We start from the raw sequence: 112,760 nt of genomic DNA, 5'->3' as shown, positions 1-112,760 counted from the left end.
GGCAGGATGCCGATGCCCACCCTGGCTTCGACCATGCGGCACACGGCCTCGAAACTGGAGAGCTGGATACGCAGATTCAGGGTGGCACCGAGACGCTCCACCTGATCCCGCAGGAAATTCAGCAGGCTGGTGCCCTCGCGCAGGCAGATGTGCTGATAGTCCAGGGTCTCCCGCAAGGTGACCTGGGGCAGGCTCGCCAAGGGATGATCGGTCGGCACGACCAGCGTCAGGCGGTCCATGCTGTAGGGCAGGATCTGCAGGTTGCTGGCCTCGATCAGTCCGGCGGTGATGCCCAGATCCGCTGCCCCGTCGATGACCCCCCTGACGATGTCACGATTGAGACGCTCCTGCAGATCCACCGTCACTCCGGGACGGTCGGCGAGATAGCCGGCCAGCAACGCCGGGAGGAACTCGGTGACCGCCGTGGTGTTGGCGAAGATGCGGATATGTCCGCTGGCATCGCTGTGGTACTCGGTGAATTCGCCTTTGAGGAAATCCACCTGACGCATGACCAGGCGGGCATGTTGCAGCAGGCGCTGACCGGCCGGCGTGAGCTCCACGCCGCGGCTGTCACGGTATAGCAAGCGGATGCCGAATTGGCTTTCGAGAGCCTTTATCCGGGCGCTGGCAGCTGCCGGAGAAAGGGCGGCCCGACGTGCGCCCTGGGTCAGGCTGGGCGATTCGGCGATATGGATGAAAAGCCGCAGGTCAGGCAGGTCGAAATGCATGCTCTTGTCTCGGTACGTCTTTTGGCGTTCAGCCTAGCCGAATGCCGGCTTACGCAAATGTAAATTCACAGAACGAAACAACTCCCCGCAAGCTGATCGAGAGCCTGATGACGGGAGCCAAACATGAACACTACGTCGACCGAAGCCTGGGTGGGCCGGACGCTCGAAACCCAGGAGTTTCTGGGCCAACGCCAGGTTGCGCGCATTGCCCATACCCTCGACGAACCGCCGTTGGCTGCAGGCGAGGCGCTGCCGCCGCTCTGGCACTGGGCCTTCTTCGATAATCCCGTGGCAGGTGCCCAGCTCGGGCCCGATGGTCATGCGGCGCGGGGCACCTTCCTGCCGCCGGCGGAAGGGCGTAATCGCATGTGGGCGGGTGGACGCCTGGAGTTTCTCGGTGAATTGCGCGTTGACGAGCGGGCCCGCTGCATCTCGACGCTGCTGCGGGTCGAGGAGAAGGTGGGCCGCAGCGGCAGCCTGCTGTTCGTGACCGTCGAGCATCGCTATTTCCAGCGCGACGAACTGGTACTGCGCGAGGAGCAGGATCTGGTCTATCGCGAGCCCGGGGCGCCCAAGGCGGGCACCGGCGAAGCCATCGCGCTCGGCGGCTGGGCGGAGTCGGTGGTGCCCGAGCCCACGTTGCTGTTCCGCTATTCCGCGGTGACCTTCAACGGTCATCGCATCCACTACGACTGGCCCTACGCGACCCAGCAGGAGGGCTATGCCGGTCTGGTCGTCCACGGCCCGCTCATCGCGACCCTGTTGCTGCGCAGCTTCCGTCGCGCCCATCCCACCGCGCGGATACGCCAATTCAGTTATCGCGGCGTTCGTCCGCTGATCGCGCCCACTCCCTTCACGCTCAGTGGTCAGGTCATCGCGCCCGGCGAAGCGGAGCTGTGGGCCGGAAATGGCGACGGTGCCGCCCAGGTGGCTCAGTTGCGTTTCGAGTGACAGCGGTGCCCCTATAACGACAAGAGAGAAAACCCCATGCTGGACGAACGACTAGAAGAATTCGCCGCCATTCGCGACGGCGTCCGTGGCCTCTGCGCGGGCTTTCCGGCCGAATACTGGCGCCGAATCGATGAGCAGAAGGGCTTTCCCCAGGACTTCGTCCAGGCGATGACCGAGGCAGGCTGGCTGTCCGCGATGATTCCGGAAGCCTATGGCGGCTCGGGGCTGGGCCTGGCCGAGGCGTCCATCATCCTGGAAGAGGTGAACCGCTGCGGGGGCAACTCCGGCACCATCCATGGGCAGATGTACAACATGTTCACCCTGCTGCGGAACGGCAGCGAAGAACAGAAGAACAGCTATCTGCCACGGCTGGCCAGCGGCGAGCTGCGGCTTCAGTCCATGGGCGTCACCGAGCCCACCACCGGCACCGACACGACCAAGATCAAGACCACGGCGGTGCGCAAGGGCGATCGCTATGTGATCAACGGGCAGAAGGTGTGGATCTCCCGCGTGCAGCATTCCGATCTGATGATCCTGCTGGCGCGGACCACACCCCTGGAGGCCGTCCAGCGCAAGTCCGAAGGTATGTCGATCTTTCTGGTGGATCTGCGTGAGGCCATCGGCAAGGGGCTCACGGTTCGGCCCATCCCCAACATGGTCAACCACGAGACCAACGAACTGTTCTTCGACGAGCTGGAAATTCCCGCCAGCAACCTGATCGGCGAGGAGGGCAAGGGTTTTCGCTACATCCTCGACGGCCTCAATGCCGAACGCACCCTGATTGCCGCGGAATGCATTGGCGATGGCCGCTGGCTCGTCGAGAAGGCCAGTCACTATGCCCGCGACCGGGTGGTATTCGGTCGACCCATCGGGCAGAACCAGGGCGTGCAGTTTCCCATCGCCGAGGCCCATATCGAGATCGAGGCCGCCGATCTGATGCGCTGGCACGCCTGCGATCTGTACGACCGCGGCGAAAACGCCGGGGCTGCGGCCAACATGGCCAAGTACCTGGCGGCCAAGGCCAGCTGGGAGGCGGCCAACGCCTGTCTGCAGACGCACGGTGGCTTTGGCTTCGCCACCGAGTACGACGTCGAGCGCAAGTTTCGCGAGACGCGCCTGTACCAGGTGGCGCCCATCTCCACCAATCTCATTCTTTCTTACGTGGCCGAGCACCTGCTCGAATTGCCGCGCTCGTTCTAGGGTGACTTCCATGACCCATACCGAACGTCTGGCGGCCTATCTTGGCGAGCTGGTCTATGCGGATCTGCCGGCCACCGTCGTCACTCGGACCGAAGAGCTGTTTCTCGACTGGCTGGGCTCCGCACTGGCCAGCGATGGCAGCCATCCCATACCGCTGTTCCATGCCTATGCGCAGACCATGGGCCCCCGCGGGGGGCGGGCCCGGGTACTCGTCGCGCCCTACGGCACCTCGCCGTACTCCGCCGCGCTGGTCAATGGCGCCGCCTCTCATCTGGTGGAGCAGGATGATCTGCACAACAGCTCGGTGCTGCATCCGGGGACGGTGGTCTTTTCCGCCGCACTGGCCGCGGCCCAGGACCTGGGAAAAAGCGGGCAGGAGCTGATCGTCGCCGCGGTCGCCGGCTACGAGGCGGGCATCCGCATCGGTGAATTCCTCGGGCGCTCGCACTATCGGATCTTCCACACCACGGCCACCGTCGGCACCCTGGCCGCGGCGGTGGCGGTGGGCAAATTGCTGGGCTTCAACCGGGAGCAGTTCATCCAGGTGCTTGGCAACGCGGGCACCCAGGCGGCGGGGCTCTGGGAGTTCCTGCGTGACGCGGCGGATTCCAAGCAACTGCATACCGCCAAGGCAGCGGCGGATGGGCTGCTGGCGGCCTATCTCACGGCGCAGGGGCTGACCGGTGCGCGCAACATCCTGGAAGGCGAGCAGGGGATGGCCGCCGGCCTTTCCAGTGACGCCGACGCCCGCCGCCTGAGCGATGGCCTGGGTCAGCGCTGGGCCTTGCTGGAAACCTCGTTCAAGTTCCATGCGTCCTGTCGGCATACCCATCCTGCCGCCGATGCCCTGTTGGACCTGATGCAGCGCGAGCGCCTGGCGCCCGAGGACATCGCCCAGGTGACAGCGCGAGTTCACCAGGGCGCTCTGGACGTGCTCGGTCGCGTAGACGTGCCGCGTACCGTGCATCAGGCGAAGTTTTCCATGGGCACGGTGCTGGGCCTGATCGCCGTCCATGGCAAGGCGCAACTGGGTGAATTCGCGAATTCCGCGCTGAACGATCCCGCGGTCGCGGCCTTCCGCGCGCGAGTCGGCATGCGGCTGGACCCCGAGGTCGATGCCGCCTATCCCCGGCGTTGGCTGGGAAGGGTCGAGGTGACGACCCGCCAGGGCGCCGTTCTACAGGGGCGTATCGACGAGCCCAAGGGTGATCCCGGCAATACCCTCGACCGGGCTGAATTGGAAGACAAGTTCCGCCGGCTGGTCGCCTTCGCCGGCAAACGCCCACCCGTCGAGGCCGAGGCCCTGATCGCCCGGGCCTGGCGGCTGCACGAGGGCGTGGATCTCTACTATTTCACCTGATCTGGAGTGAACCAAGATGGCTGTCGAAAAACCTCGTCCTCTGGATGGCATCACGGTCGTGAGTCTCGAGCATGCGATCGCGGCCCCGTTCTGCTCCCGGCAGCTGGCCGACCTGGGCGCCCGGGTGATCAAGATCGAGCGGCCAGGCAGTGGCGATTTCGCCCGCGGTTACGACGAGCGTGTCGCCGGACTCGCCTCCCACTTCGTCTGGACCAACCGTTCCAAGGAGAGCGTGGCCCTGGATCTCAAGCAGGACGACGCCCTGGCCGTGCTGGAGGGGTTGCTCGCCAAGGCGGACGTCCTGTTGCAGAACCTGGCGCCGGGCGCGGCCAGTCGGCTGGGGCTGGATTTCGACGTCCTGCACGCGCGCTTTCCGCGGCTGATCGTCTGCGACGTGTCCGGCTATGGCGGCGGTGGCCGCTATGAGCGCAAGAAAGCCTACGACCTGCTGATTCAGAGCGAGGCGGGTTTTCTCTCGGTGACGGGGGGACCGGACGATGACCAACTGGCCAAGGCTGGCTGCTCGATCGCGGATATCGCAGCCGGCATGTACGCCTACAGCGGCATCCTGTCGGCGCTGCTGTTGCGGGAGCGGACGGGGGAGGGCAGTCGCGTCGAGGTCAGCATGCTCGAGAGCCTGGTGGAGTGGATGGGCTATCCGCTGTATTACGCCTACGCCGGCATGCCGCCACCCGCGCGCGCCGGCGCCGCCCATTCCACCATCTACCCCTACGGGCCCTTTCCCGCGGGCGATGGCGGCACGGTAATGCTGGGCCTGCAGAATGAGCGGGAGTGGCAGCTCTTCTGTGAGCAGGTGCTGTTGCAGCCGGAACTGGTTAGCGATCCACGATTTTCCGCCAACTTCAAACGCTCGGCGAATCGCGGCGTGCTGCGTGACTTGATCGTCGAGGCGTTCGCCCAGCTCAAGACCGAAGAGGTCATCGCCCGCCTGGAGCGGGCGCAGATCGCCAATGCCCAGGTGAATGACATGGCGGCCGTCTGGGCGCATCCCCAGTTGCGCGAGCGCGATCGCTGGCGTGAGGTCGGCAGTCCGGCCGGTCCCTTGCCCGCCTTGTTGCCACCGGCCAGCAACAGTGCCTTCGAGCCGCGGATGGATCCGGTCCCGGCGCTGGGCGAGCACACCGAAGCGGTATTGCAGGAGCTGGGCTATGACCGCGCCGTGCTGGACGCGTTGCGCCAGCGAGGTGCGCTATGACCCCTACCGCCAACGAGCTTCCCGCTGATCCTCGCTCCGCCCTGTTCGTTCCGGCGACTCGCCCGGAGCGAATCGCCAAGGCCGTGGCCAGCGGTGCCGATGTGGTGATCGTGGACCTGGAGGATGCGGTCGCTGAAGCCGCCAAGACGGCAGCGCGCGGCACCCTCGAACAGGCGCTACTCGCCACGCCTGCCCTGCGGGTCTGGATACGCGTCAACGCCGCCGCTCACTCGGCGCATGGCGACGACCTGGCGCTGTGCCAACGCCTGGGGCAGGTGCTCGGGGTCGTCCTGCCCAAGGCGGAAAGCGCCGCCCAGGTCGAGCGCGTCCATGCCGAGACGGGCAAGCCCGTCTGGCCGATCATCGAGAGCGCCCGGGGGCTGGATCGACTCAAGGAGATCGCCGGGGCTGCCGGGGTGGGGCGCCTGGTGCTCGGAGGTCTGGATCTGGGCCTGGATCTCGGGCTGGAAAGCGGTACGGCGGCAGCCGAACGGCTGCTGGATCAGGCACGCTTTCTACTCCTGCTGGAAGGCCGACTGGCCGGGCTGCCCGCGCCGCTGGACAGCGTCTTTCCGGCCATCGATGACCTGGCCGGTCTGGCGACGGCCACCGCCAGTGCGCGTGACCAGGGCTTCGGCGGCCTGTTGTGCATCCATCCCCGCCAGGTCGCGGTGGTGCATGACAGCCTGCGGCCGACGCCAGCGGAAATCGACTGGGCGCGGCAGGTGATCGCGGCGAGTCAGGGCGACGTGGGGGTCTTCGTCGTCGACGGGAAAATGATCGATGCACCCGTCATCGGGCGGGCTCAACGACTGCTGAGGCGTCTGGAAACAGGGGCTCCGGTGTTAGGCAGAGCTGAAGGCCCTGTTGGGCAATGATGAATTCCACCCCAGGGAGGGGGCGCGTTTAATAAACCCGACCTGATTACAAAAACAAGATGAGGTGTCGCCATGCCCACGTTGACCATCAAGACGCTGTTCTGTGCCGCCGTGTTTTCCTTCGCCGGTTCGCTTTACGCGGCAGATGAAGCGCCCATTACCATCAAGTTTGCCCATGTGGTCGCCGAGCACACGCCCAAGGGGCAGGGCGCGGTGCTGTTCAAGAAGCTCGCGGAAGAGCGCCTGCCCGGCCGGGTGAAGGTCGAGGTCTATCCCAACTCGTCCTTGTTCGGCGACGGCAAGGAAATGGAGGCCCTGCTGCTGGGCGACGTGCAGATGCTGGCCCCTTCGCTGGCCAAGTTCGAGCACTACGCCAAGGCGGTGCAGGTCTTCGATCTGCCTTTCCTGTTCGACGACATGGCCGCGGTCGATCGCTTCCAGGCCGGTCCCCAGGGCAAGGCGTTGCTGACCAGCATGGAAGGCAAGGGCATCACCGGTCTGGCCTACTGGCACAACGGTCTCAAGGTGCTCTCGGCCAACAAGCCGCTACGCGAACCCAGGGACGCCCGCGGCCTCAAGTTCCGTGTCCAGGCCTCTGCAGTCCTCGACGAGCAATTCAAGGCGCTACGCGCCGCACCGCGCAAGATGAGTTTCGCCGAGGTGTACCAGGGCCTGCAGACCGGGGTCGTCAATGGCACCGAGAACACCTGGTCCAACTACTACAGCCAGAAAGTCTACGAGGTTCAGCCTTACTTCACCGAGTCCAACCACGGCCTGATCGACTACATGGTGATCACCAACACCAAGTTCTGGCAGGGCTTGCCCGAAGACGTGCGCACCGAGCTGGACAAGGTGATGGGCGAGGTCACCCTGGAGGTGAACCGCCAGGCCCAGGCACTCAATGACGAGGCGCGCAGCGCCATCGCCAAGGCCGGTACCAGCGAGATCATCGAATTGACCCCCGCGCAACGCGAGGAGTGGCGCAAGACCATGCAACCGGTCTGGAAGAAGTTCGAAGGGGAGATCGGCGGCGAGGTGATCGACGCTGCCGTCAACGCCAACAAGGCCAGCTGAAGACCCGCGAGCGCTTCCTTCTTTCGCCCCCTGTCAGTGCCTGTTGGAGGTTCGTATGCCCGCCGTGACCCGTCTCTGGTGCCGGCTGGAGGAGGCGCTCGTCGCCTTCCTGCTGGCGGCCATGACCCTGATCACCTTCGTCTACGTGGTAGTCAACAACGTTTACGCCGTTTTCTATTATCTGGCCGATCGCCTGGCCTTTCTGGAAAGGCCGCTGCTGGCCATGGGCGACGGCCTTCTCTTCATCTCCCAGGAAATGACCTGGAGCATCGCCCTGACCAAGGCGGTGTTCGGCTGGCTGATCTTCATCGGTCTGGCCTGGGGCGTGCGCATCGGCGCTCACCTGGGGGTCGATCTGCTGGTCAAGACCTTTCCACCCGCCTTGCGCAAGGTGGTCGCCCTGCTGGCGGTCGGCATCTGTATCTGCTATTGCGGACTGATGACCTATTCCAGCCAGCAATGGGTATCGGCGCTGATGAACGCCAACATCGGTGCCGAGGATCTCGACCGCTTCGGTCTGCGTCAGTGGCATATCGTCATGATCGTGCCGATCGGCTTTGCCCTCATGCTCATCCGCTTCGTCGAGGTGTTCCTGCGCATCCTGCGCAACGAGCAGAACGGCTTCGGTGGACACAGTGAAGCCGAGGATGCCCTCCGGCTCGTCGACGGCCAGCCCGGCACGGAGCGCCAGTCATGACCATTGCCTTCCTGTTCCTGGCGCTGTTCGCCCTCATGTTCATCGGCATTCCGGTGGCCATCTCCCTGGGGCTTTCCAGTGCCCTCACCATCCTGCTGTTCAGCAACGACTCGGTGCGCTCGCTGGCCATCAAGCTGTTCGAGACCAGCGAGCACTACACCCTGATGGCCATTCCGTTCTTTCTCCTGGCCGGAGCCTTCATGACCACGGGCGGGGTAGCTCATCGGCTGATCGAGTTCGCCAACGCCTGCGTCGGCCATATCAGGGGCGGATTGGCCATCGCCGCGATCCTGGCCTGCATGCTGTTCGCCGCCCTCTGCGGATCGTCGCCAGCCACCGTCGCCGCGGTGGGCTCCATCGTCATCGCCGGCATGGTCCGTTCGGGCTACAAGCGCGAATTCGCGGCAGGCATCGTCTGCAATGCCGGCACCCTGGGGATTCTCATCCCGCCCTCCATCGTCATGGTGGTCTATGCGACGGCCACCGAATCCTCGGTGGGCAAGCTGTTCATGGCGGGGGTGGTACCGGGGTTGCTGCTGGGGCTGGTGCTGATGGTGACCATCTACATCATTGCCCGCATCAAGAACATTCCGGCGCTGCCGCGAGCCTCGTTCCAGGAGGTGTTGCGCACCGGACGGCGCGCCATCTGGGGTCTGATGCTGATCGTCATCATCCTCGGCGGCATCTATTCCGGCATGTTCACCCCCACAGAAGCGGCGGCGGTCTCGGCGATCTATGCAGCCATCGTCGCGGTCTTCGTGCACAAGGACATGAAGCTGCGGCAGTGCCAGCGGGTGTTGATCGACGCAGCCAAGCTGTCTGTCGTACTGATGTTCATCATCGCCAACGCCATGCTCTTCGCCCACGTCCTGACCACCGAGCAGATTCCCCAGTCGATCACCCGCTGGGTAGTGGATCAAGGCTTCTCGCCAGTGGAATTCCTGATCGTGGTAAACATCGTGCTGCTGATCGCGGGCACCTTCATGGAGCCGTCGGCGATCATCCTGATTCTCGCACCCATCCTCTTCCCGATCGCCGTTCAGCTCGGGATAGATCCGATCCATCTGGGGATCATCATGGTGGTCAACATGGAGATCGGACTGATCACACCGCCGACAGGGCTCAATCTGTTCGTCACCTCAGCGGTGACCGGCATGCCACTCACCACCACCATCAAGGCCGTTTCCCCCTGGCTGCTGGTGATGCTCGCCTTCCTCATCCTGGTGACCTACGTGCCTTATCTGTCCCTGGCCTTGCCGAACTGGTTGGGCATGACCTGAGGCAGAAGAGGGTGACTGGGTGAAGAGTCCGGCGACGTGCGACCGGACTCTTCGCTGTAGCGGCTGAGGCGACGCCACGAACGGAACGATCAATCACGACCGTCCTTGTCGCTACGCGGCCCATGAAGCGATCCTCGATTAATACCACCCCTATGTAGGTCGAGCTGCTACCCTCCGATTCCTCTTACACGAGCATGTCATGGAGACAAGGACCACCCATCTCTAATTCCGCTCTTGGTCCTGGGCAGCTCGTCTTGCTAGCGTTCGCCGCTCAATCAGCGAAGAAGGCAGGGAGACAGGATGACCAACACAACTCATGACGTCATTGTCCTGGGCCTGGGCGCCATGGGCGCGGCCACGCTTTACCAACTGGCCAGGCGCGGAGTGAAGGTCGCAGGCATCGATCGCTATACGCCGCCCCATGACCTTGGCTCCAGTCACGGCGCGACACGCATTACTCGCCAGGCGGTGGGCGAGGGCGCAGCCTACGTACCCTTGGCGATTCGCTCGCAGCAACTCTGGCGCGAGCTGGAGGCGGAGCAGAACGTCAGCCTGTTCGAGCAGTGCGGGGTACTGATCATGACCGCCACCGCGACGGCAACCTCCCATCACGGTCGCCCGGATTTTACCCAGGCCACCCTGGAGCTGGCGCGCCAGTACGGGATCCCTCATGAAGCCTGGGATGGCGCCGCCATTCGCCAGCGGTTTCCGCAATTCCGGGTAGCGGAAGACGCGCTGGGCTATTTCGAACCAGGTGGGGGTTATCTCTATCCGGAAGCCTGTATCCAGGCGCAACTGGACGGCGCGCGCGAGCGGGGTGCCCAGATCCATACCGATACCGTCATCGAACGGCTGGAGACGGACGAGCAGGGCGTATTGCTGCATTCGGCCCAGGGCCGTTGGCGGGCGAAGCGGGTCGTCGTCGCCGCCGGCATGTGGAGCGCTGAATTGCTGGGCGCACCTTTCGACCGGCTGCTGCGCGTCTGCCGTCAGACCCTGCACTGGTTCGAAGTCGCCAGGCCCGAACTGTTTCCGGCGGATTCACCGAGTTTCATCCTCGCCCATGGCAGTGGCGACAGCGATCTCTTCTACGGCTTTCCACCTCTGCCTGGCGAAAATGCCGTGAAGGTCGCCACGGAACAATACCGCGATAATACCACCCCTATAGAAGTTGAAAGATTTCTCAATCCTGAAGAGTCAAGCGAGCTGTTCAGTAATCAAGTGGGGAGCTGGGTTGACGGTCTTTCAAGCCGGGCGGTGCGCAGCGCTGTCTGCGCCTACACCGTGACGCCCGACTTCGGCTTCATCGTCGACGAACACCCGGCGCTACCGGGCGTGACCGTGGTGAGTGCCTGTTCGGAGCATGGCTTCAAGCATTCGGCCGCGCTGGGCGAAGCGCTCGCCCAGCGCGTGACCGCCGGGCGCAGCGACATCGATCTCGGCAGCTTCGGCCTGGCGCGATTCGGCTAGCGGCTGCGCACCGTCAGGGTGACCAGCCGGGTCACCACCAGGGCGATGTACATGACACCGGAGAACTGGCCGAGCATGACCAGCGAGCGGGCCATCGGCTTGATCGGGTAGATATCGCTCAGGCCGACGCCGGAGAGGATGGCGAAGCTGACGTAGAGCAGCTCGGTCCAGGTGCGTGCGGCCAGGGGATCGTTGGCGGCGGTGAAGCTGTTGGGCTGCAGGATCTGGCAGGCGGAGTAGGCGTGGGCGAAGGCCCAGGCCAGCAGGGTGAAGGTCGCACCCACGGCGAAGAGTTCATCGGTGGTCGCCCGCTGGTCTTCCATCATGTAGGCGATGAGACTGCCCGCGGCATAGAAGTAGAAGACCGCATCGAGGATGGCCAGGGACACCACCAGGTGGCGATTGCCCTGCCACTCCACCAGTACCGTGAGCACCAGGATGCAGCCGGCGAGAATGAACCCCAGCCACTGGATGGTCGGGCTCCGTCGCACCATGCGCAGGGCGGTAGCGAGGACGATGATGCCAAAGGCACCGATGATGGCGCGCCCATGTTCTTCCTGCTCCACGAAGGGGTAGAGCAGCAGCCCGAGCAACTGGATGAACAGCAGGTTGGCGGAGGGGTAACGGACCAGGTAGTGCAGCGGACTCTTCATCGCGACTCGGCGAAAGGCTCAGGGGCGGCCAGCGTAGCGGGTGGCGAAGCGCTTCGCCACGGGAGCCTCGTGCTCCCGTGGCGCGGACCTCAGGCCGCCTTGCGGCGAGTAGAGCGCAGCAGGATGGTCAGGACACCCAGCAGCGGCATGTAGGAACACAGCTGGTAGACGTATTCGATGCCGCGATGGTCAGCGAGATTGCCCAGTCCCGCGGCGGCGATGGCACTGACGCCGAACATCAGGCCGAAGAAGATCCCGGCGATCATGCCCACGTTGCCTGGTACCAGCTCCTGGGCGTAGACCACGATGGCCGAGAAGGCCGAGGCCAGGATGAAGCCGATGATCACGCTGAGCACACTGGTCCAGAACAGATCGACATAGGGCAGGGCGAGGGTGAAGGGCGCCGCGCCCAGGATCGAGAACCAGATGACCGCCTTGCGGCCGATGCGGTCGCCGATGGGACCACCGAAGAAGGTTCCGGCCGCGACCGCACCCAGGAAGAGAAAGAGGTGCAGCTGGGAGCTGGCCACCGAGAGGCCGAAACGCTCGATGAGATAGAAGGTGAAGTAGCTGGTGATGCTGGCCATGTAGATGTACTTGGAGAATACCAGCAGCGCCAGCACGATCAGCGCGAAGGTCACCTGGCCGCGCGACAGGCCGTGGCTGACCGCGGCCACCTTGCGCCCCTTGGCGCTACGCAGGTGATTGCGGTACCAGCGCGACAGCCCGTATTGCACGCCGATGGCGAACAACGCGAAGAGCGCGAACCAGGCGACATGAGTCTGACCATAGGGAATGACGATGGCTGCCGCCAGCAGGGGGCCGATGGCGGTGCCGGCGTTGCCACCGACCTGGAAGGTGGATTGCGCCAGGCCGAAGCGTCCTCCCGAAGCCAGGCGGGCTACCCGCGAGGTTTCCGGGTGAAAGGTCGAGGAGCCGACGCCGATCAGCGCCGAAGCGGCCAGGATCGCGGGAAAACTGCCGACAAAGGCGAGCAGCAGTACGCCAACCAGGGTACAGACCATGCCGGCGGGCAGCAGATAGGGTTTAGGATGGCGGTCGGTATGGAAGCCGATCCAGGGTTGCAGCAGGGAGGCGGTGATCTGGAACGCCAGGGTGATCAGACCGATCTGGGTAAAAGTCAGACCATAACTGTCCTTGAGCATTGGATAGATCGAGGGCAGGACGGATTGGATCAGGTCGTTGATGAGGTGAGCCAGCGCACAGGAGGTGAGGATTCCCGCCACCATCGGCGAGGCGCCGGCCAGGGCGGCGGGGGGATTTTCGCCAGGAACGGCTGACGTGGCAGAGGAAACGGCCATGCAGGTATTACCCTTATTATTTATGTCCAGCCGCTCACTGTGGCATCCTGTGGTATCGGAATCCAGTGCCAGTTACCGGATGTTTCCGGCAACCGACCCCACGCCACCCGGGCGCTTGACCTGGCTGGGGATAGATCGCACCTTCCACTCTTTTCACGCTTTTTGTAATGGCAGATCCCATGACAGCCAAAGATCCACTGCTCCTCGACCAGCAACTCTGCTTTTCCCTGTACTCGGCTTCGCTGGCGATGACGCAACTCTACAAGCCCCTGCTGGAGAGCATGGGCCTGACCTTCCCGCAGTACCTGATCATGCTGGTGCTCTGGGAGCATGACGGCCTCACGCTCAAGGAATTGTCCAATCGGCTGCGGCAGGATTCCGGTGCCCTGACCCCCGTGGTCAAGCGCCTCGAGGCCGCCGGGCTGGTCACGCGCCGTCGCAGTGCCGAAGACGAGCGCAACCTGTCGATCGAACTGACGCCCGCGGGTCGCGCACTGCGCGATCAGGCCAATGGGGTCAACAGCCGGGTGCGGCAGGTCTGCGCCCTGGGCGATGCGGGCCTGGATGATCTGCGCGAGACCCTGGTCATGCTGCGCACTCGGCTGGACGAGGAAGGTAACCCGACGTGAACCAACCGGGTACGAGCGGTTCCCATGGCTACAGTCGCCGGGGAATTCGCATGACCTTCAAGTACCAGCCTGACCAGGATTACCTGCTCGTGGATCTCACCAGCGGGCGCACTGCGGGCAAGCTGCTGCAGGGCGAATTGCATATCGCCGAAAGCTGCCAGGGGGAAGATCCCCGGACCTACGCCCAGCTGCTCGACGAGAAAACGCTGCGCAGCACCCTGGGTGACGAGGTCGGGCAGCGCGAGGGCGATATCCTCACCCTGCGTCGCACCGGCATCAAGCTGCGCCTGGTACCCCTGGAAATCGCCTGTGACTAGGCGTCGCGACGCCTGAGGATCGCCCTGAACAACCAGGCGACCAGGGCCACGTTGATCAGCGCCAGCAGGCAGAGCAGACCCAGCACCGCCTGGGGGCCGTGGCGTTCCAAGACATAGCCGCAGAGCAGGGGCGTGGCGGCCTGGCCAAGTAATGCCGGGCGCGCCATGCGTCCGAGGATGGTGGCGTATTCCGCTGGACCCCAGAGCGCCAATGGCAGGGCACCACGAATGATGGCCCTCAGGCCATTGCCCGCACCGAAGATCACCAGACCCACGACCGTCACCCAGACCAGGCCGGGCCCCAGGGTCACCAGCAGCAGGCCGGCGGCTGTGCAGACCACCGAGGCCAGGGCCGTCCACAACGGGTGGCCGTTGCGGTTGAGCAGGTCGATGATCCGCGAGGCGACCTGACTTGGCCCCAGGCAGGCGCTCAGGGCCACGGCGCTGGCCAGGCTGTAGCCGATCCCCTGCAACAGGGTGATCAGCTGGATGGAGATGGCTGTCATCAGCACCGCGCCCAGGGTAAAAAGGGCCGTGAGTACGGTGTACAGGGCGCTATTCACCGGTACCGCCGCAGCCGCCTGGTTGGGCCGCGGTGCCTGGGTCGAGAGGGCCGGCGCGGGCAAGGCGCGTCGATACAGCGGCCAGATCGTCAGCAACAGGACGGCCGCATAGACCAGGCAGGCGCCGCGCCAGCCCAGATGACTCACCATGAAGGCGGCGACGGGCCAGGTAATGGCAGTGCAGAAGCCGGAGACCAGGGTGATGCCGCTGATCGCCGAGCGGGCCTGGGTGCCGTAGCAGGTGCCCAGGGTCGCGAACAATGCATCGTACAGACCCGCGGCCATGCCGATACCCATCACCACCCAGGCGAGCAGGAACAGTGGCAGATGCTGGGCGCTGGCCATCAGGGTCAGCCCGGCGGCCACCCCCACGCCGCTCAGCGACAGCAGCGTGCGGCCGCCCTGGCGGGCGATCAGGCGGCCGCACGCCGGTGCGAGCAGGCCGGAGACCAGAACCCCAAGCGAGAGACCGCCATAGACCCATTGCCGGGACCAGCCGGTCTCCTGTACCACCGGATCGGCCAGCACCGCGAGAATGAAAAAGGAGCCGCCCCAGACGAGGATCTGGGCGATGCCGAGCAGCAGGATCTGGAAAGGCGAAGCCTTGACGGTAGGGGTGGTCATGACAGCGTCGAGCAGGGTGGCGAACGGAGGGGAAGGACCTTAGCCCCAGTTACCTTTCGCCGCAATCGTATGATTTTTTCGGGCAATGGCATTTTGTAATCAACTCGACATCTTGCTTGCCTAGGCTGCTGTGCTTGACCGTCTTCCTGCAGTGACGCCCCCATGCTTCGGATCCTCGCGCCCCTTCGCCGCCTGTCTCGCCGCTCCTGGCTGAGAGCCCTCAAGACCGGCCCGCGGATGCTGTTCTCCTTTACCTTCGCCGCCGTGCTGCTCGCCGGATTGGGCAGCTTTTCGCTGTGGGAGATGCAGCAGCTGCGCCGTCAGGCCCTGAGCATGGAGCAGGACTGGTTACCCAGTATCGCCATCGCCGATTCCCTGGCGATCAACCTCGGCAAGCTGCGCAGCCAGGCCTCGGGGGTCCTGCTCAATGCCGAGGATCCGGGCGCCGTGGCCATGAGCCGGGTCACCCTGGAGCAACTGGTCAACGAAACCGATCAGCTGTTCCGGGACTATGCGCCGGTCGTCACCGACGCGACCGAAGGGGATTCGATCAAGGCCCTGCATGAGGCCTATCTGCCTTTCGTGGAAGGCCTGCGCGAAGAGGTGCGCCTGATCGAGCAGCAGCAGGTCCTGGCCGCGCGGATGCAGCTGGATACCGTGGTGGGCCTCAAGGGCGACCTGATGGACATGCAGGTGCAATTGCTGCGCGAATTGAACAAGCAGGGCGCGGCCCAGGCCAAGGAGGTGGCGAACGTGCAGTTCCTGCAGGCCCGCGCCATCGTCTGGTCTGTCATTGGCGGTGCCATTCTGCTGCTGCTGCTCCTGGCCTGGCGACTGACGCGTAGCGTGGTGCAGCCGCTGCGCCAGGCGTTGGACATCTCCGGCGGCATCGCCGCGGGTGATCTGCGGCAGAACATCCAGCCCCGGGGACGCGACGAGGCAGCCATGCTGCTGCTGGCGCTGGAGCGTATGCAGGGTAATCTGCGCGAGGTGCTGGCCCATACCGGCAACGCCTCGGAGCAACTGGCTTCGGCCTCGACCCAGGTGAGTGCCGTGATGGATGAAAGCTGCCGCAACCTGGAGCAGCAGACGACCGATATCCAGCATGCGGCCAATGCCGTCACCCAGCTCAATCAGGCGGTCCAGGCGGTGTGCGAGCACGCGACCTCCACCTCCGCCGAATCGCAACGCTGCGTCGATCAGGCCAAGCAGGGGCAGACGCAGGTCCGCCAGACGCTGGCCGCCATCACCCAGCTGGTGGGCAATGTGGACGAGGCGGCCAACCAGGCCGACCAGCTGGCCGAGCAATCCAAGGGCATCAGCAAGATGCTCGATGTCATCCGCAACGTCGCCGAGCAGACCAACCTGCTGGCGCTCAACGCCGCCATCGAGGCGGCCCGTGCCGGGGACGCCGGACGCGGCTTCGCCGTGGTGGCCGACGAGGTGCGTGGCCTGGCTCGCCGTACGGGTGACTCTACCCGCGAGATCGAAGGCCTGATCGACGGCATGCAGCAGGTCAGCGAGAAGACGGTGACCGCCCTGGATCAGAGTCGCCTCCAGGCCAGCCACACCCGCGACCAGGCCCAGGCGACCTGGCAGGTGCTGGAAGGCATCACCCAGGCCATCACCGCCATCGGCCAGCGCAACGACGCCATCGCCGCGGCCACCGAAGAGCAGACGGCTACCACGGCGGCGGTCGATCGCAACCTGACGCTGATTCGCGACGCGGCGACCCAGACCGCCGCCGGCGCCCAGCAGACCAGTGCCAGCAGCCAGCAGCTTTCCGCCCTGGCCGCCGATCTGCACGGCGCCCTGCAGCGCTTCGTGGTCTAGGACGGGCGGGCTTTCAGGCCGCCAGCATCACCCGATCGCGGCCTTCCTGCTTGCCGCGGTAGAGCGCCTGGTCGGCACGCTCCAGGGCGCTGGCGAAAGCCTCGCAATCGCGAATCTCGCACACTGCCAGGGTCGCCGTGACCCGCGCGGGACCGCGTTCGAGCGAATGGGTCACGTCGGTCAGGCGCTGGCGGATGCGTTCCGCCACGCCCCAGGCCACTTCGGTCCGCGCCTGGGGCAGCAACACCAGGAATTCCTCGCCGCCCCAGCGCGCCGCCAGATCGGAATGGCGCACCTCGCGGCGGATGACGTCGGCGATGCCCTGCAGCACCAGATCGCCGCAATCATGGCCGAAGCGATCATTGATGTGCTTGAAGTGATCCACGTCGAAGAGGATGAGGCTGCCGGTCACGCCACTGTGCTGGTCGGCCTGGTCGAGAATCCGCCGGCGGTTGTAGAGGTTGGTGAGGCTGTCGTGACTGGCGGAATGCAGCAGATCCAGCTGCATCTTGGTGCTGTGGTGGAAGGAGGCGCCGGTGCCGTAGAGCAGCAGTAGCAGGGCGCTAATGACGTTGAGCACGCCGAACAGCTTCATCGCCAGGGGCGCGAGAGCCGCGGGAGGGTGCAGCAGGTAGCCGCCAGCCAGGGTCACGAGGATTCCCAGCACCAGCAGCAGATGGCGGATCGGCGCGGTGCGGTAGTTGTAGATGACGATCGGCAGGATGCACAGCACGTAGTAGTGGAAGTTGCTATCCCAGCCGAGTTGCCAGGTGGCGATCCAGGCGTGGGCGACGATCTCGCAGCACATGGTCAGGCTGGCGATGCGATAACGGCGCTGGCGCAGGGCGGCCAGGCAGCCCACGTAGGCCGCGATGCTGAGCACGTTGGCCCAGGCCATCAGGATCTCGTCGAGCAGGACGAAAATGATCAGCAACGCCACATGAATGGCCATGGCTGCCTGAACCACAGGTTTGGCGACTTGCCAGAATTTGCCCAGGGAGTCGTTGAGAGCCTGGTTGCGATCACGATAGGAAAGAGCAGTCATGAAGGGGTCACCATAAAGCAGCGCGCCAATGATAAATGCGCTAACAGTAAGCTTAATGGCAAACGGCCAGTCCGGGTGATCCTTTAGCCGAATGGAGGCTGGAAAGGATCGAGTGGAGCGCTGCCGCGACCATCGGCGCGCCTGACTGCGGTGCTGTGCCCGGATTCGTCCGCGCTATCCGCCCAGCCGCCTGCTGATGGCCTGGGCGGCGGCGTGCAGACGGCTCGCAGCGGCGCCTCCGACCTCGGCCTGGAAGCCTGGCGCGGCGCCGACCAGGGTCAGCACCCCGGCCAGCCGGCCGCCGGCTCCAAACAGCGGTGCGGACAGCGCATTGACGCCCGCCATCAGCAGGCCATGCACCGGTTGGATATGGGTCTCCCGCAGCTGGCGTGCACCTTCCGCCAGTTCCACCGCGCTGGGGGCATCCGGCCGGTGCAATTCTTCCGCGCGCAATGCCGCGGTCTCGACATCCGGCAGGAAGGTATTGAACACCAGGCCCGTGGAAGAGCCCAGCAGCGGCAGCACCGAGCCGACCTGGGTCACCAGGGTGACGGCGCGCAGCGCCTGTTCCACCAGCACCACGGTCGGCCCCTTGTTACCCCAGACCGCCAGAAAGCTGGTTTCGCCGACCTCGTCGCGCAGGTCGGCCAGCAGTGGCGCCGCCAGCTTCACCACATCCAGTCGACCCAGGGCGGCCAGGCCAACGAAGAGGGCGGCCTGGCCGAGTCCGTAGTGATTGGTGCGCGGATCCTGCTCGGCGAACCCGCTGGCGATCAGCGCCTGCAGGTAGCGGTGCACCTTGCTGGCGGGCATGTCCAGGTGACTGGCCAGGCGTGACAGGGACGTGGACGGCGCCAGCTCGGCGAGGGCCTTGAGGATGTCGGTGCCGACCTCGGCCGCCTGCACCTTCTGGCGTCGTGGGGGGGCTGCTTCGGGAGTGTTCGTCATCGGTTCGATCGCACGGGGAAAGGCAGCGTTATAGCTTGACGCTCTGCCGGGTTCAATTTACTTTTTGCGTAAACCTATTACGCATAATGGGTGGCCCAGGTGAACCGACAAGAACAAGCAGCAACGCCAGTGACCTACCAGTCCGGCTTTGGCAATCACTTCAGCACCGAGGCGCTGCCGGGCGCCCTGCCGATCGGGCAGAATTCGCCGCAACGAGCGCCCTTCGGCCTCTATGCCGAGCAACTTTCCGGGACGGCCTTTACCGTGCCGCGCCACGAGGCTCGGCGCTCCTGGCTGTATCGGCTCAGGCCATCGGCCGCCCATGGCCGCTTTCAGCGCTGCACCGGCCAGTTGACCGGCGCCGAACTGGGCGCCCCCACGCCCAATCGCCTGCGCTGGAACCCCTTGCCGATCCCGGCAGTAGCCACCGATTTTCTCGCCGGGCTGGAGCGGATCGTCGCCACCGCCGCGGGTGACCAGGCCGAGGGCGTCAGTCTCTATCGCTATGCCGCCAATGCCAGCATGACCGGTGTCTTCTACGACGCCGATGGAGAATTGCTGATCGTGCCGGAGCGGGGGCGGTTGGACCTGGTCACTGAGCTGGGCCTGCTCCGCATCGAGCCGCAGGAGATCGCGGTGATTCCACGCGGCCTGAAATTCCGGGTAGAGCTGGAGGAGGGCGAACCGGTACGGGGTTACGTCTGCGAAAACCACGGTCGCTCTCTGCGGTTGCCCGAGCTGGGTCCGATCGGCAGCAACGGTCTGGCCAATCCGCGTGATTTCCAGGCGCCCGTGGCCCGCTTCGAGGATCTGGAGGCACCCACCCGGCTGGTTCAGAAATTCCTCGGCGAACTCTGGGAGACCGAGCTGGATCACTCGCCGCTGGACGTGGTCGCCTGGCATGGCAACAACGTGCCCTACAAATACGACCTGCGCCGCTTCAATACCCTGGGCACCGTGAGTTTCGATCATCCCGATCCGTCGATCTTCACCGTGCTGACCGCGCCCGGGACCAGCGAAGGGGTAGCCAACATCGATTTCGTGATCTTTCCACCTCGCTGGATGGTCGCGGAGAACACCTTTCGTCCGCCCTGGTTCCACCGCAACCTGATGAACGAATTCATGGGTCTGATCCAGGGCGCCTACGACGCCAAGGCCGCTGGCTTCGCGCCGGGTGGGGCCTCCCTGCACGGCTGCATGAGTGCTCATGGCCCGGACCATGTTTCCACCCAGAACGCCATCGCCGCCGAACTGCGGCCGCACCGGATCGAGAACACTATGGCCTTCATGTTCGAAACCGGACGCGTCCTGCGGCCGACCCTTCACGCCCTGGCATCGCCGCTGCTGCAGCCCGACTACGATGCCTGCTGGACGGGCCTCGCCAAGACCTTCGTCGCGCCCGGCGCAGGAGCATCGGCATGACCCACGAACTGCACAGCTGGGTCGCCTCGGCCAATGGCCATGCGGATTTTTCCCTGCACAACCTGCCCCTGGGCGTGTTCAGTCGCGGAGAGGAGACGCCCCGCGGGGGCGTGGCGGTGGGTGACTTCATCCTCGATCTGGGTTTCGCTCTCGAAGCGGGTCTGTTCCGCGGCGAAGCCCAGCGGGCCGCCGAACTGGCTGCCCAGGAAACGCTCAATGCCTTCTTCGCCGCCGGCAGGCCGGCGCGGGTCGCCTTGCGCCAGGCCCTGCAGGCGCTGCTGCGTGCCGATCATCCGCAGCGCGAGCAACTCGAGGAGCTGGCCGAGTATCTGCTGGCCCCCCAGAGCGCCTGCCGGATGCACCTGCCCGCGCGGGTCGGTGACTACACGGATTTCTATGTCGGCATCCACCATGCCACCCAGATCGGTCGGCTGTTCCGCCCGGACAATCCGCTGCTGCCCAACTACAAGCACGTGCCCATTGCCTACCATGGCCGTGCTTCCACCCTCGGGGTTTCTGGCGAGACGTTCAGGCGACCCAAGGGCCAGACGCTGCCGGCCGGGCAGGAGGCGCCGGTATTCGGGCCTTGCCGCCGGCTGGACTACGAGCTGGAGCTGGGTATCTGGATCGGCCCGGGCAATGCCCAGGGCGAGTCCATCGCCATCGGCAACGCGGCGGAGCATATCGCCGGTTTCTGTTTGCTCAACGACTGGTCGGCGCGGGACATCCAGGCCTGGGAATACCAGCCGCTGGGCCCCTTCCTGTCGAAGAGTTTCGCCAGCACCCTGTCGCCCTGGGTGGTGACCGCGGAAGCCCTGGCACCCTATCGCCAGGCGCAGCCAGCGCGGCCTACCGGGGATCCCCGGCCCCTGGCCTATCTGTACGACGCGCACGACCAGGCCCAGGGCGCGCTGGACATCGAACTGGAAGTATTGCTGCGCACGCCGCGCATGGTGGAGCAGGGATTGCCCGCGCAGCGGATCGCCCTGAGCAACACCCTGAACATGTACTGGACGGCGGCGCAGATGGTGACCCATCACACCGTCAATGGCTGTGCCCTGCGGCCTGGCGACTTCTTTGGGTCAGGTACCCTGTCCGGGCCGGATGCCGGCAGTTGCGGCAGCCTGCTGGAGCTCACCCAAGGCGGCAAGCAGCCGCTGCAACTGCCAGGCGGCGAGACCCGTACCTTTCTGGAAGACGGTGACGAGGTCATCCTCAGGGCGCGCTGTCAGCGGCCTGGACTGCCCACGATCGGATTCGGCGAATGCCGCGGCCAGGTGCTGGCGGCAGGCTAGGGCAGTGCAGGTTGCCACCGGCCTGAGTGGCGTTGACAAGGCCCCTGGGCAGGTGCAGATTCCTTTTAACGTAATGAACTTACGCATAATAAGAAGCCGGCAGGCGATCGCGGGGCAGTGTCGATGGACCTCTTCACCTATTACCGTTCGACCTCGGCCTATCGGGTCCGCCTGGCCCTGGCGCTGAAGGGACTGGACTACCATGCCGTGCCGGTCAATCTGCTGGCCGGCGAGCAGCGCCAGCCGGCCTATCGAACGCTCAATGCCCTGGGACGACTGCCCAGCCTGCGCCTCGACGGCGGCGAGGTGCTGAACCAGTCCCCCGCCATCCTCGAATACCTCGAAGAACGCTATCCAGCGGTGCCCTTACTGCCGGCCGAGCCGCTGCTGCGGGCCCGGCATCGGGGGGTCGCCGCCCTGATCGCCTGCGATGTCCATCCGCTGCACAACGTCTCGGTGCTCAACCGCCTGCGCGGCCTGGGCCTGGAAGAGCCGGCCATCCTCGACTGGATCTCGCACTGGATCGGCGAAGGCCTGGCAGCGGTGGAGACGCAGATCGGACCCAGTGGCTTCTGTTTCGGCGACGTCGGGCTGGCGGACGTCTATCTGCTGCCCCAGCTCTATGCGGCGCGGCGTTTCCAGGTGGACCTGTCGCCTTATCCGCGCCTCCTGCGGGTGGAAGCCCTGGCCGCCGCGCATCCGGCTTTCCAGCAGGCGCGCCCCGAGGTTCAGCCGGATACCCCGGCACAGGTGGCCCCGTGAGGCGCCTGGGCTGTCAGCTTCTCCTGGGCGATTTCCTCGCCCGCAGCGTGCGCGGCATTTCCTGCGCGCCGCCCCTGACGGGGTGCTAGCCCGCGTTACCGACAACGTCCGTCACGTTACCCGTCAAGGAGCCAGTCATGGCCGATCTGTTTGAAAATCCCATGGGCCTCATGGGTTTCGAGTTCATCGAATTCGCTTCGCCCACGCCCAATGTCATCGAACCCGTACTGGAAAGCCTTGGCTTCAGCCACGTCGCCAACCACCGATCCAAGGACGTGGTGCTGTTCCGCCAGGGCGACATCAACGCCATCGTCAATCGCGAGAAGACCGGCCATGCGGCCTATTTCGCCGCCGAGCATGGCCCTTCCGTGTGCGGCATGGCCTTTCGTTGCCGCGACTCCCACCACGCCTATGCCAAGGCGCTGGAGCTGGGCGCCCAGGCGATGGACATGCCTACCGGCCCGATGGAACTGCGGCTGCCGGCGATCAGGGGCATCGGCGGTGCGCCGCTGTACCTCATCGATCGCTACGAGGAGGGCAGCTCGATCTACGACATCGATTTCGTGTTTCTGGAGGGCGTCGAGCGCAAGCCGGTGGGCGCCGGCCTCAAGGTCATCGACCACCTGACCCACAACGTCTATCGCGGGCGCATGGCCTACTGGGCCGACTTCTACGAACGGCTGTTCAACTTCCGCGAGCTGCGCTACTTCGACATCAAGGGCGAGTACACCGGTTTGACCTCCAAGGCCATGACCGCGCCGGACGGCCTGGTGCGTATCCCGCTCAACGAGGAATCCTCCAAAGAGGCTGGGCAGATCGAGGAATTCCTCATGCAGTTCAACGGCGAGGGCATCCAACACGTGGCCTTTCTCACCGATGACCTAGTGGCCACCTGGGATCGGCTCAAGGCCTATGGCACGCGTTTCATGACCGCGCCGCCGGAGACCTACTACGAGATGCTCGAAGGGCGGGTGCCCAACCATGGCGAACCTGTGGAGGCGCTGAAAGCCCGCGGCATCCTGCTCGACGGTACTTCCGAAGGTGGCGAGCGCCGTCTGTTGCTGCAGATCTTCTCCCAGACCCTGCTGGGACCGGTGTTCTTCGAATTCATCCAGCGCAAGGGCGACACCGGTTTCGGCGAGGGCAACTTCAAGGCGCTGTTCGAATCCATAGAGCGCGATCAGGTGCGGCGTGGGGTGCTGAGCACCGCGGAGTAACGGCCTCTGGCTTCCAGGCGGCTTGCCCAGCGGCAGGCGACGCCTCTAAGGTGACGGCGCGTCGCAAGGGCGCGCTAACCTCGGAGGTGGCCATGGAGCTGAGCCAGACCCTGGCGCAGGAAATCGTCGAACGCGCCATGCGTATCCTGCCGGGCAACGTCAATGTCATGGATGCGTCCGGGCTGATCATCGGCTCGGGCGATCCGGCGCGGCTGTTCACCCGCCATGCCGGCGCGCGCCAGGTCATCGCCGAGGGCCGTGCGGTGGCGCTGGATGCCGTCGCCGCCGCACGGCTGGCCGGCGCCCAGGCCGGTATCAACCTGCCGTTGTATCGCGCGGGCGAGCTGGTCGGGGTCCTTGGCGTGTCCGGGGAGGACGCCGAGCACTTGCGCCTGCCCGCCGAGCTCCTGCGTCTTACCGCGGAAATGCTCATCGAGCAGGCCTCCGGGCAGCCGCCCGTGACTAGCCGCATGACCGCACCCCTGCTGCGTCAGCTGCTCGCACCGGGTGCCGCGCCCGAAGTGGGTCGCCATGCCAGTCTGCTCGGCTTGCGGCCGGAGCTGCCGCGGGACGTGCTGTTGCTCGAATTCGCCGTGCCTGCACCGGGCTTTGGCGACTGGGCCCAGCAGCGGCTGACGCACAGCTGGTGCCTGCCGCGCGAAGAGGGGCAGTGGCTCTGGTATCGACCCGGCGCGGAAGCCCCTGAGGCGTTGCTCGGGGAGCTGCCGGGGCAGGGCTGGTCGTTGCGGCGCAGTGCCTGGATCCCGGAGGCCCGGCCTTGGTCGGGGTTAGCCGAGACGACTCAGCGGGCCCTGGCTCTGCTGGCGGTGGCCGGGCGCCTGCGACCTGATCTTGTCCGGGTGGCGCAGGACGACCTGGCCCTGCCCACCTGGCTCCAGGGTCAGGCCGAGCGCTCGCACGGCGCCTGGTTGCTGGAGCCGTTGCTGCGCTTGCGCCAGGCTGACCGGGACGGCCAGCTGCTGGCGACGCTGCGCAGCTGGTTCGCCCAAGACGCCAGCCCCCAGGCCTGCGCCGAGGCGCTGGGGCTGCATCGCAATGGCCTGCGGCATCGGCTGGAGCGGATCCAGGCGCTGACCGGACGGGACCCGCGGCGTTTCGCCGAGGCCGCCGAGTTGTACTGCGCGGTGCTGCTGCTGGATCAGGACTGGGCGGTTTCACAGTCCTGATCTCGCTATGCTGGGCTTTTGTCCTGTTGTGGTGCCGACCGAACCGGGAAACACTCGGCGCATAACAACGGAGAATCGCCCATGAAAATCGTCGTCGCCCCTGATTCCTTCAAGGAAAGCCTGTCCGCTGCCGGTGTCGCCCGCGCCCTGGCCCGTGGCCTGCGTCAGGCCTTGCCCGAGGCTGAGATCATCGAGTGCCCCCTGGGCGATGGCGGTGAAGGCACCCTGGATGCCGTACTGGCCGCGACCGGCGGCAAGGTGCGCGAGGCGCGGGTGACCGGTCCCCTGGGCGAGCCGGTGACCGCCCGCTGGGCCTGGCTGGCCGAGCAGCGCACCGCCTTCGTCGAGATGGCCAGTGCCAGCGGCCTGGAGCTGGTGCCCAGGACCCGGCGCGACGTGCTGGTCGCCACCTCCCGCGGTACGGGCGAGCTCCTGCACGCCGCGCTGGACGCCGGCGCCGAGCGCCTGGTGCTGGCCATCGGCGGCAGTGCCACCAATGACGGCGGCGCGGGGCTGCTGCAAGCGCTGGGTGTGCGCCTTCTGGACAGGCAGGGCCAGGCGCTGGGTCCGGGCGGGGCCGCCCTGGCGATGTTGGCCAGCCTCGACGTGACGGCGCTGCACCCACGGCTGGCGGAGGTGGAGGTGATCATCGCCGCCGACGTCGACAATCCGCTCTGTGGGCCCCAGGGCGCCAGCCAGATCTTCGGTCCGCAAAAGGGCGCTTCGCCCGAGCAGGTTCGCCAGCTCGACGCGGCCCTGGCGCATTTCGCCACCGTTGCCGCCGCGACCCTGGGTCGTGACGTCCGGGAGCAACCGGGTGCCGGCGCCGCCGGTGGCGTCGGCTTCGCCGCCCTGGCCTTTCTCCAGGCGACCTTTCGCCCCGGCATCGAGGTGGTGGCGGAACTGGTCGGGCTGGAAGGGGCGCTGATCAGCGCCGATCTGGCAGTGACCGGAGAAGGGCGACTGGACGGCCAGACCCTGAGGGGCAAGACCCCGGCGGGGGTATTGCGCCTGGCCCAGCGCCACGGCGTGCCGGTGCTGGCCGTGGCCGGTTCGCTGGGCGAAGGCTACGACGCCCTCTATGAACAGGGCCTCGCCGCCGCCTTCAGCCTGGTGCCGGGACCGCTGAGTCTGGAAGAGGCCCTGGCCCAGGCCGAGGTATTACTGGAGCGGACCGCTCGCGATATCGGACGGCTGTGGCGGACGGCGAAAGGCTGACGCCAGAGCCTGCTGGCTGGCGAGCCACGGGGATTTGCCTCATGCTGGCGTCCCGCTCTCGACCGACTGCCGCGATGACCTCGTCTGCGATCCTGCGTACCGGCCTGCTGACCGCGGCCCTGCTGCTGACAGTGCCTGCCGTCCAGGCGGCCATTCCCAGTCTCAAACCGGCCAACACCTGCGTGCGCAGCGCCTTCGTGCTGCGTTGTCAGGACGGGCAGGGCGGCTGGTACGGGGTGGCGGTGCAGGGCAACGACACCCTGATGCGCGGCTATGATGCGGTATCAGGCCGCTCCTGGGCCCAGACCAGCACGCGGCTGGGAAGGCTGCAGTTCTTCAGCGGCCTGACCAGCGACGGCAACCTTTGGCTGGGCCGCACCCGCCAGCTGGGCTGGAACGTCATCAGCCGCTTCTCCACCTCCCAGGGCGACCGCGCCCGCACCAGTTGCAATCGTGTGGCGGGGTGCGAGTGGCGTTAGGTGAACCGGCTAATCGGCTCACTACATGAGCGGATTAGCCGGTTTGTTCGGCTCAGGCGTGACGCCCAATTCGAGTTGCTATCCGATTGCCTTTTCAGCCCAGCGCCTGGGTCAGCAGCGCGAACTGATCCAGGCCGTCGCGGGACAGCGGCGCCGCGCCCCGGGCCATCTGCTCGACCTCGTCGACCTGCGGGACGCCGATTTCAATCAGCCAGGGATTGAGACCGCTGCGGGCCGTCACGTCGAATCTCACGTAGCGCCCTGCCGCGTGGCGCAGCAGGGCGAGGGTCAGCGCCTTGGCCTGGTCGGTGGATTCGGCGATCACCGGGCCGACCGACAGGCCGCGGCCGTAGGGACGCAGCAGGGCGAAGCCGCGCAGCTGGCCCTCCTGCTCCAATCCGACGATGCGCTCGGCCTGGGGCAGCAGTTCCTGCAGCAGCGCGCTGCGGTCCAGGCCGGTGGCCGCCTGGGCGAGGGTCTCCAATTGCGGCGCCGCTGCCGGATTCAACGCACGGACCTGACCTTCCAGCGGATGAGGTTCCCCCATGGCCGGCAGACTCGCCACCTGGTGCTGATAGATGCGCTCATAGGACTCGAAGCCCTGGCTACGGTAGAGCGGGGCGCCGCGCAGGGTGGCGACCAGCAAAGGCGTGCGATTGCCGGCCAGTTGCAGCAGGCCGTCCATGAGGCGGCGGCCATGACCCTGGCCCTGGTGACTGTCGGCGACGATCACCAGGCCGATGGTGGCGTAGTCGCCCTGGGGCACGCAGAAGCCGGTGCCGAACACGCCCTGGTCGTCTTCCAGCACCAGGCCTTCGCCGGTGTGGAACAGGCACCGCCAGTCTTCCAGGCGATGGGGCCAATGCAGTGCCTGGGACAGCTGGTGGGCGGTGGCGAGGTCGGTTTCGCGCAAGGGTCTTAGGGTGGCGTGGGACACGGCAGGGCTCCGGTTCGGGTCTGGCTGATTCAGGCGTCAGCCTAGCAAGCCGCGACGGCAGATTCGGTTGCCGGCGGGTGGGCGTGCCACTGCGAGGCACCGAAGGCTTGTGCCAGTTCGGCAAAAGATGGCGACCCGTCGGCCTAGCATGGGCCCAAGCCCACAGCCCTAGCGGAGCGCGCCATGGCCTCGTTCGACCCCAAAGCAATAGCGGTTCGTTGTGCCCATTTCATCGGCGGTCGCACCCGCGACGCCCGTGCCGAACTGGAGGTGTTCCGGCCCTCCGATGGCGGCTTCCAGAGCGGGTTGCCATATGCCTCGGCGGAGCTGGTGGACGAGGTGGTGGAGGGCACCTGGCGCGCCTGGAAGGCCAGCGACTGGGCCAGCCGGCCGCCGCGCGAACGCGCGCGGGTGATGCGCCGCTGGGCCGATCTGGTCGAAGCCGACGGCGAAATCCTCGGCCCGCTGGAGGCGGTGGGTTCGACCCGTCCGCTGCGCGAGGTGCTGGCCTGGGACATTCCCTATGTCGCCGAGGGCATCCGCTTCTTCGCCGAGTTCGCCGACAAGCACGGTGGCGAGGTGGCGGCCACCGCCACCAGCCACCTGGGTCTGCAGATCACCGAGCCCTATGGCGTGGTGGGCGCCATCGCCCCCTGGAATTTCCCCCTGAGCATGGCCGGCTGGAAGATGGCGCCGGCGCTCGCCGCCGGCAACGCGGTGGTGATCAAGCCTTCGGAGCTGACGCCCTTTTCCATCCTGCGCCTGGCGGAACTGGCCGTGCTGGCGGGCCTGCCAGCCGGCATCCTCAGTGTGGTCCAGGGCGATGGTCGGATGACCGGAGACGCCCTGTGTCGCCATCCGCGCATCGGCAAGGTCACCTTTACCGGTTCGACCGGGACCGGCACCGCCATCATGGTGGCCTGCGCCGAGAGCGGGCCCAAGCCGGTGACCCTGGAGCTGGGCGGCAAGAGTCCGCAACTGGTGTTCGCCGATGCGCCGGATCTGGCCCGTACCGCCCGCAGCGTGGCGGCCGCCATCACCGGCAACGCCGGCCAGGTATGCGTCTCGGGCTCGCGACTGCTGGTCCAGCGCGCTGCCCTGGAGCCGATGCTGGAGGGCATCCGCGCGGCCTTCGCCGCCTTGCGTCCGGGGCCGACCTGGTCGGCGGAGGCGACCCTGGCGCCGATCATTTCCCACCGCCAGGGCCAGCGCATCCAGGACATCGTCTCCCGCAGCCGGGCGGCCGGCGCGGAGATCCTGGTCGGTGGCGCCCTGGAGACAGGACTGGGCGGCGCCTACTATCAGCCGACGCTGATCACCGGGGTCGACGCCGACAATCCCGCGGTGCACGAGGAAATCTTCGGCCCGGTGCTGACCGTGCAGGTGTTCGACGACGAGGCCGAGGCCCTGGCCCTGGCCGACCACCCCACCTACGGCCTGGCCGCCGGGGTGCACACCGCCGATCTCGGGCGGGCGTTGCGGCTGACGCGGGCGCTGGAAGCCGGTACCGTCTGGGTCAATCGCTATGGCCGCAGCCACGACTGGATCATCCCCACCGGCGGCTACAAGCGTTCCGGCATCGGCAAGGACCTGGGCCGCGCCGCCTATGAGGCGACCCTGCGCAGCAAGAGCGTGCTGATCGACCTGGAACACTCCTGAGGCTTGGCCGAGAAGTCGCCGCGCGAAGGTCAGGCAAGGCAAGGATCAGCGAGGAGGCGGATCGGACTCGCGCTCGAGTTTACGAACGCCAAATGAGCATTCCGATCCGATCGGACTGCCGATCCAGATGATGTTTAACGCGCATGGCCGAGCGCAGGCCCTTTTCAGCCAGAGCCAGAGGCCGCCGCAAACAATGCTGGGCCTTACCGCTAAAACGGTTTTTTCTGTCTCCCGCGGCGCCTGAAAGCGGACAACTGTCAGGCCCGCCGATGCTGTAATGCTTGCCAGGGACGCCACCGGCGTCCCGGCCTCTCACCCATGACCCCTGTCAAAGGACCCTTGCCATGACCGCCTTTCGGCCCAAGTACATCACCTTCGACTGCTACGGCACCCTGACCCGTTTCCGCATGTCCGACATGGCCCGCGAGATGTTCGCCGACCGCATTCCAGCCGAGGCGATGGACCAGTTCTGCAAGGACTTCAACGGCTATCGCTTCGACGAGGTGCTTGGCGCCTGGAAGCCCTATTCGGAGGTGCTGTACGCGGCGGTGGAGCGCACCTGCAAGCGCTGGGGCATTTCCTTCACCGACGCCGAGGCCAATGCCTACTACGAGGCGGTGCCGAGCTGGGGGCCGCATCCGGACGTGACCGCGGGGCTGGCCAAGATCGCCGACAAGATCCCGCTGGTGATCTATTCCAACGCCGCCGACGAGCAGATCATGTCCAACGTCGACAAGCTGGGCGTGCCCTTCCACCGGGTCTTCACCGCCGAGCAGGGCCAGGCCTACAAGCCGCGCCTGCAGGCCTTCGAATACATGCTGGACAACCTCGGCTGCGGTCCGGAAGACGTGCTGCACGTGTCATCGAGCTTCCGCTACGACCTCATCCCGGCCGACTACATGAACATCAAGAACAAGGTGTTCGTGAATCGCGGCCACGAGCCGAGCACGCCGTTCTACCGCAATACCGAGATCAAGGACATCGGCGGCCTGGCCGCGGTGGTCGGTCTCGAATAACCCCCTGAGCTGCCGGAGCGCCCGCCCATGAGTCTTGGCCCAGCATCGTCCGATTCCTACTGGCTCGCGACCGCGCCGGGCTTTACCGGGGCTACCCCCGGGCCGGTGGCGGGCGAGGTGGATGTCGCCGTCATCGGCGGCGGCTTCACCGGGCTCTCCGCGGCCGTGGCGCTGCGCCAGCGGGGCGCCAGCGTGGCGGTGCTGGAGGCTGGCCGGGTGATCGGCGAAGCCTCCGGACGCAACGGCGGACACTGCAACACCGGCGTCGCCCAGGATTACGCGGCCCTGCACGCCAGCCTGGGCGCGGAAAAGGCCCGGGCGTTCTACCAGGCCTATGCCGATGCGGTGGCCAGCGTCGAGGCGGTGATCGCCGAAGAGGGTATCGCCTGCGACTTCCACAAGGCCGGCAAGCTCAAGCTGGCGGCCAAGCCGCAGCACTATGACAACCTCGCGCGCACCTGCGAATTGATCCGCCAGGAGGTGGACCCGCAGGTCGAACTGCTCGACGCCGCTCAGGTACGTGCAGAGGTGGCGTCCGACGATTTCCATGGGGGCCTGCTGCAGCACAACGGTGCCCAGATGCACATGGGACGCTTCGGCGTCGGGCTGGCGGAGGCGGCGGTGCGGCGGGGCGCCCAGGTGTACGAGGGTGCGGCGGTCAGCGATCTGCAGCGACTGCCCGATGGCAGCTTTCGCGTGATCAGTGCCAAGGGCGAGTTGCGCGCCCGGCAGGTACTGGTGGCCACGGGCAACGCCAGCGTCGGCCCTTTCCAGTGGTTTCGCCGGCGCATCGCCTCGGTGGGCAGCTTCATCATCGCCACCGCGCCCCTGCCCAAGGCGCAGCTGGACGGGTTGCTGCCCAATCGACGCACCTATGTCACCAGCCGCATCATCGGCAACTATTTCCGCACCACCCCGGATCACCGCCTGATCTTCGGCGGGCGGGCGCGTTTCGCCCTGTCCGATCCACGCCAGGACGCCAAGAGTGGCGCCGTGCTGCGCGCCGCGCTGGGCCAACTCCTTCCCAGCCTGGCCCAGACGCCCATCGACTATTGCTGGGGCGGCCTGGTGGACATGACCGCCGATCGCCTGCCCCGTGCGGGCGAGCAGGACGGCCTGTTCTACGCCATGGGCTACAGCGGCCATGGCGTGCAGATGTCGGTGCACATGGGCCGGGTGATGGCCGAGGTGCTGGAAGGCCGCAGCCAGGCCAATCCCTGGCGGGTGCTGGACTGGCCCGCCATTCCCGGCCACTTCGGCAAGCCCTGGTTCCTGCCACTGGTAGGACTCTACTACCGCGTCCAGGATCGCCTGCACTAGCCTCGATCCCGATCCCGATCCCGATCCCGATCCCGATCCCGATCCCGATCCCGATCCCGCCACCGCCACCGCCACCGCCAGCCCAGGCCCTGCCATGCAGCGCCCGGCAGGCGGTTTTTACGTTTCCGCAGCCTGGCGCGGCGCCGACCGGCATCGCTGCGCAGAACCTGCTGTCGCCACGGGCTATTTGCGGTCATCCAGTCTCCGGTCGCGCTCCGTACCGCGCTCCGTCAAGCCAAGCGAAACACCGCACCAGCGCGCCAAAGGCGGGCATGACGGGCGCCGATGCGCCGTCGCGACGCACACCGCAAACAATGCTGAGCGGCTTGGTCAAAACGGTCTTTTCTGTCTCGCCGCAGGGGCAATTCGACGGTAATCGACGAGGGGCCGGTGCTGTAATGAACCTGGCCGCACGACAAGGCGGCCAAGAGGACAGCTTCGTGCACCCGGGGAGGGGTGTGCGGACTGGTGACCGAGCCCCCGACGAGCGAGCCGACATGACCGAGAAAAAGACTGGAAGTCCCCTGATAGGAGCTGCTGAAAGCGTTCGGGCCTTCGAGGCCCTGCATCGGGGGGTGTCGCGGCGCGATGCGCTGCGTCTGCTGGGCGCCGCCGGCTTGCTGGCGACCGGGGTGGGCAGTCTGCTCGGGCGTGAGGGCCAGGCCTTCGCCGCAGAAGATGCGGTCACCGGCACCCCGCGTCGCGGCGGTCGGGTGCGTGCCGCAGCGGCGGGTTCCTCCACCGCCGATACCCTCGATCCGGCCAAGGGCTCTTTTTCGGGCGACTATGCCCGCCAGTACTTCTTCTACAACGGCCTGACCGTCTTCGACAGCCATCTGGAACCCCAGATGGCGCTGGCCACCAGCGTGGAGACCCAGGATGCCCTGACCTGGACGATCAAGCTGCGCCAGGGCGTGCAATTCCACAATGGTAAGACCTTGGACAGCGCCGATGTCGTCTACTCGCTGCTGCGCCACAAGGACCCGGCGGTGGGGTCCAAGGTCAAGGCCCTGGCCGATCAGTTCGCCGAAGTCACCGCGGTGGCGCCCGATGAGGTGCGCATCCGCCTGGTGTCGCCGAACTCCGAGTTGCCCGCGGTGCTGGCGATCTCGCCGTTCCTGATCATCGCCGACGGCACCAAGGACTTCTCCACCGCCAACGGTACCGGGCCCTTCAAGGTCAAGGAATTCAAGCCGGGCGTGCGCACCGTGGGCGTGCGCAACGAAAACTACTGGAAGTCCGGCAAGCCCTATCTGGACGAGATCGAGCTGATCGGCATCGGTGACGAGCCTTCGCGGGTCAATGCCCTGCTGGCCGGCGACGTCCAGCTCACCGTGTCGGTGGATCCCCGTTCGGCGGATCGGCTCAAGCAGGGCGGCAAGCTCAAGGTCGTCGCCAACAATTCCGGTAGCTACACCGATCTCATCATGAGAATCCCCAACCGTCCCTTCAACGATCCCAATGTGGTGGAGGGCATGAAGCTGCTGTTCGACCGCGACCAGATTCTCAAGTCGGTATTCCTTGGCTACGGCGTCATCGGCAACGATCAGCCGATCATGCCCGGGACGCCCTATTACGCCGCGGACCTGCCACAGCGGCCCTATGATCCGGACAAGGCCAAGTTCCTGTTCCAGAAGGCTGGCATCGCCGGGGCGAAGCTGCCCCTGGTGACCTCCACCGCCGCCGACAACGCCAACGAGATGGCACTCGTGCTGCAGCAGTCGGCGCGCCAGGCGGGGCTCAACCTGATGGTCAACCGGGTCAGTGCCGACGGCTACTGGAACAGCCACTGGATGAAGGACCCGCTGGGTTTCGGCAACATCAACGCCCGGCCCACCGCCAATATCCTGCTGTCGCAGTTCTTCAAGTCCGATGCGCCCTTCAACGAGTCGGGTTGGAAGAACGAGCAGTTCGACCAGTTGCTGGTGACCTCCCGCGGCGAGACGGATATCGCCAAGCGCAAGCAGATGTACGCCGACATGCAGCTGCTGATCCACCAGCACTGCGGCATCGGCCTGCCGATCTTCACCAGCTCCATCGATGCCCACTCGCCCAAGCTCGGTGGCTACGGGATCATCCCCATCGGCGGCTTCATGGGCTACATGTTCGCCGAGCACGTCTGGCTGGAGGCCTGACGCCCGGTGCCTGCCGGCGAGCCTGTCCGCAAGGGGCCTGGCTCGCCGCTCCACGCTCAAGCAGGAGGTGGCTTTGGACCTTTCCGTTTTCACGCTCATCGCCAGACGCCTCGGGGGCGGGTTGCTGACCCTGCTCATCGTCTCGTTGCTGGTGTTCTTCGTCTCCGCGCTGTTGCCGGGCGATGCCGCCCAGCAGGCGCTGGGCCAGTTCGCGCTGCCCGAGCAGGTCGCGGCCCTGCGTGCCCAGATGGGTCTCGACCAGCCCGCGTTGCTGCGCTACGTCCATTGGCTGAACGGTCTCCTGCACGGCGATCTCGGCCAGTCGCTGGCCAGCCAGATGCCCATCACCAGCATGATCGGCGATCGGCTCGGCAGCTCGCTGATGCTGGCCGGGGTCACCGCCCTGGTGTCGGTGCCCCTGGCGCTGGGCCTGGGCATCGTCTCGGCGATGAATGCCGGCAGCCGCCTGGACCGGGCCCTCAACGTCTTTACCCTGGGCATCGTCGCGGTACCGGAATTCCTGGTGGCGACGCTGGCGGTGCTGGTCTTCGCCGTGCACCTGCAGTGGACCTCGGCGCTGACCTTCGCCCATGACATCGACGGCCCCCTGGATTTCCTGCGCGCCTATGCGCTGCCGGTGGGCACCCTGTGCTGCGTGATCGTGGCGCAGATGGCGCGGATGACCCGCGCCGCCCTGGTGGAGCAGTTGCAGAGTTCCTATGTGGAGATGGCGCGGCTCAAGGGCGTCGGTCCGGTCCGCGCCGTCCTGCGCCATGCCTTGCCCAATGCCGTGGGTCCCATCGCCAACTCCATCGCCCTGAGTCTTTCCTACCTGATGGGCGGGGTGGTGATCGTCGAGACCATCTTCAACTACCCGGGTATCGCCCAGCTGATGGTGGACGGCGTCGCCAGTCGCGACCTGCCGCTGATCCAGGCCTGCGCCATGCTGTTCTGCTGCGCCTACCTGGTCCTCATGACCCTGGCGGATCTCTGCGCCATCCTGTCCAATCCGAGGCTGAGAACGCTATGACCCGACCCGTGACTCCCGTACGTGCCGCGTCCGTCCTGCCGGTGGATGGCAAGACGCTCGACGCCCAGTTGTCACCCCCCCGTACCGGTCGGCGGGCCCGCTGGTCGCTGACCGGCATTTTCGGCGGCGTGCTGGTGGCCTTCTGGCTGTTCATCGCCGTGTTCGGCGCCTGGCTGACCCCCTATGACCCGGGCGCCCTGGGCGATAGCGCGGTGCTGGCCGGTTACAGTCAGGCGCACCTGCTGGGCACCGACTACCTGGGGCGCGATGTCCTCAGCCGTATCCTCGACGGCGCCCGTTTCACCGTCGGCCTGGCGCTGGTCGCCGCCGTGCTGGCCTGCGTGCTGGGCACCGGGCTCGGCCTGCTGGCGGCGCTGTCCGGCCGCTGGGTGGACGAGCCGCTGTCACGGCTAATCGACGCGCTGATCTCGCTGCCGAGCAAGATGCTGGCGCTGGTCATGGTCTCGGCCTTCGGCTCCTCGGTGCCGCTGCTGATCGTCATGGCGGTGGTGGGCTATGCCCCCGGCTGCTATCGCATCGCCCGCAGCCTGGCGATGAACCTCACCGAGCTGGAGTACGTCCAGGTCGCCCGCACCCGCGGCGAGGGCCGGTTCTACATCGCCCTGCGGGAGATGCTGCCCAACATGCGCCTGCCGCTGCTCACCGATCTGGGGCTGAGATTCGTCTATATCGTGCTGCTGCTCAGCGGCATGAGCTTTCTCGGTCTTGGCGTGCAACCGCCGAATGCCGACCTGGGCTCCCTGGTCCGGGAAAACATCGGCGGTCTGGCCGACGGCGCCCCGGCGGTGCTGATGCCGGCGCTGGCCATCGGCACCCTGACCGTGGGTGTCAACCTGCTCATCGACCGGTTCGGCGCGCGACGCCGGGGAGGGCGCTGAGATGGAATTGCTGGTAGAGGTCAAGGACCTGCGGGTGGTCGCCCAGGGCGATGACGGCAGCGAAACCGCCATCGTCAAGGACGTCGGCTTCAGCCTGGCCAAAGGCGAGGTGCTGGCGCTGATCGGCGAGTCGGGCTCGGGCAAGACCACCATCGCCCTGTCGCTGCTCGGCTATGCCCGGGCGGGCTGCCGTTTGGCCGGTGGCTCGATCCGCGTCGGCGACACCCAGGTGCTGGAGCTGGACGCCACCGGCCTGCGGCGCCTGCGCGGTCGCACCGTCGCTTACATCGCCCAGAGCGCGGCGGCGGCCTTCAATCCGGCGCGGCGACTCATGGAACAGATCATCGAGAGCGCGCTGATCCATGGCGTACTGAACCGCCAGGAAGCCGAGGCGCGGGCGCTGCAACTGTTCAAGGAGCTGGCGCTGCCGGACCCCGAGCACATCGGCCAGCGCTATCCGCACCAGGTCTCGGGCGGTCAGCTGCAGCGGCTGATGGCCGCCATGGCGCTGATCACCGATCCGACCCTGGTGATCCTCGATGAACCCACCACGGCGCTGGACGTCACCACCCAGATCGAGGTGCTGCGGGTGTTCAAGCAGGTGGTGCGCGAGCGTGGCGTGACCGCCATCTACGTCTCCCACGACCTGGCGGTGGTGGCCCAGATGGCCGATCGCATCCTGGTGCTCAATGGCGGCGAAGTCTATGAGAATCGCCGCACCGAGCGGCTGCTGGCCAGTGCCCGGCATCCCTATACCCGCAGCCTGTTGGCCGCGGCCCAGCCCGAACCCCTGGCGGAGCGTGGCCTGCCCACCGTGGAGGCCATGGCGCCGATCCTGGAGGTCAAGGATCTGGTGGCGGGCTATGGTTCCCTCGGCGCCGACGGTCTGCCGCACTACCGGGTGCTGGAAGGCATCGACCTGCGCATCGCCAAGGGCCAGGCCCTGGGGGTGATCGGCGAGTCCGGTTCGGGCAAGTCGACCCTGGCGCGGGTGATCGCCGGCCTGCTGCCGCCGGCCCAGGGCAGCGTGCGCCTGGGTGGCGAACTGTTGCCGCCGGGCCTGGAGGGCCGCACCCGCGAGCAGTTCCGCCGGGTGCAACTGGTCTATCAGAACGCCGACACGGCGCTCAACCCGTCCCATAGCGTGGAGCGCATCCTCATGCGTCCGCTGGAGACCTATCACGCCTTCGACAAGGCGACCCGCCAGCGCAAGGTCCGCGAATTGCTCGACCGCGTGCAGCTGCCGGCCAGTCTCGCCAGTCGGCGTCCGGGAGAACTGTCCGGTGGTCAGAAACAGCGGGTCAACCTGGCCCGGGCGCTGGCGGCCGAACCCGAGCTGATCCTCTGCGACGAGGTCACCTCGGCGCTGGATACCGTGGTTGGCGCCGCCATCCTCGACCTGCTCGCTGAACTGCGCCGCGAGCTAGGGCTGGCCTATCTGTTCATCAGCCACGACATCTCTACGGTGCGCAGCCTTTGCGACGAGGTGCTGGTGCTCTATGCCGGACAGCCGGTGGAAGTGGGCACGCCGGCCACCTTGCAGCATCCGCCGCTGCATCCCTACACCGACCTGCTCACCGCCTCGGTACCCGAGCTGCGTCAGGGCTGGCTGGAAGAACAGCCGATCCGTACGCCGCTGCCATGGGTCCCGTCGACAGCCGCCAGTGGCCGACTCTGCAGCTTCCTGCAACGTTGCCCGGTACGCATCGAAGGGCGCTGCGACCGGGTGCCGCCGCAGCCCCGGATGCTGGCCGGTGGCAATCGCATCCTCTGTCATCACGACGGTGACGCCCTGCAACGCCTGCAGGGCGGTACCGTGCTGCATACCCAAGGAGTTCGCGCATGACTACCCGCTTCCAGCGCCTCGGCGAAACCGGCCGACCGCAGGTCAGCCTCAGTGTCGATGGCCTGCCGGTCACGGCCCTGGCCGGCGACACCCTGATGGTCGCCTTGCTCACCAACGGCCCGGCGCTGCGCCGCTCCGAATTCGGCGACGAACGTCGCGCCGGCTTCTGCCTGATGGGCGCCTGCCAGGATTGCTGGGTCTGGACGGCCGAGGGCGAACGCCTGCGCGCCTGCGGCACCGAGGTACGCGAAGGACTGCAGATCCTGACCACGCAACCGGAGGCCGTATGGAATCTGGCCTAGTTCAAAAGGACGCGAACCCGCCGCGGGTGGTCATCGTCGGGGCGGGTCCGGCCGGCGTGCGCTGTGCGGAAACGCTGCTTTCCGCGGGTATCTCCCCGGTGGTCATCGACGAGAATCGCCGCGATGGCGGCCAGATCTATCGGCGCCAGCCCGAGGGTTTCCAGCGGCCCTACGCCACCCTCTATGGCAGCGAGGCGGGCAAGGCCGAGGCCTTACACCGCACCTTCGATAGCCTGCGCGGGCGCCTCGACTACCGCCCGGATACCCTGGCCTGGCACCTGCACGAACGCACCCTCTACACGGCGCAGGGCAATCGCCAGCGCACCCTGGATTTCGACGCGCTGGTGCTCTGTACCGGTGCCGGCGATCGGCTGCTGCCGGTGCCGGGCTGGAATCTGGCCGGCACCTATACCCTGGGTGGCGCCCAGATCGCCCTCAAGGCCCAGGCGGTGTCCATCGGCCGCAGGGTGATCTTCATGGGCAGCGGCCCCTTGCTCTATCTCGTCGCCGCCCAGTACCAGCAGGCCGGAGCCACGGTGGCGGCGGTACTCGACACCGCGCCGCTGCGCCTGCGTGCCCTGGCGACACCCAAGCTGCTGGCCCGCCCAGGGGTGGCCTGGAAGGGCGTGCAGCTCATGGCCGCGCTCAAGCGCGCCGGTGTGCCGCTGCACCTTGGCGTCACGCCGCTGGAAATTCTCGGTGATGCCGAACAGGGGGTCGCCGGCGTGGCCTTCGCCGATGCCCGTGGCCTGCGTCAGGAAGTGGCGGGCGACGCCGTGGGCCTGGGGTATCACCTGCGCCCCGAAACCCAACTGGGCGACCTGGCCCGTTGCGCCTTCGAATTCGAGCGGGCGACCAGCCAGTGGGTGCTGCAGCTGGACGCCGACGGCCGCACCTCCACGCCAGGCGTCTATGCCGCCGGGGATGGAGCGCGGGTACGGGGCGCAGACGGCGCCGAGCTGGCCGGGCAACTGGCCGCCTGCGCGGTCCTGACCGATCTCGGACGCACGGTGCCCAGCGGCCTCGCCGAGCGCTGCCGCGAGGCGCTGGCGGTGCAGGAGCGCTTTCGCCTGGGCCTGGCCGAGGCCTTTCCCTGGCCGGCCAGGCAGATGGCCAGTCTGCCGGACACCGCGGTGGTCTGTCGTTGCGAAGGCATCACCGCCGGTGAACTGCGCGCCGTGGTACGCGAAAAGGGTGCCCGTGAAGCCAATCGCGCCAAGGCCTTCAGCCGGGTCGGCATGGGCCGGTGCCAGGGCCGCTATTGCGCCCAGGCCGGGGCCGAGATCATCGCCGCCGAATCCGGGGTGCCGGTCGAAATCGTCGGCCGCCTGCGTGGCCAGGCGCCCATCCGGCCATTGCCGCTGGGCATCGTGACCAGCGAAGAGGAGGTTTCATCATGAGTCAGCATGCCGCCAACCGAGCCGACGTCATCATCGTCGGCGCCGGCATCATGGGCAGCGCCAGCGCGTTCTTCCTGCGTCGCCGGGGCTTGTCGGTGCTCCTGCTGGAGCGTGACCAGGTCGGGCGTTTCGCCAGTGGCACCAATTTCGGCAATGTCCGCCGTCAGGGCCGCTACCTGAGTCAGGTCGCGCTGGCCACGCGGTCGCGGGGGATCTGGGGTCGCCTGCCGGAGCTTATCGGTGACGACCTGGAATTCATTCCAGGCGGTCATCTGCGCGTGGTCTACGATCCGGCGCGCATTGCCATGCTGCACGAGTATGCACGGGCGCCGGAGACCGCCGCCCTGGACCTTCAGGTACTCGAAGGCGCGGCGCTGCACGAGAAGTTTCCCTATCTGGGCCCCGAGGTGGTGGCCGGCTCCTATGCGCCCCACGATGGCCATGCCAATCCACGCCTGGCCGCCCCGGCGTTCGCCCGCGCCGCGGTGCGCGAAGGCGTCGATCTCCAGGAAGGGGTCGAGATCACCCAGGTCACCAAACCGGGCGGTGACTTCCTGGTGCAGGCCGCCGATGGCCGGCGCTATCAGGCGCCACGGCTGCTGATCACCGCCGGTGCCTGGGGCAGCCGGTTGTCGAGCCAGTTCGGCGAGCCGGTGCCCATCGAGACCCACGGCCCGCAGATGGGGGTCACCGAGCCCTTGCCCTATGTCTTCCGCGAGACCGTGGGCGTGTCTTCGCCGCTGGTGAGCGAGACCATCTATTTCCGCCAGATCCCGCGGGGCAACGTCATCTTCGGGGGCTGCTTCCGCACCCGACCGGACCTGGATACCCGCCTGGCCCGGGCCGAGCCCCATGGCCTGCTCAACCAACTGGCCCAGCTGCGCCGCCTGGCGCCGGCGCTGGGGCGGATCAACGTGATCCGTACCTGGAGCGGGGTCGAGGGCTATATCGTCGACGACCTGCCGATCATGGGTCCCAGCAGTCAGGTGGACGGCCTCTACTACGCCTTCGGCTTCTGTGGCGCCGGCTTCCAGCTCGGCCCGGGCGTGGGCGATACCATGGCCGAGCTGATCGCCACCGGGCGCACCGAAACGCCCCTGGCGGCCTTCGACATCGGCCGCTTCGCGCAACCGCGCAGCGAGAGCCTCGCCGGATGAACAGCCAGGACCTGCTGCGCACCCTGATCGGCTTTCCCACCGTCTCCGCCGACTCCAACCTGGCGCTTATCCAGCATGTGCAGGGCCTGCTGGAAGGCGCCGGTATCGCCTGCCGCCTGGTGCTCGACGAGAGCGGGCGCAAGGCCAATCTCTTCGCCAGCGTCGGCCCAGTCGACGTGCCCGGCGTGCTGCTCTCCGGGCATACGGACGTGGTACCCGTGGCCGGCCAGGCCTGGACGCTGCCACCCTTCGAGGGGACCCTCAAGGACGGCCGGATCTATGGTCGCGGCGCCTGCGACATGAAGGGCTTCGTCGCCTGTGCAGTGGTGGCGCTGCTGGACGCCGCTCGCGATGAATCGCTGAAACGACCCTTGCAGTTGGCGCTCTCCCACGACGAGGAGATCGGCTGCGTCGGGGTACGGCGACTGCTGGATGTGCTGGAAATGGCACCCGTGCGGCCTTTCCTCTGTTTCGTCGGCGAACCCACGAACATGCAGGTCGCCCTCGGCCACAAGGGCAAGGCGGCGCTGCGCGCCCACTGCCATGGCCAGGAAGGTCATTCCTCCCTGGCGCCGCTGCACGTCAACGCCATCCACCTGGCCAGCGACCTGGTCGGCGCCCTGCGTGCCAGCCAGCGTCGGCTGGCGGAGGAGGGTGCGCACGACGCGGCTTACGATATTCCCTATACCACCCTGCATGTCGGGCGGATCGAGGGCGGCAAGGCGCTGAACATCGTGCCCAATCTCTGCACCCTGGACTTCGAGATTCGCCATCTGCCGGCGGACGATCCCGCCTCCCTGGTCGCCGCGCTGCAGGAAACGGCGGATCGCCTGGTCAGGGAGGCACAACAGACCTCGGCCAAGGCCGCCATCGAGATCGAGACGGTCAATGCCTATCCGGGCCTGGACACCCATCCCAGTGTCGAAGCCGTGCGCTTCCTGCAGACGCTGGTCGAACCCGGCACCACCCAGCTCAAGGTGGCCTTCGGCACCGAGGGCGGACTTTTCGCCAGTCGCCTGGACACCCCGGTGGTGGTCTGCGGCCCCGGCAGCATCGAGCAGGCGCACAAGCCGGATGAGTATGTCGAAGTGAGCCAGCTCGCTACCTGTGACGCCTTGCTGGGACGGTTGCGGGTGGCCCTGGGCTGAGGCCACCCCGAGCCCCGGCTAGTACCCTCGCTGCCGATCGACCAGCCCACGCAGCGGCTCGCCGCGCTGGTGGCGGCGGATGTTGTCCAGCAGCACGGTGAAGGCCGTTTCCGGCACCGTCATGGCGCCCACGTGGGGCGTCAGCCAGATCCGCGGATGCTGCCAGAAGGGATGGTCGACTGCCGGCGGTTCCGGCTCCACCACGTCCAGCGCCGCCTGGCTCAGCTGACCGCTGTCCAGCGCCGCCAGCAGATCGGCGTCCACCAGCTGGGCGCCACGACCCAGGTTGATCAGGCTGGCGCCGCGGGGCAGGGCGGCGAACAGCCGGGCATCGAGGATGCCGCGGGTTTCCCCGGTGAGCGGCAGCAGGCAGATGAGGATCTCGCAGTCGGCCAGGAACGCTGGCAGCTGCTCAAGGCCGGCATGGCAGCGCACCCCTGGCAGGTCATGGGCCGAGCGCGACCAGCCCGAAAGCCGGAAACCAAAGGTGGCGAGCCGCTCCAGCACCGCCTGGCCGATCTGGCCGAGACCCAGCACCCCCACGCGTCTGTTCTCTGCCGTCACCAGGGCATGCTCCTGCCAGCGCCCTGCGGCCTGCTGGTCGAGGTAGCGCGGCAACTGGCGATGCTGTGCCAGCACCATGAGCGTCGCGTACTCCACCATGCCGGCGACGATACCGGGGTCCAGCATGCGCACCACCGGCAAGTCGGCAGGCAGCAGGCTCAGGTCGAACTGATCGACCCCGGCCGAGGTGGCGAACAGCACCTCCAGGTTGGGAAAGCGGCTGGCGAGGTCCTGCGGTGGTTGCCAGCAGGCCAGGTAGCGCACCTCATCGGCGTTGCCCACCGCCGGCCAGTGGCGGAATTCGATATCGGGCGCCCGCTCCTGGAACAGGTGTCGCCAGGCCTCGCCGCGTTCGGGATCGGCCTTGTAGAGCAGCGTCATGTTGAGGTCTCCGGAAAAGCACAAGGATGGCGCAACGGGGCGGTAGTTTGTCCTGAAATCCCGGGCATCGCCGTCATGATCGGTGGTGCGGCGGAAACTGCGCCGCATCCGGGAAAAACGGCAGCTTCTGTGCTGGCCCGGGGCGCAAACGCCATAACCCAGGCGCCTTGGCGGTCGATACTGGCCAGGTCCGCGGCACGCCCGCCGTGCCTCTTAGCCCGAGGATTCGCCATGCCCCTGCTGCACTACTGCCAACCGCCCAATGACCGCCAGCTGCCGCGCGCGCTGCAACCCCTGCACGATGATCCCCTGGCCGCCGGCCGGGAACCACACCTGCACGACGGCCGCCTGGGCTATGTGATGGGCAGCGCCGTCGCCCATTCCGCCGACTGCCAGCTGGAAGACTACCCCTGGGTGGAGGTCAGCCTCATCGAGGCCGGGGAGTTGCAGCTGGAATGGGACGGAAAGGTTCTGCAGCTAAAGGCCGGCGATGCCGTCATCCTGCCGCGGGGTCTGACTTGCCGCTGGCGTCACGGCGGCGAGTTGCGGCGCCTGTTCATGGCCTTTCCCGGCCGGGCCAGCGAGGGACCCATGCCCCAGGCACCCGTGCTGCTGGATCCCTCGGCTCCGCGCGAGCCCTCGCCGCCGCCGGCGGCCAGCGTCCTGCTCAGCCCCGAACCCACGGCCACTGGCTGCGATCTGTTCGAAAGCGGTGGCGGCGCCCTCCGTATCGGGATGTGGGAATGCACGGCCTATACGCGCAAGGCGGTGAGCAATCCCCACTGCGAGCTGATGCTGCTTTATGCCGGCTCCGTGACCCTTGAGGTCGCAGGGGAAGCGGCCTGCACCGTCAATGCGGGCGAGGCGGTGCTGGTACCGGCGGAAACGCCCATGGCCTGGGACAGCCGGGAACGCGTGCGCAAGCTGTATTGCATCCTGCGCTGAGAAGAGGACGCTCCGGCAGCGGGATGCTGGCGGAGCGTCGCGGCGAGGGTGATCAGCCCGCCTTGATCAGGCTGCGCAGCGGCAGGGCGTTCTTGACCACCGGCGACTTGATGACGATGTAGCTGAAGTACTTCTCGATGCCGACGTTGCGGTCGAGGATGGATTCCATCAGCTCCTGGTAGTGGCCGATGCTGCTGCACATGAAACGCAGCAGGTAGTCGTAGCCGCCGCTGATGAGGTGGCATTCGAGGATCTCGTCGACACCGCGGATGAAGGACTCGAACTTCACGAAGTCGGCGCGCTTGTGGTCGGAGAGGGTGACCTCGGTGAAGACCGTCACCGAGTTGGCGATCTTGGCGAGGTTGACATGGGCTTCGTAGCCGCTGATGTAGCCGGCCGCCTCCAGGCGCTTGACGCGCTGCAGGCAGGGGCTGGGCGAGAGGCCCACGGCTTCGGCGAGACTGACATTGGTCATCCGGCCATCCTTCTGCAGTTGCACCAGGATGTTGATGTCGATGCGGTCCAGTTTTGTTGCGGCGTCCATCGTCGTTCCTCGCAGTCGTGAACGTCAGGCTAGGCACGCAGGGCGGTCTGATGCGCATGCACCAGGTCGGCGAGACTCGCGTACTCGCACCGCGTGCCATCCAGGGCCTGCCGTGAAAGGTTCCAGGGCCGCGAGCGATCACGGCGCAAGGTACACAGCGGAAAATCCACCAGGGGGTTCCAGGGGTCGTCCGGTTCGCTGCCCCTTACCGGCAGCAGATCCCCACGCGCCAAGCCCAGCTCTTCCAGGGTGTTGTCCAGCGCCAGGCGCAGATCGCCACCGCGGTTGGGGATCACGGCGGCGAACACCTCGGGCAAGCGTGCCGTGACCGCCGCGGCGTCGCCGTCATCGGGCGAGGCCAGCAACACCAATCGATAGAACTTGCTCAGGTACTGCAGCGCGCCCGGCGCATCCTCGAACACCGGCCAGGACGTCGTGGCGTTTCCAAAGGCCACGCTGGCATCCAGATCGTCTGGCTGCTGCAACTCTTGCGCCAGCCGCTGGTGGATACGCAGGTGCAGGCTGGTCTGGCTGGCGTTGGGCGCGGCCTGGCGCAGCTCGCGGGCCAGGCGGTGATAGCTGCCGAGCAGCCAGTCGGGGTGGGTGCTGAGGCCCGCCTGCGCCACAAGGGGGCGCAGGGCTTCGAGGATGCCCCCTTCGCGGTCGACGAGGATGCCGTAGCAGGAAAAGCCTATGGCCTGGTAGCGCGTGATTCTCATGGTCGGTTTCCCCTTGGCGCCGCGCCGGTCGTGCCGGAGCGGCGTTACGTTCGACCTCAGAAGCCATTCACGACCTGCTGCGCGTCGGCCAAACTGCGTTGAAAAAGCTTTCGAAATGCTCATTTACCGCTTGTAAACTGCGCTTTCTCAGGCTTTTTCGCCTTGTTTGACGCTAGCTCGCGAGATCGTGGACAGCTTCTCAGGCAGCGGCCTGGGCGAGGGCTTGGCCGAACATGTGCAAGGCTTCGGCCAGTTGTGCCTCGGTGGTCACCAGCGGTGCCAGGAAGCGGATGACATTGCGTTCGACACCGCACTTGATCACCAGCAGGCCCGCCTGGCGAGCACCGTCGATGACCTGCTGGGCGAGGGCGGCGTCCGGACTGTGGCCATCGGTGCCGACCATTTCCACCGCCAGCATGAAGCCACGGCCACGCACCTCGCCGATGCGTGGATGCCGCCGCTGCAGCTCGAGCAGACCGCTGCGCAGCTGCTCGCCGAGGGCGATGCCGCGGGCGACCAGATCCTCTTCCGCGAAGACGTCCAGTACCGCCAGGGCCGCGGCGCAGGCCAGGGCGTTGCCGCCATAGGTACCGCCGAGGCCGCCGGGCAGGGGCGCGTCCATGATGGCGGCGCGACCGACCACCCCGGAGAGCGGCAGGCCACCGGCCAGGCTCTTGGCCACCGTCACCAGGTCGGGCTGGACGCCGGTCTGCTGGAAGGCGAAGAGGCTGCCGGTCCGGCCGAAGCCGGTCTGGATCTCGTCGGCGATCAGCACGATGCCGTGCTGGTCGCAGAGGGCGCGCAGCGCCTGGAGGAATTCCACCGGCGCCGGGCGGAAGCCGCCGTCGCCCTGCACCGGTTCGATCAGGAGGGCGGCCACCTGATCGGGTGCGATCTGGGTGGCAAAGACTTCGCGCAGACCGGCCAGGGCCTGCTGGCTGTCCACCCCGCGGAAGGCATCGGGGTAGGGCGCGTGGTAGATGTCACCGGGGAAAGGCCCGAAGTTCTGCTTGTAGGGCTGGGCGAAGCCGGTGAGGGTCACGCCGAGCAGGGTGCGGCCATGGAAGCCGCCGCGAAAGGCGATCACCCCGGGGCGCCGGGTGTGGGCGCGGGCGATCTTGATGGCATTCTCCACGGCTTCGGCGCCGGAGGTCAGCAGCAGCGTCTTGTAGGCTTCGCCGTTGCCGATGAGGGTATTGAGACGGCTGGCCAGCTCCAGGTAGGGCTCGTAGGCCATCACCTGGAAGCTGGCGTGGGAGATCTCGCCGACCTGGCGACGCACGGCCTCCACCACCCGTGGGTGATTGTGACCGACGTTGAGCACGCCGATGCCGCCGACGAAATCGAGGTAGCGACGACCGTCCACATCCCAGACTTCGCTGCCCTGGGCGCGGGCCACCACGACGGGATGGGCGGTAATGATGCCGCGGGGAACGCCTTGTTCGCGAAGACCCAGCAGGCGGTCGGTGGCTTTGGCAGCGGAATTCATGCAGCGATACTCCAGGCAGGGGCGAGAGTTCCAGCCTACGCAGGCCGCAGGGTCGGTAACGCTGAAGTTGCCGGCCCCGGCATCGTGATCGGCTGTTTTGCTTGGGGGCGGCGGCATTTTCGGTTGCCTGCCGCCTTGGGTTTCAGTCGAGCCCGCCAAGGTGCCAGGCCTTGACCTCCAGGTACTCGTCCAGCCCCAGGTGCGAGCCCTCGCGGCCCAGGCCGGATTGCTTCACGCCGCCAAAGGGCGCGACCTCCATCGACAGGGTGCCGGTGTTGAGCGCCACCATGCCGAATTCCAGCTGTTCGCCGACGCGCCAGGCGCGGCTCAGGTCCTGGGTGTAGTAGTAGGCGCCCAGGCCGTAGGGCGTGGCATTGGCCAGCGCCAGGGCCTCGGCTTCGTCGCGGAAGCGGAACAGCGGTGCCACCGGGCCAAAGGTCTCCTCGCGGGCCAGCAGCATGTCCGCCGTGGCCCCGGTGAGCACCGTGGGCGCGACGAACTGGTCGCGGCCGCTGGGCGGTCCGCCGTACAGGGCCTTGGCGCCCTGGGTCAGGGCGTCGTCGACATGGCGCGCCACCTTGTCCACCGCCAGGCGATTGATCAGCGGACCCAGGGTCACGCCGGCGTCCAGGCCGTTGCCCACCTTGAATCTGGCCACCTCGGCAGCCAGCCGCTCGGCGAAGCGGTCGTGGATGCCGTCCTGCACCAGGATGCGGTTGGCGCAGACGCAGGTCTGGCCGGCGTTGCGGAATTTGCTCTGCAGCACCCCGGCGATGGCCAGGTCCAGATCGGCGTCGTCGAAGACGATGAAGGGCGCATTGCCGCCTAGCTCCATGCTGGTGCGCTTCACCGTGGCCGCGCACTGGGCCAGCAGCAGCTGACCGATGCGCGTGGAGCCGGTAAAGGACAGCTTGCGTACTGCCGGATTGCCGGTCAGTTCACCGCCGATGCCGGCAGGCATCCCGGTGAGCACGTTGAATACGCCCGGCGGAAAGCCGGCGCGCTCGGCCAGTTCGGCCAGCGCCAGGGCCGACAGCGGGGTGAGGTCCGAGGGCTTGATCACCACCGGGCAACCGGCGGCCAGGGCCGGCGCAGCCTTGCGGGTGATCATGGCGTTGGGGAAATTCCAGGGGGTGATGGCGGCGGCGACCCCCACCGGTTGCCGCAGCACCAGCACCCGGCGATCCCGGGCGGGGGCGGGCAGGATGTCGCCAAAGCTGCGCCGGGCTTCCTCGGCGAACCATTTGACGAAGCTGGCGCCATAGGCGATCTCGCCGCGCGCCTCGGCCAGGGGCTTGCCCTGTTCCAGGGTCATCAGCAGGGCCAGGTCCTCCTGATGCTCCAGCATCAGCGCGTGCCAGCGCTCCAGCAGGGCCGCGCGCTCGGCTGCCGGACGTTCGCGCCAGGCCGGCCAGGCCGCCTCCGCGGCGGCGATGGCGCGGGCGGTTTCCGCCGCCTCCAACGCCGCCACCTGGGCGATGACGGCGCCGGTGGCAGGATTTTCCACGGCGAAGGTGGCGCCGTTGTCGGCGGCTATCCAGTGACCGCCGACATAGGCGGATTCCTTGAATAGGCGTGGGTCTCGCAGATCGGGGTGCAGTGGCATGGTGGCGCTCCCAGTGGCAGGTCAGCCCCTGAGTCTAGGGAGCGGCCACGGTGGCGAATGCCGAATTGCAGGGTGCCTGAACGCTGCCCGCGGTGTTCCTCACCGCCTCGCCGCAGTTTCTGCGGCGGCGCTCGGGCGTTGCCTTTATTGAGCGTCGGTGCCCGCCTCCAGTCCCTTCACCGCCTGGTCGAGGAAGCGGGCCAGCGCCTGGAGCCGGGCGCTGCGCTGCTTGCGCGCGGGGACCAGCAGGGTGATGGGCGCACGGTCGAAACGCCAGTCCAGCAGCAACCGGACCAGCGCGCCGCGGGCGATGGCGTCGGCCACGTCCCATTCGGAGCGCAGCACGATGCCCTGACCCTGTTCCGCCCAGCGTCGGGCCACGCTGCCGTCGTTGGTCAGCAGCGCGGGCTCGATGCGCAGTGTCCGGCGCTCCTGAGCGTGGCGGAGTTGCCAGAGCGTCACGTCTTCGTCGTTCTCGCGGATGCAGATGCAGCGGTGCCGCAGCAGGTCCTGCGGCTCCCGGGGCACGCCGTGCTCGGCCAGGTAGGCGGGGCTGGCGCACAGCCAGCGCTCGTTGTGCGCCAGGGGCTTGGCGATCCAGGAGCTGTCCTCGATGGCGCCGATATGGATGACCGCGTCGCTGTCGTGTCGATCGGGCCAGGGCGTCTCGCGCAGGTCCAGTTGCAGGCGCACGCCTGGATGCAGGCTGGCGAAGCGTGCCAGCAGCGGGGCGATGCGCTGGCGACCGTAGCCGAAGGGCGCCGCCAGGCGGAGGGTACCCACCAGCGGGTGGTCGTGGCGGGCGAACGCCTCCGGCAGGGCGTCCAGGCGCTCGAGCAGCTCGGCGCATTCCCGGGCCAGGCGTTCGCCATCGGGCGTGAGGCTCAGCCGCCGAGCATCGCGATTGGCCAAGGCCACGCCCAGGCGTGCCTCCAGCCTGCGCAGCCGAGCGGAGAGGGCGGGCGGCGAGACGTTCAGGGCGCGCGCCGCCGCGCTCAAGGAGTCGGAACGTGCCAGCAGCACCATCAGGCGCAGGTCTTCGATGGCGATCATTAATCTGAGCTGAAGGAATGAGTCAGTTGAATTGAAGCACAGGTTCATGTTGGCTGGGTACAGTCGAGGCATCGCCCATCGGTCGAGTCCCCGCCATGACCCCGTCCCTGCTCACCCTCGATACCCCCGCCGCGCTCATCGACGAGGCGCGGATGATCAGCAACATCCAGTTCATGCAAGCACGCATGGACGCCCTCGGCGTACGCCTGCGGCCCCACGTGAAGACCAGCAAGAGCGAGGCGGTCATTCGCCGGCAACGGGAGGCGGGCGCCCAGGGCGTGACCGTTTCCACGCTGCAGGAGGCCGAGGCCTGTTTTGCCCTGGGCATCACCGATGTGCTCTATGCCGTGGCCATCGCCCCGGCGCGACTGGAGCAGGTGCGGGCGCTGCGGCGGCGGGGCTGCCGGCTCGGCATTCTCACCGACAGCCTGGCGGGGGCGCGCGCCATCGTCGAAGCCGGACAGCGCCATGCCGAAGCCTTCGACGTCTGGCTGGAGATCGACTGCGACGGTCATCGCGCCGGCTTGCAGCCCGACGATCCCAGACTGTTGCAGGTCGCCGAGGTGCTGCGGGCCGGCGGTATGACTCTCGCGGGCGTGCTCACCCACGCCGGCTCCAGCTACGCGTTGAACGAGCCCGCGGCCTTGCAGGCGCTGGCCGAGCAGGAGCGCGCCCTCTGCGTGGCGGCGGCCGAGCGGCTACGGGCCCGGGGCTTCGCCTGTCCGCAGGTGAGTATTGGCTCGACACCCACGGCGCTGTCGGCCCTGGACCTGACCGGCGTCACCGAGGTGCGCGCCGGGGTCTATGTCTTCCAGGACCTGGTGATGCTCAACGTCGGCATCTGCCGCGCCGACGACCTGGCGCTGAGTGTCCTCACCACGGTGATCGGCCACCAGCCGGAAAAGGGCTGGGTGCTGGTGGATGCCGGCTGGATGGCGCTGAGCCGCGACCGTGGCACCCAACGGCAGCGGCGCGATTTCGGTTACGGCCAGGTCTGCGAGCTGGACGGGACCTGGCTCGAAGGCGCGCTGCTGTCCGGCGCCAATCAGGAGCACGGCATGATCAGCTTCGCGGGAGGGGCGCCCGCCGATCTGGAGCAGCGCTTCCCCGTGGGCAGTCGCCTGCGCGTCCTGCCCAATCACGCCTGCGCCACCGGTGGCCAGTTCGATCACTATCACGCCGTGGACGCCGCCGGCGCCCTCACTGCCTGGAGTCGCCTGCATGGTCGTTGATCCCGAATTCATCCAGACCGCCGAGGCCGCGCCGCCCGGTGGGCATTACGCCCAGGCGGTGGCCTACCAGGGGCTGCTGCATGTCTCCGGGCAGCTGCCGGTGCGGCCCGATGGCAGTCACAGCGTGGCGGCGAGCTTCGCCGATCAGGCGCGCATCGCCCTGGACAACCTCTGCGCCATCCTGACCGCCGCCGGGCGCGGACCGCAGGATCTGCTCAAGGTGACCGTCTACGTGGTGGGTATCGAGCATTGGCCTACCTTCGACCGCCTCTATGCCGGGTACCTGGGCGCGCATCGCCCGGCGCGGGCGGTGGTGCCCGTACCGCACCTGCACCATGGTTATCTCGTCGAGATCGAGGCGCTGGCCCGCGCCTGCTGATCCCGGACATCCCACCAGGAGAGCTCATGAACGCCTCGACCTACAGCTATCGCCCCGCGACCGCCGAGGACCTGCCGGCCGCCCACGCGCTGTCGCAACGGCTGCGCTGGCCGCATCGGGAAGCCGATTGGGCCATGGTCCAGCGCACCGCCGACGGATTCGTCGCCGAACGCGAGAGTCAACGGGTGGGTATCGCCTTCGCCTGCCACCAGGGCGACTTTTCGTCCATTGGCCTGGTGATCGTCAGCGACGAGCATCAGGGCAAGGGGATCGGTCGCCGCTTGATGCAGCTGTGCCTGGACGCCACGGCGCCGCGCACGCCCATCCTCAATGCCACCGAGGCGGGCGCCCCGCTGTATGCCAGCCTGGGTTTCGTGACCTTCGACCATATCCAGCAGCACCAGGGCTGCCTGGCCAATGCGCCCACCGCGCCAGTGCTTTCCGAGTTGCGCTGCCGCCGTCTGGCGCCGGCCGACTATCCGCAGGCGATCGCCCTGGCCAACGCCGCCAGCGGTCTGCAGCGCAGGCGGGTGCTGGATGATCTGCTGCCCGAGGCGCTGCAGGTAATGGGGCTGGAGCGGGAGGGTGAATTGCAGGGCCTGGCCCTGCTCAGACGCTTCGGCCGGGGCCTGGTGATAGGCCCCGTGGTAGCGCCGGATGCCGAGGCGGCCAAGGCGCTGATCGCACCCTTGCTGGAGGCGACCCAGGGTGAATTCGTGCGCATCGACATCCTGGCCGATTGCGGCCTGGCCGACTGGCTGGTAGCCGCCGGCCTGGCCTGCGTGGATCGCGCTCCGCGCATGGCCAGGGGCACGCCGCCACGACCGTCGGAAAACGTCCGATCCTTCGCCCTGGTGACCCAGGCGCTGGGCTGAGTCGCGTTCAATCGTCAGGAGACACCGCCATGCTGCTGGACGCCACGCTGCACGACCTGCTCGATCCCCGGACCACTAATCACTTCTATCTCGACGGCCACTGGGTGCCCGCCGCTGGCCCGGAACGGGTCAGGGTGATCAACCCGGCGAATGAACGTCCCCTGGCCGATGTGGCCCTGGGCAGCGCCGCCGAGGTGGATCGGGCCGTACAGGCTGCCCGCGCGGCCTTCGCCGACTGGTCCGGCCGTACCCCGGCCGCCCGTGCCCGGTTGCTGGAGCGACTCCACGGCCTGCTGACGCAGCGTAGCGAAAGCTTCGCCCAGGTCATCTCCCGGGAGATGGGCGCGCCCGTGGCTGCGGCGCGCGCCCTGCAGGTGCCCCTGGCCCTGGAGCATCTGCGCGTCGCGCGCGAGGTCGCGATCGACTACGCCTTCGAGCGCAGCGAGGGGGCGCTGCGCATCCGCCGCGAAGCCATCGGCGTCTGCGCCCTCATCACCCCCTGGAACTGGCCGCTGTACCAGATCACCGCCAAGGTCGCGCCGGCGCTGGCCGCTGGCTGCACGGTAGTGCTCAAGCCCAGCGAATTGGCGCCGTTGAGCGCCTTGCTGTTCGCCCAGGCGGTCCATGACGCGGGGATACCGACCGGGGTGTTCAACCTGATCAACGGTGACGGACCCACGGTCGGCGCCGCGCTGGCCGAGCATCCCGAGGTCGACATGATCTCCATCACCGGCTCCAATCGCGCGGGGGTACAGGTGGCCCGGGCCGCCGCCGCCACCGTGAAGCGAGTGACCCAGGAGCTGGGTGGCAAGTCGCCGAACCTGCTGCTACCCGACGCCGACCTCGAGACGGCCGTGGCCAAGGGCGTGCTGGCGGCCTTCCGCAACAGCGGCCAGTCCTGCAGCGCGCCTACCCGCATGCTGGTGCCCCAGGCGCGTCTGGCCGAGGTGGAGCGCCTGGCGGCGGCCACGGTGGCAAGCCTCGTGGTCGGCGATCCGCAGGCCGCGGACACCCAACTCGGGCCCCTGGCCAACGGCGCCCAGTTCGCCCGGGTGCAGGAGCTGATCGCCAGCGGCCTGGCCGAAGGCGCCACGCTGATCTGCGGCGGGCTGGGACGGCTCGAGGGCCATGCAGTGGGCTTCTATGCGCGTCCCACGGTGTTTTCGGCGGTCAGCGCCCGGATGCGGATCGCCCAGGAGGAGATCTTCGGGCCGGTGCTGTGCCTGCTGCCCTATTCCTCTCTCGAGGAGGCCATCGCCATCGCCAATGACAGCCTCTATGGCCTCAGCGCCCACGTCCAGGGGCGAGACCCGGCCCAGGTCGCCGCGGTGGCCAACCGCATCCGCGCCGGACAGGTGCATCTCAATTACCCGGCCTGGAATCCCCTGGCGCCTTTCGGTGGCTACCGGCGCTCGGGTAACGGGCGCGAGTATGGCGTCCAGGGCCTGGAGGAATACCTGGAGACCAAGGCGATCCTGGGTCACTGACGCGGATTGAACAGCGGATTGCTCCGCAATCCCGCTACCGCCAGGTCGATGAACGCCCGGACCTTGGCCGGTGCCTGGCGCCCCTCGGGATAGATCAGATTGACCGGCAGTGGTGCCTCTTCGTGGTCTTCGAGCACCAGTTGCAGCACGCCGTCCGCCAGGGCCTGGGCGATCTGATAATGCGGCACGCGGGTGAGGCCCAGACCGCTCTCGGCCGCGCTGATCGCGGCGGCATTGGTGTTGCTGTGCAACAAAGGCTCGACCACCACCCGTTGCCCGCCGGCGAAACGCCATTCCAGCGACGACCAGGCGCTGTGGGACACCAGGACGCGGTGATCGCGCAGCGCGGCGGGCGTCCCCGGGACGCCACGGGTCGCCAGGTAGCTGGGCGCGGCGCAGACCACCCGCCGCATGCAGCCGACCTGGATGGCGGTAAGGCCGGAGTCGGCCAGATGACCGATGCGCAGGGCGATGTCCATCCCTTCGTCGACGATGTTCACCGGCCTGTCGACGAAGAAGGTCCGGGCGCGCACGTCCGGATAACGCTCGAGATAGTCCAGCACCAGCGGCAATACGTGCAGTTGGCCTAGGAGCAGCGGCGCGGTGATCGCCAGGGTGCCGACCGGCTTGGCGTAGTGCCCGGCCGCGGCCAGTTCCGCCTCGGCGATCTCGCCGAGGATGCGCCGGCAATCCTGCAGATAGCGAACGCCGGCCTCGGTGGGTTTCACCGAACGGGTGGTGCGCACCAGCAAGCGGGCGCCGACCAGCGCTTCCAGGCTGGCCACCAGGCGGGTCACCGCCGGGGCGCTCAGGTGCAGATCCCGGGCCGCGCGGGCGAAACTCTCGGTCTCGGCCACCTTCACGAACACGCGCATCGCCTGCCAACGATCCATCTGCGGGGTCTTCCTCAGGGCGCCGGAGCGGCCCGGCAAGACGTCCATGGTAGTCGACCCGGCCAGGCTGGCCAGCCTAGAGATCCAGTTCCAGTGGCGCGGACCCGGCGGCGGGCCGGGCGCAACAGAGCAGGACCTGGTCGGCGGCGACCGTCGCGGCGGGTTCCTTGGCATAGGAGACCGCGCCCTGGAGCAGCCCCGTGCGACAGCTGCCACAGTGCCCCTCGCGACAGCTGAAGGCGGGCGCCAGGCCCTGGGCCTCGGCCAGCTCCAGTAGGCTGCCGGAGGCGGGCGTCCACTGCGCCTCCCGAGCGGACGCCGCGAAGCGCACCCGGAAGGCCTCGGTAGAGGCGGCAGACCGTACGGCCCCAGCCGTCGCCGCACCGCTGCGCACCAGGCCGGCCGGCCCGAAGGCTTCGGCATGAATACGGCCATCCTCGATGCCAAAACCGCGCAAGCCGTCATAGAGGCCCTGGGTGAAGGCCGCGGGACCGCAGAGGTAGAAGTCATAGTCACCGAAGGGCAGCTGGCGGCCCAGCAGCGCCATGTCGATGCGCCCGGCGACGTCATGGTCCACCCCGGGAAGGGCAGCCGCGGGATCGCTCAGCACCCTGATCATTCGTAGCGTTTCCGGAGCCCTGGCCATCAGCTCGGCGAGTTCCCGGTCGAAGGCCCGTTCCGCTAGGGTCCGGGCGCCATAGAACAGCGTGACTGGCCGCCGACCCCGATGGACCGCCTGGCGCAGCATGGCCAGCAACGGAGTAATACCGATCCCGGCGGCGAGGAACACCAGGGGGCGCTCCGCCGCGGCCGCCAGGGTGAAGTCGCCGGCGGGCGCCCGCGCCTCGATCAGGTCGCCTTCGCGCAGCCGGTCGTGCAGCAGTCGCGAGACCAGGCCGTCGCGCTTGACGCTGATGCGGTAATGGCCGTCGGCGGGGAGGGAAGTCAGGGTATAGGTTCGCACCAGGGAGGGTTGCCCCGCCTCGGCTGTCACCCGGATCGGCAGGAATTGGCCGGCCTGGTAGGAGGGCAAGGCTGTGCCGTCCACCGCTTCGAGGTGGAAAGAGCGGATGGTGGCGCTCTCCTGGACGATCCGGGCGATGCGCAGCGGACGCCAGTGGCGGTCCTGGGCCCTGGCCTGCAGGCGCTGCTCGGCCTCCGCCCAGCTGCCGGTCAGCCGACTGCTGTCCGACTCGCCGCCGGGCTGCGTCTGCCAGCGTAGCGCCAGGGCGCCGCGGCGACGGACGATACGCTGCGGGCGAAAGGTCCAGAGGCGTTCGGCGCCTTCGAAGGCGCCGATCTCGGGCGAGTCGAACAGCACCTCGGCGGTACCGCTCAGCTGCAGCAGATCGCCGTGCTCAAGGTCCGCGAACAGCAGGCCGGCCCGGCCATTGGCGACGACATTGCCCAGGGTGTTGAAGAACAGATTGCCGTTGAAGTCGGGAATGGTCAGCAGGCCCTCGGCGTCTACCCGGACGAAGCCCGGCCTGCCGCCCCGGTGCGAGACATCGACCCGTCGCTGGCCCTGCTGGTCGGCGTAGGAGGCGACGAAAAAGGCATCGGCGCCGGCGATCAGCGCACGGGCTGCCATGTCCAGGCCGGTGGGGTGCTCCACGGGCACGACCGGCGTTGCGCCCGGTTCGTGGGCGAAGCTCAGGTCACGCAGCTGGATATAGCGCGGGCAGTTGCCAAAGCTCTGGTCCACCGTCACGCGCAGTCCCCGGGCCGTGGGGGTGAGGATGCCGTTCATGCGATTGCGACGGCGCGTGTGCCACTCGATGCCCAGCAGGCCCACGGCAGCGCCTGCGCCCAGTCCGGACGCCGCTGGATCCTCGCTGGCCGGGCGGGCGGCGATATCCAGGGTGGTGGACGTGGGCGAGGCGAGAAAGCCCGGCTGGCCTTCCAGGATCGTCGCCCAGGCGTCGCCCGCGGCATCCACGCTGCCCAGTACCACGAAGGGCAGCTGGGCGAAGAACTGCCGATGCTGGTCGGGCATGAACGGCCGGATCACCCGCGGCCCCAGGGCCTCCAGGCGTTCGCGGACGCCCAGCCGTTCCTGGATGAAGGTTTCCCCGGCGTGCCAGGTGGGTAGGGGCTCGTGCATGACCTTGGCCTCCAGCAGGGTGAAGGCGCGATCAGGCCCGGAGGCCGGCCGCGGTCTCGGCAAAGGGCACGAAGCCGGGCAGGGCTTCCACCCGCTGCAGGAAGGCACGCACGGCCGCATAGGGCGCCAGCTCCACATTGCCTTCCGGCGCTCCGGCCAGGTAGCTGTAGAGGGCGATGTCGGCGATGGTCGGATGATCGGCGGCCAGCCAGTCTCGCGTGGCCAGGTGCGCTTCCAGGCGTTCGAGCAGGACATGGGCGCGGGCGATGACTTCTTCCGGATTCAGACGGGCGCCGAACACCGTGATCAGCCGCGCCGCCGCCGGGCCATAGGCCAGTTCTCCGGCGGCCACCGACAGCCAGCGCTGCACCGCGGCCGCGCCAAGCGGATCTTCCGGCAGCCAGTCGCGACGACCGGCCTTTTTCGCCAGGTAGACGAGGATGGCATTGGCATCGGCGACCACCGTCGCGCCGTCCTCCAGCACCGGCACCTGGCCGAAGGGATTGAGGGCAAGGAATTCCGGCGTGCGATTGGCGCCGCCCGGAATATCGATGTCGATCAGCTCGACCTCGATCCCCAGCAGCGAGGCGAAGAGCACGGCGCGATGGGCATGACCGGACAGCGGGGTGTGATAGAGCTTCATGATCCGACTCCTGGCAGGCATCGGGCCGAGAGTGGTCCCGATAGGTGCTACCAGCTTGGGATCAGCGAGCTTTCGAGGGAATGGGTCTTCTGGTCAGTTCAGCATTCCGCAAAATGGAATGATCGAGTCAGGGGCGGGCAAGGGCGGCTGTTCCCGTCATGGACCTCAGCTAGGCCCTTCGGCAGTTGCAAATCAGGCCTGATCTGTCTATCAGGCGGCAGTCTAGAGCGCCTGGGACTGGTCGGTGCCTAAGACTGTAAAGTAGAATCAATATCATCTAAGCATCATCGAGCAGGCAGCACCCGTCATGAGTGATATGGCTCTCGCATCCTCACGCCATCTTCATCGGCTCTATTGCGACCACAGCGGCTGGCTACAGGCCTGGTTACGGCGGCGGCTGGGCAGCGAGTGGGATGCGGCCGATCTCAGCCAGGAGGCCTTTCTACGGCTGGTGCGCAGCCCCGAGGTGCTGGGCGAACTGCAGGAGCCGCGGGCGTATCTGGTGACCATCGGCAAGCGCCTGCTGATCAATTTCCAGCGCCGGCGCAGCCTGGAGCAGGCTTATCTCGATGCCCTGGCCGAGCTGCCCGAAGCCTGCGCGCCATCGCCCGAGCAACGCTGGGTCCTGCTGGAAACCCTGCAGGCCCTCGATGAACTGCTCGACGGCCTGCCCGCCATGGTGCGCCAGGCCTTCCTGCTCAGCCAGCTCGAAGACCTCACCTACCGCGAGATCGCCGAGCGCTTGCAGGTCTCCGAGCGCACGGTGAAGAGATACATGGCACAGGCCTATGAGCATTGCCTGCTGGCGGAGCTGTGCTGAGCGGCGCCCAGGACCGGCGGCGGACCGCGATCCGCGAGGCCGCGGGCTGGCTGGCACTGCTTGAATCCGGCGCGGCTGGCGAGCGCGAACACCTGCAGTTGCAGGCCTGGCGCCAGGCCCATGCCGAGCACGAGCGCGCCTGGCAGGCGGCCTTGGCGCTGCAGCAACGCTTCGCCGCGGTACCGTCGCGGCTGGCCATGGCCAGTCTGCAACCGGTCGATCGCGGCCGGCGTACCGCCTTGCGTCAATTGCTCGGCCTGGCGCTGGTGGTACCGACGGGATGGTGGTTGACCCAGGAAGTGCCACTGGACGCCTGGACCGCCGATCTTGGCACCGCCACCGGCGAACGCCGCAGCCTGACCCTGGCCGACGGCAGCCTGCTGCAACTCAATACGGCGACCGCCGTGAACCTGGATCAAGCGCGGCGACGGCTGACCCTCGTGCAAGGCGAGCTCTCGCTGCAGGTGCCCGGAGCCCAGCCGCTGACGCTGGACACCCGCTTCGGGGCCCTGACGGTGCGCCAGGCCGAGGTCTGCGTGCAGCAGGATGACGAGGGCTGCGATGTGCGCGTGGTCAGCGGTAGCGTGGGGGTGCAGCCGCTGAGCGGCCCGGGGCTGGAACTGGGCAAGGGCCAGCAATTGCGCCTCAGTGCCCTGGGGATCGGTGCCATCGAGCCGTTTTCCGCGACGCTGCTGAGCTGGCGCCAAGGCGTGCTGATCGCCCAGGACCAGCCACTGGACGAATTCCTGCAGGCACTCGGTCGCTATCGACGCGGCCTGCTGCGCTGGGATCCCGCGCTCGCCAGCCTCAGGGTCACCGGCAGTTTCCAGCTCGCCGATACTGACCGGGTACTCGCGCTGCTGGCCGCGACGCTGCCGGTGGAGGTGCACTGGCGTACCCGCTTCTGGGTGACCCTGAAACCCCGCTCGGTCAGCGTCTGAAAAAAGCCTGTCCCCTTTTCCGTACTCGTCGGTCATTAACGGCATAGGACAATCAAAGGAGGGGGATTCAATGGTGGCGTTGGTATTGCGTCCGTTGCTGCGCACGGGCTTGCTGGTGGCGTTGAGTGGTACTCCCTGGTGGGCGGGTTCCGCCTGGGCGCAGGAGGCCGCCCGCCGGCACTATGAGATTCCCGCCGGCAGTCTCGCCCAGGCGCTGACGCGCTTCGCCGCGGAATCCGGCGTCAATCTGGCGGTGGATCCTAGGCTGGTGGGCAAGCGCAGCAGCGCCGGCCTCAACGGCGACTATGGCGTGGAGGAGGGCTTCAGCCGCCTGCTGGCCGGCTCGGGGCTGCGGCTGCAACCGCTGGGGGCGCGCGACTTCACCCTGGCGCCCGCGCCGCAGGACAGCGGCGTCCAGGAACTCGCCAGCACCTCCATCGTCGCCACCAGTCTGCAAGCGGACGACGCGCCCTACGCCGGTGGCCAGGTCGCGCGGCAAGGCTCCCAGGGGCTGCTGGGCAATCGCGACTTCATGGACACGCCCTTCAGCCAGACGTCCTACACTGCCCAGACCGTACAGAATCTCCAGGCCCGCACCCTTACCGACCTGATCGCCAGCGATCCCTCGGTGCGCTCCACCAATCCATCGGGTGGTCGCTTCGAGCAGTTCACCATCCGCGGTTTCAGCCTGTTCAATAGCGACGTCGCCTACAACGGGCTCTATGGCGTGCTGCCGACCTATTCCATCGACATGGAGATGGCCGAGCGGGTCGACATCCTCAAGGGGCCGAGCCAGCTGCTCAACGGCATCTCGCCTCGCGGCAGCGTCGGCGGGGGCATCAACGTGGTGCCCAAGCGCGCCACCGACCAGCCCATCACCGAAATCACCGGCAGCTATGCCTCCGACAGCCAGGTGGGCGGCGCCGTGGACATAGGTCGTCGCTTCGGCGAGGACAATCGCTTCGGGATGCGTTTCAACGGCGTCAAGCAATCCGGCGACACCACCTGGGATCACCAGCGCGTCGACCGGCAGATGGGTGTGCTCGGTCTGGACTATCGCGTGGAACGCCTGCGCCTGGGCCTCGATCTCGGCCACACCGAGCGCGACACCGATGCGCCCCAGGAGCGGGTGCTGGTCGGCGCCAATGCCCGGGTGCCCGATGCCGACGACGTGCGCCACAACTATGCCCAGCGCTGGACCCGCGCCCAGACCAGGGACACCTTCGGCGCCCTGCGTGGCGAATTCGACGTCGACGATTCGCTGATGGTCTATGGCGCCGTGGGCGCGCGCCGCAGCGATCACGATTTTCTGCGCCACAACGTTTCCCTCACCAACGACGCCGGCGATTTCACCGTCCAGCCGCGCGACTTCACCCGCGACGAGAACGTCCGCACCGCCAACGTGGGCGCGCGCAAATGGCTGCAGACCGGGCCGGTCAGCCACGAGCTCAATGTCAGCGCCGACTACTTCTACATGGACTTCGAGAACGGTGGCGGGCGCTACGCCAGCGGGGCCAGTAACCTCTATGCGCCCCGCGACCTGCCCGCGCCGGGCGTGCGCACCCGGTCCGATGCCAAGGACTACACCGAGAACCGCTTCAGTGGCGTGGCCCTGGCCGACACCCTGGGCTTCTTCGACGACCGCCTGCTGGTCACCCTCGGCGCCCGCTGGCAGCGGGTCAAGGTGGACGACTGGTCCGATGGGGTGAAGCAAACCACCGCCTACGACGAGGAAAAGGTCTCGCCCTCGGCGGGGGTGCTGTTCAAGGCCACCGAGCGCCTGTCGCTCTATGCCAACTACATGGAAGGCCTCAGCCAGGGCAAGATCGCGCCGTCCACCGCGCTGAACGAGGACGAGATCTTCCCGCCCTTCATCAGCCGCCAGGCGGAGGTGGGCGCCAAGTACGACTTCGGCGCCGTGGCCGTGACCGCGAGTGCCTTCCGCATCAAGCAGCCGGCCTACGAGACCAACGCCACCAGCCGTACCTTCGGTCCCAACGGCAAGCGGGTCAACGACGGGGCGGAGCTGAGCGTGTTCGGCGAGCCGCTGGCCGGCTTCCGCGTGCTCGGCGGCCTGATGTACATCGACAGCGAGCTCAGGGACACCGTGGGTGGCACCTTCGACGGCAATCGCGCCCCGGCCACGCCCAAGCTCAATGCCAACCTCGGCGCCGAACTGGACATCCCGGCGGTGCCCGGCCTGACCCTGACCGGACGGGGGATCTACACCAGCTCCCAGTACCTGGATCAGGCCAACAGCAAGGAAATCGATGCCTGGCATCGCTTCGACGTGGGCGCGCGCTACGCCTTCAAGGTCGACGCCACCCGCGTGACCCTGAGGGCCTCGGTGGAGAACGTGATGAACGAGCGCTACTGGGCCTCCGCCGGCGCTTCCGACGACAGCGAACCCGGCCTGACGATCTCAACGCCGCGGACCTTCGTCTTCTCCACCACCCTGGCGTTCTGACGCCGCCGGAGCCCGCTGCTGCGCAAGGCTCGTGCAGTCCTGCGCAGCGGCAGATTTCATGAGCAGTTGATTAAGGGGGGAACGGTGCTGCGTTATTCGGTTGAAGTTTGTTATTCATCGACAGGAGTGCCATGCGGATATAACTGAAACAAGATCCTTATCAACTTATCGTCGAGCTATTTAAATAACGGACTGTAGTGAGTTCGGGTTTCCTGTCGTCCGCACATTGGCCAAAGTTGGGCGAGTTCAAAGACTGGGCTATTTGCGGGAATAGCGGTTGAAGGATGAGAATGAAACTGATTATCGTTACCGAAGATAAACGTCCCGAGGTCTGACGCCATGCTTCAACCATCCCTCAGTCGCGATACCGCATTAGCCGACAACGCCTTCTTTCTCACTCGCCAGGCGCGCTTCGAATCAAATGTCCGCAGCTATCCGCGCAAGCTGCCGCTGGCTATCGGCAAGGCCGCCGGCGTCTGGGTGACCGACGTCGAAGGCAAGACCTACCTGGATTGCCTGGCCGGGGCCGGCACCCTGGCGCTGGGCCACAACCATCCGGCGGTCACCGCGGCCATCACCGATTTTCTCGGCAGCGGCCTGCCCATGCACAGCCTGGACCTTACCACGCCGCTCAAGGACGCCTTCAGCGAGCGCCTGCTGGGCCTGCTGCCGGGGCGGGCAGAAGACTACTGTCTGCAATTCTGCGGGCCATCCGGCGCCGATGCGGTCGAAGCGGCGCTGAAGCTTGCCAAGAAGGTCACCGGGCGCAGCAACGTGGTGGCCTTCTCCGGCGGCTACCACGGCATGACCCATGGCGCCCTGGCCGTGACCGGCAATCTCGCGCCCAAGCAGGGCGTAACGGGGCTGATGCCCGGGGTGCAATTCCTGCCCTATCCCCATGAGTACCGCTGCCCGCTGGGACTGGGCGGCGAGCAGGGCGCCGTGGCCCTGGCGCGTTATCTGGAACGCTTCTTCGGCGACGTGGAAAGCGGCGTCTGCCGGCCGGCGGCGGTGATCGTCGAGGCGGTCCAGGGGGAGGGCGGCGTCAATCCGGCGCCGCTGGAGTGGCTGCGGACCCTGCGCCAGGTCACCCGGGCGCACGGCATCCTGCTCATCGTCGACGAGGTCCAGACCGGCTTCGGTCGCACCGGCGAGCTGTTTGCCTGCCAGCATGCCGGCATCGAGCCGGACATCCTGGTGCTGTCCAAGGCCGTGGGCGGTGGCCTGCCGCTGGCCTTGCTGGCGATTCGGCGCGAATTCGATGCCTGGGAACCCGGTGGCCATACCGGCACCTTCCGCGGCAACCAGCTGGCGATGGCCACGGGGATGGCCACCCTGGAGGTCATCGAGCGCGAACGCCTGGTCAGCCATGCGGCCCAGCTCGGTGGCTGGCTCAAGCGGCACCTGGAGCGGCTGCGCGAACGTTTCCCCGTCATCGGCAATGTCCGGGGCCTGGGCCTGATGCTGGGCCTGGAGATCGTCGCTGCGGGTGGCGAAGCGGATTCGCTCGGCAGCCTGCCGGCCGATCCCGCCCTGGCGGCGGCCATCCAGCGCCACTGTTTCGCCCAGGGGCTGTTGCTCGAACGCGGCGGCCGCGACGGCAACGTCGTACGACTGCTGCCCCCGCTGATCCTGCAGGAAAACCACTGCCTGGTGCTGCTCGAACGCCTGGAGGCGGCCCTCGTGGCAGCGCTGGCCGAGCCCCGTGGCTGAGCGCAAGGCACCCGTCGAGTGCCGTGAGACCGGATCGCTCCCCGCGACGCCCAACCTCCTGGACCCTGCCATGACTTCTTTCGAATCCACGCTGCTTTCCCGCATCGTCAGCGAGCTGGCGTCTTCCCATGCCCTGATGAATTGCCTCATCAAGGAATTCGCGCTGCCGGAAAAGTGCCTGACTTATCATTGGCCGGAAGATCGGCGTGGTATAGCACCGGCCAACTATCTGAGTTGGTTGCAAGACGGCGGCGTCCCCTTGCTGATCAACTTTCCCGGAGACCGTCAGTTCTTTCTGGTCGTCGATCGACAGGATGAACTCGGCAGCCAGCGTTATCTATCCGATATCTATGTAAGACGCGGCGACCAGCCCTGGTATTGCCCTGACTTTCCCGCCTTCATCGATTATCTGCTGGAGGCCTGCGAAGAACTCGCCGGCGCCCACAATGGCGAGTTGCTGCAGCAGGTCCTGCAAAGTCAGCGCCTGACCGCGGCCATCGTCGACCACGTGCAGGTCACCCGACATCCCGCTCCGCTCAGCGACTACCTGGCCAGCGAGCAGGGCCTGTGGTTCGGCCATCCCAATCACCCGGCGCCCAAGGCGCGGCGCTGGCCGGAACCTCTGCCGGCCGAGGCCTATGCACCGGAGTTGCACACCAGCACCCCCATGCACGTGCTGGAGGTGCCCCGCGCCGGCTTGCAGGTGGCTGGCAACGGCCTGAGCGATGCCCAGGTGCTGCAGGGCTTCGTGGACCAGGCGCAGGCCGCTCCGGAGCGGGCGCGGATCGTGCTGCACCCGGTCCAGGCGCAGTTGTTCCTGGGCGATCCGCGGGTCCAGACGCTGGTCAGCGAGGGGATGATCCGTGACCTTGGGGCCAGCGGCGCCCTGGCCAGTCCCACCGCCTCCATGCGCACCTGGTACCGCCCAGGTCATGCCTTCTTCATCAAGGGCTCGCTGAACGTGCGCATCACCAATTGCGTGCGCAAGAACGCCTGGTACGAACTGCAAAGCACCCTGATCGTCGATCGCCTCATGCAGCGCCTGCAGGGGCGAGTGGCGGGCCTGGACATGGTGCGCGAGCCGGGTGCCCTGAGCTGGGCACCACCGGCCGCCAGTGCCGAGGACGAGCGCTGGTTCCGCGAGCAGACCGGCGCCATCCTGCGCGAGAATTTCTGCCTGGAGCATGGCGCCGACTGCTGCCTGCTGGCCGGCACCCTGTTCGCCCGCAACACCCGCCTGCAGCCGCTGCTGCAGGACTTCCTCAGCCGCTGCGGCGGTCGGCAGCCGAGCGATCAGGCGCGGCTGGCGTGGTTCCAGGATTACCAGCGGCTGTTGCTGGGGCCGGTGCTGCGACTGTTCTTCGAGCACGGGGTGGTGCTGGAGCCGCACCTGCAGAATTGCGTGCTGGTGCATGACAATGGCCGGCCCGTCCGGCTGCTGCTGCGCGACTTCGAAGGCATCAAGCTGACCGATACCCTCGGCGCCGAGGCGCTGGACGCCCACGTCCATCCCCGGGTGCGCCAGTCGTTGCTCTACAGCCGAGACCAGGGCTGGCGGCGCATCGCCTACTGCCTGTTCGTCAACAACCTCGCCGAGGCGGTACTGGCGCTGAGCTGGGAGCGTCCGCACCTGGCGCCACGCCTGTGGCGGCAGGTGGAAGCCGAGCTGATCGCCATCCGCCGGGACCTGCACCGTGCCGCGCCCGAGCTGGATGCGCTGATCGCCGGCCAGCCGATTCCCTGCAAGACCAATCTCAAGGTGCGCCTCGCCGCCCAGGCCGATCGCCAGGCCGGCTACGTGCAGTTGGCGTGCCCCTGGGGCGCGGAGGTGCGTCATGGGTGAGCTACCGGCCGCGGTCCGCGCCGCCCTGGTGGAGGCCCAGGCACAGTCCAGCGATCCCCTGGCGGCCTTCGTCTACGACCTCGATGCCCTGCGGCGGCACGTCGCCGCGCTGATGGCCGAATTGCCCCCCGGCGTGGAGCTGTATTACGCCATCAAGGCCAACAGCGAGGCGCCGATCCTGACGGCCCTGGCGCCGCTGGTGCACGGTTTCGAGATCTCTTCCGGTGGCGAGATCGATCGCCTGGCCGCCTGCCCGCGGCGCAAGCCATTCATTTTCTCCGGTCCCGGCAAGCTGGATTCCGACCTGCGCACCGCCCTGAGCGCCGGGGTCGAAGCCATCCACCTGGAGAGCCTCGGCGAGATCCAGCGCCTGCAACGGCTGGCCCGCTCCCTGGGACGGCTACAGCCGGTGTACATCCGCATCAATCCGCAATTGCCATCCGGGCTGACCAGTACCCTGGCCATGGCCGGCACGGCGACACCCTTCGGCTTCGACGAGGCCGACCTGCCCACCGCGGTGGCGGCGGTAGAAGCGGCCAGCCACCTGCAGCTGCAGGGCTTCCATGTGCATGCCCTGTCGCACCAGCACTCGGTCGAGCGCCATCTGCATCTGCTGGACTTCTACCTGGAGCGCTGGCCGCACTGGCGCGGCCTGGCCCGGCGCCCGGAGAACCTGGTGCGACTCAACGTCGGTGGCGGCATCGGAGTGGATTACCGTGAAGGTCGGCGATTCGACTGGGCGCGGCTGTGCGCGCACCTGCGCGCCCGTCTGGCCGCCCAGGCGCAGCCGCCGCTGATCCGCTTCGAACCGGGCCGTTTCCTCGCGGCCTTCTGCGGCTACTACGCCGTGGAAGTGCTGGATACCAAGACCAGTCATGGCCAGCACTTCCTGGTCTGCCGCGGCGGGACCCACCAGTTCCGCCTGCCGGTGGCCCAGGGGCACGATCACCCGGTGCTGCACCTGCCCCGCGAAGCGCGGGCGGCGGCGACCGGGGGCAAGGCCTGGACGGTGGTGGGCCAGCTCTGTACCCCCAAGGACATCCTCAGCCGCGGCCAGCCGCTGGGTGAGGTAGGGGTGGGCGACCTGCTGGTGCTGCCCCTGGCCGGCGCCTATGGCTACAACATCTCCCACGCGGATTTCCTCTGCCATCCGCGCCCGCGGCAGCTGTTCCTCGACGGGAACGGGAGTACCTCGGCGTGAGCGTGGCGATCCCGCGGGTCTGGGTGGCGGTGAACGTGCTGCTCGGCACGGTCACCGTCAGCCTGGCCAATACCGCGCTCAACCCGGCCCTGCCGGCCTTCATCGCCGCCTTCGACCTGGGTCCGCTGCTGGCCAGCTGGATCGTCGCCGGCTTCATGGTCGCCATGGGCATCACCATGCCGCTGACCGGCTTTCTGGCCGGGCGCCTCGGGCGGCGGCGGCTCTATCGCCTCGGGCTGCTGGCCTTCATCGCCGGTTCGGCGCTGGGCGCCCTGGCCGATTCCATCGCCGGCGTGCTGCTGGCGCGGATGGTCCAGGGGGTGGCCAGCGGCCTGATGATTCCCCTGGCGCTGGGCATCATCTTTTCCGTCTATCCCAGGGAGGAGCGCGGGCGGGTGACCGGCTGGTGGGGTGGGGCGGTGATGCTGGCGCCGGCAGTGGGTCCGCTGTGCGGTAGCCTGCTGCTGGAGGTGTTCGACTGGCGCGCCCTGTTCCTGCTCAACGTCCCGGTGGGCCTGCTGGCCCTGGCCATGGGGCAGGTGGTGCTGCCCGCGGATGGTCCTCGCGAACACAGGCCCTTCGACCTGGCCGGCTACCTGCTGATCGCCAGTGGCCTGGGGCTGCTGCTGGTGACCCTCGGCCGGCTGCGCGAGCTGACGGCGCTGGGCGAACCCCTCAATCTGCTGGCCCTGGCGGCCGGATTCCTGTGTCTGCAGGCCTTCGTCCGGCTGCAACTGCGGCGCAGCCATCCGCTGCTGCCGCTGCGCCTGTTCGCCCTGCGCGGCTACCGGGCCAGCGTCATCATCGCCGTGGTCCAGGCGGTGGGCATGTTCGAATGCCTGGTGCTGCTGCCGCTGCTGATCCAGCTGGTGCTGGGCCACAGCGCGCTCTGGACCGGCCTGGCCCTGCTCTGCACGGCGCTGGCGGCGGCGCTGTTCGGTCAGGTCGGTGGCCGCCTGCTCGACCGCCGCGGACCCCGTGGCGTGATCGCCACCGGCCTGGCGCTCAGCGGCCTGGCCACCCTGGCCCTGGGCGTGGTCGGCAGCCATGCCGGGCTGGCCTGGATCTGCGCGCTGATGGTGCTGCGCGGCATCGGCCTGGGGCTGTCCTACATGCCGGCCACCACCGCCGGCCTCAATACCCTGCCGGATGCCCAGGTCACCCAGGGCGCGGCCATGAACAACATCGCCCGGCGCCTAGTGTCCTCGGTGGCCGTGGTGGCCGCCTCCCTGTGGCTGGAACTGCGCCTGGGCGGCGCGGCCGGCTGGGGCCCGCGCCAGGCCGCCACCGGCGTCGCCATTCAGGACGCCTTCATCGCCACCGGTCTGTTCATCCTGCTGGCCCTGCCCTGGGCCTGGCGCTTTCCCGCCGCCCAATCCCTTTCCGTTCGGAGGTACTCATGACCGCTCAGCTTTCACTTCCCGCGCAGCCCTGGCCGTCGCCTGCCGACGCCACCCTCTATCGCCAGGTCGAGCAGCGCGTGGTGGCGCAATTGCTGCAGACGCTGATCTACGAAGAGGTGCTCAGCGCCCAGGTACAGCCAGTGGCGGATGGTCTGGCGCAGTATCGCCTGGCCGGTAGTACCGCCGATGGCCAACCGGTGCAGTACCTGGGCTATGCGCCCGCCGCTGCCAGCTTCGGCCTGATCCGCCTGGACCCCCGGCGCCTGGTGCGGCAGGACGGCCAGGGCAGCCGCGCCCCGACGCTGCACGAGACCCTGGCCGAATTGCTCGGCGAGCAGAGCGACGCGCCGTTGTGGCCACGCTTCGTCCAGGAGTTGGAGCAGACCCTGCTCAAGGACCTGCAGTCGCGCCGCCAGGATTATCGTCCTGACCGCCCGGCCCACGAGCTGGACGTGGATGCGCTGGAAAGGCATTTCATGGACGCCCATGGCTACCATCCCTGCTACAAGTCGCGCATCGGCTTCTCCCTGGCCGAGAATCGCCGCTACGGACCGGAATTCGGCGAGCCGATCCAGCTGGTCTGGCTGGCCTTGGCGCGCGAGCGGGCCTCGGTGGGGCACTCCCACCGCCTGGACTTCCCGGCCTTCATCGCCGAGGAATTCGGCGCCCAGCGCTGGGCGGCCCTGGCCGCCGAGTGGCGAGAACAGGGTCGGGCGCTGGACGACTACCAGCTGATCCCAGTACATCCCTGGCAGTGGGAGCAGCACCTCGCGGCGTTGTTCCAGCCCGAACTGGTGAGTGGCGAGCTGCTCTACCTGGGCACCTCTCGCGACCAGTACGCCGCCCAGCAGTCCATCCGCACCCTGGCCAATCGCAGTGCGCCCCGGCGGCCCTACGTCAAGCTGGCGATGTGCCTGACCAATACTTCCAGCACCCGCATCCTGGCGCGCCACACGGTGCTCAACGGCCCGATCATCACCGACTGGCTGCAGCGCCTGATCGAAACCGATGCCACCGCCCGCGATCTGGACTTCGTGGTGCTCGGCGAGGTCGCGGGCGTCGCCTACGACAGTCGCCCGCTGCCGGTCAGTCGCGCGGGGCAGGTCTACGGCACCCTTGGCGCCGTCTGGCGCGAGAGCATCCATGCCTATCTGCGCGCGGATGAACAGGCGGTACCCTTCAACGGCCTGACCCAGGTGGAGAATCGTTATGGCCAGGGCGCGCCGCAGCCCTTCGTCGCCGCCTGGATCGAGCAGCACGGCCTGGACGCCTGGCTGCAGCAACTGCTCAAGGTCACGGTGACGCCGCTCATGCACATGCTTCACGCCGAAGGCATCGGCATGGAGTCCCATGGCCAGAACATCGTGCTGATCCACCGCGACGGCTGGCCGCTGCGCATCGCCCTCAAGGACTTCCACGACGGCGTACGCTATGCCGAGCGCCACCTGGCGCGTCCGGAGCTGCGCCCGACCCTTGCGCCCGTGCCGGCGAGCCACGCGCGAATCAACCGCAATTCCTTCATCCTCACCGAGGACGTGGACGCGGTACGCGACTTCACCTGCGATGCCTTCTTCTTCATCGCCCTGGGCGAGCTGGCGGTGTTTCTGCGCCAGCACTTCGCCCTGGCCGAGGCCGACTTCTGGCAGGCGACCGCCGCGGTCATCCTCGACTACCAGCGTGCCCATCCCCAGCACCGGGAGCGCTATGCGCTGTTCGACGTCTTCGCCCCCACCTTCGAGGTGGAGGAGCTGACCAAGCGGCGCCTGCTGGGCGATGGCGAGCGGCGCTTCAAGGCGGTGGCCAATCCTCTGCATCCTTACCGGCCCGTCGCATGCTGAGGCGCAACCGACTCAAGGCCGCCCTGGAGGCCGGCACGCCCAGCCACGGCCTGTTCGCCTCGTTGCCCACGCCCGCCAGCATCGAGCTGATCGCCGAAGCCGGCTACGACTTCGTGATCATCGACATGGAGCACGTGCTGATCAATCCGGAAACCCTGGAGAACATGATCCGCACCGCCGAGAGCTACGACCTCACGCCGCTGGTGCGGGTGCCGGACGCCGAGCCCAAGCGCCTCTTGCGCCTGCTCGATGCCGGGGCCCAGGGGATCGTGCTGCCCTGCGTGGATGACCCGGCGGTGCTGGCCGCCGCGGTGCGCGCCTGCAAGTACCACCCGGAGGGCGAGCGCAGCCTCAATGCCGGCCGTCCGGGCTCCTTCGGCAAAGCCAGCCTGGCCGACTACGTGACTCGCGCCAATGCGCAGATCCTGGTGGTCGCCATGATCGAGAGCGCCACCGGCGTAGCCCGGGCGGCGGAGATCGCCGCGGTGCCCGGGGTGGACCTGCTGCTCGAAGGGGCGGCGGACCTGTCGCAATCCCTTGGCCGCCCCTGGTGCATCGCCGATCCCGAGGTGCAGGAGGCCCTGCGCCAGACCTGGGCCGCCGCCCAGCGCCAGGGCACCCCCTACTGCGCCATCCCCCGGCAGCCGGAGGACCTCGACCTCTGGCGCGCCCGGGGCGTCACCACCTTCGTGCTCGGCGACGAGCGCGGCATCGCCTTTCGGGCCCTGCAGGCCCGCCTGACCGCCCATTCCTGCGGAGAATCCCCATGAACGCCCAGACCCTCGCCACCGACCTGATCCTGCAGGACCTGTTCGACTGCCTGCTGGCCGAAGACGTCTTCGCCCCCATAGCCGTGACCCTGGCGGCCGCGCCCGCGGAACATCCCGCCACCCTGCAACCAGCGGCCCCGGAGGAGCGCCTCTGGGAGTGCTGCTGCGATCCCCGCGAGCAGCGTTTCATCGCCGCGCGGGTCCGCCCGGGCATCACCCAGGCCTGGGTAAAGGTGCCCGGTGCGCCGATCCTGGCGCGCCAGGGCGACGCCTGGAGCACCCTCACGCCGGATGCCTTCGTCAGCCTGGTCTTCGCCGAGGCGGCGGCCGATCCGGAGCAGGCACGGGGCATCGCCCTGCTGCGCGAGACCCTGGCCACCAGCCTGCGGCAGACCCGGTTGTCGCTGGACCAGCCCATGGCGCCGGGTCCGCTGCTGGAAGGCGACGGCCAGGCCGCCTTCCTGCAACTGGAGCGCTGGGCCGCCCTGCGGGATCGACCCTATCACCCCCTGGCCAAGGCCAAGCTGGGCCTGAATGACGTCGACTACCAGGCCTATCAGGCCGAATTCGGCCAACCCGTGCGCCTGGCCTGGGTCGCGGTGCGCCGCGATCAGCTGCTGTGCGGAGAGGGCGTGGCGGCCGATTCCCAGGGGCCGGCAGCCGACCTGCTGACCCCAGCGGCGCTGGCCGAGTTGCAGGCCGAATTGCAGCAGCGCGGCCTGGCCGAGAGTCACCTGGCGCTGCCGGTACACCCCTGGCAACTCGCCGAGGGACTGCCGGGGCGGCTGGACGAAGCCTTCGCCAGCGGCGTCTGCCAGCACCTGGACTTCGCCGGCGCACGCTGCCACGCCACCTCGTCGCTGAGATCCATGCTCATGGAGGAGGGCGCAGGCGTGGCCCAGCTCAAATTGCCCATGGCGGTGCATTCCCTGGGCGCCTCGCGCTACCTGCCGGCGGTGAAGATGATCAACGGCTCGCGCAGCGAGGCCCTGCTGCGCCAGGCGCGGGCCCTGGACCCGGTGCTCGCGGACAGCCTGCACCTGTGCGACGAGTCGCGCTGGTGGGCCTTCATGCCGCCGGCGGCGACCCTGTTCGACGAGGCGCCGCGGCATCTCTCGGCCATGGTGCGCGGCTATCCCGCGGCGCTGCTGGCCGATCCCGACTGCCGCCTGCTGCCCATGGCCGCGCTCGGCACCCTGCTGCCGGGCAGTCGCCGGCATTTCTTCGACGACTGGCTGGCGGCCCGGGCGCTGGCACCGACCCCGGCCAATGTCCTGCTGTTGCTGGGTGAGCTGTGCCACAGCTTCATCGATCTCAACCTGCGCCTGTTCCGCCTCGGCCTGCTCGGCGAGGTGCACGGGCAGAACGCCGTGCTGGTCTGGCGCGCCGGACGCCTCCAGGGCCTGCTGCTGCGCGACCACGACTCCCTGCGCCTGTACGTGCCCTGGCTGGAGCGCCAGGGGCTGGCCGACCCGCACTACCGGATCAAGCCCGGCCATGCCCAGACGCTCTATCACGAACATCCGCGCGACCTGCTGTTCTGGTTCCAGACCCTGGGCATCCAGGTCAACCTCAGGGCCATCTTCGAGACCGTCGCGAACTGCTACGCTGTCCCGCTCACCGCTGCCTGGACGCTGCTGCGCGAGGTACTGGAAGAGCGCATCACGGCCCTGGACTTCGACGCCGAGGCCCGGGCGCTGCTCCGGGAAACGCTGTTCGAGGCACCGGACTGGCCGCAGAAGTGGCTGCTGCGCCCGATGATCGAGCGGGCCGGTGGGCCCGGCAGCATGCCGTTCGGCAAGGGCAGGGTGGTCAATCCCTTTCTTCAGGTGAGCCATGCCCGCTAGTGTTTCCTCAGTCATGACCCGCCGCCGGCTGCTCGGGCTCGGCGGCGTGCTCGCCACCGGCCTGGCGCTGCCGCCGGGCGTCGCCCGGGCGCAGTCCACGCGGGTGGCCACGCTGTTCCAGGGCGCCACCGACAGCGCCGTGGCCCTGGGGCTCAGGCCTTGCGGGGTGGTCGAGTCCTGGAGCGAGAAACCCGTCTATCGCTACCTGCGCCCGGCGCTGGCGGGGGTGCCCTCGCTGGGTCTGGAAACCCAGCCGAGCCTGGAGGACCTGGCGCTGCTGGCGCCGGAGCTGATCGTCGCTTCGCGCTTTCGCCATGGCCGGATCGCACCGGTGCTGCAGCAGCTGTGCCCGGTGGTGATGCTGGAGGAGGTCTTCGAATTCAAGCAGACCCTGCTGGCCCTGGGCACCGCCGCGGGACGTGAAGCGGACGCCACGGCCCTGCTGCAGGCCTGGCAGGCGCGCATCGCCCGTCTGCGCGAGGCGCTGCAACGGCATTACGGGGCCCAGTGGCCGCCGACGGTGGCCGTACTGGACGTGCGCGCCGATCACCTGCGCAGCTACCTGCCCGACAGCTTCGCCGGGCGGGTACTCAGCGAACTGGGCTTCGCCTGGCCGGCGGCCAGCCAGGGCAGCGCCGCGCCCTCGATCAAGCTGACCTCGCGGGAAAGCCTGCCGGTGGTGGACGCCGAGGTCTTCTTCGTCTTCCTGCGCGCCGACCAGGCCGCGGTGCAGCGCAACTACGCCAGTCTGCTCGAACACCCGCTCTGGCAACGCCTGGGCGCCCCCCGGCGCGGGCAGGTCTGGCGGGTCGACGGGGTGGCCTGGAGCCTGGGCGGCGGCATTCTCGCGGCCAATCGGCTGCTGGACGACATCGAGCGCGTTCTGGCCACCCAGGGGGCCGCATGAGCGCACCCTTCAGATTACTGCTGCTCGCGCTGGCCCTGGCGCTGACCGCCGTGCTGAGCCTCTCGGTCGGTGCGCGCTGGATCGCGCCTACCAGCGTGGTGGCGGCGCTGGTGCAGGATCCTTCGCTGGCGCTGGAGGCGACCCTGGTCAACACCACGCGCCTGACGCGGCTGCTGGTCGCGCTGGTGGTGGGTGCCAACCTGGCGGTGGCCGGTGCCCTGATGCAGGCCATGACCCGTAATCCCCTGGCTTCGCCGGGGCTGTTCGGCATCAACGCCGGGGCTACCTTCGCCCTGGTGCTGGGCATCACCCTGCTGGGGCTGTCCAGCACGGAAGGCTGGGTGCTCTGCGCGCTGCTGGGCGCGGCGGTGGCCGGCACCCTGGTGTGGATCCTGGGCAACCGGGGCCAGGCGCGCCTGACGCCGCTGCGCATCGTGCTGGCGGGTGCCGCCCTGGCGGCGCTGTTCACCGCCTTCAGCCAGGCGCTGCTGGTGATCAACCAGGAAGGCCTGGACAGCGTGCTGTTTTGGCTGGCCGGTTCGGTGGCTGAGCGCAACCTGGCCACCGCTGCGCCCCTGCTGGTGTTCAGCCTGCTGGCCCTGGCCGCCGCCATGGTCCTGGCCGGGCAGCTGGATGTGCTGGTCGCCGGTGACGACCTGGCCCGTGGCCTGGGCCAGAACATCGGACTGATCCGGCTGCTGGCCGGGGTGCTGGTAATCTGCCTGGCCGGCAGCGCCGTGGCCCTGGCCGGCAACATCGGCTTCATCGGCCTGATGGTGCCGCACCTGGTGCGCGGGCTGTTGGCCCGCGCGCGAAACGAGCATCGCTGGCTGATCCCCGGTTGCGCCCTGGGCGGGGCCCTGCTGCTGGTGCTGGCCGACAGCCTGGCGCGAGTGGTGATCCTGCCCCAGGAGGTGCCCGTGGGCATCATGACCGCCCTGTTCGGCGGGCCGTTCTTCATCCATCTCGCGCGCCGGGGAGGCCGCCATGGCCGCTGAGATCGTCTGGCGGCTCGGCCGTTTCTCCCGGCGCCTGGCCCCGGCCACCCTAGTGCGGCTGGCCGTCGCCGCGCTGGTGGCCCTGGCGGCCTTGCTGCTGTGCCTCTGCCTGGGCAAGGTCTGGTTGACGCCCACCCAGGTGTTCGCCGCGCTGGTGGAACGGCAGGGCGGCGGCCTGGGTTTCATCGTCACCCAGCTGCGCCTGCCACGGGCATTGCTGGCGGCGCTGGTCGGCAGCGCCCTGGCGGTGTCCGGCCTGCTGCTGCAGGGCCAGGTGCGCAATCCCCTGGCCTCGCCGGACCTGCTGGGCATCACCAGTGGCGCCAGCGCCGGGGCGGTCTGCTATCTGGCGGTCCTGGCCGGGAGCCTGGGGCCGCATGGCCTGCCGCTGGCCGCTATGCTCGGCGCGGGCCTGGCGGCGCTGCTGGTCTATGGCCTGGCCTGGAATCACGGCGCCTCGCCGTTGCGCCTGGTGCTGGTAGGGGTAGGGGTATCGGCCATGCTCGCCGCGGCCACCACCTTCCTGCTGGTGTTCAGCCCGCTGACCACCACGCTGTCCGCCTATGTCTGGCTGACCGGCAGCGTCTATGGCGCCAGCTGGCCGGAGGTGCGCGCCCTGGGGCTGTGGTGGCTGGGCCTGTCGCTGCCGCTGGCGGTCCTGGCGCGACACGCCGTGCTGGCGCAACTCGACGACGACCTGGCCCGCGGCCTCGGCGTGCGCCTGCAGCGGCACCGCGCGGCCTTGCTGGCGCTGGCCGTGGCCCTGGCCGGGGTGGCCATCGCCTGGGGAGGCGCCATCGCCTTCGTCGGCCTCATCGCGCCCCATATCGCCCGCCGCCTGCTGCCCAGCGGTTTCGCCGGTCAGGCGCTGATGGCCGCCCTGGTGGGCGCGCTGCTGGTGATGCTCGCCGACCTCCTGGGTCGTACCCTGTTCCTGCCCCTGGATCTGCCGGCCGGCATCTTCGTCGCCGCCCTGGGGGCGCCCTTTTTCCTCTACCTGCTGATCCGGCAGCGCCCCTGAAGGAGGCTTCATGGCAACCCTGGCCAGCCGCGGCCTGACCCTCGGCTACGGCACCCAGACCATCATCGAGGCCCTCGACCTCGACCTACCGCCGGGTCGCGTCTCGGTCCTCATCGGCAGCAACGGCTCCGGCAAGAGCACCCTGCTCAAGGCCTGCGCCCGGCTGCTGGAACCACGCCAGGGCCAGGTGCTGCTCGACGGCCAGGACATCCACCGGCAGTCCACCGCCGCCCTGGCCCGGCGATTGGCGGTCCTGCCACAGACCCCGGTGGCGCCCGAGGGCATCAGCGTGCGGCAACTGGTCAGCCTGGGCCGCTATCCCTACCAGAACTGGATGCGCCAATGGTCGCCAGACGATGCCGCGGCGGTGGACAAGGCGCTGCGCCTCACCGACCTGCTGGCGCTGGCGGAACGGCCGGTGGACGACCTCTCCGGCGGGCAGCGCCAGCGCGCCTGGATCGCCCTGACCCTGGCCCAGGACACCGACTGCCTGCTGCTGGACGAACCCACCACCTACCTGGACCTGGCGCACCAGATCGAGGTGCTGGATCTGCTGCGCCAGCTGAACCGGGAAGAGGGCAAGACCATCGTCATGGTGCTGCACGACCTCAATCTCGCCTGCCGCTACGCCGATCACCTGGTCGCCGTCCACCAGCGCCGCGCCCTTGCGCAGGGCGCTCCCGCGGCGGTGTTGACGCAAGCCCTGGTACGCGAGGTGTTCGCCCTGGAATGCCGGATCATCGCCGATCCCTATTTCGGCACGCCGCTGTGCATTCCCTTCGGGCGCGAGGTACCGCCATGTGCCTGAGGCCCACCCTCGACAGTGCCCAACGGGACGCGCTGCGCGCCACCTTCGGCCTGCGCGAAGCCGGTGAGCGCGACGCGCTGCACAGCCAGCCGGTCGCCGCCTGGCTGGACGCCGCGCGCTGCGCCGAGTTGCTCGACGACCTGGCGGCGCGCATGCAAGCCCCCACGCGGCGGGTCGCGGCGTCGCTGCTGACCAAGCGGCTGGGCTTTCTCACCACCGGGGTGGCCTTCCAGGCCCTGTCGGCCTATGACCGGCGCCTGGACCTGACGCCTGGCAATGTCTGGATCGAGGCTGGCCACGACCAGGGGCGCTGGCGATCGGCCCTGCCGTTGAGCGATACCCGGCCGCTGCCTGCCGTGGAGGATCACGCCACCGCCCGGGCGCTGCTGGCCCGCACCCTGTTCGGCGAGCTGCTGCGGCCGCTTTGGGAGACCCTGGCGCGGGTCGGCCGCGTCTCGCCCCGCATCCTCTGGGAGAACGCGGCGGTGCGGCTCTATTCGCTGTACGACCGGCGTCTCGCCGAATTGGACGATCCGGCCATTCGTGCCCGCTGCGCCGAGGACTTCGCCTGGCTGCTGGCGGCCACGCCGGCGGAGCTGGGCCTGGAGACCAATCCGCTGGCGCAGTTCCGCCGGCCTGCAACGGCCAATACCGTGGGACGCCCCGTTCGTTTCCGACGGACCTGCTGCTTCTACTACCAGGCCACGGCACCCGCCGAATACTGCTCCAACTGCCCGCTGATCCGCCCCCGGGAGGCCGTATGCCCAGCCACCTGAGCGAGCTGCCGGCTGGGCTGATCGCCGGCTACGCGGAGATTTCCACCTCGACCCTGGGCCATCTCGGACGTACGGGTTACCTGCCCGAGCTCAAGCCGGCGGTAGCCGGTGCGCGCCTGCTGGGCCGGGTGGTGACGGCGCGCATTCCCTTGCCCCACGGCGCCCTGTTGCGCGAGGCCCTGATCGCCAGTCGCCCGGGCGACGTCCTGGTGATCGAGGCCTTCGGCGATCCCCACTGCGCCTGCTGGGGCGAATTGCGCACCCTGGCGGCCCTGGTCAAGGGCCTGGCCGGCGTGGTGGTGGGCGGCGCCATCACCGACGTCCAGGCGCTTCGCCGACTCGGCCTGCCGGTCTTCCATCGCGGGATCAGCGCCGTCACCACCCAGGGCGGCGAGGCGCTGGGCGAACTGAACGTCGAACTCCAGCTCGGCGATACGCTCGTCTGCCCCGGTGACCTCGCCCTGGGAGACGAAGATGGCCTGTTCGTCCTGTCGCCCGCGCGGGCCGCCGCCTTGCTGCCCAGTGCCCAGGCCAAGGAGGCCGCGGACCAGGCGCGGCGTGCGCAACTGCTGCAGCGGCTCGCCGAAGGGCGCTGAGGCCGCTATTCCGGCTTGGTGCCGATCTGTTCACGCAGCAGTTGCAGATAGCGCCGCGCGCCCAGGCCCTGGGGGCGGTTCTTGATCCAGATGACGTCGATCCAGCGACGGATCTGGCTGGCCATGTTGTCGAAGCGCACCTGCTCGAGCAGGCCGGCGGCGATCAGTGGGCGCACCAGCGGGTGAGGCAGATAGGCCCAACCCAGCCCGGCCTGCACCAGGTCCAGCGTCGCCAGATAGCTGTCGGTGAGCCAGACCCGCTGCGACAGCACGATCTGCGGGTCCGAGGCGTTGCGGTCGCCGCCGGCCACCACGATCTGGCGGGTATCGGCCATCAGCGTTTCGCCCAGTGGTCGACCGGTGCGGGTCGAGGGGTAGCCAGGGGCGGCCACCGCCGTGAGCAACTGGCTGCCGGCCTCGGCGAAACCTTCCTGCTCGTTGATCCCCGGACGCTCGAAGATCAGCGCCATGTCGACGCTGCCGTCGTGCAGCAGGCGGATCGCCTCGGCGCGGGCCGCCGAGCGGATCTCGATTTCCAGCGCCGGAAATTCCTCAGCCAGGGTCACCAGCGGCCGACTCCAGGCGCCGGTCTGCAATTCCGGCGCCATCACCAGCACGAAGCGCCGTTCCAGCCCCGCGTGCAGTTGCAGGGCGTGGGCGTCGAGCAGATTGAGCTGGCTGGCCACCTGCCGCGCCTGGGGTTCGAGGGCGCGCGCGGCCGGGGTCGGCAAGGCCTTGCGGGTGGCGCGATCGAACAGCACCAGGTCCAGCTCGGCCTCCAGCTGGGAGATCGCCATGTTGACCGCTGACGGCACCCGCCCCAGCACGCGGGCGGCCGCGGAAAACGAGCCTTCGTCGATCACGGCGAGGAAGACCCGAAGCGTTTCGCTGGTAAAGGCCATGGTTGTCAATTTCGCTGATAACGATCGTCTTTTTGTATCAGCCAAGCAGGCTTAGAGTCCAGTCAGACAACCACGGAGACAGCGACATGAGCGAGTCGATGGCGGGCCAGGTGGCCCTGATCAGCGGTGCCGGCAGCGAAGCCGGCATCGGCATGGCGATCGCCCGGCGCCTGGGCGCGGCGGGAGCGCGGTTGATCGTCACCGCCAGCAGTGCCCGGATCACTGAGCGGGTGGCGGATTTGCGCGCCGCCGGCTTCACCGCCGAAGGCCGAGCGCTGGATCTCACCGAGGAGGCCGCCGTTGGCGATTTCTGCCAGTGGGCCGAAGCGCGTTGGGGCCGCATCGACGTCCTGGTCAACAACGCCGGCATGACCATGCAGGGCAGTCCCGAGCCCCTGGTGGAGGTGGCGCGGATGACCCTGGCCGACTGGAACCTGACCCTGGCGCGCAACCTGACCACGGCCTTCCTGCTGACCCGCGCCGTATTGCCCGGCATGCAGGCGCGCGGCTATGGCCGCATCGTCCACGTCAGCTCCGCCACCGGCACCCGGGCGGGCATTCCGGAGGCGGCGGCCTACAGCGCGGCCAAGGCGGCCATGGTCGGCATGAACATGAGTCTGGCGCTGGAGGTGGCCGGGCAGGGCATCACGGTCAACGCCGTGGCCCCTGGCTGGATCGAGACCGCCTCCAGCCTGCCGGAAGAATTGCAGGCGGCGACGCGGGTCCCCGTGGGTCGCGCCGGCCGCCCCGCCGAGGTCGCCGCGGCGGTGGCCTTCCTGGCCTCGCCCGAGGCGAGCTACATCACCGGCGAATACCTGGTGGTGGACGGCGGCAACAGCCGCATCGAAAACAAGGGGGCCTGACATGCAGCCGGTCGTACTGGTCAGCGGGGTACTGGGGGGCATCGGCCAGGCGGTGCACGAGCATTTCCTGCAGGCGGGCTGGCGGGTCTTTGGCACCGATCTCGACGGCGCAGCCCTGGCGGCGCTCGAGGCCGCTGGGCGCCTTGCCGGCCAGCACGCCGCCGACCTGCGCCAGGCCAGCGCGAGCCGGGAGGTGGTCGCCCGCGTCTTGGACCGCCTCGGTCGGCTCGACGCCCTGGTCAATTGCGCCGGTGTCTGGCGCGAAGGCCCGGCCGAGACCTTCAGCGAGGAAGACTTCGACCTGGTGCTGGACGTCAATCTCAAGGCCAGCTTCTTTCTCTGCGCCGCGGCCATTCCCGCGCTGCGCGAAACCCGCGGCGCCATCGTCAACCTGAGCAGCGATGCCGGTCGCCAGGGCAATCGCAATGCCGCCGCCTATTGCGCCAGCAAGGGCGCGGTGACCCTGATGACCAAGGCCCTGGCGCTGGATCTGGCGCCCAGCGGGGTGCGTTGCAATAGCATCTCGCCCGGCGATGTGGCGACGCCCATGCTGAGCTTTCAGGCAGAGCGCTATGGCAATGGCGATCCCGCCGCTTACCTGCGGGAATTGCTGGAGAAGTATCCGCAAGGCGAGCAGGCGCGCTTCATCCAGCCCGAGGAGGTCGCCGGGTTGGCCTTTTTCCTGTGCCAACCCGCCGCCCGCTCCATCACCGGCGCGGACCTGGCCATCGATTGCGGCGTCTCGGCCGGGCACTGAGCCCGGACCGATGCGCCTTCCACTCCAAGAGGAATCCGACATGATCACCAGTGGTATCAGCGAAGCCGCCGTCCAGACCTTTGTCGCGGCCGAACGCGAGCGCTTCATGACGCGCAATCCCACCTCCCTCGCCCTGGCCGAGCGGGCCCGGCACTCGCTGTTCGGCGGTGTACCCATGCACTGGATGAACGACTGGTCGATGCCCAGTGCGCTGTTCGTCAGCCATGCCCAGGGCTCACGCTTCCATGATGTCGACGGCCATGAGTACATCGACTTCTGCCTGGGCGACACCGGCAGCATGTTCGGCCATTCGCCGGCGCCCATCGCCCGGGCCCTGGCCGAGCAGGGCGCCCGCGGGCTCACCACCATGCTGCCCGGCGAGGATGCCGTGGTCGCCGGGGAATTGCTCGCCGAGCGCTTCGGCCTGCCGTTCTGGCAGGTGGCGACCACCGCCACCGATGCCAACCGCTATGTCATCCGCTGGGCACGCGCCATCACCAATCGCAAGATGCTGCTGGTGTTCGACGGCTGCTACCACGGTACCGTCGACGACGTCATGGTGCGCCATCAGGACGGTCGCACCGTGCACCGCGGCGGCCTGATCGGCCAGGCGCACAACCTGGCCGAGACCAGCCGGGCCGTGCCCTTCAACGACCTGGCGGCGCTGGAGGAGGCGCTGGCGAAGGGCGACGTCGCTGCGCTGATCTGCGAGCCGGCCATGACCAACATCGGCATGGTGCTGCCCGCCCCGGGCTTCATGGAACAGGTCCGCGCCCTGACTCGGCAATACGGCACCCTGCTGATCATCGACGAGACCCATACGCTGTCCACCGGCCCCGGCGGCTGTACCCGCGCCTGGAATCTGCAGCCGGACTTCATCACCTTCGGCAAACCCATCGCCGGTGGCGTGCCCTGTTCGGCCTATGGCTGCAGCCACGAGATGGCCCAGGCCATGCGCCTGGCGCAGCAGCACGCCAGCGAGACCAGCCACGGCCATGGGCACAGCGGCATGGGCACCACGCTGTCGGCCAATGCCCTGGCCATGCGCTGCCTGAGAGTCAACCTGGAGGAGGTGGCGACGCCGGCCGCCTATGAACGGATGCTGCCGATGGCAGCGCGACTGGCCGCCGGCCTGCGCGAGGTGATCGCCCGCCATGGCCTGGCCTGGTCGGTGACGGAGCTGGGCGCCCGCTGCGAATTCCAGTTCTGCCACACGCCGCCCACTACGGGCGCCGAGGCGGAAGCCGCCTTCCATGACAGCCTGCAGCAGGCGTTGCACCTCTACCTGATCAACCGGGGCATCCTCATCACCCCCTTCCACAACATGACCCTGTGCTGCCCGGATCTCCAGGCGGCGGACGTCGACCGCCTGCTGGCCACCCTCGACCAGGGCCTCGCCGAACTCCTGGCGCTGCCATGCGCCCGGGAGTGTCAGCCATGAACTTCGCCGAAGCCCAGGAAGCCCGCGACTTCCTCGCCGCCCACCCCGAGGTGCGCAGCATCGAACTCATGCTGATCGATGCCAATGGCGTGCCGCGCGGCAAGCTGCTGCACCGTGACGAGTTGCTGGCCATCTACGAGGAAGGCCGGCCGCTGCCCAGCTCCATCCTGGCGCTGACGCTGCAGGGGGAAGACGTCGAAGCCACCGGCCTGGTCTGGGAGGTCGCCGATGTCGACTGCTGGACCTATCCGCTGCCCGGCAGTCTGACCCTGCAACCCTGGCGCAGCACCCCGACCGGTCAGGTGCAGGTGAGCATGCACCCGACCCAGGGCCTGCCGGCCACGCCCGCCGATCCCCGACATGCCCTGGTGCGGGTGATCGAGCGGCTGCAGGCCGACGGCTTCCAGCCGGTGATGGCGGTGGAGCTGGAGTTCTATCTGCTCGACCGCACCCGCGACGCCCAGGGCCGGCCGCAACCGGCGCTGCAGATGAATGGCGTGCGACCCGGCTCGCCGCAGGTCTACGGCGTCTACGAGCTGGAGCAGCTGCAGCCCTTTCTCGACGACCTCTACGCTGCCTGCGAGGTACAGGGCCTGCCGGTGCGCACGGCCATCTCCGAATACGCCCCCGGCCAGCTCGAACTGACCCTGCTGCATCGCTTCGACGCCCTCCAGGCCATCGACGAAGGCATTCGCTACAAGCGCCTGGTCAAGGGCGTGGCCAACCGCCACGGCCTGCAGGCCTGCTTCATGGCCAAGCCGTTCGGCGACCAGGCGGGCAGTGGCCTGCACCTGCACGTCAGCCTGGCCGATGCCGAGGGCCACAACCTCTATGCCAGCGAGGACCCGCAGGGCACGCCGTTGCTGCGCCATTCCATCGGCGGCATGCAGCACCGGATGCTGGATGCCCTGGCGATCTTCTGTCCCAACGCCAACTCCTACCGGCGTTTCCAGGCCAACAGCTATGCGCCGCTGGCCAAGAGCTGGGGGGTCAACAACCGCAGCGTGTCCTTGCGCGTGCCCGGCGGTCCGGCCAGCAGTCGCCACATCGAGCACCGCATCTGCGGCGCCGATGCCAATCCCTATCTGGCCGCCGCGGCCATCCTCGCCGCCATCCACGAAGGCATCCGTGACGAACGCGACCCGGGGCCGGCCATCGTCGGCAACGGTTACGAGCAGGCCACCGACGTCCTGCCCACCGACTGGCTCACCGCGCTACAGGCGCTGGAGCGCTCCAGCTGGATCCGGGAGGCGCTGGGCGAACGTTTCGTCGAGGTCTATCTGGCGATCAAGCGCGCGGAATACCGGCAATTCATGGCCGAGGTGGGGGAACAGGACTGGCGCTGGTATCTGACCCACGCGTGAGGGCAGTCAGCCAGCCTCGCCCGGCACGGCGGTGATGCGGTTGATGGCGATGATGCCGCCGTTCCAGATCATCTCGACCGGCGCCGCCTGGATGACAGCGGTGACCAGCCGGGGAGTCAGTAGCGCCCAGCAATGACCCGCGGCACGGCGTACCGAGCGATAGCGCAGCCCTGGGCAGCCAGTGCGTTTGGCGGCGGCGCCCAGGCTGCGCGCCGCACCATAGTCGTTGGGCTCATAGAGGGGATCGGCGGCGTCCAGCACCAGGGCGTCGCGCAGTCCCCGGTCGGAAAAGCTCACCGTCAGATTGCGGAAGACGAAGCGCTCGTACTTCAGCGTCGGCACCTTCGACCAATAGGCTTCCTGGTGATGGCGAACCTCGGCCAGCGCCGTATCGGCGTGATCGGCGAGATAAAGAATGCCGAAGCTGCCATCGCTGAAGCGCGAACCTGCAGGGTTGACGTGGGTGAAGGGGGCCGTTGCATAGGAACAGCCAGGAATGCCGAAGGGAATCTGGTCACGCGGGATCAGCTCCAGACGTCCCAGCTCGTTCTGCAGGCGCGGGTTGGTCAGCGCCTGGAGCTGGTAGAGCGTTTCGAAATCTTCGGCATCGGCTACGTCATCGAACAGATCGATGGGTGGAAACTTGGCGTTGACCAGCCGGTGTCCCTGCAGAGGCGCGCCCTTGAGCAGCGGCAGATCCTCCAGCTTTACCACCCTGCACCTCGCAGCACGTCGATACGCCGGAAGGTTTCGTACAGGGCGATCATATCGCCCTGGGCCATGATCTCCAGGGGCGACCGGCCATTGAAGAAGTCGTTGTGGTTGTCCATGGCGACGAAGCCATAGACGTTTTCCGGATTGTCGAAGACCACGCGCAAGGCGGAATGAATGTTCAGGACCAGGCTGATACGTTGCAATTGATCGGTATCCAGGCTGACCGACCACGCCGGATCCTTCTGCAGTGCGCGCGCATAGGTGCTGCGTGAGATACGCAGAATGCGGCAGCTTTGTTCGCTGGAGGCCTGCCACCTGTCGAGGATGTTGAGCGCTGCCCTGAGGCCAACGGTACCTTGGCTCTTCGAAAATTCAGCTGTCGCGATGGCCGCCTGTAGCATGACAGTGCTCCTCAGTCTGCAGATTTAAATATATCAATATTGTGTCTTCAGATAAAGATCCGTCGATCTCGTCTTCTCTAGCGGTCGCGCTTGCGAATCTCCAATGCCGTCCGCCATTGCTCATCCCGCCGCGAGGGCCGTCGATGCAGACGCTCGTCCAGCAGGGCGAGCGCCTTGGCGTGCTCCCCGGCGCGCATGAGCGCAACCAGCAGGGTGTCCTCGAAGACCTCGCGCTGGGCGCCGCTGCCGCCGATGCGCGCGATGTCAGCGCGCAACGGCTCCAGCAGGCGGGCACAACCCAGGTAATCGGCGTCGGCGAAGGCGAGGAGCGCACGGCAGAGCAGGGGGACGACCGGCCCGGCAGGCAGGAAGCCGTCGCGCAGACGACTGTCCAATCCGGCGACCCGGTCTTCCACCGCCAGGCGATCCCCGGTCGCCGCGGCGATCAGCGCCATATGGACGTCGGCAAAGGCCAGCCCCGGTTGCTGGAACAGCCCATCCGCGCTGGCGGCGGTGGCCTGCCAGAGGTCGGCGGGCACCTCATGGCCATAGAGTCCAAGGCGCCAGAGAAAGGAGGCGTTGTCGCTGACCCGATTGAGCGGGCCGGCGGTGGACGCGGCCGGCGCCACGAAGCGCTGATAGAGGGCCAGTGCGTCCTGGCTGTCACCCTGTTCCAGGGCCACCAGGGCGCCGTGCCAGGCGATATGGCCATGCAGGGTGCCGTGGCGGGGGTACTCGGGCAGCCAGCCGGCGATCAAGGCCTGCGCGGCCTGGCTGTCGCCGGATTCGTGCAGGACATGGGTCAGGGCATGGGCCGCGTTGACGTTGTGGCGGCGCAGCTCGAGCGCTCGCTCGGCAAGTGCCCGACCGCGGACCACGTCGCCGTTCTCGCCGTGGGACCAGCCGCGGTAGGTGAGGAACCACCAGTCATCCGCGGCGAAATGGCGGGCATGGCGCTCGCAGAGGTCGACCCGCGCCTGGTCGTGATCGGCACGGCCGGAAAACGCCAGCAAGCCGAAGGCCCCCAGCGGCAGGCCGAGGATCAGGATGTCGCGCGGCCAGCGCTCGGCATGTTCCAGCGCGCCCTGCAGGGCCTGGGTGGCCTCACCGGCGATCAGCCGCCGCACGACCTCGACATGGCTGCGCTCGCGCTCCGTGCCATGCCGCTCCACCAGCCGCTGCGCCTGGGCGATGGTCTCCCGGGCACCGCCGGCCTGGTTGTCGATCAGCTGCAGCCGTGCCCGCGCTGCATGGGCCAGGGCGAAGCCAGGATCGGCCGCGATGGCCTCGTCCAGCGCCTCGGCCGCCCCGGGCCAGAGCGACAGCAGGAGATCGACGCCGGCTTGGTAGCACTCGGCGGCAAGGGCAGAGGAGGTGGACAGGGGGAGGTCGTAGCGGTCGGTGCAGAACATGAGTGTGCTTGGATCTTGCAGGGAAGCACCACTGCCCCGCGACGGTCAGCGGCTTTGAGCAACCCTAGATAGCAGGCGACTGCGGGCAAGGCTAGCGCCTGCTGCTCATGATGGCTTGAAATGCCTTCATTGATGGCTTCTGACCGGTGCGACAGCCCCTGCTGATGAAAGGCAAGGGAGAGATCACCGACACACCGCAATGGCCAGGGTCGCCGCCGCCGTACGGGTCTCCACGCCGAGTTTCACGTAGACGTGTTCCAGGTGCTTGTTCACCGTGCGGGGCGAGAGACCGAGGATATCGCCGATATCGCGGTTGGTCTTGCCGCAGGCGACCCAATGCAGGACCTCGACCTCGCGACCGGTCAGCTGGTAGCGGCTGCTGAGCGGCGCCAGGTCCAGTGCGGTCCTGGCTTGCGGGCGGTTCATCGGCAGGCTGCGCGCCGCCTGGAGCTTACGCGCGGTGCGCAGGTGGGCCGCGACCCGTGCCAAGACCTCATCGGTCTTGAGTGGCTTGGTCACGTAGTCGATGCCGCCTGCGGCGAAGGCCTCCACCACGTGTTCACTCTCGGTCAGGGCGGTCATGAACAGCACCGGGATGTCAGCCAGTTCGGCCTGTGCCTTGATCCGCCGGCAGGTCTCAAAGCCATCCAGGCCGGGCATCATGGCGTCCAGCAGCACCACGTCCGGGCGCCGCCGCTGCATGCGCTCCAGGGCACTGGCGCCGTCCAGGGCCACCAGCACCATGTAGCCGCTGGCGTCCAGGGCGTCGGAGAGCAGGGCGAGGTTGTCCGGCGTGTCATCGACGATCAGCACCACGCTGGGCGGTAGGGCGGCGGTCATGGATTCTCTCCCTCCAGGGGCAGGTTGGCCGGTTGCAGTGCTTCTTTGAGACGGCGGTTGAAGTCGTTGAGCTGAAAGCGTTTCACCAGTGCGCGCAGGGTATCGACATAGGCAGCGCTGGCCGGCTCCTCGCGCTCGATGCGGTCCAGGCAGGCATGGATGCCTTTCACATAGCCCAGCGCGCCCAGCTCCTGTAACGCTTCCAGACTGGCAGCGCTCGGTGGCTGGAGCGAAATGGGTTGCAGGCCAGGCGGTTCGGCGGTCCGCTCCAGCCAGGTCAGATCCAGGTGTGTCCTGATCTTCTCCAGCAGCTGCGGCGTATGGACCGGCTTGGCCAGGTAATCGTCGCAGGCGGCCGCTGTGCTGCGTTCGCGATCGACGGCGAAGGCATTGGCGGAAATGACGATGATCGGTGCCCTGGAAAGGCCATTACGGCGGATCAGCGCGCTGGTCTCCAGCCCGTCGAGCAGCGGCATGGACAGATCCATGAGGATGAGGTCCGGTTGCCAGAGGGCGACCTGGCGGATGGCGTCCTGGCCATTGGCGGCCTCCGCCAGTTCGAAGCCCAGCGGTTCGAGCATGCCGGCCAGCACCCGGCGGTGATCCAGGTGGTCGTCCACCAGCAGCACCCGGCGCCGCGGTCCCTGATAGCCGCTGATGCTGTGCTCGACGTGAACCAGCGCCTGGGGCACTCGCACCTCGGACAAGAACAGGCGCACCACGAAGCGGGTGCCCTGGCCGGGCGTGCTGGTCACGTCCAGGGCGCCGCCCATCAGCGTCACCAGCATGCGGGTGATGGTCAGGCCCAGTCCCAGGCCGTTGTCCTGGCGTAGCGGATCACCCCGCTCGAAGGGTTGGAACAGTCGTTCCAGCTGCTCTGCGGCGATGCCCAGACCGCTGTCGATGACCTCGAAGGTGGCGGTTTCCCGCGCGTAGGTGACCGCCAGGATCACGCCACCCTGGTCGGTGTAGCGCACGGCGTTGCCGAGCAGATTGATGAGGATCTGCCGCACCCGCTTGTCATCGCCGCGCACCACGGCGGGCAGGCGTCCCTCGACCTCGAGGGCAAAGCTCAGGCCCTTGTCCTGCGCCTGGGGCGTGAACATCTGCTGCAGCTGTTCGAGAAATTCCGGAAAGGGAATTTCCGAGGGTTCCAGCTGCAGCTTGCCCGCTTCGATCCGGGCCACGTCGAGCAGGCCATCGATCAGCGAGAGCAGATGCGAGCCATTGCGATAGATGGTGGCCAGGGCATCCAGCTGATGGCCGCTGCTGGCCGGATCGCGCTGCAGGATCTGGGTATAGCCGAGGATGCTGTTCAGCGGCGTGCGCAACTCGTGGGACAAGCCCGTGACGTAGCGGCTCTTGGCCGCGTTGGCGGCTTCGGACGCCTCCTTGGCCCGCTGCAGCGCTTCGTCGGTCTTGCGGTGCGCCTCGATCTCCTGCATCAGCAGCGCGGTCTGCCGGGTCGACTCCTCCAGCGCCACGTGGCGGCTCTCGCGGGTCAGCACCACCCACCAGGCCAGGGCGCCGGCAAACAGCGTGAGCACCATGAAGGCCTTGAAGAATCCCTGATACAACAGGTGGCGTTCATCGACCTGCAGCCCCTGGGAGACCTGGCTGTAGATCAGTGCCAGGGCGCAGAACATCAGACCGACCATGACCAGCAGCACGCCCAGATAGTGTGCCAGGCGGGTATGCAGGCGCGGCACCGAGGTGTTCGGCAGCAGCCAGCGCAGCAGGGTGTCGACCTGCTCGGCCAGGCGCCCCCCGGGCTTGCAGAGATCGCCACAGCGCGCATCCAGGGCGCAGCAGAGCGAGCAGATGGGCGCGCCGTAGGCAGGACAGAAGGCGATGTCCTCGCGCTCGAAGGCATTGGTGCAGAGTACGCATTCCAGATGGACCTGCGCGGGATGCAGCAACTTCAGCACGCTGGTCCGGGCGATGTAGTAGCGACCCTGGGTGAGCCAGGCCAGCAGCGGCGCGCAGATCAGGGCGGAGACCAGGGATACCAAGGGCGAGGCGGCCTGGGCCAGGGCGCCGAACAGCCCCGCGTGGGCCAGACCGGACAGCAACGAGGCGAGCAGCATGGCGCCGACGCCGACCGGGTTGATGTCGTAGAGATGCGCCCGCTTGAACTCTATGTGCCGGGGTGACAGCCCCAGCGGCTTGTTTATGACCAGGTCGGCGACCACGGCGCCGATCCAGGCGATGGCAATGTTGGCATAGAGCCCGAGCACCTCCTGGATGGCCTCGAACACCCCCAGCTCCATCAGCATCAGGGCGATCAGCACATTGAACACCAGCCAGACCACTCGTCCCGGATGGCTATGGGTGACCCGGGCGAAAAAGTTGGACCAGGCCAGGGAGCCGGCATAGGCATTGGTCAGGTTGATCTTGACCTGGCTGACGATGACGAACAGCACCATGGCCCCCATGGCCCAGCCGGGCGAGGCGAACACGTAGCCGAAGGCAACCAGGTACATCTGGGTGGGTTCGGCGGCGCGCTCCAGGGGAATCTCGTGCTGCAGGGCGAGAAACGCCAGGAAGGCGCCGGCCAGCATCTTCAGGGCGCCGGGCACTATCCAACCGGGACCGGCCATCAGCAGCGCCGCCCACCAGCGTCGTCGGTTCTGCGCGGTCTTTTCCGGAAGAAAGCGCAGGTAGTCGACCTGCTCGCCCACCTGGGTCACCAGGGCGAGGGCCACAGTACAGGCGGCGCTGAAGGACAGCAGGTTGAAGGCCCCGGCCTCGCCCTCGCGGCCGGCGAAGGTGGTCCAGTCCGCCAGGGCCCCGGGATTCTTGGCAATGACGAAGGCATAGGGCAACAGCAGCAGGACCAGCCAGAGCGGCTGGCTCCAGAGCTGCAGGCGATTGATCAGGGTGATGCCGTAGGTGACCAGGGGGATGACGATGATCGAGCAGATGACATAGGCCAGGGCCAGCGGAATGCGGAAGTACAGCTCCAGGGCCAGCGCCATGATCGCCGCCTCCAGGGCGAAGAACAGGAAGGTGAAGCTGGCGTAGATCAGCGAGGTGATGGTCGAGCCGATGTAGCCGAAGCCGGCGCCCCGGGTCAGCAGGTCCATGTCCACCCCGTAGCGCGCCGCGTAGTAGCTGATCGGCAGGGCGGTGAGGAAGATCACCAGGCTCGCCGCCAGCACCGCCCAGAGAGTATTGGTGAAGCCATAGCTGATCGCCAGGGCGCCACCGATGGCTTCCAGGGCCAGAAAGGACACGGCGGCCAGGGCGGTGTTAGCGATGCGGAATTCCGACCACTTGCGAAACGACCTGGGCGTGTAGCGCAGGGCATAGTCTTCCAGCGTCTCGTCGGCCACCCAGCTGTTGTAGTCCCGGCGGATCTTGGCGATGCGTTGCGTCCCGGTCTGCTGCACGGCAGGGCTCCTGGGGTCTGCGTGGCGGGGGTAAGGCAAGTTCCATGCCTTGGCCCATGGTGGCACCTGGCCGCTCTCCCGCACGGTCTGGTGGGTCGGGCGTGCCCCGCGCGGGCGCGCGACAGACAGAGCATGCCTCAGGGCGTTGCAGCGGGCTGTACGTCAGATGACGTAGGCGGTTACGTCATCCTGCGTATGTTCCGCGCCGGCTGTCCCAGCCCATCCTTGCTCCGCAGCGCAAGCCGCAGTCCCGGTCCCCAGGGGCGACCGGCACATCATCTAGAGGAGCGACAAGATGCACAGATCAGCGGGCGTGAAATCCAGTCTTCCGCGACGCCTGGCACTGGGCGCCGCGGCTTTGTCCCTGTTGGCAGCCAGCGTGTTCAGCCAGGGCGTGATGGCGGACGCCGCCAATACCACCGGCCTGGCCGTGACTGACACCACCGTCACCGTCGGCCAGTTGCATTCCGCCACCGGCACCATGGCCATCTCCGAGACCGGCGCGATCCAGGCCGAGCGGCTGGCCATCGACCAGATCAATGCCCAGGGCGGGGTCCTCGGGCGGCAGGTCAAGATCATCCAGGAAGACGGCGCGTCCGACTGGCCGACTTTCGCCGAAAAGGCCAAGAAGCTGCTGGAGGCCGACAAGGTCGCGGCGGTGTTCGGTTGCTGGACCTCGGCCTCGCGCAAGGCGGTGCTGCCGATCTTCGAAAAGGACAACGGCCTGCTCTACTACCCGACCTTCTACGAGGGCCTCGAGCAGTCCAAGAATGTCTTCTACACCGGCCAGGAAGCCACCCAGCAGATCCTCTCGGCGCTGGACTGGTTGGCCAAGGAGAAAGGCGCCAAGACCTTCTACCTGGTGGGCTCGGACTACATCTGGCCACGGACCTCGATGAAGATCGCCCGCAAGCACATCGAGAACGTGCTGCATGGCGAGGTGGTAGGGGAGGAGTACTACCCCCTGGGCGGCACCCAGTTCGGTTCCCTGACCAACAAGATCAAGCTGAAGAAGCCTGATGTGGTTTTCGCCGCGGTCGTCGGGGGCTCCAACGTGGCCTTCTACAAGCAACTCAAGGCGGCGGGGATCACCTCGGCCAAGCAGACTCTGCTGACCCTCTCGGTGACCGAGGATGAAATGCTCGGCATCGGCGGCGAGAACATGGCCGGCTTCTACTCCTCGATGAAGTACTTCCAGACCCTGGACAATCCCAACAACAAGGCCTTCGTCGAGGCCTTCAAGGCCAAGTACGGCAAGGATGCGGTGGTGGGCGACGTTACCCAGGCGGCCTATCTCGGTCCCTGGCTGTGGAAGATGGCGGTGGAGAAGGCCGGCAGCTTCGATGTCGACAAGGTGGTTGCGGCGTCTCCGGGCCTGGAGCTGAAGACCGCGCCGGAAGGCTATGTGAAGGTCCACGAGAACCATCACCTCTGGAGTCGCTCGCGTATCGCCCAGATCCAGCCGGACGGCACCTTCAAGGTAGTCCACGAATCCGCCGATCTGATCGAGCCAAACCCCTTCCCCAAAGGCTACCAGTAGAGCGACTAGCAAACCTACTGCGCGTCCGCCAGGCGGGCGCGTGCAGTGCTCGGAATCCTCATGTACCGCCCGTACACTCCGGTTCCTGCGCGCCGCCCGCACCCGCCTGACAACCGCTCGCTACGGTTTGTCAGCCGCCCTAAGCCTTGCCTGACCGGAGGCGTCGCCTGATCGGCGCCTCCGTATACCTTCGCGGGGAGACCTCCATGGAAAGCTTATCCGACTTCGGCGCGATCGCCGTGATGCAGGGCTTCAACGGCCTTTCGGTATTCTGCGTGTTGCTGCTGATGGCGCTGGGACTGGCGATCATCTTCGGGCAGATGGGCGTGATCAACATGGCCCACGGCGAATTTCTCACCGTGGGGGCCTACACCACCTACGTGATGTCCTCGGTGACCCTGCACCTGTTTCCAGCCTTTCAACCCTACTACTTCTTTTTCGCCCTGATCCTGGCGTTCTTCGTCGCCGGCGCCATCGGCTGGTTAGTGGAGTGGGCGATGATCAGCCGGCTCTACCAGCGCCCGCTGGACACCCTGCTGGCCACCTGGGGCCTGTCGCTGATCCTGCAGCAGGTGTTTCGCTCGGTATTCGGCGCCCGCGAGGTCAGTGCCGAACTGCCGGAATGGATCATGGGCTCCTGGAGTCCGACCGCCAGCATCGACATCCCCAAGAACGGCCTGTTCGTCATGCTCGTGACCGCGCTGCTGACCCTGACCCTGTTCTTCATGCTGTACCGCTCGCGCTGGGGACTGCAGGTGCGCGCCACCATGCAGAACCGGGTGATGGCCCGCGCCGTGGGCATCAACACCCGCCGCGTGGATCGCATGACCTTCGCCCTGGGCTGCGGTGTGGCCGGCGTGGCCGGGGCGGCCTTTACCACCATCGGCTCCATCGGTCCGACCTCGGGCTCGCTGTACATCGTCGACACCTTCCTGGTGGTGGTCTTTGGTGGCGCGGCCAGCCTGCTCGGCACCATCGCCTCGGCCTTCGGCATCGCCCAGGCGCAGTCGCTGCTGGAATTCTTCCTCTCCGGTTCCATGGCCAAGGTGCTGACCCTGTCGGCGGTGATCCTCATCCTGATGCTGCGGCCCCAGGGGCTGTTCTCGGCAAAAGTCCGCAAGTAGGGAGTCCACGATGAACAAGGCAATCGACAACCTGCTCGGTGGCCGACAGGGTGCCTTCGGCCTGCTGGTACTGGCCGCGCTGATCCTGCTGGTGTTTCCGCTGACCCTGGATATCTTCCGCCTGACCATGGTCGGCAAATACCTGACCTATGCCTTCGTCGCGGTCGGCCTGGTGCTCTGCTGGGGCTATGGCGGCATCCTCAGCCTAGGGCAGGGCATCTTCTTCGGCCTGGGCGGCTATTGCATGGCGATGTTCCTCAAACTGGAGGCCTCGGACCCGGAAAGCACGCGGATCCAGTCCACGCCCGGCATCCCCGACTTCATGGACTGGAACCAGCTGACCGAGCTGCCCTGGCTCTGGCAGCCGTTCCACAGCTTCGGCTTCACCCTGGTGGCGGTGATCGCGGTCCCGGTGTTGCTGGCCTTCATCATCGGCCTGGCGATGTTCAAGCGGCGGGTAGGGGACGTGTACTTTTCCATCGTCACCCAGGCCATCGCCGCCATCCTGACCATTCTCATCATCGGTCAGCAGGGTCTCACCGGTGGGGTCAACGGCATCACCGACCTGAAGACGCTGCTGGGCTGGGACATCCGTTCGGACAGCGCCAAGGTGGTGCTCTACTTCGTCAACGCGGCGCTGCTGTTCGCCTGCATCCTGCTCGCCCGCTTCGTGCTGGCCTCCAAGCTAGGCCGACTGCTGGTGGCCATGCGCGACAAGGAGGAGCGGGTGCGCTTCTCAGGCTACGACGTGGCCAGCTTCAAGATCTTCGTGTTCTGCCTGGCCGCGGCCTTTTCCGCAGTGGGTGGCGCGATGTTCGCCCTGCAGGTAGGTTTCATGTCGCCGTCCTTCGTCGGCATCGTACCCTCCATCGAAATGGTCATCTTCGCCGCGGTCGGCGGGCGGTTGTCGCTGCTCGGCGCGGTGTACGGCGCGCTGCTGGTGAACTTCGGCAAGACCTACTTCTCCGAATCCTTCCCCGAGCTCTGGCTGTACCTGATGGGCGGGCTGTTCATCGTGGTCGTCCTCTATTTCCCCAACGGTCTGGCCGGTCTGTGGAAGAGCCATGGCCAGCGCCTGGTGGCACGCCTGAGACGCCAGCCGGCAGGCGCGCCCGTACCCTCGTCAGCGCCGCACACCGCGACCGAAGCCACCCAGCTGGAGACCACGCCATGAATACCAGTCCCGTCGGTTTCCAGCTGGCCAAGCCGGTACTGGCCATCGAAGGCCTGACCGTCTCCTTCGACGGCTTCAAGGCGGTGAACGACCTCAATCTCTATGTCGACCGCAACGAGGTGCACGTGGTGATCGGCCCCAACGGCGCCGGCAAGACCACGGTACTCGACCTGATCTGCGGCAAGACCCGCGCCACCGCCGGCAGCATCGAATTCAACGGCCGCGAGCTGACCCGGATGAGGGAATTCGACATCGTCCGGGCGGGCGTCGGCCGCAAATTCCAGAACCCCTCGATCTACGAGAATCTCACGGTGTTCGAGAACCTGGAAATGTCCTATCCCGAAGGCCGCAAGGTGTTCGGCGCGCTGTTCTTCAAGCGCAGTGCGGCGGTGGTCGCGCGGGTGCAGGCAGTGGCCGCGGAGATCTTTCTCGCCGACCTGCTGCACCAGCAGGCCGATCTGCTCTCCCACGGCCAGAAACAATGGCTGGAGATCGGCATGCTGCTGATGCAGGACCCTGAACTCTTAATGCTCGACGAGCCGGTGGCGGGCATGAGCGTCTCCGAACGGGCCCAGACCGCCGAGTTGCTCAACCGCATCAGCCAGGGGCGCTCGGTGCTGGTCATCGAGCACGACATGGAGTTCGTCAAGAGCATCGCCCACAAGGTCACGGTGCTGCACCAGGGCAAGGTGCTGGCCGAAGGCAGCATGGAGGCGGTGCAGGGCAATCCCAAGGTCATCGAGGTGTACCTGGGGCACTGAGTTTTCACCTCCAGTCCTTTTCCTGCAGTCGATCACGGGAGATCCCGGCCATGTTCACGATCCAGAACCTCGTCTCCGGCTACGGTCAGAGCCGCATCCTCCACGACCTCAGCCTGGACGTGGCGCACAAGGAAATCGTCGCCGTCATGGGCCGCAACGGCATGGGCAAGAGCACCCTGTTCCGCAGCCTGATGGGCATCCTGCCGGCCTGGAGCGGCCACGTGACGGTGGACGGCCAGGACGTCTCGCGGCTGGAGACCCACCAGCGCGTCGAGCGCGGCATCGCCTATGTGCCGCAAGGGCGGATGATCTTTTCCCACATGACGGTTCTGGAAAACATCCAGACCGGCCTGCCGGCCTCGGCCCGGGGCCGGGTACCGGATGACCTCTATGCGCTCTTCCCCGTGCTGCACGAGATGCGCCAGCGCAAGGGTGGCAACCTCTCCGGTGGCCAGCAGCAACAACTGGCCATCGCCCGCGCCCTGGCCACCAATCCCAAGGTGCTGCTGCTGGATGAGCCGACCGAGGGCATCCAGCCCTCGATCATCAAGGACATCGCCCGCACCCTGAAGGAGATCCGCAGCATGCGTGACCTGACCATCATGGTCTCCGAGCAGGTGCTGTCCTTCACCCTCGACATCGCCGACCGTTTCCTGGTGATCGAGAAGGGCCGCTTCGTGGTCGAGGAAACCCGCGACAAGGTCGACGAGGCGACCATCAGCCGCTATCTGTCGGTCTGACCCCGGCGCTCTGCGCGGCCGCCCTGCAGCAGCACGGCGGCCGCTTCGCGCATGCCCGCGAAACGTCAGCAGCCCCCTGTCCCCCCTGGGCTTGCCCCTACGTCATCCAACGTATTTGCAGCCCCGACCCCAGCCCCGAGACTGAACTGGAACCCTCCCGCTACCGCCAACAGCCAGGAGCTGCGCGATGACCGACACCCTGATCAAGGTCGACCTCAACCAGGCCGCCACCGACAACGAAAACGTCCACAACCGCTGGCATCCGGACATCCCCATGGCCTGCTGGGTCAAGCCGGGGGACGACTTCATCCTGGAAACCTACGACTGGACCGGCGGCGCGATCAAGAACGACGACGATGCCAGTGACGTGCGCGATGTTGACCTCTCCACCGTGCACTACCTGTCCGGACCGGTGGGCGTGAAGGGCGCCGAGCCGGGCGACCTGCTGGTGGTCGATCTGCTCGACATCGGCGCCAAGGCCGAGTCTCAGTGGGGCTTCAACGGCTTCTTCTCCAAGCAGAACGGCGGCGGCTTTCTCACCGATTACTTTCCCTCGGCGCAGAAATCCATCTGGGACTTCGAGGGCATGTTCACCAGGAGTCGGCACATCCCGGGGGTGCGTTTCGCCGGGCTCATCCATCCCGGCCTGATCGGCTGCCTGCCGGACCCCAAGTTGCTGGCCAACTGGAATGCCCGCGAGCAGGAACTGATCGACAGCAACCCGACCCGGGTACCGCCCCTGGCCAATCCGCCGTTCGCCGCGACCGCCCACATGGGCAAGCTCACCGGCGCGGCCCGCGACGCCGCAGCCGCTACCGGCGCGCGCACCGTGCCGCCCCGCGAGCATGGCGGCAACTGTGATATCAAGGACCTGTCGCGCGGCTCGAAGATCTTCTTCCCCGTGTACGTGGAAGGGGCCGGCCTCTCGGTGGGCGACCTGCACTTCAGCCAGGGCGACGGCGAGATCACCTTCTGCGGCGCCATCGAGATGGCCGGCTGGGTGCACATGAAGGTCGAGCTGATCAAGGGCGGCATGGCCAACTACGGCATCAAGAATCCCATCTTCAAGCCCAGCCCCATCGTGCCCACCTACAACAACTTCCTGATCTTCGAAGGCATCTCGGTGGATGACGCCGGCAAGCAGCACTACCTGGACGTCAACCTGGCGTACCAGCAGGCCTGCCTGAATGCCATCGAGTACCTGAAGAAATTCGGCTACAGCGGCGCCCAGGGCTATTCGCTGCTGGGCTCGGCGCCGGTGCAGGGCCATATCAGCGGGGTGGTCGACATTCCCAACGCCTGCGCCACCCTCTGGCTGCCGACGGACATCTTCGAATTCGACATCAATCCCACTGCCGCCGGACCGACCCGCTACCTGGACGGCAGCATCGACATGCCCATCGCCTACGACAAGTGAGCCGCCCGGGCGCGGCCCTCCGCCGTGCCCGCCCGCCAGGAGCCCGCCATGCCGATCTACGAATACGACTGCCCGCAGTGCGGGGACTTCACCCTGCTACGGCCCATGGCCCAGCGCGACGACCCCTGCAGTTGCCCCGCCTGCGCGACGCCGAGCCCGCGGGTGATCCTCAGCGCGCCGGGCCTGGCGACCCTGGGCGGTGGCCAGCGCCGCGCCCATGAGGCCAACGAGCGCTCACGCCACGCGCCCCAATCCCTCGAGGAGTACAAGGCCAAGCGCAGCCATGGCGCCGGTTGCAGCTGCTGCGCGCCGAGCAAGCCGGTGGCGCGTAGCAAGGCCAATCCCCATGGGCTGAAGACCAGTCCGTCCAATCGGCCCTGGATGATCAGTCACTGATCTCCGCGTCATCCCTTCGAGGAGCAAACCAATGCGCCATGGCGATATTTCCAGCAGCCCCGACACCGTCGGCGTGGCTGTCGTCAACTACCGGATGCCCCGCCTACACAGCAAGGCTGAGGTGCTGGCCAACGCCCGGCAGATCGCCGCGATGATCAAGGGCATGAAGCTCGGCCTGCCGGGCATGGACCTGGTAGTGTTCCCCGAGTACAGCACCATGGGGATCATGTACGACCGCGACGAGATGATGGCCACCGCCGCGACCATTCCCGGCGAGGAAACGGCGATCTTCGCCGCTGCCTGCCGCGAGGCCAGGACCTGGGGCATCTTTTCCCTCACCGGCGAACGCCACGAAGAGCATCCGCACAAGGCCCCCTACAACACCCTGGTGCTGATCGACGACCAGGGCGAGATCGTGCAGAAGTATCGCAAGTGCATTCCCTGGTGCCCCATCGAAGGCTGGTATCCCGGTGACCGCACCTATGTCAGCGAAGGTCCCAAGGGCCTGAAGATCAGCCTGATCATCTGCGATGACGGCAACTACCCGGAAATCTGGCGCGACTGTGCGATGAAGGGCGCCGAGCTGATCGTGCGCTGCCAGGGCTACATGTACCCGGCCAAGGAGCAGCAGGTGCTGATGGCCAAGACCATGGCCTGGGCCAACAACTGCTACGTGGCGGTGGCCAACGCCACCGGCTTCGACGGGGTGTACAGCTACTTCGGCCATTCGGCGCTGATCGGCTTCGATGGCCGCACCCTGGGCGAATGCGGGGAGGAGGAGATGGGCATCCAGTACGCCCAGCTTTCGGTGTCGCAGATCCGCGATGCGCGCGCGAACGACCAGTCGCAGAACCACCTGTTCAAGTTGCTGCATCGCGGCTACACCGGGATCTACAACTCCGGCGATGGCGACAAGGGCGTGGCCGACTGTCCCTTCGACTTCTATCGCACCTGGGTCCTGGATGCGCAGAAGGCCCAGGCCGACGTCGAGCGGATGACTCGCTCCACCATCGGGGTGGCGGACTGCCCGGTGGGCGAGCTGCCGCATCCCGGTCAGGAACGTCAGCTGGGTTAGCGCTGGCGGCGCGAGGAGCGAGCCATGCCTTTCGTCAATGACCTGATCGAGCATAACCGTGGCCAGCTCGCCCGCGAGGGACAGGGGCCTTTGCCCTCGCGCTTCCTGTTCGAGCCGGCAGCGGTCATGGCCCTGCTGCGAGCGCGCATCCTGGGCCAGGCCAGAGTGCTCGATGAGGTGGAAGCCCTGCTCAAGGTGGTCAAGGCCGACATCGGCGATCCGGAAAGGCCCCTGGGTGTCAGTCTGTTCCTTGGCCCCACCGGCGTCGGCAAGACCGAGATCGTGCGCCTGCTGGCCCAGGCCATCCACGGCCGCGCGGACGCCCTCTGCCGCATCGACATGAACACCCTGGCCCAGGAGCACTATGCTGCGGCCCTGGCTGGCGCGCCGCCCGGCTACGTGGGCAGCAAGGAAGGCACCACGCTGTTCGATGCCGAGGCTATCGCCGGCAGCTACGGCCGCCCTGGCATCGTGCTGTTCGACGAGCTGGAAAAGGCCGATCGCCAGGTCATCCGTACCCTGCTGAACGTGCTCGACAGCGGCCAACTGGTGCTCAGCGCCGGCAGCAAGCGCCTGGACTTTCGCAACAGCCTCATCTTCATGACCAGCAACCTGGGCGCCCGCGCCGTCCAGCAGCAGCATGCCCGCTTCGCGCGCGGCTGGCGTCGTTGGCTCAGGCGGTCGGCGGATCCCGGCGCGATCCTGGAAGAGGCGCTGCATGGGCACTTCGATCCGGAATTTCTCAATCGTATCGAGCGGATCCTGGCCTTCGAGCACATCGACCAGGATTGGCTACCCGGGCTGCTCGCCATCGAGCTGGACAAGCTCAATCAGCGTCTGGGCCGCCGGGGAAAAAGCCTGGAGTTGCACGACAGCGCCAGGGCCTTCCTGACGCGTGGTCACGATGTCCGCTTCGGCGCGCGCGATCTGGTCCGGCGGCTGCGCCGGCTATTGGAGCCGGCAGTGGCAGACTGTCTGCTGGCGCAGCCGCTGGCCGTCCGGTTGCTGGCGATCCAGGAGGGGGAGCGTCTGGTGGTGCGTGAGGTAGACGCCGGCTGAGGGCTTCCCACCGGGCTCGGGACCCGATCCGGGTTCCCGAGCCTGGGGCTGCGCTAGTGGGCGCTGCGACTTGCCAACCACGCCCGCCACCCACCATGGTCGGTAATGTCCTCGGCGCCGGCCAGGCCGTAGGGCTCGCAGATGAAGCCGGTTTCCCAACTGCCATCGGCCAATTCCACCTTGCCCAGGCCGAGCGGGGCGGGGATGCCGGTGAGAAAGCCGCCCACTTCGCTGCTGGGCAGCTCCCAGACCTCCACTTCGATGGCGGTGCCGTCTTCGGCGACTCGGACCATGCCGGGCCGGAGCGGCGGGCCGCCGGCCAGGGCGTGGAGGCGATAGTGCGGCGCACTCCGGGTCAGGGCCAGGCGTCGGGCACCACGGGCGAGCAATTGGCCGTTGAGGGGCAGCCCCTGCAGGTGGGCGCCGCAGACCACCAGGCGGGCACGGTCATGCCGGGCGGGGCGCGCCGGCAGGCTGGCGTGCGGCAGGGCGCCGCCGACCAGCGCCAGGCCTTGGGCTTCCTGCAGGGCCGCGGCCAGGCTCAACAGGTACTGGTCGGTGAAGACCCGGCCGAACAGCGTCACGCCCCAGGGCAAGCCGTTGGCCATGACGCCGGCCGGCACGGCCACGGCGGCGTAGTCCAGCAGGTTCATGAAGTTGGTGTAGTGACCCAGGTCGGCGTTGCGGGCGACCGGTTCGGCGGCCAGTTCCGCCAGGGTCACCGGGCGCGGATAGGTGGGAGTGAGCACGCAATCCAGTTCGGCCAGCAGGGCGTCGCACTGGGCTTTCAGCGCCTGCAGCCGGTAGCCGGCGCGAAAGGCGTCCACCGCCGTGGTGCCGGGGGCCTTTTCCAGCACGGCGCGGATCACCGGCAGTACCGCGTCCGGCTCGGCCTCAATCAGGGCGCCGGCCACGCTGTAGCGCTCGGCGACCCAGGGGCCTTCGTAGAGCAGGAGTGCAGCGTCCAGGAAGGGCGTGAGGTCCAGCGGCACGGCTTCGCCACCCAGGGCTTCCAGGCGGGCCTTGGCCGCCGCGAACAGCGCCGGGCTTTCCGGGCAGCCGAGGAATTCCAGCTGGGTCGGGACGCCGAAGCGGAAGGGCCGCGGGCGGCCGAAGGCGCTGGCGTCGTTCCACTGTGGATTGGCGCGGCTGTAGGGATCGCGCGGATCGAGGCGGGAGGTGAGGGCCAGCAGCGTGCTGGCTTCGGCGGCGGTGGCGGTAAAGAAGGTGACGCAGTCCAGGGTCTGGCAGGCGGGCACCACGCCGGCGGTGGACAGCAGTCCCTTGCTGCCCTTGAGACCCACCAGGTTGTTCAGCCCCGCGGGCACGCGACCGGAACCGGCGGTATCGGTGCCCAGGGCGAAGCTGGCGACACCCAGGGCCACGGCCAGGGCCGAACCGGCGCTGGAGCCGCCGGAAGGATAGTCCGGGTGGACACTGTTGCGGCAGGCGCCATAGGGCGAACGGGTGCCGTTGAGGCCGGTGGCGAACTGGTCGAGATTGCACTTGCCCAGCGGCACGGCGCCCAGGGCGACCAGCTGTTCCACCAGGGTCGCCGAGCGCTCGGGCACATAGGCATAGGCCGGGCAGGCCGCCGTGGTGGGGATGCCGGCGAGGTCGATGTTGTCCTTGATGGCGAAGGGGATGCCATACAGCGGCAGCTCGCCGGGATCGCGGTCGTCCAGGGCGGCGAGATAGGGCTCCAGCTCGGCCGGGGTCAGCAGGTGGATAAACAGCCGGTACTCGGGGTTGAGGGCGGCGGCCTGTTCCCGCAGTTCGGCGATGAGCGCACGCGGGGTCCGGGTCCCGGCGGCATAGGCGGCGCTCAGGGTGTCGAGGCGCAGATCGAATGTCATGGTGGCTTCCTTCACGTCTTGTCGATGACCAGCAGGCGCTGGCCAGCGCGGATCGGCGAGCCGGGCTGGACCTGCAGGTCGTGGATCCGGCCGCTGCAGGGCGCGAGCAACGGGATTTCCATCTTCATGGACTCCAGGATTAGCAGCGGCTGCCCGGCTTCCACCTGGTCGCCCGGCTGCACCTGGGCCTGCCAGAGATTGCCGGCCACCGGGCTTTCCAGCGCCAGCTGGTGACTGGCGAGGGGAGCATCCTCGGTGGCTTCGACGGCGGCTTCCTGGCTGTCGAAATGCGCCTGGCCGGAGTCGATCCAGCGTTGCCGTTCGGCGGCGAAGGCGCTCTGCTGCCGCCCACGGAAGGTGGCGATGTCCTCGGCTTCGCGGGCCAGGAAGGCCTGGTAGTCGGCCAGGGACAGTTCGCTCTCTTCGATGCGCAGCGGCACGCAACCCAGGGGGAAGTCGGCGCGGATGCGCAGCAGCTCGTCCGCCGACACCTCATGGAAGCGGATCTGATCGAAGAAGCGCAGCAAATAGGGCTGGCCGTGGAAGGCTTCCACGTCACGGTAGCGATTCCACATCTGCAGGGTGCGACCGACGAACTGGTAGCCGCCGGGGCCTTCCATGCCATAGACGCACAGATAGGCGCCACCGATGCCCACCGAGTTTTCCGCGGTCCAGGTGCGCGCCGGGTTGTACTTGGTGGTCACCAGCCGGTGGCGCGGATCGAGGGGGGTGGCCACCGGGGCACCCAGATAGACATCGCCGAGGCCCATCACCAGGTAGCTCGCGTCGAAGACAATGCGCTTGACCGCCGCTAGGGACTCCAGGTCATTCACCCGGCGGATGAACTCCAGGTTGCTCGGGCACCAGGGCGCATCCTTGCGCACCGTGGTGGTGTATTTCTCGATGGCCAGGCGGCAGGCCGGATCGTCCCAGGACAGCGGCAGATGGACAATGCGCGAGGGCACCCGCAGATCCTGGGCATCGCCCAGCGCCTGCCAGCAGCGACTGACCGCCGCCAGCAGCTCTGCCAGGGGCAGTGTCTCGGGCTGGTAGTGCACCTGCAGCGAGCGGATGCCGGGGGTGAGCTCGCACAGCCCGGGCAGCGCCAGGGCGGCCAGCGCCTGCATCAGCCCATGGCCGCGAAAGCGCAGGGCTAGGTCCAGCTCCGGTGGGCCGATCTCCAGCAGCAGATGGGTATCCCCGGAGAGCCGCGCCACCAGGCGCTCGGCGCCCTGGCCCAGGTCCAGTACCACGGGATCGCCGCGCCTGGGCGTGATGGCGATCGCCGCCTGCGGCTGCAGACTGCTTTCCTCGGCCAGCCGTGCCTGCTGCAGGCGGCGCGCGGTCGCCAGGTCCACCGGCAGAAAGCGCAGCCGGTCACCGGCCTTGAGCTGGCCGAGTTGCCAGAGGTCGGCTTCGATCACCGTGACCGGGCAGACGAAGCCGCCCAGGCTGGGGCCGTCGGGGCCGAGGATGACCGGCATGTCGCCGGTGAAGTCCACGGCGCCGACCGCATAGGGATTGTCATGGATGTTGGAGGGGTGCAGACCGGCTTCGCCGCCGTCTTCGCGGGTCCATTCCGGCTTGGGGCCGATCAGGCGCACGCCGGTGCGACTGGAATTGAAGTGCACCTCCCAGTCGGTGGCGAGAAAGAGGTCCAGATAGGCCGGGCTGAAATAGTCCGGCGCGCCGTGCGGCCCATAGATGACACGAAAGGTGCGGGTCTCGGGCAGTCGGGTGGTCAGGGCGGCGGGTAGCCGGGCCTCTGCGCGTGCGTCGGTCAGCGGGTGCAGGTGCAGCACGTCGCCGGCGCGCAGGGCGCGGCCGCCGTGACCGCCGAACTGGCCGAGGGTGAAGGTGCTGCGACTGCCCAGGTAGTCGGGCAGGTCCAGGCCGCCTCTCAAGCAGAGATAGCTGCGGGCGCCGGCGCCGGTGATGGCGCCCAACTGCAGGATGGCACCCGCGGGTACGCGAAAGACGCTGTCCATGGCCTGGGGCTGGTCATCCAGCAGGATCGGCAGCGCCGCGCCGGTGACCGCCACCACGGCCTCGGTGTTGAATCTCAGGGTGGGGCCGGCCAGGGTGATTTCCAGGGCGGCCGCGCGGCCGTCGTTGCCGAGCAGGCGATTGCCCAGGCGCAGGGCGCGGTCGTCCATGGGGCCGGAAGGGGGAATGCCCACCGACCAGTACCCGAGGCGCCCGGGGACGTCCTGCACCGTGGTCTGGGTGCCGGCGCCGAGCACCTCCAGGGTGGTGGCCTGGTAGGTCAGCCCCTCCAGGCAACGCGTCCAGGGCTGGCCCGAGGCGAAGGGCGCGGCGGCGAGGATCTGCCGCAGGTAGTCGCCATTGGTTTCCACGCCATAGAGCCGGGTCGCCGCCAGGGCCTGGTCGAGGCGTTGCCGGGCGGCGTCGCGGTCGGGGGCCCAGGCGATGACCTTGGCTACCAGCGGATCGAAATAGGGCGGGATTTCGCAGCCGGCTTCGATCCAGGTGTCCAGGCGCAGCGTCCGGCCATCCGCCGGTGGGAAGTCGACCTGGGTCAGCAGGCCCGGGCTGGGCTGGAAGTCGCGACCCGGGTCTTCGGCATAGAGTCGCGCCTGGATGGCATGGCCCTGGGGCTGCAGCCCCGCGGCGAGCACGGCCAGCGGCGGCAGTTCGCCGGCGGCCAGTTCGATCATCCAGCGCACCAGATCCACGCCCCAGACCTGCTCGGTGACGCCGTGCTCGACTTGCAGTCGGGTGTTCACTTCGAGGAAGTAGAAGCGATCGGCGGCGCTGTCGTAGACGAACTCCACGGTACCGGCGCTGCGATAGCGTACCGCGCGCGCCAGCTCCAGCGCGGCGGCGCAGAGTGCCTCGGCCATGCCGGCCGGCAGGTTGGGCGCCGGGGTTTCCTCCAGCACCTTCTGGTTGCGGCGCTGCACGGAGCAATCACGCACGCCCAGCGCCAGGACCTCGCCCTGGCCATCGCCGAACACCTGCACCTCCAGGTGCCGCGCCCGCTCGATGTATTTCTCCAGGAAGACGCCGGCGTCGCTGAAGTTGTTCTGGCCCAGCCGGCGCACGGCGTCGAAGGCCTCGGCGAGTTCAGTGTCCGTGCGGCACACGCGCATGCCGATGCCACCCCCGCCGGCGGTGCTCTTGAGCATCACCGGATAACCGATCTCACGCGCGGCCGCCAGGGCCGCCTCCAGGGTCTCCAGCAGCTCGGTGCCCTCCAGCAGCGGCACACCCTGGGCGCGCGCTAGGGCCCGCGCCGTGTGCTTGAGTCCAAAGGTGCGCAGTTGCTCGGGGGTAGGACCGACGAAGGCGATGCCGGCGGCTTCGCAGGCTTCGGCGAAGGCGGCGTTCTCGGAAAGGAAGCCATAACCGGGGTGGATGGCCTGGGCGCCGCTCTGGCGCGCGACCTCGAGCAGCTTGGCGGTGTCCAGGTAGGTGGCCCCGGCGGCGCCTTCGCCCAGGCTGAAGGCCTGGTCGGCTTCGCTGACATGGCGGCTGGCGCGATCGGCTTCGCTGTAGACGGCGACCGCGGCGACGCCCAGGTCGCGCAGGGTGCGCTGGATGCGGCAGCTGATGGCGCCACGGTTGGCGATGAGCAGGGTGGTGAACATTCGAGGCGTCCTCGAAGGCGGCGGGCCGTCCCGCCAGATAAAAGCTCCCGGGGTCGTCCCCAAGAGGCCGCGCGAGGGCGGTAGGTCAGTCAGCGGCTAGCGCTTGCCGCGGTAGCCATAGCGTCCGGCGCGGATTTCGCAGAGGCGATAGAGACGCGGTCGCAGCCACTGCCAGAGCTGGCGTGCGCGGGTCAGTCCCATAGCAGCACCTCCGCCGGCGTGGGGTTCCAGCCGTTGCAGGGGTTGTTGAGTTGCGGGCAATTGGAGATCAGCAGGATGACGTCGGTCTCGGCGCGCAACTCCACGTACTTGCCGGCACCGGAGATGCCATCGGCGAAAGTCAGGCCGCCGTCCGCGGTCACCGGCACGTTCATGAAGAAGTTGATGTTGGCGCCGATGTCGCGCTTGCCCAGGCGCCCGTCATGGCCACCGGCGCAGAGGAAGTTGTCGCGGCAGCTGTGCATCTGCCGGCGATCCAGGGCGTAGCGCACCGTGTTGCTCTCCTGGGAGCAGGCGCCGCCCAGGGTGTCGTGGCGACCGCAGGTGTCGGCGACGATGGTCAACAGGGGATTGCCCAGGTTGGAATAGAGCACGCTGCCGGTCGACAGATAGACCCGCCCCTGGCGTCTCAGGGTGCGCTGGGGATCGTAGCGTTCCTGGGGGTTGGCGGCGGCGTAGAAGAGGGTGTCCACCGCCTGGTTGCCTTCCAGGTCATGGATGCGCAGGGTCTGGCCGGCCTTGACCTCCTTGAGGTAGGGCGCTCCGGCCGGCAGGAGGGCGCGGTAGCTGGCCTCTTCCGGGCGTTTGGTGCTGGCGATCAGGGTCATGGCGGGGCCTCAGAGGAAGTAGCGGGCGGTGTTCTGGAAGGCGCGCTCGTTTTCCGGGCGCGAGGTGCGGCACAGCTCGGCCACCTCGGGCGCGGCGCGCAACTGGGCGAGATCGACCGGGCGGGGCGCATAGACCGGATCCGGGTCCAGCGGATGCTGCAGGGCGGTCAGCACCACCAGGGTGTTCATGGGTGCATGGAGCTCGACCAGATCGCCGGCGCGGGAGTTGCCGGGCACGAAGGCAAAGGCGCCCTCGGCATCCACGTCCACCCGACTGAACAGGTTGAGGGTCATCAGCAGGTCTTCCAGCCCCAGCCCCCACTTGGCCAGTTCCACCAGCAGATTGTCGGTGCCATTGCGGTGGAAGCCGTTGCGCAGTTCCTGATAGCGACCCGCGCCGTATTTCTCCGCCACCTCGGCGGCATTGGCCACGCCGCCAAAGCTGTCGTGCCAGCCGCAGGTGTCGCGCACCACGGCCGCCAGCACCCGACCCATGTCGGAATAGAGGCAATGTCCGGCGGTGAGACGCGCGGTGTGCTGGCCCTTGAGGGTATCGGGCAGGTTCAGCCGCTCGCTGCGGTCATCGGCATTGAACAGGAGCAGGCTGACATTGGCGCCGCCTTCCACGTCGGTCAGGCGCAGGGTCTGGCCGCGGCGCAGGATGAAGGAGGCGGTACCGCCGCCGGGGACACGTTCCTGGTAGAGCAGTTCGTCAGTCATGGGCAACCTCGTCAGGTAAGGGCCGGCCGCGCCCCGGCCGCATGCACGGGCCGGGTCTTGGCGGTCAGGGGCAGGTCGTAGGTGATGCGGGCGCCATAGGCACCGGGGGCTTGCGGGTCCTGGCGGACCTTGTCGAACACCAGCACCCGGGTGGCCAGGCTGAAGCCCTCGTGCAGGTCATGGGTGACCATGAACACCGTGAGCGGGCGCTCGTGCCAGAGCTCCAGCAGCAGGGCATGCATGTCCTTGCGGATGCCGGGATCGAGGGCGCCGAAAGGCTCGTCCAGGAGCAGGATGCGCGGCCGCACGATCAGTGCCTGGGCGATGGCGAGGCGCTGCTGCATGCCGCCGGACAGCTGCCCCGGGTACTTGTCCAGCGCCTGGCCCAGGCCGACGCGCTCGAGCAGGGCGGCGGCCTGTTCCCGGGCCTGGCGCTTGGCGGTGCCCAGCAGCCGGCCGAGCAGCGGGGACCTGGGCAATTCCAGGCCCAAGGCGACGTTGTCGAGCACGCTCAGGTGGGGAAAGACCGAATAGCGCTGAAAGACCACGCCCCGCTCGGGATCCGGTTCCGCCGAGAGCGGCTGACCATCGATGCGGATCTCGCCGCGGCTGGGGCGCTCCTGGCCGAGCAGCAGCCGCAGGAAGGTGGACTTGCCGCAGCCGGAGGCACCGACCAGGGCGCAGAATTCGCCTTCGCGCACCTGCAGATTGAGGCCTTCGAGCACCACCTGCTCGCCGTAGCGTTGCCAGAGATTGCGGACCTCGATCATCAGCGACCCTCCCCGTACCAGGGAAAGGCGCGCCGCGTCAGCAGGCGCAGACCGGCGTCCAGCAGCCAGGCCAGCAGGGTGATCCAGGCGACATAGGGCAGGATCACGTCCATGGCCAGATAGCGCCGCACCAGGAAGATGCGATAGCCCAGGCCATCGGTGGCGGCGATGGCCTCGGCGGCGATGAGAAACAGCCAGGCGGCACCCAGCTGCAGCCGCAGGGCGATGAGCAGGCGCGGCAGCAGTTGCGGCAGCACCAGGCGCAGGATCACCGTCCAGCTGTTGGCGCCCAGGGTCTGGGCCTTGATCAGCAGCTCGCGGGGCAACTCCCGAGCGCGCTGGTCCAGCTCGCGGATCAGTACCGGGGTGACGCCCACCACGATCAGCATCACCTTGGCCAGTTCGCCCAGGCCGAAGACGATGAAGAGGATCGGCAGGATCGCCAAGGGCGGGATCATCGAGAGCACCGTGACCAGTGGCGACAGCGGCGCCCCGACCAGGGGCAGGCTGCCCGCGGCGATGCCCACCACCAGGGCGATCAGCGCGGCGATCCCCAGGCCCAGCCCCAGGCGTTGCAGGCTGGCCAGGGTGTCCTGCCAGAACGGATAGCCGCCGGTGCGCACGTCGGCGGTAAAGGCCAGGCGCTGCACCGCATCGGCCATCTGCGCCACACTGGGCAGCAGCTTGTCGTTGGGGTTTTCCGCCAGCCGGGTGGCCGAGCCCACCAGATAGAGCAGGGCGAGCAGGGCGAAGGGCAGCAGGACCAGCAGGAGCCGGCCGCCCCGGTCGGGATGCCGATTGATGAAGCGCATGGGCGTCGTCCTCGCGGCGGGGCTCAGAGCTTGCCGTCGGCGGCCAGCTGTACGAAGGTCGGATCGAAGCGCAGCTTGAGATTGCCGGCGTCCCCGCTGGTCTTGCCGCCCGGATAGGCGATGCCGATGGCCTCGGCGCTGGGCGCGCCCTGGCCCAGCAGGCCGTGTTCGAAGGAGAAGTGGGCGATTCGCTGCATGGTGGTCGGCAGCGCGGGGTCCTTGACGAAGGCCAGGGCCTCGGCAGGCGTGGCGAACAGCCGGGTCTTGTCCAGTTGCGCCTGGAAGCCGGCGAGATCGGTACCCGAGGCCTTGGCCATGGCCTCCAGGGCCGCCTTGCCCTTGGCATCGCCGGACTGCATCAGCGCCAGCATCTCGAACCAGGCACCGGTCAGTGCCTTGCCCAGCGCCGGGTTGTCATTGAGCGTGGCGGTGTTCACCACCAGCATGTCGAGAATCTCGCCGGGAATCTTGCTGGAGTCGAACACCTCGGTGGTGTCGGGCTGGGCCTTGATCTCGGCCAGCAGCGGATTCCAGGTCACCACGTTGCGCACGTCGGCGGTCTGGAAGGCGGCCACCATGTCGGCGTCGGAGGTGTTGACGGTGGTCAGGTCCCGCTCAGTCAGCCCCACGCTCTGCAGCGCTCGCGCCAGCAAATAGTGGGAGACGGAGAACTGCACCAGGTTGACCTGCTGACCCTTGAGGTCGGCCAGAGCCTTGCCCTTGCCCTTCATCACCACGCCGTCGTTGCCGTTGGAGTAGTCGCTGACGATCAGCGCCGTGCTGTCCACGCCGCCGGCGGCCGGAATGGTCAGGGCGTCCATGTTGGTCATGGCGCAGCCGTCGAACTGGCCGGTGGTGTATTGATTGATGGATTCGACGTAGTCGTTGAGCTGCACGACCTCGACGTGGATGCCGTATTTCCTGGCCCACTTGTCGATGATGCCCTGGGCCTGGGCTTCGCCCCAGGGCATCCAGCCGGCATAGATCGTCCAGCACACCTTGAAGTCGTCGCGCGGCGCCGCCTGAGCGGTGGCACCAAGCAGCAGGGAACAACCGAGAACGAGCGAGGCGAGCAGGGGATGGCGCATGGGACCTCCAATAGGATGGACGACGGGACAGGAGCACGCGACTGGCGCTGTGTCTCCCGGGCTTTTGTCCCGCCGTGTAACCCCATCAGAGGTCGACGACTCTCGGACCAGACACCCGCACGAGCGAGTCGGAACCCTAGTCATCCATTGCAGATTGTGGTGCATCAAACCGGCTGGCCGGTGCTCCTGCACACCATGGCCTTTGCCAGATGCGTGCCAGTTGCCACCAGGCCCCGTGCCATGCTGATTTATCGCCAGGACGTTGAGGCTGCATTCGGTGCGCCGCCCCGTTGCAGTGCGTTTGGAGCGGCACGGTGCACTGCTTTGACTCAGCGCCCCAGCGCCGCGATCAGCGCGTGGCGAAAGGCATTCACCGCCGGCGGCAATTCGCGACCCGCCATGCTCTGCAATTCGATCCGCCGCGCGGCCAGGCCCTCGTCCAGCAGGGGCAGGGCCACCAGTTGGCCTTCGCGCAGTCGGCTACGCAGGCTCAGTTCGCTTGAGAGCGCCACGCCACCGCCCAAGGCGGCGAAGCGATAGAGCGCCTGCATGTTGTTGCTCACCAGCACCGGTTCGAAGGAGAGTCCCTGGACGCCACAGCAGATATCGAACAGCTGACGCACCGTGGTATCGGGCATCGGCAGCGCCAGCGGAAAGGGCTGCAGATCGGCCAGAGCCAGCCCGGTACGGCCGGCAAGGGGATGCTCGGGCGCCACCACCGCCTCGATGGCGCCACTCAGGGTGGCGTCGACGCTGATGTCCGGCTCAGGCCTGAGGCTGAAGGTGAGGCCCAGGTCGGCGTCACCCTCCTGGACCCGGCGGGTGACCGCCGCCGGCGCGCAGACCTCCAGGGAAAAGTGGATGCCGGCATAGCCCTGGCGAAAGGCCACGATGACCTCGGGCAGGAAGTCCAGTGAAAAGCCTTCGGTGGTGGCCAGGCGTACCTGGCCGCGGCGCAGGTCGGCCAGGCCGCGCAACTCGGCCGCGACCTGCTCGCTGGCCAGCTGCGCCTTGCGCGCATGCACCGCCAGACGCTCGCCGGCGGCGCTGGGCACCACGCCTCGGGCGCGGCGTTCGAGCAGCGGCGTCTCCAGTTCGCGCTCCAGCTTGGCGATCTGGCGACTCACCGCACTGGCCGCGACATTGAGCCGCTGGGAGGCTTCGCTGATGGAGCCGCAACGCACCACCTCGAGGAAATAGCGCAGGGCGGTGGACTGAATGCCGTAGGGCTGCATAAGGCCTCCTTTGCCGAAAAGGCATGGCTCGCATCTAAATATTCTGCTTGTGGCATGGGACGGCAAGACCTAGAGTCGGGTCAAGAGATCAATAACAGCCTTCAGCAAGACTTCCTTCCCCGCGTTTCGCGGACCTGCCTTTGACCAACCACCGCCCCGGAGACAGACGGCATGGGACTCAAAGGTTTCGCTTGTGGCATCGCGTTTTCCCTCTTCCTGGCCCAGGGCCAGGCCTTCGCCGGCAAGGCCAACGACACCCTGGTCTACGCCTCCGACACCGAACCCGAAAACGTCAGCCCCTATCACAACGATGCCCGTGAAGGCGTCATCCTTGCCCATCTGGCCTGGGATACCCTGATCTACCGCGATCCCCAGACCGGTGAATACCGGCCGATGCTGGCCACCGGCTGGCAGCAGGTCGATCCGCTGACCCTCGACTTCGATCTGCGCCAGGGCGTGACCTTCCACAACGGCGATCCCTTCACCGCCGATGACGTGGTCTTCACCTTCAACTACGTGGCCTCGCCCGAGGGCAAGGTGGTCACCCAGCAGAACGTCAACTGGATCAAGAGCGCCGAGAAGCTGGGCGACTACAAGGTCCGCCTGCACCTCAAGCAGCCGTTTCCAGCCGCGCTGGAATACCTGGCCAATCCCTTGCCCATCTATCCCGGCAAGTACTTCCAGAAGGTGGGCCTGGCGGGCTTCGCGCAGAAGCCGGTGGGTACCGGGCCCTATCGCATCGTCGCGGTCACCAGCGGCCAGGGGGTCACGCTGGAGCGCAATCCGGACTACTTCAAGGACAGCCCCCAGGGGCAGCCGCGCATCGGCCATATCCAGTTCCGCGTCATCCCCGACGCCGAGACCCGGCTCGCCGAACTCATGACCGGCGGCATCGACTGGGCCTGGCGCGTGGCGCCGGACCAGGCCGAGCAACTCAAGGCCGCGCCCAACCTCACCGTGGAAAGCGGCGCCAGCATGAGGATCGGCTTCCTCAGCATGGACGCCCAGGGCGCCTCAAGCCCGGATTCGCCCTTTGCCAAGGCCGAGGTGCGCCAGGCGGTCAACTACGCCATCAATCGCCAGGCCATCGCCAGCCAGCTCATGGGGGGCGGTAGCCAGCCGCTGCAGGTGGCCTGCTATCCGGAGCAATTCGGTTGCGACGCCAAGGCTGTGCCGGGTTACGCCTACGATCCGGCCAAGGCGAAGGCACTGCTCAAGGCCGCCGGCTATCCCAACGGCTTCAGCACCGAGATCTTCGCCTACCGCGATCGCGACGTGGTGGAAGCGCTGATCGGGGACCTGCGCGCGGTGGGTATCGACGCCAAGCTGCGCTATCTGAAATACGCCGCTCTGCGGGACCAGCAGCGCGCCGGCAAGGTGCCCATGGCCTTCCTCGCCTGGGGTTCCTTCTCCATCGCCGACGCCTCGGCGGCCACCGGCGTGTATTTCAAGGGCAATGCCGACGACGTGGCCAAGGATCCCCAGGTGATCGACTGGCTCAAGGTGGCCGACACCGCCATGGACCCGGCCGTGCGCAAGGACAACTACCGCAAGGCGCTGCAGCGGATCGCCGAGCAGGCCTACTGGGCACCGGTGTTCAACTATTCCATCAACTACGCCTTCACCTCGGACCTGGCCTTCCAGCCCTATCCGGACGAATTGCCGCGCTTCGCCCTGGCCCACTGGAACTGATCCGTCCCGGCGCCCCGCACGGGGGCGTCTCTCGCCGAGGAGCCGAGCATGTCCGCATACCTCCTGCGCCGCCTGGGTATCGCCCTGGCCGTGGCCTTTACCGTTTCCCTCATCAGTTTCTTCCTGCTGCACCTGTCCGGCGACCTGGCCACCGCCATCGCCGGACCCGAGGCGACCGCCGAGCAGATCGAGGTGGTGCGTCATCAACACGGGCTCGATAAACCCCTGGCGACGCAGTACGTCGAGTGGATCGGGCAGTTGCTGCGCCTGGACCTGGGGCAATCGTTCTTCTTCCAGGAATCGGTGCGGGATCTCATCGCCAGCCGCCTGCCCATCACCCTGACCCTGGGCGCCATCGCGCTGCTGGTGGCGCTGCTCATCGCCATCCCGCTTGGGGTGCTGGCCGCGGTCCGGCGCGACACCTGGATCGACCGCCTGGCGCTGACCCTGGCGACCTTCGGCCAGGCGATGCCCAGCTTCTGGTTCGCCCTGGTGCTGATCGTCGTCTTCGCCGTCACCCTGAAATGGCTACCGGTGTCGGGCAATACCAGCTGGCAGCACTTCATCCTGCCGGCGATCGCCCTGGGCTACTACGCCACCCCCTCGCTGATGCGCCTGACCCGGGCCGGGATGCTCGATGTACTGGGCGCCGACTACATCCGCACCGCCCGGGCCAAGGGCCTGAGTCCGGCCCGGGTACTGTTCAAGCACGCACTGCGCAATGCGCTGATCCCGGTGGTGGCCCTGGCCGCGGTGGAGTTCGGCTTCATGCTGGGCGGCTCGGTGGTGATCGAGGCGGTGTTCTCGCTACAGGGCATCGGCCAGCTGGCCTGGGATGCCATCGCCCGTAACGACTTCCCGGTGGTGCAGGCCATCGTCCTCTTGATCGCGTTGATCTACATCGTGCTGACGCTGGTGGCCGATCTGCTCAACGCCTTGCTCGACCCGCGCATTCGCGTGCGCTAGGAGGCTCCATGACCGTCGCCAATCCCTTCGTGCTCGACGACTATCTGCCCCCGCGCCCGACCCTGGGCCGCCAGCTGCGTCGCTGGTTCGGCCACCTCGGCTTCGCCCTTGGCGCCGTGCTGCTCGTCGTCATCGTGTTCGCCGCCCTGGCCGCGCCCTGGCTGGCGCCCCACGATCCCTATGCCCAGGACGTGATGCAGCGGATGAAACCACCGGTATGGATGACCAAGGGGACCTGGGCCCATCCGCTGGGCACCGACAAGCTCGGCCGCGACTATCTCTCCCGTCTGCTCTATGGCGCGCGCATCTCGCTGTTCATCGGGCTCGCCGCGGCGCTCATCTCCGGCGCCATCGGCACCCTGCTCGGGATGCTCGCCGGCTACTACGGCGGCAAGGTCGACGCCCTGGTGAGTTACCTGGTGACCACCCGCCTGGCCTTGCCGGTGGTGATGGTGGCCCTGGCCGCCGCCTCCCTGGTGGGTGGCTCGCTGCAGGTGGTGGTGATCCTGCTCGGCTGCCTGCTGTGGGATCGCTTCGCCGTGGTGGTGCGCGCCGCCGTGCAGCAGATCCGCGACGCCGAATACGTCGCCGCTGCCCAGGCGCTGGGCTGTTCACCCTGGCGGGTGATCGTCGGCGAGATCCTGCCCAACGTGCTGGGGGCGCTGATCGTGGTGATCACCCTGGAGATGGCCCACGCCATCCTGCTGGAGGCGACCCTGTCCTTTCTCGGCGTGGGCGTGCAGCCGCCGTTGCCCTCCTGGGGCCTGATGATCGCCGAAGGCAAGCCCTACATGTTCTTTTCGCCCTGGGTGATCGCCATTCCCGGCATCGCCCTGATGCTGCTGGTACTGGCCATCAACCTGGTGGGTGACGGTATCCGGGACCTGGCCGCGCCCAGTGGGCGCAACTAAGCGGAGGACTGACCATGGCACTGCTCGACGTAAGAGACCTGCGGATCGACATCCCCCTGGGTGATGACACCCTGCACGCCGTGCGCGGCCTGGACCTGCAGGTGGAGCGGGGCGAAATGCTCTGCCTGGTGGGCGAGTCCGGCTGCGGCAAGTCGCTCACCTCCCTGGCGCTGATGGATCTGCTGCCGCGTCAGGCCCGGCGCCAGGCGGCGCGCCTGACGCTGGGCGAGCACGACCTGCTGACCCTGGGTGAAAGGGGCATGCGCGACCTGCGCGGCAATCGCCTGGCGATGATCTTCCAGGAACCCATGACCGCCCTCAATCCGGCCTACAGCATCGGCGACCAGCTCGCCGAAGTGCTGCGGCGTCACCGCAGGCTGAATCGCAAGGCCGCCTGGGCAAGCGCGGAGGCCATGCTGGAAAGGGTCGGCATCAGCAACGCCGGCGAGCGCCTGCGCCAGTATCCGCACCAGCTCAGTGGCGGGTTGCGCCAGCGGGTGGTCATCGCCATGGCGCTGCTCTGCGAGCCGGACCTCATCATCGCCGACGAACCCACCACGGCGCTGGACGTCACCATCCAGGCGCAGATCCTGCACCTGTTGCGCGATCTGCAGCGGGAATTCGACACGGCCATCGTGTTCATCACCCACGACCTGGGGCTGGTGGCGCGCATCGCCGACCGGGTAGCGGTCATGTATGCCGGCCAGATCGTCGAGCAGGCACCGGCCGCCGAGCTGTTCGCCGCGCCGCGGCACCCCTATACCCGTGGGCTGCTGGCGAGCATTCCGGTGCCTGGTCGGACACGTCCCGGGCAGCCGCT

At 67.7% G+C, this 112,760-nt stretch carries 98 protein-coding genes, 1 other RNA gene, 1 pseudogene and 1 riboswitch (2 of these 101 cut by a window edge); of the genes and pseudogenes, 70 read left to right on the top strand and 30 right to left on the bottom strand.

The genetic code is table 11. From position 1 onward, the window contains the following. A protein-coding gene (locus PVZ77_RS10295) for a LysR substrate-binding domain-containing protein (RefSeq protein ID WP_273807467.1) crosses the window boundary here: on the bottom strand, positions 1-728 show its 5' portion. It extends 181 nt beyond the left edge of the window; 728 of the gene's 909 nt are visible here — the first part of the coding sequence; its start codon is at positions 726-728; the stop codon falls past the left edge of the window. A 123-nt stretch (positions 729-851) separates the two neighbouring features. Between PVZ77_RS10295 and PVZ77_RS10290 the strand changes: the two genes are divergently transcribed. The 9 genes from PVZ77_RS10290 to solA all read left to right on the top strand — a co-directional run bounded on the left by PVZ77_RS10290 (position 852) and on the right by solA (position 10,854). Then, positions 852-1,679, top strand: a complete 828-nt coding sequence (locus PVZ77_RS10290; protein ID WP_273807466.1) for an FAS1-like dehydratase domain-containing protein — start codon at positions 852-854, stop codon at positions 1,677-1,679. A 36-nt stretch (positions 1,680-1,715) separates the two neighbouring features. Continuing rightward, on the top strand, positions 1,716-2,879 hold the full coding sequence (locus PVZ77_RS10285; RefSeq protein WP_443218041.1) for an acyl-CoA dehydrogenase family protein: 1,164 nt from the start codon (positions 1,716-1,718) through the stop codon (positions 2,877-2,879). 10 nt (positions 2,880-2,889) lie between these two features. Beyond that, entirely contained in the window at positions 2,890-4,239 is a 1,350-nt protein-coding gene (locus PVZ77_RS10280; protein ID WP_273807465.1) for an MmgE/PrpD family protein, read from the top strand. A gap of 16 nt (positions 4,240-4,255) precedes the next feature. After that, on the top strand, positions 4,256-5,455 hold the full coding sequence (locus PVZ77_RS10275) for a CaiB/BaiF CoA transferase family protein (RefSeq protein WP_273807464.1): 1,200 nt from the start codon (positions 4,256-4,258) through the stop codon (positions 5,453-5,455). Beyond that, a complete protein-coding gene (locus tag PVZ77_RS10270; RefSeq protein WP_273807463.1) occupies positions 5,452-6,333 on the top strand; it encodes an HpcH/HpaI aldolase/citrate lyase family protein in 882 nt (293 codons plus the stop codon). Before PVZ77_RS10275 ends, PVZ77_RS10270 begins: the two co-directional genes overlap by 4 nt. 72 nt (positions 6,334-6,405) lie before the next feature. Next, positions 6,406-7,407, top strand: a complete 1,002-nt coding sequence (locus PVZ77_RS10265) for a TRAP transporter substrate-binding protein (protein ID WP_273807462.1) — start codon at positions 6,406-6,408, stop codon at positions 7,405-7,407. A gap of 55 nt (positions 7,408-7,462) precedes the next feature. Then, positions 7,463-8,104, top strand: a complete 642-nt coding sequence (locus PVZ77_RS10260; protein ID WP_273807461.1) for a TRAP transporter small permease — start codon at positions 7,463-7,465, stop codon at positions 8,102-8,104. Beyond that, positions 8,101-9,384 (top strand): TRAP transporter large permease, encoded by a 1,284-nt coding sequence (locus PVZ77_RS10255; protein ID WP_273807460.1) that lies wholly within the window; start codon positions 8,101-8,103, stop codon positions 9,382-9,384. The genes PVZ77_RS10260 and PVZ77_RS10255 overlap by 4 nt, the downstream gene beginning before the upstream one ends. A gap of 300 nt (positions 9,385-9,684) precedes the next feature. Further along, a complete protein-coding gene (solA, locus tag PVZ77_RS10250) occupies positions 9,685-10,854 on the top strand; it encodes an N-methyl-L-tryptophan oxidase (protein WP_273807459.1) in 1,170 nt (389 codons plus the stop codon). Here solA and PVZ77_RS10245 read toward each other — a convergent pair. Together PVZ77_RS10245 and PVZ77_RS10240 are read right to left on the bottom strand one after the other, a co-directional pair. Further along, on the bottom strand, positions 10,851-11,507 hold the full coding sequence (locus tag PVZ77_RS10245; protein ID WP_273807458.1) for an ion channel: 657 nt from the start codon (positions 11,505-11,507) through the stop codon (positions 10,851-10,853). The two genes, solA and PVZ77_RS10245, sit on opposite strands and share 4 nt — an antisense overlap. An 89-nt stretch (positions 11,508-11,596) precedes the next feature. After that, the gene (locus PVZ77_RS10240; protein WP_273807524.1) at positions 11,597-12,757 is read right to left on the bottom strand and encodes an MFS transporter; all 1,161 of its coding nucleotides are present in this window, start codon (positions 12,755-12,757) and stop codon (positions 11,597-11,599) included. 251 nt (positions 12,758-13,008) lie between these two features. Here PVZ77_RS10240 and PVZ77_RS10235 point away from each other — a divergent pair, with 251 nt between their 5' ends. Together PVZ77_RS10235 and PVZ77_RS10230 are read left to right on the top strand one after the other, a co-directional pair. Continuing rightward, positions 13,009-13,458 (top strand): MarR family winged helix-turn-helix transcriptional regulator, encoded by a 450-nt coding sequence (locus tag PVZ77_RS10235; RefSeq protein ID WP_273807457.1) that lies wholly within the window; start codon positions 13,009-13,011, stop codon positions 13,456-13,458. Positions 13,459-13,508: 50 nt separating this feature from the next. Then, positions 13,509-13,775 (top strand): hypothetical protein, encoded by a 267-nt coding sequence (locus tag PVZ77_RS10230; protein ID WP_273807456.1) that lies wholly within the window; start codon positions 13,509-13,511, stop codon positions 13,773-13,775. Here PVZ77_RS10230 and PVZ77_RS10225 read toward each other — a convergent pair. After that, entirely contained in the window at positions 13,772-14,962 is a 1,191-nt protein-coding gene (locus tag PVZ77_RS10225) for an MFS transporter (RefSeq protein WP_273807455.1), read from the bottom strand. The genes PVZ77_RS10230 and PVZ77_RS10225 overlap by 4 nt on opposite strands. 162 nt (positions 14,963-15,124) lie before the next feature. On the opposite strand from PVZ77_RS10225, the pseudogene PVZ77_RS26070 reads away from it, so the two are divergent. Together PVZ77_RS26070 and PVZ77_RS26065 are read left to right on the top strand one after the other, a co-directional pair. Then, a pseudogene (locus tag PVZ77_RS26070) lies at positions 15,125-15,940 on the top strand (MCP four helix bundle domain-containing protein); the annotation flags it as partial. Continuing rightward, a complete protein-coding gene (locus PVZ77_RS26065) occupies positions 15,932-16,795 on the top strand; it encodes a methyl-accepting chemotaxis protein (RefSeq protein ID WP_443218054.1) in 864 nt (287 codons plus the stop codon). The pseudogene PVZ77_RS26070 and the gene PVZ77_RS26065, both read left to right, overlap by 9 nt. 13 nt (positions 16,796-16,808) lie before the next feature. Here the strand turns inward: PVZ77_RS26065 and PVZ77_RS10215 are convergent, their stop codons facing one another. Further along, complete coding sequence (locus tag PVZ77_RS10215) at positions 16,809-17,840, bottom strand: GGDEF domain-containing protein (RefSeq protein ID WP_273807453.1); 1,032 nt, start codon at positions 17,838-17,840, stop codon at positions 16,809-16,811. 174 nt (positions 17,841-18,014) lie between these two features. Further along, positions 18,015-18,788, bottom strand: a complete 774-nt coding sequence (locus PVZ77_RS10210; RefSeq protein WP_273807452.1) for an IclR family transcriptional regulator — start codon at positions 18,786-18,788, stop codon at positions 18,015-18,017. Between the two features lie 99 nt (positions 18,789-18,887). Between PVZ77_RS10210 and hmgA the strand changes: the two genes are divergently transcribed. The 7 genes from hmgA to PVZ77_RS10175 all read left to right on the top strand — a co-directional run bounded on the left by hmgA (position 18,888) and on the right by PVZ77_RS10175 (position 26,368). Next, a complete protein-coding gene (gene hmgA / locus PVZ77_RS10205) occupies positions 18,888-20,210 on the top strand; it encodes a homogentisate 1,2-dioxygenase (protein WP_273807451.1) in 1,323 nt (440 codons plus the stop codon). Continuing rightward, positions 20,207-21,505 carry a fumarylacetoacetase gene (gene fahA / locus PVZ77_RS10200; RefSeq protein WP_273807450.1) on the top strand — a complete coding sequence of 433 codons (1,299 nt, stop codon included), beginning with the start codon at positions 20,207-20,209 and terminating at the stop codon, positions 21,503-21,505. The genes hmgA and fahA overlap by 4 nt, the downstream gene beginning before the upstream one ends. A 123-nt stretch (positions 21,506-21,628) precedes the next feature. Then, positions 21,629-22,267 carry a maleylacetoacetate isomerase gene (gene maiA / locus PVZ77_RS10195; protein ID WP_273807449.1) on the top strand — a complete coding sequence of 213 codons (639 nt, stop codon included), beginning with the start codon at positions 21,629-21,631 and terminating at the stop codon, positions 22,265-22,267. Positions 22,268-22,404: 137 nt separating this feature from the next. Beyond that, a complete protein-coding gene (gene hppD, locus PVZ77_RS10190) occupies positions 22,405-23,484 on the top strand; it encodes a 4-hydroxyphenylpyruvate dioxygenase (protein WP_273807448.1) in 1,080 nt (359 codons plus the stop codon). A gap of 92 nt (positions 23,485-23,576) precedes the next feature. Then, positions 23,577-24,671: a CdaR family transcriptional regulator gene (locus tag PVZ77_RS10185; protein WP_273807447.1), complete on the top strand. Its 1,095-nt coding sequence runs from the start codon at positions 23,577-23,579 to the stop codon at positions 24,669-24,671. Between the two features lie 81 nt (positions 24,672-24,752). Further along, on the top strand, positions 24,753-25,889 hold the full coding sequence (locus PVZ77_RS10180; RefSeq protein WP_273807446.1) for a glycerate kinase: 1,137 nt from the start codon (positions 24,753-24,755) through the stop codon (positions 25,887-25,889). Between the two features lie 74 nt (positions 25,890-25,963). After that, on the top strand, positions 25,964-26,368 hold the full coding sequence (locus tag PVZ77_RS10175; protein WP_273807445.1) for a hypothetical protein: 405 nt from the start codon (positions 25,964-25,966) through the stop codon (positions 26,366-26,368). Positions 26,369-26,462: 94 nt separating this feature from the next. On the opposite strand, the gene PVZ77_RS10170 is transcribed toward PVZ77_RS10175, so the two are convergent. Continuing rightward, on the bottom strand, positions 26,463-27,305 hold the full coding sequence (locus PVZ77_RS10170) for a GNAT family N-acetyltransferase (RefSeq protein WP_273807444.1): 843 nt from the start codon (positions 27,303-27,305) through the stop codon (positions 26,463-26,465). A gap of 183 nt (positions 27,306-27,488) precedes the next feature. Between PVZ77_RS10170 and PVZ77_RS10165 the strand changes: the two genes are divergently transcribed. From PVZ77_RS10165 to argE, 11 genes are all read left to right on the top strand, one after another. Beyond that, the gene (locus PVZ77_RS10165) at positions 27,489-28,964 is read left to right on the top strand and encodes an aldehyde dehydrogenase family protein (protein WP_273807443.1); all 1,476 of its coding nucleotides are present in this window, start codon (positions 27,489-27,491) and stop codon (positions 28,962-28,964) included. A 344-nt stretch (positions 28,965-29,308) separates the two neighbouring features. Then, positions 29,309-29,980, top strand: coding sequence for a haloacid dehalogenase type II (locus PVZ77_RS10160; protein WP_273807442.1), 672 nt, complete (start codon positions 29,309-29,311; stop codon positions 29,978-29,980). A 27-nt stretch (positions 29,981-30,007) separates the two neighbouring features. After that, the gene (locus PVZ77_RS10155; RefSeq protein WP_273807441.1) at positions 30,008-31,300 is read left to right on the top strand and encodes an NAD(P)/FAD-dependent oxidoreductase; all 1,293 of its coding nucleotides are present in this window, start codon (positions 30,008-30,010) and stop codon (positions 31,298-31,300) included. A 497-nt stretch (positions 31,301-31,797) separates the two neighbouring features. Further along, on the top strand, positions 31,798-33,435 hold the full coding sequence (locus PVZ77_RS10150) for an ABC transporter substrate-binding protein (protein ID WP_273807440.1): 1,638 nt from the start codon (positions 31,798-31,800) through the stop codon (positions 33,433-33,435). Positions 33,436-33,508: 73 nt separating this feature from the next. Beyond that, the gene (locus PVZ77_RS10145) at positions 33,509-34,465 is read left to right on the top strand and encodes an ABC transporter permease (protein WP_273807439.1); all 957 of its coding nucleotides are present in this window, start codon (positions 33,509-33,511) and stop codon (positions 34,463-34,465) included. Further along, positions 34,462-35,364, top strand: a complete 903-nt coding sequence (locus tag PVZ77_RS10140; RefSeq protein WP_273807438.1) for an ABC transporter permease — start codon at positions 34,462-34,464, stop codon at positions 35,362-35,364. Before PVZ77_RS10145 ends, PVZ77_RS10140 begins: the two co-directional genes overlap by 4 nt. 1 nt (position 35,365) lies before the next feature. Beyond that, the gene (locus tag PVZ77_RS10135; RefSeq protein WP_273807437.1) at positions 35,366-37,210 is read left to right on the top strand and encodes an ABC transporter ATP-binding protein; all 1,845 of its coding nucleotides are present in this window, start codon (positions 35,366-35,368) and stop codon (positions 37,208-37,210) included. Continuing rightward, a complete protein-coding gene (locus tag PVZ77_RS10130) occupies positions 37,207-37,512 on the top strand; it encodes a (2Fe-2S)-binding protein (protein ID WP_133861768.1) in 306 nt (101 codons plus the stop codon). The genes PVZ77_RS10135 and PVZ77_RS10130 overlap by 4 nt, the downstream gene beginning before the upstream one ends. After that, positions 37,497-38,912 carry an FAD/NAD(P)-dependent oxidoreductase gene (locus PVZ77_RS10125; RefSeq protein ID WP_273807436.1) on the top strand — a complete coding sequence of 472 codons (1,416 nt, stop codon included), beginning with the start codon at positions 37,497-37,499 and terminating at the stop codon, positions 38,910-38,912. Before PVZ77_RS10130 ends, PVZ77_RS10125 begins: the two co-directional genes overlap by 16 nt. Continuing rightward, positions 38,909-40,069: an NAD(P)/FAD-dependent oxidoreductase gene (locus PVZ77_RS10120; RefSeq protein ID WP_273807435.1), complete on the top strand. Its 1,161-nt coding sequence runs from the start codon at positions 38,909-38,911 to the stop codon at positions 40,067-40,069. Before PVZ77_RS10125 ends, PVZ77_RS10120 begins: the two co-directional genes overlap by 4 nt. Beyond that, positions 40,066-41,217, top strand: coding sequence for an acetylornithine deacetylase (gene argE, locus PVZ77_RS10115; protein WP_273807434.1), 1,152 nt, complete (start codon positions 40,066-40,068; stop codon positions 41,215-41,217). Before PVZ77_RS10120 ends, argE begins: the two co-directional genes overlap by 4 nt. Before the next feature lie 18 nt (positions 41,218-41,235). Here the strand turns inward: argE and PVZ77_RS10110 are convergent, their stop codons facing one another. Then, positions 41,236-42,162, bottom strand: coding sequence for a 2-hydroxyacid dehydrogenase (locus tag PVZ77_RS10110; protein ID WP_273807433.1), 927 nt, complete (start codon positions 42,160-42,162; stop codon positions 41,236-41,238). Positions 42,163-42,393: 231 nt separating this feature from the next. Between PVZ77_RS10110 and PVZ77_RS10105 the strand changes: the two genes are divergently transcribed. Then, positions 42,394-43,107 (top strand): cupin domain-containing protein, encoded by a 714-nt coding sequence (locus PVZ77_RS10105; RefSeq protein WP_273807432.1) that lies wholly within the window; start codon positions 42,394-42,396, stop codon positions 43,105-43,107. A 52-nt stretch (positions 43,108-43,159) separates the two neighbouring features. Here PVZ77_RS10105 and PVZ77_RS10100 read toward each other — a convergent pair whose 3' ends face one another. The 5 genes from PVZ77_RS10100 to PVZ77_RS10080 all read right to left on the bottom strand — a co-directional run bounded on the left by PVZ77_RS10100 (position 43,160) and on the right by PVZ77_RS10080 (position 48,518). Further along, positions 43,160-43,651: an Lrp/AsnC family transcriptional regulator gene (locus tag PVZ77_RS10100; RefSeq protein WP_007161776.1), complete on the bottom strand. Its 492-nt coding sequence runs from the start codon at positions 43,649-43,651 to the stop codon at positions 43,160-43,162. Between the two features lie 29 nt (positions 43,652-43,680). Next, on the bottom strand, positions 43,681-44,370 hold the full coding sequence (locus tag PVZ77_RS10095; protein ID WP_273807431.1) for a hypothetical protein: 690 nt from the start codon (positions 44,368-44,370) through the stop codon (positions 43,681-43,683). Positions 44,371-44,569: 199 nt separating this feature from the next. Then, complete coding sequence (gene gabT / locus PVZ77_RS10090; protein ID WP_273807430.1) at positions 44,570-45,859, bottom strand: 4-aminobutyrate--2-oxoglutarate transaminase; 1,290 nt, start codon at positions 45,857-45,859, stop codon at positions 44,570-44,572. 142 nt (positions 45,860-46,001) lie between these two features. Continuing rightward, on the bottom strand, positions 46,002-47,465 hold the full coding sequence (locus PVZ77_RS10085; RefSeq protein ID WP_273807429.1) for an NAD-dependent succinate-semialdehyde dehydrogenase: 1,464 nt from the start codon (positions 47,463-47,465) through the stop codon (positions 46,002-46,004). Between the two features lie 144 nt (positions 47,466-47,609). Further along, a complete protein-coding gene (locus PVZ77_RS10080; protein WP_273807428.1) occupies positions 47,610-48,518 on the bottom strand; it encodes a LysR family transcriptional regulator in 909 nt (302 codons plus the stop codon). 95 nt (positions 48,519-48,613) lie between these two features. Between PVZ77_RS10080 and PVZ77_RS10075 the strand changes: the two genes are divergently transcribed. From PVZ77_RS10075 to PVZ77_RS10060, 4 genes are read left to right on the top strand one after another with little or no spacing between them, the layout of a single operon-like run. Then, a complete protein-coding gene (locus tag PVZ77_RS10075) occupies positions 48,614-49,750 on the top strand; it encodes a DSD1 family PLP-dependent enzyme (RefSeq protein WP_273807427.1) in 1,137 nt (378 codons plus the stop codon). Beyond that, the gene (locus PVZ77_RS10070; RefSeq protein ID WP_273807426.1) at positions 49,740-50,129 is read left to right on the top strand and encodes a RidA family protein; all 390 of its coding nucleotides are present in this window, start codon (positions 49,740-49,742) and stop codon (positions 50,127-50,129) included. The genes PVZ77_RS10075 and PVZ77_RS10070 overlap by 11 nt, the downstream gene beginning before the upstream one ends. 26 nt (positions 50,130-50,155) lie before the next feature. Further along, entirely contained in the window at positions 50,156-51,004 is an 849-nt protein-coding gene (locus PVZ77_RS10065; RefSeq protein WP_273807425.1) for a GNAT family N-acetyltransferase, read from the top strand. 29 nt (positions 51,005-51,033) lie between these two features. Next, on the top strand, positions 51,034-52,491 hold the full coding sequence (locus tag PVZ77_RS10060) for an aldehyde dehydrogenase family protein (RefSeq protein ID WP_273807424.1): 1,458 nt from the start codon (positions 51,034-51,036) through the stop codon (positions 52,489-52,491). Here the strand turns inward: PVZ77_RS10060 and PVZ77_RS10055 are convergent. The 3 genes from PVZ77_RS10055 to PVZ77_RS10045 form a co-directional block, all read right to left on the bottom strand. Next, the gene (locus PVZ77_RS10055) at positions 52,485-53,384 is read right to left on the bottom strand and encodes a LysR family transcriptional regulator (protein ID WP_273807523.1); all 900 of its coding nucleotides are present in this window, start codon (positions 53,382-53,384) and stop codon (positions 52,485-52,487) included. The two genes, PVZ77_RS10060 and PVZ77_RS10055, sit on opposite strands and share 7 nt — an antisense overlap. A gap of 76 nt (positions 53,385-53,460) precedes the next feature. Then, positions 53,461-55,488 (bottom strand): 2Fe-2S iron-sulfur cluster-binding protein, encoded by a 2,028-nt coding sequence (locus PVZ77_RS10050; RefSeq protein WP_273807423.1) that lies wholly within the window; start codon positions 55,486-55,488, stop codon positions 53,461-53,463. Between the two features lie 31 nt (positions 55,489-55,519). Continuing rightward, positions 55,520-56,131, bottom strand: a complete 612-nt coding sequence (locus PVZ77_RS10045) for a glutathione S-transferase family protein (RefSeq protein WP_273807422.1) — start codon at positions 56,129-56,131, stop codon at positions 55,520-55,522. 307 nt (positions 56,132-56,438) lie between these two features. Between PVZ77_RS10045 and PVZ77_RS10040 the strand changes: the two genes are divergently transcribed. From PVZ77_RS10040 to PVZ77_RS09965, 16 genes are all read left to right on the top strand, one after another. After that, complete coding sequence (locus PVZ77_RS10040) at positions 56,439-56,951, top strand: sigma-70 family RNA polymerase sigma factor (RefSeq protein WP_273807421.1); 513 nt, start codon at positions 56,439-56,441, stop codon at positions 56,949-56,951. Further along, on the top strand, positions 56,945-57,892 hold the full coding sequence (locus tag PVZ77_RS10035) for a FecR domain-containing protein (protein WP_273807420.1): 948 nt from the start codon (positions 56,945-56,947) through the stop codon (positions 57,890-57,892). Before PVZ77_RS10040 ends, PVZ77_RS10035 begins: the two co-directional genes overlap by 7 nt. A gap of 70 nt (positions 57,893-57,962) precedes the next feature. Further along, entirely contained in the window at positions 57,963-60,359 is a 2,397-nt protein-coding gene (locus PVZ77_RS10030) for a TonB-dependent receptor (RefSeq protein WP_273807419.1), read from the top strand. 339 nt (positions 60,360-60,698) lie between these two features. Next, the gene (locus PVZ77_RS10025) at positions 60,699-62,072 is read left to right on the top strand and encodes a diaminobutyrate--2-oxoglutarate transaminase (protein WP_273807418.1); all 1,374 of its coding nucleotides are present in this window, start codon (positions 60,699-60,701) and stop codon (positions 62,070-62,072) included. Between the two features lie 70 nt (positions 62,073-62,142). Continuing rightward, complete coding sequence (locus PVZ77_RS10020) at positions 62,143-63,915, top strand: IucA/IucC family protein (protein ID WP_273807417.1); 1,773 nt, start codon at positions 62,143-62,145, stop codon at positions 63,913-63,915. Next, entirely contained in the window at positions 63,908-65,116 is a 1,209-nt protein-coding gene (locus PVZ77_RS10015) for a type III PLP-dependent enzyme (RefSeq protein ID WP_273807416.1), read from the top strand. Before PVZ77_RS10020 ends, PVZ77_RS10015 begins: the two co-directional genes overlap by 8 nt. After that, positions 65,113-66,519: a DHA2 family efflux MFS transporter permease subunit gene (locus tag PVZ77_RS10010; RefSeq protein WP_273807415.1), complete on the top strand. Its 1,407-nt coding sequence runs from the start codon at positions 65,113-65,115 to the stop codon at positions 66,517-66,519. The genes PVZ77_RS10015 and PVZ77_RS10010 overlap by 4 nt, the downstream gene beginning before the upstream one ends. Next, positions 66,516-68,357: an IucA/IucC family protein gene (locus PVZ77_RS10005; protein ID WP_273807414.1), complete on the top strand. Its 1,842-nt coding sequence runs from the start codon at positions 66,516-66,518 to the stop codon at positions 68,355-68,357. Before PVZ77_RS10010 ends, PVZ77_RS10005 begins: the two co-directional genes overlap by 4 nt. Next, a complete protein-coding gene (locus tag PVZ77_RS10000; RefSeq protein ID WP_273807413.1) occupies positions 68,351-69,127 on the top strand; it encodes an HpcH/HpaI aldolase family protein in 777 nt (258 codons plus the stop codon). Before PVZ77_RS10005 ends, PVZ77_RS10000 begins: the two co-directional genes overlap by 7 nt. Beyond that, the gene (locus PVZ77_RS09995) at positions 69,124-70,974 is read left to right on the top strand and encodes an IucA/IucC family protein (RefSeq protein WP_273807412.1); all 1,851 of its coding nucleotides are present in this window, start codon (positions 69,124-69,126) and stop codon (positions 70,972-70,974) included. The genes PVZ77_RS10000 and PVZ77_RS09995 overlap by 4 nt, the downstream gene beginning before the upstream one ends. After that, complete coding sequence (locus PVZ77_RS09990) at positions 70,964-71,881, top strand: ABC transporter substrate-binding protein (protein WP_273807411.1); 918 nt, start codon at positions 70,964-70,966, stop codon at positions 71,879-71,881. Before PVZ77_RS09995 ends, PVZ77_RS09990 begins: the two co-directional genes overlap by 11 nt. After that, entirely contained in the window at positions 71,878-72,879 is a 1,002-nt protein-coding gene (locus PVZ77_RS09985; RefSeq protein ID WP_273807410.1) for a FecCD family ABC transporter permease, read from the top strand. Before PVZ77_RS09990 ends, PVZ77_RS09985 begins: the two co-directional genes overlap by 4 nt. Next, entirely contained in the window at positions 72,869-73,900 is a 1,032-nt protein-coding gene (locus PVZ77_RS09980) for a FecCD family ABC transporter permease (RefSeq protein ID WP_273807409.1), read from the top strand. The genes PVZ77_RS09985 and PVZ77_RS09980 overlap by 11 nt, the downstream gene beginning before the upstream one ends. A 10-nt stretch (positions 73,901-73,910) precedes the next feature. After that, positions 73,911-74,708 carry an ABC transporter ATP-binding protein gene (locus PVZ77_RS09975; RefSeq protein WP_273807408.1) on the top strand — a complete coding sequence of 266 codons (798 nt, stop codon included), beginning with the start codon at positions 73,911-73,913 and terminating at the stop codon, positions 74,706-74,708. Further along, the gene (locus PVZ77_RS09970) at positions 74,699-75,484 is read left to right on the top strand and encodes an IucA/IucC family C-terminal-domain containing protein (RefSeq protein WP_273807407.1); all 786 of its coding nucleotides are present in this window, start codon (positions 74,699-74,701) and stop codon (positions 75,482-75,484) included. The genes PVZ77_RS09975 and PVZ77_RS09970 overlap by 10 nt, the downstream gene beginning before the upstream one ends. Further along, positions 75,469-76,080: an RraA family protein gene (locus PVZ77_RS09965; protein WP_273807406.1), complete on the top strand. Its 612-nt coding sequence runs from the start codon at positions 75,469-75,471 to the stop codon at positions 76,078-76,080. Before PVZ77_RS09970 ends, PVZ77_RS09965 begins: the two co-directional genes overlap by 16 nt. 5 nt (positions 76,081-76,085) lie before the next feature. Here PVZ77_RS09965 and PVZ77_RS09960 read toward each other — a convergent pair whose 3' ends face one another. Next, a complete protein-coding gene (locus PVZ77_RS09960; RefSeq protein WP_273807405.1) occupies positions 76,086-76,982 on the bottom strand; it encodes a LysR family transcriptional regulator in 897 nt (298 codons plus the stop codon). 86 nt (positions 76,983-77,068) lie between these two features. Here PVZ77_RS09960 and PVZ77_RS09955 point away from each other — a divergent pair, with 86 nt between their 5' ends. The 4 genes from PVZ77_RS09955 to PVZ77_RS09940 are packed head-to-tail and all read left to right on the top strand — an operon-like array spanning position 77,069 to position 81,407. After that, entirely contained in the window at positions 77,069-77,845 is a 777-nt protein-coding gene (locus tag PVZ77_RS09955; protein ID WP_273807404.1) for an SDR family NAD(P)-dependent oxidoreductase, read from the top strand. A gap of 1 nt (position 77,846) precedes the next feature. Beyond that, the gene (locus tag PVZ77_RS09950; RefSeq protein ID WP_273807403.1) at positions 77,847-78,602 is read left to right on the top strand and encodes an SDR family NAD(P)-dependent oxidoreductase; all 756 of its coding nucleotides are present in this window, start codon (positions 77,847-77,849) and stop codon (positions 78,600-78,602) included. A gap of 40 nt (positions 78,603-78,642) precedes the next feature. Beyond that, entirely contained in the window at positions 78,643-80,043 is a 1,401-nt protein-coding gene (locus PVZ77_RS09945; protein ID WP_273807402.1) for an aspartate aminotransferase family protein, read from the top strand. Further along, positions 80,040-81,407, top strand: coding sequence for a glutamine synthetase family protein (locus tag PVZ77_RS09940; protein ID WP_273807401.1), 1,368 nt, complete (start codon positions 80,040-80,042; stop codon positions 81,405-81,407). Before PVZ77_RS09945 ends, PVZ77_RS09940 begins: the two co-directional genes overlap by 4 nt. Before the next feature lie 6 nt (positions 81,408-81,413). Here PVZ77_RS09940 and PVZ77_RS09935 read toward each other — a convergent pair whose 3' ends face one another. The 5 genes from PVZ77_RS09935 to PVZ77_RS09915 form a co-directional block, all read right to left on the bottom strand. Continuing rightward, complete coding sequence (locus PVZ77_RS09935; RefSeq protein ID WP_273807400.1) at positions 81,414-82,121, bottom strand: RES family NAD+ phosphorylase; 708 nt, start codon at positions 82,119-82,121, stop codon at positions 81,414-81,416. Continuing rightward, complete coding sequence (locus tag PVZ77_RS09930; RefSeq protein WP_273807399.1) at positions 82,115-82,522, bottom strand: antitoxin Xre-like helix-turn-helix domain-containing protein; 408 nt, start codon at positions 82,520-82,522, stop codon at positions 82,115-82,117. The genes PVZ77_RS09935 and PVZ77_RS09930 overlap by 7 nt, the downstream gene beginning before the upstream one ends. 77 nt (positions 82,523-82,599) lie before the next feature. Then, positions 82,600-83,934: a tetratricopeptide repeat protein gene (locus PVZ77_RS09925; RefSeq protein WP_273807398.1), complete on the bottom strand. Its 1,335-nt coding sequence runs from the start codon at positions 83,932-83,934 to the stop codon at positions 82,600-82,602. A 183-nt stretch (positions 83,935-84,117) separates the two neighbouring features. Continuing rightward, the gene (locus tag PVZ77_RS09920) at positions 84,118-84,774 is read right to left on the bottom strand and encodes a response regulator transcription factor (protein WP_273807397.1); all 657 of its coding nucleotides are present in this window, start codon (positions 84,772-84,774) and stop codon (positions 84,118-84,120) included. After that, positions 84,771-88,166 (bottom strand): hybrid sensor histidine kinase/response regulator, encoded by a 3,396-nt coding sequence (locus PVZ77_RS09915; protein ID WP_273807396.1) that lies wholly within the window; start codon positions 88,164-88,166, stop codon positions 84,771-84,773. The genes PVZ77_RS09920 and PVZ77_RS09915 overlap by 4 nt, the downstream gene beginning before the upstream one ends. Positions 88,167-88,461: 295 nt before the next feature. Here PVZ77_RS09915 and urtA point away from each other — a divergent pair, with 295 nt between their 5' ends. The 10 genes from urtA to PVZ77_RS09865 all read left to right on the top strand — a co-directional run bounded on the left by urtA (position 88,462) and on the right by PVZ77_RS09865 (position 97,452). Then, on the top strand, positions 88,462-89,706 hold the full coding sequence (gene urtA / locus PVZ77_RS09910; RefSeq protein ID WP_273807395.1) for an urea ABC transporter substrate-binding protein: 1,245 nt from the start codon (positions 88,462-88,464) through the stop codon (positions 89,704-89,706). A 60-nt stretch (positions 89,707-89,766) separates the two neighbouring features. After that, positions 89,767-89,842, top strand: a non-coding RNA gene (locus PVZ77_RS09905) — sX9 sRNA. A gap of 70 nt (positions 89,843-89,912) precedes the next feature. After that, positions 89,913-90,830, top strand: coding sequence for an urea ABC transporter permease subunit UrtB (urtB, locus tag PVZ77_RS09900; RefSeq protein ID WP_273807394.1), 918 nt, complete (start codon positions 89,913-89,915; stop codon positions 90,828-90,830). Between the two features lie 10 nt (positions 90,831-90,840). Next, positions 90,841-92,004: an urea ABC transporter permease subunit UrtC gene (gene urtC / locus PVZ77_RS09895; RefSeq protein WP_273807393.1), complete on the top strand. Its 1,164-nt coding sequence runs from the start codon at positions 90,841-90,843 to the stop codon at positions 92,002-92,004. Then, entirely contained in the window at positions 92,001-92,765 is a 765-nt protein-coding gene (gene urtD / locus PVZ77_RS09890; protein WP_273807392.1) for an urea ABC transporter ATP-binding protein UrtD, read from the top strand. The genes urtC and urtD overlap by 4 nt, the downstream gene beginning before the upstream one ends. A gap of 50 nt (positions 92,766-92,815) precedes the next feature. After that, entirely contained in the window at positions 92,816-93,505 is a 690-nt protein-coding gene (urtE, locus tag PVZ77_RS09885) for an urea ABC transporter ATP-binding subunit UrtE (RefSeq protein ID WP_273807391.1), read from the top strand. Between the two features lie 187 nt (positions 93,506-93,692). Further along, on the top strand, positions 93,693-94,922 hold the full coding sequence (fmdA, locus tag PVZ77_RS09880) for a formamidase (RefSeq protein ID WP_273807390.1): 1,230 nt from the start codon (positions 93,693-93,695) through the stop codon (positions 94,920-94,922). Positions 94,923-94,970: 48 nt separating this feature from the next. Further along, positions 94,971-95,318: an FmdB family zinc ribbon protein gene (locus tag PVZ77_RS09875; protein WP_273807389.1), complete on the top strand. Its 348-nt coding sequence runs from the start codon at positions 94,971-94,973 to the stop codon at positions 95,316-95,318. A gap of 31 nt (positions 95,319-95,349) precedes the next feature. Next, positions 95,350-96,393, top strand: a complete 1,044-nt coding sequence (locus PVZ77_RS09870) for an aliphatic amidase (protein WP_273807388.1) — start codon at positions 95,350-95,352, stop codon at positions 96,391-96,393. Between the two features lie 24 nt (positions 96,394-96,417). Further along, positions 96,418-97,452, top strand: coding sequence for an AAA family ATPase (locus PVZ77_RS09865; RefSeq protein ID WP_273807387.1), 1,035 nt, complete (start codon positions 96,418-96,420; stop codon positions 97,450-97,452). A gap of 53 nt (positions 97,453-97,505) precedes the next feature. Here the strand turns inward: PVZ77_RS09865 and atzF are convergent, their stop codons facing one another. From atzF to PVZ77_RS09825, 8 genes are all read right to left on the bottom strand, one after another. Beyond that, complete coding sequence (gene atzF / locus PVZ77_RS09860; protein WP_273807386.1) at positions 97,506-99,308, bottom strand: allophanate hydrolase; 1,803 nt, start codon at positions 99,306-99,308, stop codon at positions 97,506-97,508. Positions 99,309-99,319: 11 nt separating this feature from the next. After that, positions 99,320-102,919 carry an urea carboxylase gene (gene uca, locus PVZ77_RS09855; RefSeq protein WP_273807385.1) on the bottom strand — a complete coding sequence of 1,200 codons (3,600 nt, stop codon included), beginning with the start codon at positions 102,917-102,919 and terminating at the stop codon, positions 99,320-99,322. Positions 102,920-103,110: 191 nt separating this feature from the next. Then, positions 103,111-103,746, bottom strand: coding sequence for an urea amidolyase associated protein UAAP2 (locus PVZ77_RS09850; protein ID WP_273807384.1), 636 nt, complete (start codon positions 103,744-103,746; stop codon positions 103,111-103,113). 9 nt (positions 103,747-103,755) lie between these two features. Next, positions 103,756-104,466, bottom strand: coding sequence for an urea amidolyase associated protein UAAP1 (locus PVZ77_RS09845; RefSeq protein WP_273807383.1), 711 nt, complete (start codon positions 104,464-104,466; stop codon positions 103,756-103,758). An 11-nt stretch (positions 104,467-104,477) separates the two neighbouring features. Beyond that, positions 104,478-105,236, bottom strand: a complete 759-nt coding sequence (locus PVZ77_RS09840) for an ABC transporter ATP-binding protein (RefSeq protein ID WP_273807382.1) — start codon at positions 105,234-105,236, stop codon at positions 104,478-104,480. Then, entirely contained in the window at positions 105,236-106,048 is an 813-nt protein-coding gene (locus tag PVZ77_RS09835; protein ID WP_027599335.1) for an ABC transporter permease, read from the bottom strand. Before PVZ77_RS09835 ends, PVZ77_RS09840 begins: the two co-directional genes overlap by 1 nt. Before the next feature lie 23 nt (positions 106,049-106,071). Then, positions 106,072-107,136 (bottom strand): putative urea ABC transporter substrate-binding protein, encoded by a 1,065-nt coding sequence (locus PVZ77_RS09830; RefSeq protein WP_273807381.1) that lies wholly within the window; start codon positions 107,134-107,136, stop codon positions 106,072-106,074. 51 nt (positions 107,137-107,187) lie between these two features. Further along, a riboswitch (guanidine-I (ykkC/yxkD leader) is annotated at positions 107,188-107,287 on the bottom strand. 178 nt (positions 107,288-107,465) lie between these two features. Beyond that, complete coding sequence (locus tag PVZ77_RS09825; protein ID WP_273807380.1) at positions 107,466-108,371, bottom strand: LysR family transcriptional regulator; 906 nt, start codon at positions 108,369-108,371, stop codon at positions 107,466-107,468. A gap of 171 nt (positions 108,372-108,542) precedes the next feature. Between PVZ77_RS09825 and PVZ77_RS09820 the strand changes: the two genes are divergently transcribed. The 4 genes in view from PVZ77_RS09820 to PVZ77_RS09805 are tightly spaced (at most 48 nt apart) and all read left to right on the top strand, a layout consistent with a single transcriptional unit that may run on beyond the window. After that, the gene (locus tag PVZ77_RS09820; protein WP_273807379.1) at positions 108,543-110,063 is read left to right on the top strand and encodes an ABC transporter substrate-binding protein; all 1,521 of its coding nucleotides are present in this window, start codon (positions 108,543-108,545) and stop codon (positions 110,061-110,063) included. Between the two features lie 48 nt (positions 110,064-110,111). After that, the gene (locus PVZ77_RS09815) at positions 110,112-111,029 is read left to right on the top strand and encodes an ABC transporter permease (protein WP_133861710.1); all 918 of its coding nucleotides are present in this window, start codon (positions 110,112-110,114) and stop codon (positions 111,027-111,029) included. Between the two features lie 8 nt (positions 111,030-111,037). Further along, positions 111,038-111,940, top strand: coding sequence for an ABC transporter permease (locus PVZ77_RS09810; protein WP_273807378.1), 903 nt, complete (start codon positions 111,038-111,040; stop codon positions 111,938-111,940). Between the two features lie 14 nt (positions 111,941-111,954). Further along, positions 111,955-112,760, top strand: the 5' portion of a protein-coding gene (locus tag PVZ77_RS09805) for an ABC transporter ATP-binding protein (RefSeq protein ID WP_273807377.1). Its footprint extends 190 nt past the window's final position; only the first 806 of its 996 coding nucleotides appear in the window; it begins with the start codon at positions 111,955-111,957; the stop codon falls past the right edge of the window.

Source organism: Pseudomonas sp. SHLD1 (genome assembly GCF_028640935.1).
GTDB lineage: Bacteria > Pseudomonadota > Gammaproteobacteria > Pseudomonadales > Pseudomonadaceae > Chryseomonas > Chryseomonas aestiva.
Note: the sequence above shows the minus strand (reverse complement) of the source record. Positions and strands in the feature narration are given on the sequence as shown.

What these genes read in the sequence shown, in the direction of transcription:
- PVZ77_RS10290 (WP_273807466.1), top strand. Translation starts at nt 852, where the DNA reads ATGAACACTACGTCGACCGAAGCCTGGGTGGGCCGGACGCTCGAAACC.
- PVZ77_RS10285 (WP_443218041.1), top strand. Translation starts at nt 1,716, where the DNA reads ATGCTGGACGAACGACTAGAAGAATTCGCCGCCATTCGCGACGGCGTC.
- PVZ77_RS10280 (WP_273807465.1), top strand. Translation starts at nt 2,890, where the DNA reads ATGACCCATACCGAACGTCTGGCGGCCTATCTTGGCGAGCTGGTCTAT.
- PVZ77_RS10275 (WP_273807464.1), top strand. Translation starts at nt 4,256, where the DNA reads ATGGCTGTCGAAAAACCTCGTCCTCTGGATGGCATCACGGTCGTGAGT.
- PVZ77_RS10270 (WP_273807463.1), top strand. Translation starts at nt 5,452, where the DNA reads ATGACCCCTACCGCCAACGAGCTTCCCGCTGATCCTCGCTCCGCCCTG.
- PVZ77_RS10265 (WP_273807462.1), top strand. Translation starts at nt 6,406, where the DNA reads ATGCCCACGTTGACCATCAAGACGCTGTTCTGTGCCGCCGTGTTTTCC.
- PVZ77_RS10260 (WP_273807461.1), top strand. Translation starts at nt 7,463, where the DNA reads ATGCCCGCCGTGACCCGTCTCTGGTGCCGGCTGGAGGAGGCGCTCGTC.
- PVZ77_RS10255 (WP_273807460.1), top strand. Translation starts at nt 8,101, where the DNA reads ATGACCATTGCCTTCCTGTTCCTGGCGCTGTTCGCCCTCATGTTCATC.
- solA (WP_273807459.1), top strand. Translation starts at nt 9,685, where the DNA reads ATGACCAACACAACTCATGACGTCATTGTCCTGGGCCTGGGCGCCATG.
- PVZ77_RS10245 (WP_273807458.1), bottom strand. Translation starts at nt 11,507, where the DNA reads ATGAAGAGTCCGCTGCACTACCTGGTCCGTTACCCCTCCGCCAACCTG.
- PVZ77_RS10240 (WP_273807524.1), bottom strand. Translation starts at nt 12,757, where the DNA reads ATGGTGGCGGGAATCCTCACCTCCTGTGCGCTGGCTCACCTCATCAAC.
- PVZ77_RS10235 (WP_273807457.1), top strand. Translation starts at nt 13,009, where the DNA reads ATGACAGCCAAAGATCCACTGCTCCTCGACCAGCAACTCTGCTTTTCC.
- PVZ77_RS10230 (WP_273807456.1), top strand. Translation starts at nt 13,509, where the DNA reads ATGACCTTCAAGTACCAGCCTGACCAGGATTACCTGCTCGTGGATCTC.
- PVZ77_RS10225 (WP_273807455.1), bottom strand. Translation starts at nt 14,962, where the DNA reads ATGACCACCCCTACCGTCAAGGCTTCGCCTTTCCAGATCCTGCTGCTC.
- PVZ77_RS26065 (WP_443218054.1), top strand. Translation starts at nt 15,932, where the DNA reads ATGCAGGGTAATCTGCGCGAGGTGCTGGCCCATACCGGCAACGCCTCG.
- PVZ77_RS10215 (WP_273807453.1), bottom strand. Translation starts at nt 17,840, where the DNA reads ATGACTGCTCTTTCCTATCGTGATCGCAACCAGGCTCTCAACGACTCC.
- PVZ77_RS10210 (WP_273807452.1), bottom strand. Translation starts at nt 18,788, where the DNA reads ATGACGAACACTCCCGAAGCAGCCCCCCCACGACGCCAGAAGGTGCAG.
- fahA (WP_273807450.1), top strand. Translation starts at nt 20,207, where the DNA reads ATGACCCACGAACTGCACAGCTGGGTCGCCTCGGCCAATGGCCATGCG.
- maiA (WP_273807449.1), top strand. Translation starts at nt 21,629, where the DNA reads ATGGACCTCTTCACCTATTACCGTTCGACCTCGGCCTATCGGGTCCGC.
- hppD (WP_273807448.1), top strand. Translation starts at nt 22,405, where the DNA reads ATGGCCGATCTGTTTGAAAATCCCATGGGCCTCATGGGTTTCGAGTTC.
- PVZ77_RS10185 (WP_273807447.1), top strand. Translation starts at nt 23,577, where the DNA reads ATGGAGCTGAGCCAGACCCTGGCGCAGGAAATCGTCGAACGCGCCATG.
- PVZ77_RS10180 (WP_273807446.1), top strand. Translation starts at nt 24,753, where the DNA reads ATGAAAATCGTCGTCGCCCCTGATTCCTTCAAGGAAAGCCTGTCCGCT.
- PVZ77_RS10175 (WP_273807445.1), top strand. Translation starts at nt 25,964, where the DNA reads ATGACCTCGTCTGCGATCCTGCGTACCGGCCTGCTGACCGCGGCCCTG.
- PVZ77_RS10165 (WP_273807443.1), top strand. Translation starts at nt 27,489, where the DNA reads ATGGCCTCGTTCGACCCCAAAGCAATAGCGGTTCGTTGTGCCCATTTC.
- PVZ77_RS10160 (WP_273807442.1), top strand. Translation starts at nt 29,309, where the DNA reads ATGACCGCCTTTCGGCCCAAGTACATCACCTTCGACTGCTACGGCACC.
- PVZ77_RS10155 (WP_273807441.1), top strand. Translation starts at nt 30,008, where the DNA reads ATGAGTCTTGGCCCAGCATCGTCCGATTCCTACTGGCTCGCGACCGCG.
- PVZ77_RS10150 (WP_273807440.1), top strand. Translation starts at nt 31,798, where the DNA reads ATGACCGAGAAAAAGACTGGAAGTCCCCTGATAGGAGCTGCTGAAAGC.
- PVZ77_RS10140 (WP_273807438.1), top strand. Translation starts at nt 34,462, where the DNA reads ATGACCCGACCCGTGACTCCCGTACGTGCCGCGTCCGTCCTGCCGGTG.
- PVZ77_RS10135 (WP_273807437.1), top strand. Translation starts at nt 35,366, where the DNA reads ATGGAATTGCTGGTAGAGGTCAAGGACCTGCGGGTGGTCGCCCAGGGC.
- PVZ77_RS10130 (WP_133861768.1), top strand. Translation starts at nt 37,207, where the DNA reads ATGACTACCCGCTTCCAGCGCCTCGGCGAAACCGGCCGACCGCAGGTC.
- PVZ77_RS10125 (WP_273807436.1), top strand. Translation starts at nt 37,497, where the DNA reads ATGGAATCTGGCCTAGTTCAAAAGGACGCGAACCCGCCGCGGGTGGTC.
- PVZ77_RS10120 (WP_273807435.1), top strand. Translation starts at nt 38,909, where the DNA reads ATGAGTCAGCATGCCGCCAACCGAGCCGACGTCATCATCGTCGGCGCC.
- argE (WP_273807434.1), top strand. Translation starts at nt 40,066, where the DNA reads ATGAACAGCCAGGACCTGCTGCGCACCCTGATCGGCTTTCCCACCGTC.
- PVZ77_RS10110 (WP_273807433.1), bottom strand. Translation starts at nt 42,162, where the DNA reads ATGACGCTGCTCTACAAGGCCGATCCCGAACGCGGCGAGGCCTGGCGA.
- PVZ77_RS10105 (WP_273807432.1), top strand. Translation starts at nt 42,394, where the DNA reads ATGCCCCTGCTGCACTACTGCCAACCGCCCAATGACCGCCAGCTGCCG.
- PVZ77_RS10100 (WP_007161776.1), bottom strand. Translation starts at nt 43,651, where the DNA reads ATGGACGCCGCAACAAAACTGGACCGCATCGACATCAACATCCTGGTG.
- PVZ77_RS10095 (WP_273807431.1), bottom strand. Translation starts at nt 44,370, where the DNA reads ATGAGAATCACGCGCTACCAGGCCATAGGCTTTTCCTGCTACGGCATC.
- gabT (WP_273807430.1), bottom strand. Translation starts at nt 45,859, where the DNA reads ATGAATTCCGCTGCCAAAGCCACCGACCGCCTGCTGGGTCTTCGCGAA.
- PVZ77_RS10085 (WP_273807429.1), bottom strand. Translation starts at nt 47,465, where the DNA reads ATGCCACTGCACCCCGATCTGCGAGACCCACGCCTATTCAAGGAATCC.
- PVZ77_RS10080 (WP_273807428.1), bottom strand. Translation starts at nt 48,518, where the DNA reads ATGATCGCCATCGAAGACCTGCGCCTGATGGTGCTGCTGGCACGTTCC.
- PVZ77_RS10075 (WP_273807427.1), top strand. Translation starts at nt 48,614, where the DNA reads ATGACCCCGTCCCTGCTCACCCTCGATACCCCCGCCGCGCTCATCGAC.
- PVZ77_RS10070 (WP_273807426.1), top strand. Translation starts at nt 49,740, where the DNA reads ATGGTCGTTGATCCCGAATTCATCCAGACCGCCGAGGCCGCGCCGCCC.
- PVZ77_RS10065 (WP_273807425.1), top strand. Translation starts at nt 50,156, where the DNA reads ATGAACGCCTCGACCTACAGCTATCGCCCCGCGACCGCCGAGGACCTG.
- PVZ77_RS10060 (WP_273807424.1), top strand. Translation starts at nt 51,034, where the DNA reads ATGCTGCTGGACGCCACGCTGCACGACCTGCTCGATCCCCGGACCACT.
- PVZ77_RS10055 (WP_273807523.1), bottom strand. Translation starts at nt 53,384, where the DNA reads ATGGATCGTTGGCAGGCGATGCGCGTGTTCGTGAAGGTGGCCGAGACC.
- PVZ77_RS10050 (WP_273807423.1), bottom strand. Translation starts at nt 55,488, where the DNA reads ATGCACGAGCCCCTACCCACCTGGCACGCCGGGGAAACCTTCATCCAG.
- PVZ77_RS10045 (WP_273807422.1), bottom strand. Translation starts at nt 56,131, where the DNA reads ATGAAGCTCTATCACACCCCGCTGTCCGGTCATGCCCATCGCGCCGTG.
- PVZ77_RS10040 (WP_273807421.1), top strand. Translation starts at nt 56,439, where the DNA reads ATGAGTGATATGGCTCTCGCATCCTCACGCCATCTTCATCGGCTCTAT.
- PVZ77_RS10030 (WP_273807419.1), top strand. Translation starts at nt 57,963, where the DNA reads ATGGTGGCGTTGGTATTGCGTCCGTTGCTGCGCACGGGCTTGCTGGTG.
- PVZ77_RS10025 (WP_273807418.1), top strand. Translation starts at nt 60,699, where the DNA reads ATGCTTCAACCATCCCTCAGTCGCGATACCGCATTAGCCGACAACGCC.
- PVZ77_RS10020 (WP_273807417.1), top strand. Translation starts at nt 62,143, where the DNA reads ATGACTTCTTTCGAATCCACGCTGCTTTCCCGCATCGTCAGCGAGCTG.
- PVZ77_RS10015 (WP_273807416.1), top strand. Translation starts at nt 63,908, where the DNA reads ATGGGTGAGCTACCGGCCGCGGTCCGCGCCGCCCTGGTGGAGGCCCAG.
- PVZ77_RS10005 (WP_273807414.1), top strand. Translation starts at nt 66,516, where the DNA reads ATGACCGCTCAGCTTTCACTTCCCGCGCAGCCCTGGCCGTCGCCTGCC.
- PVZ77_RS10000 (WP_273807413.1), top strand. Translation starts at nt 68,351, where the DNA reads ATGCTGAGGCGCAACCGACTCAAGGCCGCCCTGGAGGCCGGCACGCCC.
- PVZ77_RS09995 (WP_273807412.1), top strand. Translation starts at nt 69,124, where the DNA reads ATGAACGCCCAGACCCTCGCCACCGACCTGATCCTGCAGGACCTGTTC.
- PVZ77_RS09990 (WP_273807411.1), top strand. Translation starts at nt 70,964, where the DNA reads ATGCCCGCTAGTGTTTCCTCAGTCATGACCCGCCGCCGGCTGCTCGGG.
- PVZ77_RS09985 (WP_273807410.1), top strand. Translation starts at nt 71,878, where the DNA reads ATGAGCGCACCCTTCAGATTACTGCTGCTCGCGCTGGCCCTGGCGCTG.
- PVZ77_RS09980 (WP_273807409.1), top strand. Translation starts at nt 72,869, where the DNA reads ATGGCCGCTGAGATCGTCTGGCGGCTCGGCCGTTTCTCCCGGCGCCTG.
- PVZ77_RS09975 (WP_273807408.1), top strand. Translation starts at nt 73,911, where the DNA reads ATGGCAACCCTGGCCAGCCGCGGCCTGACCCTCGGCTACGGCACCCAG.
- PVZ77_RS09970 (WP_273807407.1), top strand. Translation starts at nt 74,699, where the DNA reads ATGTGCCTGAGGCCCACCCTCGACAGTGCCCAACGGGACGCGCTGCGC.
- PVZ77_RS09965 (WP_273807406.1), top strand. Translation starts at nt 75,469, where the DNA reads ATGCCCAGCCACCTGAGCGAGCTGCCGGCTGGGCTGATCGCCGGCTAC.
- PVZ77_RS09960 (WP_273807405.1), bottom strand. Translation starts at nt 76,982, where the DNA reads ATGGCCTTTACCAGCGAAACGCTTCGGGTCTTCCTCGCCGTGATCGAC.
- PVZ77_RS09955 (WP_273807404.1), top strand. Translation starts at nt 77,069, where the DNA reads ATGAGCGAGTCGATGGCGGGCCAGGTGGCCCTGATCAGCGGTGCCGGC.
- PVZ77_RS09950 (WP_273807403.1), top strand. Translation starts at nt 77,847, where the DNA reads ATGCAGCCGGTCGTACTGGTCAGCGGGGTACTGGGGGGCATCGGCCAG.
- PVZ77_RS09945 (WP_273807402.1), top strand. Translation starts at nt 78,643, where the DNA reads ATGATCACCAGTGGTATCAGCGAAGCCGCCGTCCAGACCTTTGTCGCG.
- PVZ77_RS09940 (WP_273807401.1), top strand. Translation starts at nt 80,040, where the DNA reads ATGAACTTCGCCGAAGCCCAGGAAGCCCGCGACTTCCTCGCCGCCCAC.
- PVZ77_RS09930 (WP_273807399.1), bottom strand. Translation starts at nt 82,522, where the DNA reads ATGCTACAGGCGGCCATCGCGACAGCTGAATTTTCGAAGAGCCAAGGT.
- PVZ77_RS09925 (WP_273807398.1), bottom strand. Translation starts at nt 83,934, where the DNA reads ATGTTCTGCACCGACCGCTACGACCTCCCCCTGTCCACCTCCTCTGCC.
- PVZ77_RS09920 (WP_273807397.1), bottom strand. Translation starts at nt 84,774, where the DNA reads ATGACCGCCGCCCTACCGCCCAGCGTGGTGCTGATCGTCGATGACACG.
- urtA (WP_273807395.1), top strand. Translation starts at nt 88,462, where the DNA reads ATGCACAGATCAGCGGGCGTGAAATCCAGTCTTCCGCGACGCCTGGCA.
- urtB (WP_273807394.1), top strand. Translation starts at nt 89,913, where the DNA reads ATGGAAAGCTTATCCGACTTCGGCGCGATCGCCGTGATGCAGGGCTTC.
- urtC (WP_273807393.1), top strand. Translation starts at nt 90,841, where the DNA reads ATGAACAAGGCAATCGACAACCTGCTCGGTGGCCGACAGGGTGCCTTC.
- urtD (WP_273807392.1), top strand. Translation starts at nt 92,001, where the DNA reads ATGAATACCAGTCCCGTCGGTTTCCAGCTGGCCAAGCCGGTACTGGCC.
- urtE (WP_273807391.1), top strand. Translation starts at nt 92,816, where the DNA reads ATGTTCACGATCCAGAACCTCGTCTCCGGCTACGGTCAGAGCCGCATC.
- fmdA (WP_273807390.1), top strand. Translation starts at nt 93,693, where the DNA reads ATGACCGACACCCTGATCAAGGTCGACCTCAACCAGGCCGCCACCGAC.
- PVZ77_RS09875 (WP_273807389.1), top strand. Translation starts at nt 94,971, where the DNA reads ATGCCGATCTACGAATACGACTGCCCGCAGTGCGGGGACTTCACCCTG.
- PVZ77_RS09870 (WP_273807388.1), top strand. Translation starts at nt 95,350, where the DNA reads ATGCGCCATGGCGATATTTCCAGCAGCCCCGACACCGTCGGCGTGGCT.
- PVZ77_RS09865 (WP_273807387.1), top strand. Translation starts at nt 96,418, where the DNA reads ATGCCTTTCGTCAATGACCTGATCGAGCATAACCGTGGCCAGCTCGCC.
- atzF (WP_273807386.1), bottom strand. Translation starts at nt 99,308, where the DNA reads ATGACATTCGATCTGCGCCTCGACACCCTGAGCGCCGCCTATGCCGCC.
- uca (WP_273807385.1), bottom strand. Translation starts at nt 102,919, where the DNA reads ATGTTCACCACCCTGCTCATCGCCAACCGTGGCGCCATCAGCTGCCGC.
- PVZ77_RS09850 (WP_273807384.1), bottom strand. Translation starts at nt 103,746, where the DNA reads ATGACCCTGATCGCCAGCACCAAACGCCCGGAAGAGGCCAGCTACCGC.
- PVZ77_RS09845 (WP_273807383.1), bottom strand. Translation starts at nt 104,466, where the DNA reads ATGACTGACGAACTGCTCTACCAGGAACGTGTCCCCGGCGGCGGTACC.
- PVZ77_RS09840 (WP_273807382.1), bottom strand. Translation starts at nt 105,236, where the DNA reads ATGATCGAGGTCCGCAATCTCTGGCAACGCTACGGCGAGCAGGTGGTG.
- PVZ77_RS09835 (WP_027599335.1), bottom strand. Translation starts at nt 106,048, where the DNA reads ATGCGCTTCATCAATCGGCATCCCGACCGGGGCGGCCGGCTCCTGCTG.
- PVZ77_RS09830 (WP_273807381.1), bottom strand. Translation starts at nt 107,136, where the DNA reads ATGCGCCATCCCCTGCTCGCCTCGCTCGTTCTCGGTTGTTCCCTGCTG.
- PVZ77_RS09825 (WP_273807380.1), bottom strand. Translation starts at nt 108,371, where the DNA reads ATGCAGCCCTACGGCATTCAGTCCACCGCCCTGCGCTATTTCCTCGAG.
- PVZ77_RS09820 (WP_273807379.1), top strand. Translation starts at nt 108,543, where the DNA reads ATGGGACTCAAAGGTTTCGCTTGTGGCATCGCGTTTTCCCTCTTCCTG.
- PVZ77_RS09815 (WP_133861710.1), top strand. Translation starts at nt 110,112, where the DNA reads ATGTCCGCATACCTCCTGCGCCGCCTGGGTATCGCCCTGGCCGTGGCC.
- PVZ77_RS09810 (WP_273807378.1), top strand. Translation starts at nt 111,038, where the DNA reads ATGACCGTCGCCAATCCCTTCGTGCTCGACGACTATCTGCCCCCGCGC.